This window comes from Nocardia sp. CY41 (assembly GCF_009829325.1).
In the GTDB taxonomy this organism is placed as follows: domain Bacteria; phylum Actinomycetota; class Actinomycetes; order Mycobacteriales; family Mycobacteriaceae; genus Nocardia.
Genome location: NZ_VUOS01000009.1, coordinates 1 through 113,173, shown reverse-complemented (window position 1 = coordinate 113,173; position 113,173 = coordinate 1). Strand labels below are relative to the sequence as shown.

Sequence of the window (113,173 nt, the reverse complement as noted above, 5' to 3'; positions counted from 1 at the left end):
CGGGCGTCGACGACCCTGATGCGGCTACGACGGGCGTCGACGACCCTGATGCGGCCACCACGCGCATCGATGCCCCCGATCCGCCGACCACCCGCATCGATGCCCCCGATCCGCCGACCACCCGCATCGGTGCTCCCGAGCCCGCCACCACCCGCATCGGTGTTCCCGAGCCCGCCACTACGCGGATCGGTGTCCCCGAGCCGCGGACCACGCGCATCAATGTCCCTGAGCCGCCGACCAAATATGTCGGATACGGCCAGGTCGGGCACCGGCCGTCCCGCATCATCACGCTCGCCGACGCGGCAGGTGACGGGCTGTTGCCGCAGATCTCCGACGGTGACGTCACCAACTTCCGGGCCGACGCCTACCGGAGCCTGCCACCGGAGGAGTTCGCCCGCATCGACGCCGTCTACACCGAGGGGATCCAGACGGCCTGCCGGTGGCTCGCCGAACACACCGGACGGCCGTGCAGACACGACCTGAACCAGAACGGCGTCGGAAGCTGGCTGGGTCCCCGCGGGGCCGGCTTGGCCGAATACATGCTGTCGGTGCTGCAACCTCGCCTCAGCGCGCCGGATCGCTTCCCGCAGGGTCGAAGCGCCGGTTTGGTGGACGAGTGGAACGACATCCTGAGCCTGTACCGGTTCCTCGGCAGTCTGGTGGCCGACAGCCCCGGCCGCGGGCACACCATCACGCTCCTGCGTGGCGCGCAGGCCGCGTTCCTGCTCCATGGCCTGCGATTGGACCTGCCGCCGGATCTGGCCTACTCGGTCGGGCCGGGGCTGACGACGGTCCCGACCGATGACGACCTCATCGCCCGCATTCGCGCCCGCACGGCCGATCCGGTGGACGCGGCGGCACTTGCCACCGCGTTGTTCACCGGCGCCACCGCGATGGAACTCAACGCGATCCCCACGGTCGCGCTTGCCGCCGACGCACTGATCTTCAACGGTCCGATCGGTTACACCCACGCGCCCGACCTGTACGTGTGGGTGATTCCGCCCGCGGCGCGTCCGTTGCTCTACGACGCCCGCGTCCAGCAGGAAGCACGCCCCGCGTCCAATGGCAAACTCTTCGCCGGAGCCATCGGGGGGGCGGGCTTCCGCCTCCGCAGGCTCGCCGCGGCGTGCGAGGTGACCCTCCCGGACCTGTACCACTGGCACCACAGTTGGATCCGCCAGGCGGGACTTCTGCGGGGGTCCGAACAGCCGACACCGGCGCGCAATACCGATCTGCTTTTCGGGCTGAAACTCGCGCGCCGGCCGCGCCGGCGCCGCACACGCTGACGCAGGCGACGTCGCGGAGGTCACCCGGCGTCGTCGAGAAGATGCCTGGGCGCGGCCTGCCGCCAGGAGTCGAGCACGATGGCCTCCAGTTCGTCCCGGTCGTCGAGGGCGGTCAGGCGCGCGCGGACCCAGGCATTGTTGGCTTCGTGGGCGGCGATCCAGAATTTGCCCGGTTCGGCGACGACGAGTTCGTCGCGGTCGGCGACGGGGCAGCGGACCGCCATCGAGGTCTCCGCCTCCGGAAGAGTGAGAAACAGTTTGCCCGCGACGCGGAAGATCGGCATCCCCCAAGCGAACTGTTCGGATGTCTCCGGCAGCGACAGCGCGATGGCCCGGACATCGTCCCCGGTGAAACTCATGAACCGAATCCTTCCAGGCCGCAAGGGAACCTCCGTACGCGGTCGATCCATAGGGCCTGTGCCAACGTCACCGTCCGCACGTTGTGAGCTGCCCGGTAATCGCCTCGTGAACCCGGTGCCGGTCGTCCAGCCCCCTATCGTCGGCGCAGTTGGCCCCTGAGCTCGAGAGGCATTATCCGGATGTCGTTCGGCACGCGAGAGAAGTCGGAGCAGTTGCGAGGCACCCTCGCGGTCGCTACAACGCCACTGTCGCCACGCCGTGGATCGCGGCGGAACGCGGCTACATCGACGCCGTCATCGAGCCTTCGCGCACGCGGCTGGAGATCCGGCATGCGCTCCAGCTCCTGCGGGGCAAGGAAGCAGCGGCCGAACACAACCCGCGCAAGCACAGCTTGTACCCGATGTAGCGACGGGTTTTCCCGTTCCCGGGCTGGGTATGCCGCCTGGTGGGACGAAGGTCCGCGGTCGGAGGAGTTGCGGGCATGGATTGGTTCTCCGCATCCGAATACTGGCTCAGCAGGCAAGCGCTGACCCGCGGTGTCGCGGCCGTCTATCTGATCGCCTTCGTGGTCGCCGCCCGGCAATTCCGGGCGCTGATCGGTGAGCACGGCATGCTGCCCGTGCCGCGGTGGCTGGAACGACGCTCGTTCCGGCGGACGCCGAGCATCTTCCATGTCCACTACTCCGATCGCTTCTTCGCCGCCGTGTGCTGGTTCGGCGCGGCGCTGTCCGCGGCGATGGTCGCCGGCGCGGCCGATGCGGTGCCGCTGTGGGCGGCGATGCTGCTGTGGGCGACGTTGTGGGTGCTCTACCTGTCGATCGTGAACGTGGGACAGGAGTGGTACGCGTTCGGCTGGGAGTCGCTGCTGCTGGAATCCGGCTTCCTGGTGATCTTCCTGGGCAACGACCGCACGGCGCCGCCGGTGCTGGTGCTGTGGCTGTCGCGCTGGTTGCTGTTCCGGGTGGAGTTCGGCGCCGGGCTGATCAAAATGCGCGGTGACCGGTGCTGGCGCGATCTGACCTGTCTGTACTACCACCATGAGACCCAGCCGATGCCCGGACCGTTGAGCTGGTTCTTCCACCACCTGCCCAAACCGCTGCACCGGGCCGAGGTGCTCGGCAACCATTTCGCGCAGCTCGTCGTGCCCTTCGGGTTGTTCGCCCCGCAACCGGTGGCGAGCATCGCGGCTGCCGTCATCGTGATCACCCAGCTGTGGCTGGTGCTGTCGGGCAATTTCGCCTGGCTGAACTGGATCACGATCGTCCTGGCGTGCGGCGCCGTCAGCGGGCCCGCGGTGGCGGCGGTGCTACCGGTGCCCACCCCGCCCGCGCTGCCGGGACCGCCGCCCTGGTTCACCGCCCTGGTGATCGCGTTCACCGCGCTCGTGGTCTTCCTGAGTTACCGGCCCGCCCGCAACCTGATCTCCAGTCACCAGGCGATGAACCGATCGTTCGACCCCTATCACTTGGTCAACACCTACGGAGCCTTCGGCAGCATCGGCCGCACCCGCTACGAAGTGGTCGTCGAAGGCACCGACGAGCCGGCTGTCACGGAGCGGACACAGTGGAAGGAATACGAGTTCAAAGGCAAGCCCGGCGATCCGCGGCGGCTTCCCCGTCAGTGGGCTCCCTACCATCTGCGCCTGGATTGGCTCATGTGGTTCGCCGCGGCCTCACCGGGGTATGCGGAGTCGTGGCTGGGCCCGTTCCTGGCACGACTACTGCAGAACGATCGGGCCACGCTGCGGTTGCTACGACACAATCCGTTTCCCGAAGCCGCGCCCCGTTTCGTCCGGGCACAGCTGTATCTATATCGCTTCACGACACCGCGCGAGTGGGCCGACACCAGGGCGTGGTGGCACCGCACGCTCGTGAGCCGTTACGTTCCGCCTCTTTCCTTGGACGACCTGCGCTACCGCAGCCGGTCCGGCAGGCGATGACATCTCGAGAACGCCTGACCGACAACGGCTTGTACCGACCGGCAGGCCGGTTGCGTGGGATTCGCCACAGTGATGTGGCGACGATCGACGGCTGGAGCGGGTATGCGCTGAATGACGCAACCGACCGAAGGAGGATGTCATGTCCGTTTCGGCCTCGCGCTCGCAGTATCGCGCCGCCCGACGCAACCACAGCGGTTGTTCCGGCTCCGAAGGGCCCATCGAATGGACCGTCGCGGCGTGGGTCTTGATGGTGGCTGTGCTGAGCATCGCACTGGCACTGCTGTAGGAACACCGCCTTGGCCGGGTGACGGCTCGGCACGGAACGTCCGCGGCTGAACGCCGCTGCGCCGAAGCCGGCACCGAAGCTCGACCCACCCTGTACGGAAGCCGAGCCGCATCGATTCGCTCGGAGGTGGATGAGGAGAAGGAGTTCGCTCTGTTGGAGGAAGTACTACGGCCGCTCATCGTCGTGTTCGGCACGGTGGCGCTCACCGTGACGGCCGGTCTGCTGATCGATCGATTACTGCGTTTCTCTGCTCGCAGACGTCCGGGCAACCAACTTCCCACACTGTTGCGCCGGGTTCAATTGCCCCTGCAGGTCCTGCTGGGCGCGTTGGCGCTGCATGCCACCTACCCGCTGGCGCACCTCGATCTGCGCCAGGACGCGATGATCCGCACCGTTCTGGCCACGGCGGCGATCATGTCGGCGGCATGGGTGGTCATCCGTGCCGCCGACGCGGTCGCGGAGAACACGCTGCGCTCCTACGCTCGGCGCACCCAGGACATCACACGGGTGCGGCAATTGCGTACCCAGCTCGGCTTGGTCCGCCGGATCATCACCTCTGTGCTGGTGGTGACAACCGCCGCCGTGGTGATTCTGTTGCTCGTTCCGAGCCTGCGGACCCTGGGCACCTCCCTGCTCGCCTCCGCAGGCGTGATCGGCATCATCGCCGGTGTCGCCGCGCAGTCGACCTTGAGCAACCTGATCGCCGGTTTGCAGATCGCCTTCGGCGACTCGGTGAAGATCGGGGACACCGTCGTCGTGGAGGGGGAGTGGGGCATCGTCGAAGAGATCACCCTCGCCTTCCTCACGGTGCGGATCTGGGACGACCGGAGGCTGACCATGCCGGTCTCCTACTTCAACAACAAGCCGTATGAGAACTGGTCGCGCGGTGGACCGCAGATCACCGGCACGGTCTACCTCTACCTGGATCACAGCACGCCGGTGCCCCTGCTGCGCAAGCATTTGCAGGAGTATCTGCGCACGCGCGCGGACTGGGACGGTCGCGACTGGAGTCTGCAGGTCACCGACAGCACGCCGACGAATATCGTGGTGCGCGCGACGATGTCGGCCGCCAATGCCGACGACGTGTGGAACCTGCGCTGCGCGGTCCGCGAGGAGATGCTCGACTGGCTCGGCCGCAACCATCCGTACGCCCTGCCGAAGATCTCCACCGCGATCACCGACTCCGCCATCGGCGACCACCACTTGGCGCTGGCGGGCGATCGCGGCGACTGACCCGCAGGCCAGGCCCACAGGCGGCGTCGCGTGCCGGCGGCTTGGCGCTGCCTCCGACAGCGGTTGTGGCCGGTTCGGGAGGTGCGAGGACAGCTCGCCTTGCCGTCGGACCACTACTATCGCCGCTGCCGGAGGCATTCCGGGGCTCCGCCGGAACAAGGAGTGCGCCGCGTCGCGGTCAGTTTTTCGGCACGGTATGCAGAGTCACCCGGCTCAATCGGCCCGACTCGATGCGCGCCGTGAGATAGGTGTGCTCCGGCTGGCGGCGTCGATCTGTCGGCGAGCCGGGGTTGAGCAGGCGCAATCCGCTGTCGGTGACGCTGTCCCAGGGGATGTGACTGTGCCCGAACACGAGCAGATCGGTGTCCGGGAAATCTCGGGCGCAGCGCTGCTCCCGCCCCTTCGCGGGGCCGGTCTCGTGCACCACCGCCAGCCTGATCCCGTCGAGTTCGGCGTGGGCGACCTCGGGCAGCCGGGCCCGCAGTTCCGGGCCGTCGTTGTTGCCGTAGACGCCGATCAGGCGCGTGCTGCGCGCTTCGAGCCGATCCAGCAGCGCGGCCTCCACCCAGTCGCCCGCGTGCACGACCACGTCGGCCACGTCGACCTCACGCCAGAGTGGCTCCGGGAGGTCCCGCGCACGCTTGGGCACGTGCGTATCGGAGATGATGAGCAACCGCATGGTGACCGGTGTACCACTTCGGCGGCGCCCCTCGGTCGAGATGCGGCGTCAGCGGTGGATTATCTCCTGCGACCCGCGAACGGCGTGGCCTGATCAGAGAGTGAGATCAATCACATCGACTCGTCGGCTCGGTCGAGATTGGACCTCCGGTCGTGGGTATGCCGGGGCGTGACGGTGACGCAGCGCGGCGCACCGGTGCGACAGTTTCCATCGCGTTGTCCGGGAGGGCTTTCCATGCTTTCTTTTCTCATGCTCATGCTGATGCTGCCGGGGATGGCGACCGTCGCTGCGTATGCGACGGTGGCGGTCAGTGTGTGGCTCGAGGATCGGCGCGACGCCGGCGACTCCGCGATGCCTGTCGAAGCGCGCCGCCCCTGAGCCGACGCCGAGGGTCGGCACTCAGCCGGCGCTGCGGCCTCCGGCACGACGTCGGCGGAACAAGTGGGTGACTCGCCGTCGCTGCGGCGCGGCGTTCCAGTCGATACCCTCGGCGGCCGCGAAAGCTGCCGCGTCAGCGGCGGTCGTCGTCTTCGGATGCTCGCGAGCCCACGCCATGAAGCGTGCGGTGAAATCGCCGTCGCACGCGTGCACCAGCAGCGGGAAGCGTCGCGCCACCTCATGGGCCCGCTTGTGCAGCAATGCCTGGGCCGCCGCTGCGACGGCGTCCACATCGAAACCCGCTGGTGGGGCGGCTCCAGCGACCAGCGCTCGCACCAGTGCTGCCTGTCGCTCGGCCAGGGGGGCGCCGGGTGGCGGTGCCGGTCCGGACCGGGCGCTCATGCCACCACCGCCCTGGCTCGGATGGTGATCGGCGGCCGGGCCGCGGCCGCCGCGATGGCGTCCAGCTCGTCGAGCAGCTCGGCCGCGGGCGGATAGTTGCCGTCACGCTCCAGCATCATCGGCGCGCGGCGCCGCGCGGTGAACTCCGCGACAAGGGCGAGCACCTCCGCTGGGAGTGGATCGGTGTGCGTGTCGTGGTAGCGGCCACCGGATTCGTGACCGCCTGCGACATGACAGTAGGCGACGTGCTCGGCGGGCAGGCGCAGCAGCTCGGTGAGTGGGTCGCGACCTCGGTTGCGAGCGTTCGCGTAGACGTTGGCGAGATCCAGCACAAGCGAGACACCGGTACGCTCGACGAGTTCGGAGAGGAATTCCGCTTCGGTGTATTCGTCGTCGGGCCAGTCGAACAGTGTCGCGATGTTCTCCACTGCGAGAGGGACGTCCAGCGCCGCGCGTGTTCGGGCGATATTGCGGGTCAGCGCGTCGAGCGCTTCGCGGGTGCGCGGGACCGGCAGGAGGTGGCCCGCTTCCAGGCCGCCCGCGCGGACGAAAGCGACGTGCTCACTCACCAGGGGAGCCGCGACGGCCGTCGCGCACGCCGCCAAGTGCTCGACGCGCTGGTCCGCGACCGGCTCCGCGCCGCCGAGTGACAGCGCGATGCCGTGCGGCACCACGGCCACGCCTCGGGCACGCAGCGCAGTCAGTTCCTCGGGGACGATCAGCTGCCCGGCGCGGTGGGGATCCTGGAGCAACGACTCGGCGACGACCTCGCAGAACTCCAGCCCGTCCAAAGCAGCTATCAACCCGCAGATCTCCGGTCGCCAACCGATCCCGAGCGCATCCTCGGGCAGCGGCCCGGACCGTTCAGCCGCCGCAACCACCACAGCCTCCACAGCCTCCGCCGCAGCCACCACCGTCGCCCCCGCTGCCGCCGCCGTCCCCGCCGCCGCTCGACCCGCTCGGCGGTACCACCGCCTGGGCGAGGCCGGGATCCAGCGCGCTGAGCGCGCCGATGCCGAACACGGCGGCCGCGATCGCCGCGCTCTCGGCGCCGTAGGTGGCGAAAGAAGGGGAATTGCTCGGGCGCAGATGGCGATTGCGCTCGTCGGCGGCGTTGCGAGCGCGGACGCCCAGCGCGGTGAGCCGCGGTTTGCGCACCACCAACCAGTACGCGAACGCCTGCGCGATCACCAGTACCACCAGCAGGCCGACCGGGTTTCCGTGCGAGGCGCCAGCGATGATGCGCACCACACCGAGCGCGCCGGTGACCAGCAGCGGCATGCCCGCGTCGCGCAACCCGTGGCGCATGGCGGGTCCGGGGAAGTAACCGAGGTCGATCATTCTGGTACGCAGCGCCTCGAGGGTGGCGGACGATCCGCCGACAACGGTCTTGCGCTGGCCCGCCGACAGACGGTCGTACACCGACACGGTGAATGGATCCAGCTGTCCGCGCTCCTGCGCTGTGAGGGCGCGGACCGGCGCGGCGCCCGAATCGATCGCGTCGACAGCGCGCAGCCGTGCCATCGCCGCCAGTGCGGCGTTCTGGTCGCCGAAGAGCATGCCCACTTCGGGTGACGTCAGTTCCGCGCCCGGCGCCGCAACCGCGTCCAGCTCCGGGTCGGCGCCCGTGACCCGTACGCGCAACCAGATTCCGGCCACCACCGCCACGAGCACGACCGGCAGGTATATCGCCAGGAATTCCGGCCCGGAGATACCCCAGGTCTCACCGGCCGCGACAAGCCCGTCCGAGGCCACCCCGATCACATTCATCTTCCACCTCGGAATCGGTCCCAACTTGCCCTCAGTATCGGGCCGCGAAGCTTCGCACGCCATGACGAATCGCCGTGGCGCGCACATGCTGACGCGTGTCCCCTCTCCGCTCACCGGAAAACGACCGGCCGGATGCGGCCGTCACCGCCGGGCGGGTTCACTCCATCCGGTCGAGGCCCAGCTGTTCGGAGACCATCAGGGCGACTTCGGTCTCCAGCCGGTTCACCGTCAACGGATGACCGAGTACCTCTTCGGCTCTGCGTATCCGGTAGTGGACGGTGTTCTTGTGCACATGCATGCGCGCCGCGGCGTCGGTGAGGCTGCCGCGGGCTTCGAGGTAGGTCTGCACCGTCTCACGAAGACGCGCGGTGGTCTCGTCGCCGCGCATGAGGTCGCCGAGTACCCGGCGCACCCACGCTTTCGTATCGGGCAGACGGTCGACGAGCAGGCTCGCCAGTGCCACGCGGGAGTGCAAGGTCAGTGCGCGGGTGGGGTCGGCGGTCAATGCCAGGTTGCGCGCGCGCTGGGCATCGCGGAAGGTCTGCCGGAAGCCGGCCAGTCCGGCGCCGGGGTCGCCGATCGCGACGCGGAGTTCCGGTCGGCGGGCCAGGTCTCGTTCCAGGCGATCGGCATCGAGCGAGGGCCGGCCGATGGAGGAGATCCAGGCCCAGCAGTTCTGCTCGTCCACCAGCACCGTCAGCGGATGCTTCCCGGTCGCGGCCTGCAGCATCGAGACTCCCGCTCGCACCGAGTCGATCGATGACGTGACGGGTTCGCGCACCCAGACGATCGCGGCAACGTGCCATCCCCGCAACGAGGCGGCCAGCATGTGTTCCGCCGAGGCGAGGTCGAGGTTTTCGGTGTCGAGCACGGCGCGGATCTGGGCCGCGCGGGTGTTGTCCGTGCGCGCGTCCCAGCGACGGCGTTCGCTTTCGTAGATGTCGATGACACCCTCGATGACCTGGTCGATGTAGCTGTTGACCAGCAGGCCCACCCGGCTGGTGGTCTCCAGGGCCAGGTCGGCGGAGGCCTCCGAGTGCCGGAGTGCGGCGATGGTCCGCTGCATGAACGTGTGTTCGCCGAGGCGGTACGCGCGCAGGAGGGCCTCCAGCGACATCCCGTGCTGGGCGAAGCGTCGAGCGTATTCGGCGGCGGCGGGCGGCACGGTGATGTCATCACGGGAGATGCCCAGTGTGAGCATGTCGAGGATCGCGGTGACGTTGGACGCGGTGCTGGCGACCATCAGCCGCCGCACCTCGTCGTCGTGCCGGAATTCCGGGATGACCTCGGCGAACATCGCGGTCATCTCGGCGATCAAGCGGTCGAGATCGGCTTTGACGCGTCCGGCGACATCGCGGATGGTTCTGTCCACGTCAACGCTCATGTCCGGACCGTACCGGAATCGGTGCGACCGCTCGGAGGCATTCCCCAACCTGTTGTGCCGGTAGTACAAAGCCGCACGAAAACTCTGGGATGCGGGCCCGTAGCTGTGGCCTGGCACCGAACCTACCGTGGAATGTAATTCCAGTCACCCACAAGCAGTCGAGGGTATGAATGCAGCACGTTGTAGAAATTCCGGAGGTCCGGGCGGCATGGAATCCGTGCGATCCCTGTATCGCGGACGACCGCGAGCAGCTCGATAATCAGCATTTCGCGAGAAGAGTACGCAGGGCCGCGGCCGTCCTGTACGTCAATGGAGTTCGCGAGGGCGATGTCGTCGCTCTCGTCTTGCGGAATCGACTCGAATTCGTCGTCATTCTTTTCGCGGCGTGGCGGCTCGGCGCCGCGGTCACCCCCGTGAAGCCGGATTCGACGTCCGAGGAGGTGCGCTATCAGATCGACGACTGCCGGGCGAAGGTGGTCGTGACCGAAGACGGACGCGGAGCGGGAACGCTGGATGTCACCGAGGTGGCCGGGCCCGGCCCCGAAACCGGCGGGCCCGAACCGGTGTCGGTGGATCCCGGCGCCGCGGCGCTGATCATCTACACCAGCGGCACCACCGGGCAGCCGAAGGGGGTGGTTCTCGACCACGCCAACATCGCCGCGATGTGCGAGATGCTCGTCGAAGCTCTGCGGTTGGACGACACCGACCACAGCCTGCTGGTCCTGCCGCTGTTCCACGTCAACGGAATCGTGGTCGGTGTCCTGTCACCGCTGCTCGCCGGGGGCCGCGCCACGATCGCGGGCCGATTCTCGGCTTCGGCGTTCTTCGGCGTCGTGGAACGAGTTCGGCCGACCTATTTTTCGGCCGTGCCCGCGATCTACGCGATGCTCGTCGCGCAGTCCGAGAACGCGGCGCCGGACACCTCGTCGCTACGCCGCGCGATCTGTGGGGCCGCGCCCATGCCCGCGGAACTGATCGCGCGATTCGAAACGCGTTTCGGGGTACCGATCGTCGAAGGGTACGGGTTGTCGGAAGGCACCTGCGCCTCGACGCTCAATCCGCCGGACGGAGCGCGGAAGCCGGGCACGGTGGGGCGACCGTTGCCAGGGCAAGTCGTAGCGATCGTGGACGCCGATGGCCGAGCCGTGGCCGCCGGGACGCGAGGAGAAGTGGTCATCCGGGGCGCCAACGTCATGCGCGGGTATCTCGGCCGGCCCGAGGCGACCGCGCGAACGGTGATCGACGGCTGGCTGCACACCGGCGATGTCGGCTACTTCGATTCGGACGGATACCTGGTCCTGGTCGATCGCATCAAAGACATGATCCTGCGAGGTGGGGAGAACATCTATCCCAAGGAGATCGAGAACATTTTGCATGCCCATCCCGCCGTCTTGGAGGCCGCGGTGGTCGGCGCCCCCGATCCGGTGCTCGGTGAGGTCCCCGTCGCCCGAGTGGTGACCATGCCCGGCACGCATGTCGATGCCGCGGATCTCGTCGAGCATTGCCGGAAATCCCTGTCCCGCGCGAAGGTGCCGGTATCGATCGGAATCACCGACGCGCTGCCACGGAATCCGGTCGGCAAGATCGACAAACGAAAGCTCCGCGAGCTGGTCGCCGTCGCGGTCACCACGGCATAGCAACAATCCGCTCGGCGGAGAGCGGAACTCAACGATCCGAACCGAATTCGGCCGGGTCCTCGCATGTGCTCGATTCATCGGATGAGAAAGGTCCGAACAATGGGATTCAAAACAGCGGATTTCCCGCCCGTGGACGTGACGACATTCCTCGACCAGCCGTTGCGGGAGCGGATGAGAACACTCGCTCTGCACTGGGTCGAATACGGCTTCGGCTCGCCGCGGATGATCCATACGATTTATCTGCTCAAGGTTCTGCTGGTCTCGGTGCTCGCCGGGGTCGCCCTGGTGACCTGGAGTTCCGGCGTCGGCCCGTTCTGGGACGTCGCGGGGTGGTGGAACGAGCCGATCGTCTATCAGAAGCTGGTGTTGTGGACCGTCTTGATCGAGGCGCTCGGGATCGCCGGGTCGTGGGGGCCGCTCGCGGGCAAGTTCAAGCCGATGACCGGCGGAATCCTGTTCTACGCACGCCCCGGCACGATCCGCCTGCGTCCTTGGCGGCGGGTCCCGTTCACGGGCGGCGACACGCGCACGGTCTTCGACGTGCTGCTGTATCTGGCGTTCCTGGCGACGTTGCTGGCGGCGATCGTGCTGCCCGGTGTACCGAGCGCCTCACTCAGCGCGGTATTGCCGGGCAATACCTCAGGCCTGGTGAATCCCGCGCTGTTGATCGCCCCGATCGCGCTGTACATCCTGTGCGGCCTGCGGGACAAGACGATCTTCCTCACCGCGCGCGGCGAGCAGTACCTGCCCGCACTGGTGTTCTTCGCGGTGTTGCCGTTCGTCGACATGATCGTCGCCGCCAAACTGCTGATCTGCGCGGTGTGGATCGGAGCGGGTGTGTCGAAGTTCGGGCGGCACTTCACCAACGTGGTTCCGCCGATGGTCTCCAACAGTCCGGGCGTGCCCGCCAAGTGGATCAAGCGGTTGCATTACCGTGACTTCCCCCGGGACCTGCGTCCGTCGAAGGTCGCCTCGTTCCTGGCCCATGTCGGCGGCACCGCCGTCGAGGTCGTCACGCCGCTGGTGCTGCTGTTCTCCACCAACCACTGGCTGACGCTGGCGGGTGTGGTGCTGATGGTGATCTTCCACGCGTTCATCACCTCGACGTTCCCGCTCGCGGTGCCGTTGGAATGGAACGTCCTGTTCGCCTACCTGACCGTCTTCCTGTTCCTGGGCTTCCCCAACCAAGCCGGCTACGGCCTCGGTGACATCTCCTCACCATGGCTGGCTGTAGTGATCCTCGCGGCGCTGGTGTTCTTCCCGGTCCTCGGGAATCTGCGCCCGGATCTGGTGTCCTTTCTGCCGTCGATGCGCCAGTACGCCGGCAACTGGGCGTCGGCCCTGTGGGCCTTCGCGCCCGGTGCGGAGGAGAAGCTCAACACCATCGGGCACCGGCCGACAATGAACCAGATCGACCAGCTGAAGGCTATGGGCCACCCGCCCGCGGTCGCGGAGATCACCATGCAGCAGACGATCGCGTGGCGCTCGATGCACAGCCAAGGACGCGGACTGTTCTCGTTGCTGTACAAACTCCTGCCCGACATCGATCGGTGGACCGTGCGGGAAGCTGAATTCGGCTGCAACTCGCTGATCGGCTTCAACTTCGGCGACGGTCACCTGCACAACCTGGATCTGGTGAACGCGGTGCAGTCCCGGGTCGGGTTCGCGCCGGGCGAATGGATCGTGGTGTGGGTGGAATCCCAGCCCATCCACCGCGGCGTCCAGCAGTATCAGGTGATCGACGCGGCGCTGGGCGTCGTCGAACGCGGCACCTGGCGTGTGCGCGACGCCGTCGAGACGCAACCGTGGCTGCCCGACGGCCCGATCCCGCACGAGGTGACGTGGCGGCGCGCGGGCTACACGGTGCCTATGCTGCCGGACGAATCGGACCGGGTTCTGGCCCCGCAGGCCGTCGGCTGAGGCATACGGTAAGGACAGGAGAGCGACATGAGTACCGCAGTGGTGGTCGGCAGCGGCCCCAACGGCTTGGCCGCGGCGATCACCTTGGCCCGAGCCGGATCGGACGTCACCGTGCTGGAGGCCGCCGACGAGATCGGCGGCGGCACCCGCACCGGCGAGGCGATCGTGCCCGGCCTGCTGCACGACCACTGCTCGGCCATCCATCCGATGGCGGTCGGTTCTCCGTTCCTGCGCGACCTCGACCTGACGCGGTACGGATTGTCCTGGGCGTGGCCGGAGATCGACTGCGCCCATCCGCTCGACGACGGCACCGCGGGCGTGCTGCTGCGCTCGGTCGCGGAGACCGCCGCCGGTCTCGGCAGCGACGGCCGAGCGTGGCGGCTGCTGTTCGAGCGTACGGCCGCGGGTTACGAGCGGATGAGCGGTGACATCATGCGGCCGATGCTGCGCGTGCCACGCCATCCGATCTCTCTGGCCCGCTTCGGGATTCCCGCCCTCGCCCCGGCCGCGCTGCTGGCCGGACTGTTTCGGACCGAGCAGGCCAGGGCGCTGTTCGGCGGCGTCGCGGCTCATGCGTTTCATCCGTTGCACCGACCGCTCAGCGCGGGTATCGGCCTGGGCATCCTCACCGCCGGCCACACCTACGGTTGGGCGGTCGCCGCCGGCGGATCGCGACGAATCACCGAAGCCATGGCAGCGGCCCTCGGTGACCTGGGCGGCAAGATCGAAACGGGCGTTCGCGTGCGGTCGGTGTCCGATCTGCCGACGGCGGATGTGACGATGTGGGACTTGGCGCCCACCGCGGTCGCGGACATCATGGGCGAGCGCCTGCCTCCGCGAATCAGGAAGTCCTACAGCCGATTTCGTTACGGTCCCGGCGCCTGCAAAGTCGACTTCGCCGTGCACGGCGGAGTGCCGTGGACGGCGGAGGCGGCCCGCCGGGCGGGGACGGTGCATCTGGGCGGCACGTTCGCCGAGATCGCCGCGACCGAACGTGACATCCACCGCGGCCGTATGCCCGAACGTCCCTTCGTGCTGGTCGGTCAGCAGTACCTCGCCGATCCGCAACGGTCGGTCGGCGACATCCACCCGATCTGGGCATACGCCCACGTGCCGCACGGATATCGCGGCGATGCGACGGCGGAGATCACCGCCCAGATCGAACGCTTCGCTCCGGGATTCCGCGACCGCATTGTCGGGACGAGCGCGCGCACCGCGGCGGGGTTCGCCGAATACAACCCGAACTACGTCGGCGGCAATATCATGACCGGCGCGAAAGACATCCCCCAGTTGCTGTTCGGACCTCGCGTGACCCTGCAGCCCTACGACGTCGGCGTACCGGGCCACTACCTCTGCTCGGCCGCAACGCCGCCGGGTCCGGGGGCGCACGGCATGTGCGGCGCGAACGCCGCGCAGCGGGCTCTGCGGCGCTCGGGTATCGGATAGTCGTCTCGGTGTCGCCTTTGCCGCCCAGGGCTCTTGTGGCGGCACTCTTCCCGGGTGGGCATCTACGCGCCGCCTGGCCGAGGGCCGTCCGGGTCAGTTTCGGATGCCGAGCGTGCCGGTCCAGGCAGCTGTGTCGAGACCGGCATGCGCGGCCAGTGCGAACATGGCGGCGAGGTCGTTGTCGGTGCGTGGTCGGGGATCGACCTCGGGGTAGTGCTGTGCCTTCAACCGCACCATCGCCACGGCGAAGGATCAAAGCCCGGTTTCGGTGAGAGCGCCATGCTCGGCGTCGTCGATCAGTTGTTCACACAGCTCCGGCATTCCGGTATCGGTGTTGTCGAACTCCAGCTGTTCGGCGATCTCGCCGACGGCACCTGCCCGTGTCGTCAACGCCGAAATGCCGCAATCGAGCCCGTCGTCGGCCAGATCGTCGGGGTAGGGCGCACGGTGCCAGGCCCCCTCGTCGAACCAGTAGATACAGCCGACCATGTAGTCATCGATCAGCTCCTGCAGATAGCGCCGCGGTAACCATTCCGGCGCCCCGGCCAGCAGGTCGATCGCGGGCTCGTACCACTTGACCTTGCTCGATTCGTCCTCTCCGACAAGCACTGCGCGGCCGTCGCCGAACCACTTCAATACCCACCAGGTACAACCGCAGTCGTCCCAGTGCAGGCCGTCGTCGTCGATCCAGTATCCCGAACGATGCTGCTGCGGCTCGCGCTCTTCGTCGCGATCGTAGGTGGCGACCGCGACGGCCGCCCACCGCGCCCACAGCAATCGCGCATCGGGCAGATCGTCGGGGCGCCCGGGCCGGTGTAACTTCCCCAATGTCGGTCTCCTGGTTCGTGTTCGATGTCAGCTCGGGCAGCCGCCCGAGTATCGCGCATACGCGCAGTATCGCCGCCCACCGCACCACCAGGTATTCCCAGTCGGGCGGAAGATCTGCCCGACGACATCCGCCCCGCCGCGACTGCGGCCTGCTCGCGCGTCGCCATGACGTGCCTCCATCATCCGAAGCATCCGACAGCGCAATGAGTCGGTTCGACTGTTGGGGTCCTTCTAGAGTGTGGTGCCTCGTGGCGCCGGAAGGCGGTTTCCTACACCCTGTGTCGCGTGGCGTCCGGCTGGATGCTTGTCCTGTTGCCGGACCGCCGAACAGCAAACGCGGCCGCCGGTTCGAGACAGGAGCATCCTGCGCTCTCGCGTTGACGAGTTGATCTAGCGGCGCTAGATTGCCTAACAATGGTCCTTGCCATCGTCCTCGGTGCTCGTGAACGCCGTCGTCTACGGCACCGACGTGTGCGCGGTGATCATCATGCGCCGCACTGGGGCCGCCATCGCTTTCGCCTGATCAGGCTGATCCGACCAGGAACCCGCTGCGGTCGTACGTGGTCGGGCTGGTTTCCCGTGGATTCGCCAGGGCAATCGGTCACCATGGATGCTGAAAAGACGAGCGGGTCGGCAGACGCGACGCCGAGCAGCGCATCGAGCTCCGGGCGAGTAACACAGGAGGACCTGCGCCGATTGCTGACCACCGACGAACCGAACGCTCGCTTGGTGTTGGAAGAGGGACACCTCAAAGTCGAACCCGGCTCTGAATCCGAGCCGCGCGGAATGCTCCTCCTGTCGCGAGCCGACCTGGCCGACCGGCTCGGGGCCGATCCGGACGACGCCGCGCTCGCCCGAGCCGCCGCCGAGCTGGACGCCGAGGTCCGCCTCCGTGGCGCTTGATCATCCCCCCTGACCAGCGCCGATGCGGAGGTGACAAAGCGCGGGCACCGGATATTTCCGTTGCCCGGCCAGGCGCGGGGCCACCACCATAGCGGTATGGACATCGAATCGTGTTCCGCACTGGCGCCGGGCGTCGTGCCACCCGAACGGATCGAGGTGGACGACCTGCTGTTGCGGCGGTGGCGTCCGGAGGATGTGCGGCCGCGGCTCGAGGCGATCAACGCGTCGTACGACCTCATCCACCCCTGGATGGATTGGCTCCCCGCACCCGCCACCCTGGACAGTCAGCGCGCGTTCGGCCGGGAGACGGACGAGAGCTGGCCCAGCGCCGCCGGAGCCTTCAACTACGGCATCTTCGATGCCGCGGGCACCGTGCTCGGCGCGATCGGCCTGCACGACCGGCTCGGTCCGGGTGCGGTGGAGATCGGCTACTGGTGTCACGCCGCGCACACCGGTCGCGGTGTGATCACCCGGAGTGCAGCTGCCTTGACCCGGATCGCGTTGGATTTGCCCGGCGTAGACCGTGTCGAGATCCGTTGTGACGAGGCCAATGTCCGCAGTGCCGCGGTCGCCCGGCGGCTCGGCTACCGGCTGGATCGGATCGAGCCGCGGGAGAAGCGTGCGCCTGCGGAGTCCGGTCGCGGAATGTTCTGGGTCAAGCAGCGCTGACCGCGCGTTCAGCCGGCTGTCACGACGGAACCCGCCGGGGTGGCGGCGGGTTCGTAGACACCCGCGGGGCGATCGGGCTGGTAGAGCTCCGCGATTTCGGTGGCGTACTTCTCGGCGATCACCCGGCGCTTGAGTTTCATGGTGAGGGTGACTTCGTCGCCACCTGCCTCCCAGAAGGTGGGCAAGAGGCGGAACCGCTTGACCTGCTCCACCCGCGAGAGTCGAGCGTTGCCCGCGGCGATGCCCGCCGCGATTCGGGCGATGACATCCGGATCGGCCGACAAGGTCGCCGCCGAGGCGTCGGCCAGGTTGTGGCGCGCGGCGTACGGTCCGGCGGATTCGGCGTCGAGGACGACGAGGGCGGTGTTGTAGGGACGTCCGTCGCCGAGCACGGCGATGGCGCCGACCAGCGGTGCCGCCGCCTTGATCGCGTTCTCGATGTTGGTAGGGGACATGTTCTTGCCCGCGGAGTTGATGATCAGCTCCTTCTTGCGGTCGACGACGCGGAGACAGCCGTCCTCGTCGATGGTGATCACATCGCCCGTGCGCAACCAGCCCTCGGGGTCGACGGCCTCGGCGGTCTTGCCCGGCTCACCGCGATAGCCTTTCATCACCAACGGGCCGTGGACATGGAGTTCGCCGTCGTCGGCGAGGCGGGCCCGCATGCCGGGCAGCAGCTTGCCCACGGTGCCGAGCCTCGCGTCGGCGGGGTGGCTGACGCTGCAGATGCACGTGAGTTCGGACATGCCCCAGATCTCGGCGATCGGGATGCCGAGGCCGGCGAAGAAGCCGAGCGTTTCGGCCGGGATCGGCGCGGCGCCGGACATCGCCCAGCGGACGCGGTCGAGTCCGAGCTTCGCACGCAAGCCGGACAGCACGAGTCGGTCGGCGCGCGCCCACTCGTCCGCGACCGATTCGGGGACCGGCTGCCCACGCAATTGATGCGCACTGCGTTGGGCGGCCACCGCCAACGCCCACTGCAGCGCCGCCCTGCGGTCCTCGGCGGGTTCGTTCGCGACCGCGAATTCGATTGCCGCCTTGAATTTCTCCCAGACGCGCGGCACGGCGCCCCAGATGGTGGGATGCAGGTCGGCCAAGGCGGCGCTGATCAGGGTGGGATCGGCGACGCAGGTGACCTGAGTGCCGAAGACCTCCTGGAAGTAGAGCGCGGTGAGCCGGTCGGCGATGTGCGCGGTGGGCATATAGGAGGTGATGGTGTCGCCGAACCGGATTCCCAGCACTTGGTCGACGGCGTAGCACTCGAACATCAGGTTCGCGTGCGTCGTCTCCACTCCTTTGGGATTGCCCGTGGTTCCCGACGTGTAGATCAGCGTGGCGACGTCGTCGGGCCCGACCGCGCGCCATGCGGCGTCGAAGTCGAAGTTCGCTTCGCCCGCGGCGATGACGTCGGCGACCGACAAGGTTCCCTCGGGCGCGTCGTCGACACAGATGATGTGGTCGAATTCGACTCCGCTCGCGCGGATCTGCTCGACGAATCGAGGCTCGCACATCACCACGCGCGCACCGGCGTTGCCGAGCACGTAGGCGATCTGCTCGGGTGCTGCGGTGTTGTACACCGAGAAGCTGGTGGCGCCGAGGTGTTGCGCGCCGACCTCGAGCGGATAGAACTCGATGCGGTTGGACATCATCAAGGCCACCGTGTCGCCACGGCGCACGCCCAGCCCCGCCAGCCCGCCGGCGATCCGCCGCACCCGCGCCGCGTATTCGCGCCAGGTGAGGGTGGCAGCGTCCCCGGGTGTCCGGAGTGCGACCGCGTCGGGATCGATGGTCGCGTTGTACTGGAAAGCCGCGGGGAGGGTGTCGAAGCGTGGAGTGCTCACGGGAGTGGGTCCTTCGGATCAGGTGGCGGATGATGTGGCCGGATCGGGCTGAGCGCGAACGTCACGACGAGGTCGTGCGGGCTTCGACCCTGCGCAGCAAGTCGTGCACGCGGTTGTCGCGAGCGAGTGCGCTGTCGAGCACTACGTTGACCGCGCCGCGCAGCAACGCGTACGGCTCCCAGCCGACCGGTGCGATCGTGCGCGCCGCGCGCCGTTCGATGCCGTCGGCGATCGTCCGCGCCGCCTGCTCGGCCGAGATCCGCACGTTCAGCGGCCAGGGCAACAGCTCGTCCAGCTCACGGCCGAGCTCGTCGTGGTCCAGGGTCTCGTGCGTCATGCGGGTGTCGACGATGCCGAAATAGGCGATGCCGGCCGATGCGCCGAAGGGCGCCAGCTCCACACGCAGGGCCCGGCCCAGTTGTTCGACCCCGGCTTTGCTGATCATGTACGGTGCGCCCGCCATGCCGGGTGCGAACGCCGCACACGAGGACACCACGACCACGTGGCCGTGGGCAGCGACGACATGGTCGAGCGCGGGACGCACCGTGTTGAACACACCGGTGAGATTGATGTCCATGACCCGATCGAAGTCCCGTCCGTCGAGCGTGCGCACCGTCGCCGGGCGCGGCACCACGCCCGCGTTCGCCACCACGACGTCCAAGCGGCCGAAATGCTCGGCGGCCCGGTCGACGGCCGCCTGCATCGCCGAGCGGTCGGCGACGTCGGCGGCGACGGCCAGGGTCCGCCCGCCCAGCGCCGCGGCCGCCGCGTCGACCGCGTCTTGATCGACGTCGACGAGAACCACCGAGGCCTGCTTCCGGTGCAACACCGCGGCGAGTTCGCGCCCGATCCCGCGGCCCGCGCCCGTGATCAGCACAACCCGGCCCTCGACCGAATAGCCGCGGCGCCCTCGACCGAGGGTGAGAATGTCGTTGATCATCGGCTGACCTCGTAGGCTTCGATGTCGAATCGGCTGGTGCGCTGCCGGTATTCGAAGCTCCAGTTCGGGTAGAGACCGGCATTGAGCCCGTCGGGCGTCTGGTAGTAGCTCCGGCATCCGCCGGTGAGCCACACCGTCGACGAACTGCGTCGGGCCATCTCCGAGACGAAAGCTTCCTGCGCTTCCGGGCGCACCTCGACGCGGCGAGCGCCGGAAGAGCGCGCGGTGCGCAAGGCGTCGACGATGTAGGCGATCTGGGATTCGATCATGTAGATCGCGGACTGGTTCCCGGCGGCTCCGAAGGGGCCGAGCGTGCAGAAGAAATTGGGGAACCCGGCCACCGCGACACCGAGATAGCTTTGCGGTCGCCGGCGGTAGAGCTGGGCCAGCGTTCGCCCGCCCCGTCCGACGTCACGTTCATAGGCGGTCGGGATAGAGGTGAACCCGGTGCCGAAGATGATGGTGTCCACCGGATGTTCGCTGCCGTCACGCAGCACGATCGAGTGCGGGCGGATCTCGGCGATGGGCTGGGTGACGACCTCGACGTTCGGCTGATCGAGCGCTCGGAGGTAGGTGCCGGAGAAGATGGCGCGTTTGCAGCCGATGACGTAGTCGGGCGTGAGCTTCTTGCGCAGGTCGCGATCGCGAACCTGACGCAGCAACTGCCATCGGCCCAACGCTTCGTAGGGGTGCCGGAAGCGCTGGTCGACCAGCGAGATGAGCCCGAACGTCTCGATCGCCGCGTAGAACCCGCCGCGGATCGCGCGTTGCGCCAGGGGAAGGCGTCGTAGCAGCCGCCGCTCCAGTTCCAGGGTGCGGCGATCCATGCGCGGGACGATCCACGGCGCCGATCGCTGGAACAGCGACAGTTTCGCCACCTTCGGCTGGATCTCCGGGACGAACTGCACGGCCGAGGCGCCGGTGCCGATCACCGCGACCCGCTCGCCGGTCAGATCGTGGTCGTGATCCCAGTGCAGCGAGTGGAACGATGCGCCCGCGAACGAGTCGATGCCCGGCAGCTGCGGGTATTTCGCCTCGGCGAACAGCCCGGCGGCCGAGAGCAGGAAATCCGCGGTGAGCGCCCCGCGCGAGGTCTCGATCCGCCACAGCGAACGCTGCTCGTCCCATCGGGCGTCCAGCAGTTCGGCGCCGAAGCGGATATGCCGGACCACATCGTGTTCGGTGGCCACCGCGCGGATGTAGTCGAGGATCTCGCGCTGCCGCCCGTAGGTGCGCGACCAGTCGGGATTGGGTGCGAAAGAGTAGCTGTAGAGGTGAGACGGCACATCGCAGGCGCAACCGGGATAGGTGTTGGCGCGCCACGTGCCGCCCAGGTCGTCGGCTCGCTCGAGAACGACCAGGTCGTCGAACCCGGCCTCGCGCAGTTTGATCGCCAGGCCGATGCCGCCGAAGCCCGCGCCGACAATGGCGATGGGCGTGTGCTCGATCCGATCGTCCGTCACTGCCGCTTCCTTCCGTGCAGAACCGAGATGAGTTGGTCGACGATCGCGTCCACACGGTGATCCCGCCGGAACGACGTCAAGGGCAATGGCGACGGAAACAGTTGCCGCGTGGTCGATTTGGCGTAGGTGAATTCCTTCAGACCGTCCGGCCCGTGGACACGGCCGAAGCCGGATGCGCCCACACCGCCGAGCGGCAGAGCGGGGATGGTGGCGTGCGCGACGAACGCGTTGATCGAGGTGCCACCGGCACGGATGCGGTCGGCGATGTCGCGACCGTTGCGGCGGGCGAAGACGGTGCCGCCCAGCCCGTACGCGCAGCGGTTCACCAGTTCGACGGCCTCTTCCATGTCCCGGACCTTGGCGACCGTCAGGGTGGGGCCGAAGGTCTCCTCGGTCACCGCGGCCGCGTCCTCGGGCACGTCGACGAGAATGGTCGGCTGGACGAACTGGCGATCGATCGCGTGCGGACCGCCGAGCACCACGCGGGCGCCGCGCGCGACGGCATCCTCGATGTGGCGGCGTATGACGGAGAGCTGCTTCGGCATGGTGATCGGCCCGATCTTCGAATCCGCGGCACCGGCCTGGATCCGGCTCGCCGCCGCCACCAGCTTCGCAAGAAACTCGTCGTAGACGTCGGCATGGACGTAGACGCGTTCCACGGCCAGACAGGCCTGCCCGGCGTTGGACAATCCGCCCCACACCGCCGCGTCGGCAGCGGCGTCGAGGTCGGCGTCCGCGTCGACGATCAGCGCGTCCTTGCCGCCGCACTCCATCAGCACCGGCGTGAGATTCTCCGCGCACGCGGCCAGGACCAGCTTGCCGGTGGTGGTGGACCCGGTGAACCCGATCTTGCCGACGCCGCTGCGGCACAACGCGTTGCCCGTGTCGCCGAGACCGGTGATCACCTGCAGCACCGGCTCGGCGGGTGCGGTGCGGGTGAACGCTTCGGCGAGCCAGAGCCCGACGCCGGGGGTGTACTCGCTGGGTTTGAACACCACCGCGTTCCCGGCGGCCAGCGCGAAGGAGATGGAGCCCAGCGGAGTGAACACCGGGTAGTTCCACGGTCCGATGACACCGACCACCCCGAGGGGAAGGTATTCGACCGTCGCCGCGTGGTTCACCGTCAGCAGGCTCGACGGCACGGTGCGACGGGCGAGCACCTTCTCGGCATTGCGTGCCGCCCATCGCAAGTGTTCGAGCGCCATGGCGATCTCGAGTTTGGCGTCGGAGACCGGTTTGCCCATCTCCCGGTGGATGAGGTGAGCCAGTTCGTCACGGCCCGGGGCGATCTCGGCACGCCACGCGTCCAGATGCCGGGCGCGACCGGCGAAGCCGAGATCGCGCCACCAGGTCGCGGCCTCGTGAGCGGCGGCGACGGTGGTGTCGACGGCGTGGCGATCGTGGATCGGATAGGTGCCGACCACCGCGCCGGTGGCCGGATCGTGCACGTCGAATGTCGACACCACGGACTGCGCGGGGTGGTTGGTGGAGACGCTCATCGGGTCGGCTCGCTCGTTCGGCAACGGATAGACAACGCTGTCCCTTTCGTGTGACGGTCTCAGAGGTCGACCACGAGGTGCTCGCTCGCGGCGCGGGAGACGCAGACCAGCATCTGGTTCTCCCGTTCGGCGGCGGTGAGCACGCGGTCGCGATGGTCGACGGCGCCGGAGACGACCGCGACTTTGCAGGTGCCGCAGAAGCCCTGTCGGCAGGAATAGGCGACGTCCGGCAATTCGCGGTGGATCGCGGTGAGCGCCGTTTCGTCGGCCGCGACCCGGATCGTGGTCCCGGTGCTAGCCAAGGTGAGATCGAATTCCGCGCCGTCGGCGACCGGGAGGGCGGAGAACCGTTCGGTGTGCAACGAGGCGGTCGGGTTGAGTTCGAACAGGCACTGCTGTGCCGCCTCCAGCATCGGCGGCGGCCCGCACACGTACACCGCCGCGCCGGGTTCGGCGCGAGCCAGCAGCGCGGCGACATCCGGCGGCCCGAATTCGTCGTCCGGCCTGACGTCGGCGTCCGGCAGGTCGGTGAGAAACGGCATGGTCTCGCGCGAGCGGCCGACGTACACCAGACGTCCCCGTGAGCCCGCGGCTTCGGCCATCGGGATGATCGGCGTGATGCCGATTCCACCGGCCAGGAACAAGTACGACGGCGCGTCGATGAAAGTGAACGCGTTGCGCGGCCCGCGAATCCGCAGGCGGTCGCCGATCCGCAGCGATTGATGGATCTCGCGCGATCCGCCGCCTCCTTCGGGAATGAGGCGGACCGCGATGCGATACCGGAACCGGTCGCTCGGGTCGCCGCACAGCGAGTACTGGCGCTGACGGCCGGACGGCAGGAAGACGTCCACGTGCGCCCCCGGCCGCCACGCGGGCAGCGGGCCGCCGCCGGCCGCGCGCAGCGTGAGGCTCACCACGTCGGCGGCTTCGCGATCGATCGCGGCGATCGTGGTGTCCGAGTCGAATCCGGTGCGGCGCACCGCGTTCGGGCGGGACAGGAGCGGGGCGGCCCGTCCGGTGACGAACACCTTCCGGTAGATGTCCATGACACCGCCGATCAGCCGCAGTCCCGCGGGCGTCGAGCGGTCTTCGAGGGCGGGCGATCCGTTCATCGGTGCGCCGCCCGCGCCGCCGGTGAGTGCGCGAGGTAGCGCAAGGCTTTGTCCATCGGTCCCAGCTGAGACGGATGGAAACCGGGACGCAGATACCGCGGCATCTCGGTGAAGAAGACCGTCCATTTCGGGATGACGCCGCGCCGGGTCGCGCTCCAGAACTGCAGTCCCCAGAACCGGCCCTTCTCGCTCGACGGGTCCTTTCGGTAGAGGTAGGCGGTCGAGACGATGAACAGCGGCAGCAACGTCGCGCCGGCCAGGATCGCCGTGCGGGCTTTCCGGGCGTAGCTGCCGTCGAGATGCATGAATGCGTCGTAGACGACGCTGCGGTGTTCCACCTCTTCGGCGCCGTGCCACCGGACCAGGTCCAGCATCGCCGGGTGCATGCCTTTTTCCTCGAGGATGTCGGCGTTGAGCAGCCATTCCCCGAGTACCGCGGTGTAGTGCTCCATACCCGCGAACAGGCCGAGCCGTTCCTTGAGCCATTCCTCCCGCGCCCGACCGGTCAAGCCGTGATCGCCGAGGATGCGGTCGACGAGCCAGGCGACCTTCGAGACATACGAGTCGACATCCAAGCCGATCGACTGGAGATGCCTGCGCGCGGCCTCGTGACTGTTCGCGTGCATGGTCTCCTGCCCGATGAACCCCGTCACCTCCTCGCGCAACCGCTCGTCGTCGATATGGGGCAGCGCTTCGGCCAACGCCTGCGCCATCGCGCGCTCCCCTTCGGGCAACACCAGGTGCATCACGTTGACGATGTGGGTGGCCAAAGCCTCGCCCGGCACGTAGTGCATCGGCACGGAATCGAAGTCGAAATGGACGTCGCGCGCATGGATGGCATGCGCTTCGTCGCGATACCGGCGCTGCGTCGCGCCCTCCTGCTCAGCCATGACCCGACCATACATAGCTACAAATCGCATTGCAATGTTGCAGCAACAACGGGGGGAGAATGTTGCAGAAGGGCTCGATTTTGCTAGCGTTGGCCTATGCCCACCGCCTCGAAGGCCGCCACGAGCAGCGAAAACGTCGCCGGCACCCTGGTCACCCGGATCCTGGACGCGGCTCTGGTGCTGTTCGAGCAGGTCGGTGTGAAGAAGACGACGATCGAGGAGGTTGCCAGGAAAGCGGGCGTGGACCGGGTCACGGTCTATCGCCACGTCGGCGGCCGCGACGACCTGGTGCAAGCCGTGATCAGTCGCGAGGTGGCCGCGGTGCTCGCCGAGATCACCGAGATCGCCGAACGCCACGACGACCTCGGTGAACTCGTCGTCGACATCTTCGTCACCGTCATCACCCGCTGGCGCACGAATCCGCTCGTGGAACGCATGCTGACGCTGGAACCGGCGCGCGTGGTCCTCAAACTCACCGTCGACGGCGCGGCTCCGTTCGCGATGTCCGTCCACACGACCGCCGCCGCGCTCCAGCGTGCCGTCGAGCGCGGAATCCTGTCGCCCGCAACGGATCTGACCACCCGCGCGGAGATCGTGTGCCGGATCGTCCACTCGCTGATCCTCGCCCCCCACGGGCTCACCGAACTCGAAACGGACGAGCAATTGGGTGAATTCGCGCGCACTTACCTGGTGCCGGTGGTGGCCGGACCGCATGCCGTGACGGGCTGATCCAGAAGGGTCGCGGAAGCCGTGTGCTGCAGGTGAATGCTCGGTTCCGCGTGCCGCAACAACATTCGATGGCTTGTAGGGTGTGCCCGGAGTCGGAAGCATGTCCGGCGCGGGCGCTAGGGAAGGGCAGCAGGGATGTCGGACGCTTCGGTCGAGGTGCTCCTGGACGACTTCGAGAGCAAGGACAAGTGGGAACTCGCCGGAGCCGGGGCGGACCGGACCCATCTCACGACGTTCGCCGAAGGCGCGCCGAGTAAACGGCCCGGCGTATATGCCGACGGCGGCGCGGGCGCCGACCACCGTGCGCTCGTGCTGCTCATGCGATCGGCCACCGACGGCCTCGAAGTCGACCTCGTGGCAAAGCCCGGCCGGGCGTTGTCGATCCCAGGGCGGTTGGCGGCCCTGAACCTGTGGGTGCGTTCGCCGCACGCGTCGATCCGGGTGTCCGCGCGACTGCGTGGCACCGGACAGGACGAGCGCGAACTGGTCCTGGGAGGCGTCCCCGCGACCGGCGAATGGCGGCGTCTCGAACACGAACCGGCCGATCCCGTGGACGACGGCGAAGTCGTCGCTCTGACGATCCGACTCACCCAGGTGGTGAAGCAGGAAGGGGAGGTCATGATTCTGCTCGACGACCTGACTGCCCACACCACGGACTAGCAACGGTCGGAACACGGGCGCGAATTCGGCAGCCCGTATCTACTTCCAGCGGATTCCGGATCGGTGTGCCGTTGACGAGCGCCCCGACGAATCCGTTCCCACGCCCTCGTCGGCGGCATGCTTCGGTGCGCCTGCGGCGCACGGCATCTCCGTGATTCCGGCGCCGGATCCTGACCATAGCGGACATCTCGTCCGCACCGATGGGCCAGGTTGATCACACGATGAATAGCGAAAAGTGTGCTGTTCGCAGTATTCGCGGGCGGGCGACTCGGGTGACCTGCGTGCACCGAACGGGTCGCCGGACATCGTCCCTCTGATCACGTCACGAACGTAGTTCCGTGCGCCACCGCGCTTCTGGTTGCTGTCGACCCCGGACAAGTACCTCGACGATCTTGCCATCCAGAACGCTCCAGCCAACGAAGAGATGAGGTAGCTGAACGTTGACTGTGTGCTGAGCGTGAAGGAGGAGGGGTGGCGAACGCGATGACCTGCAAGGTAGCTGTCGTCGGAGCGGGCTTCGGCGGCATCGGGATGGGGGTCGCGCTGCGACGAGCCGGGATCACCGATTTCGTGATCTTCGAGCGGGGCGGCGACGTCGGCGGCGTCTGGCGGGACAACACCTATCCAGGGTGCTCCTGTGACGTGCCGTCGCATCTGTATTCGTTCTCCTTCGCGCCCTACCGCAGTCGGCGCATCCGGTTTCCGAGCCAGGCCGAGATCCTGGAATATCTGCGTGAGGTCGTCGCCGCCCACGGTTTGGCGTCGCATCTGAGATTGGGTACCGCGATCGACGAAGCCAACTATTCGGAAACCCGGGGCGGCTGGGAACTGGTCACGTCCGAGGGGCAGCGCGTGCACGCGGAAGTGGTGGTTTTCGCCGTGGGGCAGCTGCACCGGCCGAACATCCCCGATCTTCCCGGCCGAGCTGATTTCGCAGGACCGTCCTTCCATTCCGCGCGCTGGGACCACGGACAAGACCTATCCGGGCTGGAGGTGGCGGTGATCGGCACCGGTTCGAGCGCGGCCCAGATGCTGCCGACGCTGGCCGCGGCCGCCCGGCGTGTCCGCGTCTTCCAGCGCACGCCGCACTGGGTGCTGCCCAAGCCTTCGGCCGATTTCGGGCCGCTCGCCCGAGCGGCGCTGCGGCTGCCCGGCGCTCACCACATGTATCGCCGAGCGCTGTACTACGGCGCCGATGCCGTGCTCGCGCCGATCATGCACCGGGGCTGGTCGGCGCGCCCCGCCGAATGGGCTGCCCGACGGTATCTGCGCAGCCGGATCGCGGATCCGCAGCTGCGCGCGAAACTCACTCCCGACTATCCGATCGGGGGTAAACGCATCATTTTCGACAGCCACTACTACTCGACATTGACGCGCGAGAACGTCGAGCTGGTCACCGCTCCCATCAGCCGGATCACCCGGGACGGACTGCGCACCGCCGACGGCGCGCACCATCGGGCCGACGTGATCGTCTACGCCACCGGTTTCCGTGCTCCGGAATTCCTGGTCCCGATCACCGTGCGCGGGCGCGGGGGAGCGCTGCTGCACGACGAATGGCGCTCAGGCGCGGCAGCTCTGCTGGGTGTGGCGGTTCCGGGTTATCCGAACGCGTTCCTGATCGCGGGACCGAACAGCTTCAATTCCGCGGGCAGCAACCCGGAAATGAAAGAATGCCAGATCGACTACATCGTCCGTTGTCTGCGCTGGCGGGACCGGATCGGCGCGTCCGCCGTCGAAGTCCGGGCAGGCGCGATGCGGGCGCACCGGCAGTGGATCGAGGCCGCCCTCGCGAAGACGGTGTGGCCTGCCATGGGGCCGAGCTGGTACAAGCACGAGAGCGGGCGCGTCACCAATCCGTGGCCTGCGTCGGCTCGCGCCTTCGACCGCGCCTTACGGCGACCGCCGTCCGAATCGTTCCGCGTCGTCTTACCTGCTCCGGCGACTCCGGACGGAAAACTCCCGAAGCGAGTGAAGCGGAGGAGGAATCGTGCCCGGCGGCGGCCGTCCGCGCCGGAGCCGACCGCGTGGATCGGCACCGAATGAGCGGGCTCGATCCCGCGCGGTTCCCTTCGTCCGGTCACGTCGAAGCTGCGGTGACCGGTTCGTAGAGCGCGACGTGCCAGACCGCGCCGGGCGTCGGCCGTACGACGGCTCGGCGTTCGTGCGGTCCGGTGACCGGCTGTGCTGCCTCGAATCCTTCGGCACGCAGCCGGTCCAGCTCGGCGTCCAGGTCGTCGACCTTGATCGCGAGGAACGGGGTGTCGTCGGCGGTCGCTACCCGCGAGCATGATTCGGACGCCGTTGCTGTCGAATTGGGCCCATCGGTCGCCGTCGACCGCGGTGGGTCCGGCGCCGAAGATCGCGGTCAGCAGCGCCACGGTGGTGGGCACATCGTCGGTGGGGTAGGCAGGCCCGATTCGCTCAATGGTCATGGGTCTCCGTAGAAGTGGATCGGTCAGGAACGGCGCTCGGCGTGCGCCGTGCGAACGGCCGAGAAGGTGGCGGCGTTCGCTCGCATCGCCTCGGGCAGGTGATCGGCCATGCTCATGAAGCCGTGGAACATGCCGTCGTATCGGTGGATTTCGGCCGCGACCCCGGCTTGCCGCAACCGGCGCCCGTAATCCTCGCCCTCGTCGCGCAACGGATCGTATTCGGCGGTGACGATGTGGGCGGGCGGAAGCCCGGACAGCTCGGCGTGCAGTGGGTTGGCGTACGGGTCGACGCCGTCGTGCTTGCCCAGATACTGACGCCAATACCAGCGCAGATGCGCGGCGGTGGTGAAGTAGCCCTCGGCGTTCTCCCGATAGGACGCGGTGGCGCAGGCCGGGTCGAGCATGGGATACAGCAGCAGTTGCCGGGCGATCTCGGGTCCGTCCCGATCCCGTGCCAGCAACGCCGTCACGGCGGCGAGGTTGCCGCCCGCGCTGTCTCCGGCCACGACGAGGCGGGCCGGGTCGCCGCCCAGCGCGTCGGCGTGGCCCGCGACCCAGCACAGCGCCGCGTACGCGTCCTCGGCCGCTGCGGGAAAACGGTGTTCGGGGGCTTGCCGGTAATCCACCGATACCACGATCGCGTCCGCTCCGACGGCCATGGCCCGGCAGAACCGGTCATGGCTGTCGAGGCTGCAGATCACGAACCCGCCACCGTGGCAGAACAGCACGACCGGAGCCGCCTGCGCCGCGCTCGCGGGCCGGTAGATCCGGACCCGGACTTCGGGCGCGCCCGCCGGGCCGGGGATCCGCCGCTCCCACACTTCCGCGACGGGGATGGGATCGACCGGCGCCGCGGGGCGTGCGGCGAGCAGCCGCCGCGCCTCGGTGGCGTCGAGCACTTCGGTGCCCAACTTGGGGAACGCGGCGTCTGCGGCGTCGACGATCGCCTGCGCTTCGGGTGTCAGTGGCATCCGGCTCGCTCCTTCGCCTACGGCTGCGCGTCCGGCGGCAGGAATTTGCCGGCCGCCAACCCGCCATCGATCGTGACCTCGGCGCCGGTGATGTAGGCCGAGGCGTCCGAGGCCAGGAACGCCACCAGTTCGGCGACCTCTCGAGGCTCGCCGGTGCGTTGCAGCGGCAAGGACGGGAAGCTGCCCGGACCGGTGGTCAGATAGGGGACCATCGGCGTCGCGATCGGCCCCGGGTGCACCGAGTTGACCCGGATTCCGGCCGGGCCCAGCTCGAGTGCGGCGGTCTTGGTCAGACCACGTAGTCCCCATTTCGACGAGCCGTAGGCGGAATGGCCCATCAGCCCCTCGAGGCCCGCCTGCGAGGAGATGTTGACGATCGAGCCGCCGCCCGCCCCCGTCATCGGCCCGACCGCGGCGTGGATGCCGCGGAACGCACCGATCAGATTGACGTGCAGAATGCGCTCGAATTCCTCCGGCGAGGTCTCGGTCAGCGGCTTCGCGGTGTAGATAGCGGCGTTGTTCACCAGGACGTCCAACCTGCCGAACGACGAAACCGCCGCACCTACAGCGGCTTCCCAGTCCGCTCCACTGCCGACGTCGTGCCGGACGAAACGGGCCGCCGCGCCGAGCGACTCGGCCAGCTGCGTTCCCTCGGCTTCCAGGACATCGGTGATCACCACGCGGGCGCCGCGCTCCACGAACAGCCGCGCCTCGGCGGCGCCCTGCCCTCGGGCGGCGCCCGTGATCAGGGCGACCTTCCCATTCAGGTCAACCATGTCGAACTCCTCTTGTTCTCGGCGATCGCCGCGGGTCAGCTGTTGCGGAAGTGGGGGATGACCTTCTCGCCCCAGTGCCGGATGGTCTCCAGGCAGGCCTCCTGCGGCACGGTGCCCATCTGGATGAGGCAGAGGATCTCGTCGGCGCCCGCGGCCTGCAGGCGCTCGACGTAGGCGATGGCGTCCTCGGGGCTGCCGTAGGCGTGCTCGACATTGAATACCGAGGTGGCGCCGGTCTTCACCGGGATCTTGGCCTCGTGCAGGTAGGCCACGTGGTCGTCGGCGGCCTGCTTGATCGCGGCGACCTCGTCCGCATTCGGGTCGACCGCCTCGTCGGGGGCCGGGCCCGCGCCGTAGTAGTGCTTGATGGATTGCGCGAAGAAGCGTTGGCCGCGAGCGCCGATCTGCTGAGCCTTTTCCCGGTCGTCGAGGACGATGGTGGGGCACAGCGCCGCGAAATGATCGTTCACGACGGTCGACACGAAACGCTCGCCCGTGCGCGCGGCGATCGCCTCGTCGTAGGTGCGCCGCAGTTCCGCGATCTCCTCCACACCCGCGAAACCCAGGACCAGTGCGCCGATTCCGTAGTCGGCGGCCATTTTCAGCGTGTCCTTCTTGGTGCAGGCCATGAACAGCGGCGGATGCGGCAGCTGCTCCGGCCGCGGCAGCAGCGAATGCGGTGAGACCTGCAGAAGCTCACCGTTGTACTCGAATTCGGCTTCGGGATCCTGCCACGCCTTGCCGATCATGCGCAGCGATTCCTCCACCTCCTGGTAGGTGCGCTCGGGGTCGACACCGCACATGGAGGTCTCCACCGGGGTCGCGCCGCGGCCCGCGCCCAGGTTGAGCCTGCCGCCGGACAGCACGTCGAGCATCGCGGCGCGTTCGGCGGCGCGCACGGGGTGGTTGAAGTTGAACGGCATGCACACCACGCCGTGTCCGATCCGGATCCGCTCGGTCTTAGCGGCCACCCAGGTCAGGAAGACCTCCGGTGCGCTCATGTGCGCGTACCACTTCAGCCCGTGGTGTTCGACCGCCCAGACGGTGTCGAATCCCATCTGGTCGGCGAGGACGGCCTGCTCGACACAGTCGCGCAGCACTTGGTGCTCGTGCTCGCGCGACGGGTCGGCCATCTGGGCCTCGAAGATCATCGAGAACTTCATCCGGTCTCCTTCTCGATCGCCCGATCGCCCGATCGGGCGTTCAGCGGTGTCGTCGGTGTGGCTCGTCCCGGAACGGGGCGGCCGGAGCTGTATGCCTAATCGAAATATGACCGGTGGAACTTCTCAGGTCAGGCGCAAGTCCCGGTGGCCGGGACGGTCCGGTGCCGCGTCCCGATGGGCGTCCTAGCGTCGGTGCGAAGCGACGGTCAGAGAGGACGGGAATCGGTGGGACAACTCGACGGCAAGGTGGCGCTGGTCACCGGCGGGGCGCGGGGGATGGGCGCCGAACACGTGCGGCAGTTCGTGGCCGAAGGCGCGCGGGTGGTGTTCGGTGACGTGCTCGACCACGAGGGAATGGCGTTGGCCGCCGAGCTGGGCGACGGCGTGCGATACGTGCACCACGACGTGACCAGTGAAGCCGATTGGTCCGCCGCGGTGTCCGAGGCGGTCACCCACTACGGGCGGCTCGACGCGCTGGTGAACAACGCGGGCATTCTGCGGTTCGTCCCGATCGCCGAGATGGCTTTGGCGGACTTCACCGCGATCATGACGGTCAACGTGACCGGCACCTGGCTGGGCATCAAGGCCGCCGCACCCGCGCTGGCCGAGACCGGCGGAGGCTCGGTCGTGAACGTCTCCTCGGTGGAAGGGTTCGTCGGCGCGGCGGGTCTGTCCGCCTACAGTGCGAGCAAGTTCGCCATCCGCGGCATCACCAAGTCTGCCGCTCGCGAACTGGGCCACTTGGGCATCCGCGTCAACTCGCTGCACCCGGGTGGCATCGCCACGCCCATGACGGCGGCGGTGTCCGGGGCGTCGGGGGTGGACGGCGAGGGCTTCTTCGCGAGCCTGCCGATCCCGCGCTGGGGGCAGCCCGTCGAGGTGTCCCATGTGGCGGTGTTCCTGGCGTCGGACGCGGCCGGTTACTGCACCGGCGGCGAATTCGTCGTCGACGGCGGCATGCTGACCGGTTGCGGCTACTGACGGAAGCGACGCGATGACTCAGGAATTCGAATTCGACGTGGTGGTAGTCGGCTCCGGGGCCGCGGGCATGACCGCCGCGCTGACGGCCGCCTACCGCGGGCTGTCGGTCACGATGATCGAGAAGAGCCGGTCCTTCGGCGGGTCCACCGCGCGGTCCGGCGGTGGCATCTGGATCCCCAACAACCCGGTGCTGCAGCGCGAAGGCGTGCCCGACAGCCCGGAACTGGCCCGCACCTATCTGAAGGCGGTGGTCGGCGATCGGGTGCCGGAGGCCAAGCAGCGCGCCTTCCTCGATCGCGGACCGGAGATGATGCGCTATCTCGGCGCTCGCAGCAAATACTGGGAATTCGTCTACGACCGCGGCTATTCGGACTACCACCCGGAATTCCCCGGTGGCTTGGCCCAAGGGCGCAGCATCGAGCCCGCGCCACTGGACGGGCGACTGCTCGGCGGCGATCTGCACAAGATCAACCAGCCGACCATGTCCGGGCCGAAGGGAATCGCGTTCACGGTCAGCGACTTCCACGACTTGAACATGATCGCCCGCACCTGGGCCGGCAAGCGCACCGCGATCAAGGTCGGGATGCAGGCGGTCGGGAACAAGCTGCGAGGGCGGTTGCCGCTGAGCCTGGGCAAGGCGCTCGCGGCCCGGTTGTGGCTGTCGCTGCGGGACGCCGGGGTCCCGGTGTGGCTGAACACGCCGCTGACCGAGCTGATCACGGAGGGCGACGCGGTGGTCGGCGTGCGCGCCGAGCACGACGGGACGCCGGTGGTGATCAGGGCGCGCCGCGGGGTGGTGCTGGCGGCGGGTGGCTTCGAGCACAACCTGGAGATGCGCGAGCAGTACATGAGCGGTCCGCAGTCCACCGAGTGGACGGTAGGCGCTACCGAGAACGTGGGTGAAGGCATCGTCGCGGGCCAGAAAGCCGGTGGCGCGGTGGATCTCATGGGTGACGCCTGGTGGGGTCCGTCCGTGCGCAACCCCGATGGTCCGCCGTTCTTCTGTCTGGCCGAGCGTTCGCAGCCCGGCGGCATCATGGTGAATCACGCGGGGGAGCGATTCGTCAACGAATCGGCCCCGTACGTGAACGTGGTCCACAAGATGTACGAGCAGGAAGCGTCGGGCGGCGGGCACATTCCGGCGTACTTCATCATGGACCAGCGTTTCCGGGACCGGTACCTGTTCCTGGGGAACTTCCCCAAACGCCCTCTTCCGCAAAAGTACCTGGATGCCGGGATCATCAAGCAGGCCGAGACGTTGGCCGACCTCGCTGCCCAGATCGGTGTGCCGCCCGCGGCGCTTTCCGCGACGGTCGAGCGTTTCAACCGCTTCGCCCTTGCCGGTCGCGACGAGGACTTCCGGCGCGGCGATTCCGCGTACGACCGCTACTACGGCGACCCGACCGTGCGGCCGAACCCGTGTCTGGCCCCCCTCGAACAGGGCCCGTTCTACGCCGTGGAAATGGTGCCGGGTGATCTGGGCACCAAGGGCGGTTTGGTCACCGACGAGCACGCTCGCGTCCTCGACAGCGACGAGCGACCAATCCCCGGCCTGTACGCGGCGGGGAACAACTCGGCCTCGGTGATGGGCAACGACTACGCGGGCGCGGGCGCGACCATCGGCCCCGCCATGGTGTTCGGCTACATCGCGGCCGGTCACATCGCCGACAACCGACCGGGCGCGACCGCGCGGCCGGCAGTGGAAGGAGAACGCTGATGGGACGGGTGGACGGCAAGAACGTCATCGTGACCGGCGGCGCCAGGGGCATGGGTGCGGCGTTCGCGCGGCGGTTGGTCGCCGAGGGCGCCACGGTGGCGATCACCGACGTTCTGGTGGACGAAGGCGTGGCGCTGGCTGCCGAGCTGGGTGACGCCGCGAACTTCCTTCCGCTCGACGTCACCGACGAGTCGGCGTGGAACGACGTGGTCGCCTACACCGAGAAGGTTTTCGGGCCGGTCTCGGGTCTGGTCAACAATGCGGGCATCGTGCACGTGGATCCGATCGAAAAGCTGTCGGAAGCCGACTTCCGCAAGGTGATCGACGTCAACCAGGTCGGAGTGTTCCTCGGCATGAAGGCGGTGCTGGGGTCGATGCGCCGGGCCGGAAGCGGCTCCATCGTCAACATCTCCTCGATCGGCGGCATCATCGCCTTCTCCAACATCCTCGGCTACACCGCGTCCAAATGGGCGGTGCGCGGCATGACCAAGACCGCCGCGCAGGAGTTCGCCGCCGACGACATCCGCGTCAACTCGGTGCATCCCGGCGTCGTGGTCACGGAGATGACCGCTGCCTCCGACCGCTCGCAAGGTATGTCGGGCAACCAGCCGATCCGCCGAGCCGGTCGACCCGAGGAACTGGCGAACCTGGTGCTGTTCCTGATCAGCGACGAATCGAGCTTCAGCACCGGCTCGGAATTCGTGGCCGACGGCGGCTACACGTCCCTGTGACGACGTCCGGCAGGGCAACCCGGCGGACCGACCGCCGAGCGAGACAAGGAAACAACCGTGAAGAACTTCGAGGGCAGAACCGCCGTGATCACCGGCGCGGGCGCGGGCATCGGCCGGGCGGTGGCGATCGAACTCGCCCGCCGCGGCGCTCGGCTGGCGCTGTCGGGCCGGAACGTGGACAACGTCGCCGAGACCGCGGCGCTGTGTGGCAAGGAAGGCGCCCAAGCCCGCGCCTACAAGCTGGACGTGACCGACCGGGACGCGGTCTATCGGCACGCCGACGAGGTGGCCGAGGACTTCGGCCGGATCAACCTGGTCGTCAACAACGCCGGCGTCTCGCTGACCGCGAACGTGGAGGAACTCAGCTGGGCCGACTTCGAATGGATCGTCGGCATCAACTTCTGGGGCGTCGCGTACGGCACCAAAGCGTTCCTGCCCCATGTCATCGCCTCCGGTGACGGGCACATCGCGAACGTGTCGAGCATGTTCGGCCTGGCGGCATGCCCGAGCCAGGGCGCCTACAGCGCGACGAAATTCGCCATCCGCGCGTTCACCGACGCGCTGCGCCAGGAGATGACCATCGCCGGGCACGCGGTCGGCGTCAGCAGCGTGCACCCGGGCATGATCAAGACCGATATCGCCTGGAAGGCGCGGGCGGGCGGCGATCGTGACCGCGACGCCCTCGCCGCCAACTTCGATCGCCTGGCCAAGACGACCCCCGAGCACGCCGCACGGGCCATCGTGAACGGCATCCGCAAGAACAAGGCGAAGATCCTGATCGGCACGGATGCCCGCGTAATCGACTGGCTGCCGCGGCTTTTCGGATCCGGTTACCAGAAGATCCTCACCGCCCAGATGAAGAACGAAGTCGCCTGACGGTCCGGGACCTTCCCGCTGATCACACAGTCCACGAGGTGGTCCTACCGCACTCGAGAAGTTCGCGAACTGCGATGACGTAAACCCTCCTGGCTGCGCGCCGGGAGGGTTTACCGAGTATCGCAAATTGCAACCCTCAGTGGCAGACCCACAGGGCATCGGCTTTGTTGTCACCGCCGGCGGGCACATTGCCCTTGGCGTTGTCGGGCACCGAGACGAGCAGTTGCCACTCCTGACCGGTCCAGTTGTAGACTCCGACCGTCTTTCCCGTGCGGTTCCAGTACGAGCTCAAACGATCTCCGATTCCTTCGTTGCCGATGTCGTGCAACAGACAGTTGTTGTCGACCTGCACGAACATGCCGGTCCCGCCGCGCTGGTCGTAGCCGCAGAACAGTCCGCCCGGGCAGTCGTAGGCCGCCGACGCCGGCGCCGGCGCGAGGGCTGCGCCGTACCCGGCGACCGCGAAGGTGGCTGCTGCCACGACACCGAGGCGGCGAAACGATTTGAGTGAGAGCATGATTGACCCTTCGAAGCCGATGGGATCGGGTATCGGTGCGGCGGAAATCCGCCGCACTCATGATGGGTGGAGCGGACCGCCCGCGACTATCCACCTGGCGCGAGTTCTGTCCGACCTGCGCGGCGGGTTCAGCGCTGCGCGGCGGGTCAGGCGCGCAACGTCACCGACGGCGGCACACCCCATCGCCGCCGGTACAGAGCAGAAAAACGGCCCAGATGCCAGAACCCCCAGTCTGCGGCCACCGCGGCGACCGTAGTCTTGGTGGGGTCCGCGGCGGCCAGCGCGGTGTGCACGCCCACGAGCCGGGCTTCACGCAATCGCGCCGTCGGTGTGGTGCCGAGATATCGCCGGAAGCCCTCCTGCAGGCTCCGCACCGAAAGTCCCACTGCCTCCGCGATATCGGTGATGGTGAGCATTTCGTGCGCATGGTCGGCAATGAGTTGTTCGGCCAGGCGGATGGGACGCGGCGTCGAGTTTCCGGGGGCGCCGTCGAGCAGGAGCTCCGAGTAGCTGTTCGGCTGCGCCAGCAGGAGTTGGGACATCATCAGCTGCTCGACCTGCGGCCGCAGCCGCGGATCCAGGAACAGGCCGGGGCCTTCGGCGTCGGTCTGCAGCATGCGCAGCGATTCGAACCAGATCCGGGCGGCCGGTGACCGCAATTGCATGGCGACGGCCATCCGTAGCGGACGATCCGGCGGCCGGCCCAGCATCCGCCGCAAATGGTCGTCCAACGCGGCACGGTCGAATCGGACGAGGAGTTGCCTGCTGCTCTCGTGCCAGTTCATGTCCAGGGGCGCGTCCGGGTCCGGAACCGAGGCCACCGCCGGGTCGGAGGCGATATCCGTGCTCCCGTTGAGCACCCGGGCCCACCCGGCCAGCGGTATTTGCACTAGGCGGAAGGTTTCGATGGGTTCGGTCCGGATCCGAACCTGAACCCCGTAATGCTTGTAGACCAGGCCGACATCGCCGTACCGGACGACATTGCAGCTGGCCTCCATGGTGGAGGCGCCCGGATCGAGCCGGTGCTCACGCAGAATCCCGCTCATCTCCGCCCGGGCTACGTCTGGGTCAGCGGTCCGGAAATAGCGATGCCCCGCCAGTGGTTCGACGAACACTCCGACTGCCCTCCAAGCAGCAGGCGCCGCGCCAACGGGCCTGGATCAGCGGATGTCGAAGGCATTGTCCGTCGACACCCGCGGGCACGCAATCGGTTTCGCATCGTGTCCCGAAACCCTCCGGCCAGGCAGTCCGCAAAGGCCCAGAACTCCTGAAGCTGTCACAAGCCGCAAAGTAGGACGCGCGGGTAACGGCTCAGGACTCCCGAGGCTGCCCCCCCGGGAGGCATGTCCTGGCGGATCGATTTCAGCGGCTGGATGTGTGTCCGTTAGCCGAACCTCCAACGGACACACGGGAGAAGCTTTGTCTGGATGTGCCGACCAGGCGAGATGCCGTCTCATTGAGGGTGTCCGCTGATCTGTCCGCTGAGGGAGGTCAACCGTACGCTTCCCGTGTGACCGCAACTCTCATCGGCTACGCTCGGTGCTCCACCGACGAGCAGGACCTGACTGCCCAGCGACAGATCCTGCGTGGCCTCGTCGTCGCCGAAGACCGGATCTACCTCGACCACGGCCTCACCGGCACTCGCCGCACCCGGCCAGGTCTCGACCAAGCTTTCGCGGCCGTCCAGGCCGGCGACCCCCTGGTCGTCCCCGAACTCGACCGGCTCGCCCGTTCGGTGCCCGACGCCCGCGAGATCGGTGACTCCCTGGTCGCACGCGGTGTGAAGTCCCATTTGCTGCAGCAGCACCGGTCCGGCGAGCACACCATCGCCGATCTCGCCGAACTGTTCTCTGTCAGCCGGGCGACGGTCTACCGGGTCCTGGAACGCCAGAAGACCACGGTGTCCTCATCGAGCCGGGCAGGGCAGTGACGTGCTGCCCTACACCTACCGGGTCACCAAGTACGACCCCGCAGACCGCGACGAGCACGGCAGCTATACCGGCGCCGAGGAATCGGTCAGCGACCACGGGCCGGTCGAAGCCGCCTACCTGCAGGCGGTGGCCGCCTTCGCCGAAGACACCGGCGTCCACCAGCTGACCATACGAGAACCGCACATCGCCGGCCACGTCCACTTCGGCCTGGAGCCGCCTATCGAAGGCCACGGTCTGGCCGGGCTCTTCCCGCCCGACCTCACCGGTTTCCACGACGGCGCACAGGTTCCGGTGGCCGTCGGCCTGCAGTTGGTTCGAGCAATGCTTCGCGACAACGGCGTCTGGTGCCGCCTCGAGGTAGAGGACGTGTTCGCCGTGCACGTCGGGTGGGACCAATACGTCTATGTCGGCACGAGCGACCCCTGTGAAAGGGCATTGTCCTGTACCCGCGAACTGGGGCTGTTTCCCGAACGGCTCGAGGCATCCCCCTACGATGCGGCCTTCGACGACGTGCCCGATGAACAGCGACCCGCCGACGACATTTTCTGGGCCAGGCTGCGTTGGTGCATTGCCACACACCAAACTGTCATCTTGGAAGAGGGCTACATTTTCAACGCGTCTCGCTGGCACCGCCTCACCAGCGACACTGTGGATGCGGTACGCGCCGAACTCACCCCTCGTGCTCGACTCACCGTCCGGCCGGACTTGTCCACCGACGTCGAGGAGATCCTTGCCACTCTCCCCGACGAAGGCTCGATCGAACTCGTCTGGGAGGACGAACACAGCCACATCACCAGCATCATTGCTGACGAGACCCAGTTCACCGAACTGTCCGCGAGGGTCACCGGCGCACGTGCCGCAACCGTGCTTTCCCTGTATGTCGACGAACGCCACCCCCTGTTCACCGCCGTCCTGCCCGACAGCGACGGTGTCCTGCGGGCCCGGTGGAGGACCGAACCGACCCCGAGCGATCACGACTGGGCGTTGTTGAAGACCCTTCACCGAGGCCAGATCTGTAACGGCACCGTCCGTCAGATCGCCAACTTTGGGGTATTTGTCGACATCGGCGGCTTCACCGCGATGATCAACATTCCGGAACTGTCCTGGCGACCCGTCAACCACCCCTCCGAGATCCTCACCGTCGGCCAGGAGATCACCGCACAGATCCTCGACGTCGACATGGTGCGCGAACGTGTGTCTCTGTCGCTCAAGGCACTGCAAGAGGATCCGATGCCGCAGATCGTGCAGCAGGTCGGCCAGATTGTCCGCGGCCGCGTCACCAAGCTCGTGTCGTTCGGCGCGTTCGTCCGTATCGAGGACCGCCGAGATGGCTTCGAAGGGCTGGTGCACAACTCCGAACTGGCCGCAGGACACGTGGACAAGCCCGAAGACGTCGTCCAGGTCGGCGACGATCTCCACGTGAAGGTCATCGACGTCGACCCGAAACGCCGCCGAATCACCCTGTCACGCAAACAGGCCGTTGCGCCCAGTTGACGAGAAAGCAACCTCGACTTCTACTGCCAGGCCACCAACACGGCGGAAGAGCCTCTACCCGCGAATACACGAATGCAGGCCAAGCGCGGGGCCCGGTGCGGGACTGGCTCGACGCGCAGGGCTGGCACCAGACCCCTACCGGGCTCATCTGCCCGGGTCACACCGTGTAGGCGGCGCACCGGATGCCGCAGCGCGCCTACTCGAGTTGCAGCTCGTACAGCGCGCGAGTCTTGCCGGGCCCGGATGCGATCCGGCATCGAACCGATCCACGTCGAGCATAGAAGACCGATATCGGAATTTTTCGAGGCAATCGAGCGCCGAGTGGAGGCCTCGCAGTTTTTGTAACCAGCGCCAGCGGGCACGTCCTCGAACGTGCGAGCGGGCACGGAGTGCTCAGGGTTGCGCCACGTGCGAACGCAGGACGCGTTTGAGGACCTTTCCGCTGGCGTTCCGGGGTAGTGCCGCTACGATTTCGAGGCGGCGCGGGAGCTTATAGCCTGCCAAATGGGTCCGGGCCCAGGCGATTATCTCGGCGGGGTCGATTTCGGCGATGCCGTCGGGGACGACGAAGGCGTGGCCGACCTCGCCGAGACGTGCGTCGGGGACGCCGATCACGGCGGCCTCTCCGATGGCGGGGTGGCTACGCAGGATGCGCTCGATTTCGGCGGGGTAGACGTTGAAACCGCCTACCATGAACATATCCGTGCGGCGGTCGGTGATGCGCAGGTAGCCGTCGGCGTCGAGGGTGCCGATGTCGCCGGTGTGTAACCAGCCGCCCGCATCGATGGCGGTCGCTGTTGCTGCGGGGTCGTCGAGGTAGCCGTGCATCACATTCGGGCCGCGAACCACTATCTCGCCGGGCTGGCCGACCGGCACCGGCTGCCCGGCGTCGTCCACGACGTGAATTTGCGTTTCCGGCAATGCTTTTCCTACGGTCTCAGCGAGCAGGACCATGGGGGTATCGGGTGGGCAGACCGTGGCGACACCGGTTGATTCGGTCAGTCCGTATCCGGTGAATACTTCTCCCGCACCCAATTCACGGCGGATTCGCTCCACCAACTCCGTCGGCACGCTGGAACCACCGGTGCCCGCCAGGCGCAGTGAGCTCAGGTCACAATCGGCGCGCCGGTCGTGGGCGAGCAGGTCGTGGAAGAGCGTCGGCGGACCGGTCAGCACGGTGATCCGCTCGCGCTCGATGACACCGAACACCCGCTCCGGATCGAAGCGGTCCACCGGCACCATGGTGGCGCCGCGCAGCAGGCACGCGATGATCCCGGCCTTATAGCCGAAGGTGTGGGCGAACGGGTTGACCAGCAGATATCTGTCGTCACCGGAGAGGGTGACCGCGTCGGCCCAGTGGGTGAAAGCCTCGATCGTCTGCCGGTGGGTGGTCGGCACGCCTTTCGGTGCGCCCGTGGTTCCGGACGTGAACAAGATGTCGGAGATCGACTCCGGTGCCACGGACGCGCTCCGCGCGTCGGCTTCGGCGACGGGTATCACCTCGCCGAGGTCGAGAAAGCGAGCCCATGAGAGCTCCTCGGGTCTGTTCTCGCGGGACTCGTCGAGAAATACGACGGTCCGCAACTCCGGCAGCGCGCTCCCCGATGCCCGCAGCATTCCCGGGTAGTCGTTGCCGAGGAAGTCGCTCACGGTGAGCAACATGCGGCACCGGCTACGAGCGAGGATGCCCGCTGCCTCCGGACCGCGCAGTCGAGTGCCGAGAGGAACCAGCGTCGCGCCCGCACCGAGCACGCCGAGCGCGGCGATCACCCACCGTGGGGTGTTGGGCGCCCAGATCGCCACCCGCTCGCCGGGCCGCACCGATCGCGCCATCACCGCCTGTGTGACACGCCGCGCTGCCGCGGCGAGTCCGGCGTAGGTGAGCTGCCCCTCCGGTGACACCACCGCGACCCGCGTGCCGTCCCGCCGCGCCCGCTCGGCCAGCACCGCCGGAATCGTCGCGAACTCACCGGTCGCTGCATCGCGTCGATCCATGTCGCGATCGTGCCGCATCGACTGGGCGACGCGGTGTGATCGCGGCCGGATATCCCGTTGACCGGGAATTCTTTCCCGGTCACGCGTTCGCAGCAGCCGTGCGCCACCGCCGCAAGCGGATACCGGCATCGGCGCGGCAAACCGATCGAGCAACGGTGGCGACGACCAGCAGGGTTACACGACACGCCGTGTCCGCTCGGCTCATCGGAACCGTCCTGCTCAGCGGGACCACGGGTACGGCAGGTGACCGATGGCACGGCAGGCTCGAAACGAGCGACAGGTGTGTGCGCCGCGGTTCGCGTCCGGTCCGGCACGGGCCGGTCTCCGAGGTTGCGAATCGCGCTGGGGCGCGGAGTGTTCAGCGAGTGCTAAGGAGTGACATGACAGCCGGAGCAGAGCTAGTGGAGCGAAACGACGAGGCTGCGGGCGCGGGGCCGGTCGTCGAACTCGACGGCGCCTGTTCGCTGTCCCGTGAACGCATCGGCGGGAAGGCATGGAGCGTCAACCGCATGCGTGCGCTCGGTCTGCCGGTGCCGCCCGCGTTCGTCATCACCATCGAGGGATGGGCCGACTTCTCGGCGCACGGGGAGATCGGCGAGGACGTCTGGCACGGTGTCCGGGCGGGCATCGCCGCCCTGGAACGCGGCACCGGGAGGAGCTTCGGAGCCGGCGCCCGGCCACTGCTGGTGTCGGTGCGTTCGGGCGCCGCGGTGAGCATGCCGGGGATGATGGACACGGTGCTGAACCTCGGCATGAACGACGCGGTTGCGCGTGCGCTGGCGGCGGAGAGCGGGAATCCGGGCTACGCGGTCGATACGCGCGAGCGGTTCCGGACCCAATATCGCGAAACCGTGCTGGGTGACCCCGCCGGTGCGGTGCCGGAGGATCCCTGGGAGCAGTTGCGGGCGGCGATCAGCGCGGTGTTCCGGTCCTGGGATTCACCTCGGGCGCAGACGTATCGGCGCAATCGCGGCGTCTCCGGGACCCTCGGCACCGCCGTGACGGTACAAGCCATGGTCTTCGGCAATCTCGACGAGAGATCTGGCACCGGTGTGCTGTTCAGCCGCAACCCGAACACCGGCGAGCGCGCGCTGTTCGGCGAATGGCTGGTCGGTGGGCAGGGGGAGGACGTGGTGTCCGGCCGGACCACCCCGCGACCGCTCGATGAACTGGCCACCGTGCTGCCCGAGGTGCACGCCCGACTCGTCGCGGCCGCCGACTTGCTGGAACGCGACGGCCGCGACATCCAGGACATCGAATTCACCGTCGAGTCCGGCGCCCTGTGGCTGTTGCAGTCCCGCGCCGCCAAGCGATCGGCACGGGCGGCGGTGCGCGCCGCGGTGGCGATGGCCGAGGAGGGACTCATCGGCGCGGAGGAAGCGCTGAACCGGGTCACCGCCGAACAGGTGCGGACCGTGCTGCGCCCGGCGACCGGCGAGTATTCGGGAACGCCGCTGGCGCGCGGTGAATCCGCGTGTCCAGGGCTGGCGTCCGGCGTCGCCGTCAGCGATCCGCACGAAGCGGAGCGTCGCGCGGAAGCCGGCGAGGACGTGATCCTCGTGCGTCCCACCACCAGCCCCGATGACCTGCACGGCATGATCGCCGCCCGCGCGATCGTCACCGGGCTGGGCGGCGCCACTTCGCACGCCGCGCTGGTCAGCCGCGAGATCGGCAGGCCGTGCGTGGTCGGCTGCGGCCCCGGCGTCGTCGCGACGCTGGCCGGTCAGGTGGTGACCGTCGACGGTGGCGCGGGCACGGTCTGGCCCGGGCGGGTCGAAGGCAAGCCCGTCGACGCGGGCACCCTCGCGGACGTCGGCCGACTGGCCGAGTGGGCGGGCACAGACCTGGACAGGTTGGCGGCGCGGCTGGACGCGCGGGCGACCGAAGGCGCGCCGACTGTGGACGTGGCGCCCCCGGCAACGGTGACGGAGATTCCCGAACTCGATCTGCTGCGGCTGATCGGAATCAAAGGCCGGGCCGCCTACGACGCGCTGGCCGCGGGCGTGGGTGCGTCGGCCGAAATCGTCGCCGCTCGATGCGAGGAGCTGGTGGCCGGAGGCTGGTGCGCCGCGACGCCGATCGGTGTGCGGCTCACACCGGAAGGCAGACAGCACTTGGACGGCCTGCTGGCGACGGAACGACGAACGGTCGACCGCGCCGCGATCGCCTCCGTGTACGCCGAATTCTGCGATTTCAACGGAGCTTTCAAAGAAATCGTCACCGCGTGGCAGATGAAAGATCCGGCCACCGTCAACGATCACGCCGACGCCGACTACGACGGTGCGGTACTGACCCGATTGACCGATCTGCATCGCGCCGCTCAGCCGCTGCTGCGGCGGATCGGCGCGGTCGCACCGCGGCTGGCCCGGTACTCGGACCGGTTCGCGCACGCGATCGAGCGGATCGCGGCCGGTGATCACGCCTGGGTCGCCCGGCCCGTGCTGGACAGCTACCACACCGTCTGGTTCGAGCTGCACGAGGACCTGATCGGACTGTGCGGCCTGAGCCGCGCCGACGAGGCGGCGGCCGGCCGTGCCCACTGACATCGCGGGGGAGTCGACGGTGCCCGGTGACCGGTGGGTCGAATTCGCGCAGATCGATAACGTGCGTGATCTGGGCGGGCTCCCGGTGCAGGGCGGGGGCACAACCCGATTCGGCGTGGTCTACCGTTCCAGCACGCCGCAGAATCTCACCGAGACCGATATGGCGAAATTGCTCGGACCGATCGGTCTGCGCACCTTGATCGACTTACGGCTGCCCGACGAAGTGGAGCGCGAGGGCTACGGACTGCTGGCCACGGCCGACGTGCGGAGGGTCTGCCTCCCGGTGCGGAAGTCGCCGCAATCCTCGCTGGCGGCACGCGATCTGGTGCCGGACTCCACCCGGGTCGATCTGGTGGACCTGTACCAGAAGCTGCTGGCGGGCAGCGCCGACTCCATCGTGGCGGCGGTGCGGCTCGTCGTCGACGCCGGCCGCCATTCGGTGCTGTTCCACTGCGCCGCGGGCAAAGACCGCACCGGAGTGCTCGCAGCGGTGCTCCTGGACGCGGTGGGCGTACCCCCGGAAGCGATCGCGGCCGACTACGCGCTGACCGGCGAACGCATGCACCGAGTCCGCGACCGCCTCGACGCACTCCCGTCGTACACGGGGCTGCCCCCGGTCAGCACCGGCATCCTCGGCGTCGAGGCAGCGGTGATGGGGCGTTTTCTCGCGAACCTGTCCGCCGAACACGGCGGCGCCGCCGAATGGTTGCTGAGCAGCGGTCTCACCACCGTGGAGCTGGCGCGACTGCGTGAAGTGCTGATCGCGCCGGAGTAGGACTCGCGTGTGCGGCGCCCGGCAAACGGGCGCCGCACAGGTGGCGACAGATCAGGCCTGCACGGGATCGGCTCCGTCCCGCTGGACGACCGAGTCGCCGACCTGCAGCATCTTCCACGAGGTCCGGTTCACACGGACCTTTATCGTGCTGCCATCCCGCAGCCGGATATGCAGTCGCCGATACGGATTCGCTCCATCGAGCAACCCACGCGACTTCTTCACGACCGTCCCGCGCAACTCTCGCTGCACCACTGCTCGTCTCCTCGTTCGACTCGACCGCTGACGCCGTAGCGATTAGTGCCAGTGTTGTTTCCCATCACGTTCGGGACATCAGCAGTCAGAGGCATCTTTCCTATGACGAAAGTCGGACATCGCAGGTGGGTGGCCGCACCTTCAGTAGTACGAGTACTCATCCACGGCGGTGACCGCGCGGTCTCCATGCGCATGTAAATCGCCGCGGTCGACTCAGCGGGAGCCCGCTCGGGCAACCGATGCCCTCTCGTCTCCAGGACAGCACGCCCTGAGCCCCATCGACGAACTCGTCGCGCGGCCGAGTTCACGCCCCGGCCAGCGATACCGCCGCGGTTCACCTCCGGCGGGTCGAACGACTGAGCGGGTCCGGTGGACAACGATCCACCGGACCCGCTTCTCGCCTTCGACTACCGGGGCAGCAGTTTCGATTTCAGCGCCTCGAGCGTCGCACTGTCCACGCCCAGCCCCTCGGTGACGAACCGATCGAACGATCCGAAGGACGCGCCGGCCTGGTCGAACGCCGCGTCGAGGAAGTCGCTCTGCACGCCGAGGATCGGATCGAACAGCGCCGGGTCGGTGACCACGCCCTTGGCCACCAGCGCGTCCATCAGCGCCTTGTTGCCCGCCGCCAGGTTGTCGTTCGATTCCAGATAGTCCTTGTAGACCTGGCCCTTCGGCACGCCGAGCGCCGTCATCAGGATCGCGGTCATCCATCCGGTGCGGTCCTTGCCCGCGGTGCAGTGGAACAGCACCGGACCGGTCGCGTTGGCGACATCCCGGATGGCGGTGCCGAACTGAGCGCGCGCCGTGGCGTCGGTGACCATCCAGCGGTAGTAGTCGCGCATGATGCCCGCGGCCTTACCGTCGCCGAACGTCTGTTGCTGCACGGCCGGACCGCCCTGAATCGCCTTGCCCACCATCAGATAGAAGTCGTTGGCCGGGTCGTACACCGGGCGCGCGAGCGCGGGAATCGACGCCGGAAGCTTGTCGGGGTTGGCTCCCGACTCGTTCGGGCTGCGGAAATCGATCACCGCCGTGATGCCCGCCGCCACCAGCTTCTGCTGATCGGCGGCGGTGAGCTTGTCGAGGGCGTCGGTGCGGAAGACCACGCCCGTACGCAATTTGCCATTGCCCTGGGTCGGGTAGTCGCCGATGTCCCTGGCATTCGGCGCCGTCGAGAGCTGCATGGAGCGCTCATGCGCTGTGTGCACAATCGCAGGGCCCGCGAAGGCGGTGGTGGTCGACGGGAACACGGCGATCAATGCGGCGGCGACACCGGTCATCGCCCCGCGTAGAGCACGCGAAATCGTCACTGAATCATTCCTTCCATGGGATGGCGGCCCGGCGACGCCGAACCGGTAAAGGGGGCCGGGATGTGCGCCCCCGGCCCCCGGCTCAGGCGTCGACGAGCAGGGTGACCGTGCCGGCCGACCCGTCGACGCGCACGCGCTGACCGTCCGCCAGCCGTGTGCTGGCGGTCTTGGTGTCGACGACGCAGGGAATGCCGAATTCCCGGGCCACGATGGCGGCGTGTGAGGCGGAACCGCCGATGTCGGTGACCACTGCCGCGGCGTAGGCGAACATCGCGGTGTGCCCGGTGTCGGTGACCGAAGCCACCAGGATGTCGCCCGGTTCGATGTCGTCGTCGAGGGACAGCACGCGTTTCACGGCGCCCTCCACGACGCCGGGGCTCACGCCGATGCCGGTCAGGCTGTCTCCGGGCGTCAACGCGTCCGCGTCCGGGAGCGGTTCCCAGTCGCCCGCGATCACATCGGGCATGCGGACGCTCTGCAAGCGGATCAGTTCCGCGCGCCGTCGCGCTACGCGTTCGGTCAGGTCGGCGGGCGCCCAGAGGATCTCGTCGAGGGTGAGGAAACAGGCGTCCTCGGCCTGTTGCAGCAGCCCTTGCCGGATCAGCCGTTCGGCCCGCTCGCGCACGGCGAGACGCAGGCAGTGGGTGTACCGGACGACGGCGTCGCGGACCCGTTCGCGCGCCATGGTCGCGCCCGCCGCCATCCGCGCGGTGCGGCTCGGCGACGGGTCGACCGGTTCCCGCTTGGGCGCGGGCATCTGGGCGGCGCGAGCGGCGGCGGTCACCAGCAGTTCGGGCCGGTCGCCGAAGGTGGGGTTGATCAGCTCACACTCGCCCGGGCCGCGATGCCCGATCCGGCGCAGCTCCTCGTCCAGCGCGGCGGAGAACGCCGGGGAGGCGGCCCGGGCGGCGGCGACATCGCCCGTATGCGCCGCGTCGTGCAACGCGGCGTCCGCACGGCACAACGCGGCGAGGCGTTCCACCGCGAGCATGGTCCTTGCCGACTCCAACCGTTCCAGGTCGATGGGCACGTCGGCGGCTTCCTTGCCGCGGGAGTGGATGGCAGTGGCCGCGCCGGTCATCATCACGCCGATGGACGCCGCCGCCCAGGACTGGTTCAACCGGTCCCGCCACAACAGGGCCCGCGCGTGCAGTTGCTCGTCGGTGAGCTCGCGGATCGCGGCGGCGCCCAGCGATTCCTGATGTGCGGCGGCGTTGATGCCGTCGGTGGTCTCGCGATAGCGCAGCGCGGTGCGCAGCACCCGGCCGGCCGCGCGCCAGGTGGCGCGGGTGCTGGCGAAACCGGTCGGGGTGGGCGGCTTGCCGTGCGGAGTCAGTGAGATCTCGGGGGGAATGTTGCCGTAGACGTCACGGCGGATGCTCTGCTCGTCCCAGCCAGGCATGTTCTCCGCGGCGAGCACCCCGATGGAGGCGTTGATGTAGATGTGGTGCCCGAGCACGGTGGTGACCCGGCTGGTCCAGTGCTCCAGTGCGATCCCGTCCAGCGCGATCATCCTGCCCATCGCGGCGTTGGCCAGCCGGATCGCGCCCGCCTGCAGATCCACGGTCAGCGGCGTGAGTGGTCCGGGCAGCGCTTCGGACGTGTTCGTCGCGGTGTGCACCGGGTAGGCCGGATCGACGCGATCGTCGAACTCACCCTCGAGACCTTCCGGCGCCACCGACACCAGGGCGTGGCCGTCCGAGGTGGCCGCACGGCTGGGAACCACATAGCCGGGCAGCGGAATCGCCCCGGTGCGTGCGACGAGTTCGTCGCCGTCGACTTTGCGGCCCGCCAGTCCGCGGACGACGTCCGCCGCGACTTCGGACGCGGTCCACCCGCAGCGAAATCCCCATTCCTCCTGCGCCGCACTGGTATCCACCTCCGGCGCCGTCCGATCACGTGCCATCCGCCGGACCGATCGTCTACCCGTCGCCGCGCGGATACGGCGCACGTCCGCGCCGGAGACCACGCCGGGCGCGGCCAATTCGACCACGCCGACACGCGCGGACTCCGCCGCCAGCACCAAGAACCGTTCGAAGTCGTCGGTGTGCAGCACCTGGAATCCGCCCGCTCGGCGAGAACCGAGCAGCCGCCGCAGGATGCGCCAGCTCTCGCGCTCGATGCGCCTGCCCGCGACCGGCGCGGTGCGCACGAGCAGAGCCCGCGCACCGCTGGACCGCACGATATCTTCGGCGGCGGCATCCGTTCCCGCCACCGTGGGAACCACGATGCGCGCACCGGCCGCTCGGGCTGCCGCCGCGCTCGCGGCGAGCGAACCGCCCAGATGCACCACCACCGCGCACTCGGCGACGGCCCGCGCACAGCTCGCCGGATCGTCCGGGTCACCGGTGATCACCTGGACCCGAGGGTCGACGTACCGGTGCCGCACACGGTCCGACCCGACTACGTCGTGGCCCGCGGCCAGCAGCATGCGCGCCACCGCGCGGCCGGTCGGATCGGACACTCCGGTGACCAGGACCCGCATGAATTCTTCCTCCTCGCTGGCGCCCACGCAGACGTGACGCCGTTCACACACCATCGCCACCCGGCGTGCCCGCGACGGTCCGCAGTCCCGCTGATCGGGACCGGAAGGTCGCTCACCAAGATGGGCGCCCGGCCACCGAGCGCCGAGCGGGAAGGTCGACATATGAGTGATCGGAATTCGGTCGTGCCGAGGGCCGCCGCCGATGTGCGCGCCTACGACATCGAGACCGATGTGCTGGTGGTCGGTTACGGATGTGCCGGCGCGGCCGCGGCGTTCGAGGCGGCAGCGGGCGGCGCGCAGGTGCTGATACTCGATCGGATGAGCGGTCCCGGAGGCGCGTCGGCGCTGTCGGGCGGCGAGATCTATCTCGGCGGCGGCACACCGATCCAACAGGCGTGCGGGTTCGACGACGACCCGGCGGCGATGGCCGCGTTTCTCTCCGCCGCGCTCGGCCCGGGCGCCGACTCGGTCAAGATCACGCGTTACAGCGCGGACAGCGTCGCGCATTTCCACTGGCTCGCCGACCGCGGCGTGCCGTTCAAGCCCAGCCTGTGGGATGCGCCGGCCTGGGTCCCGCCGACGGACGACGGGCTGATGTGGCTGGGGGAGAACAGCGAGCCGTTCGCCGACCTCGCCGCGCCTGCGCCCCGCGGCCACCGCCCGACCGCCGCCGATTTCGGCGGCAAGCTGCTCATGGACTGCCTCGCCGAGGCCGCCCGATCCGTCGGTGCAGCAGCGCTTTTCGACACCAGGGCGGTCTGCCTGATCGTGGCCGGTGACGGCACGGTCGTCGGCGTGATGGCTCGGCGGTACGGCACGGAGCTGACCATTCGCGCCCGTCGCGGCGTCGTGCTGACCACCGGCGGATTCGTCGACAACGACGCCATGCTCGCCGCCCACGCGCCGCGATTGCTGGGACACACCAAGGTCAGCGCGGGCACCGATGACGGCAGCGGCATCCGGATGGCGCAGGCGCTCGGCGCGGCGGTGCGGCACATGTCCGCGGGGCAGGTCGGCATCTCGCTGGTTCCCGGTCTGGCCGCGCGCGGCATGGTGGTGAACGTGCACGGGCAGCGGTTCGTCAACGAGGACACCTATCCCGGCCGGATCGGCCAGGCGGCGCTGTTCCGGCAGGGGATGCGGACCTGGGTCGTGCTCGACGAACGAGCCTTCGACGAAGTGCCGGAACCACAGCGCTGGGGTGTGCGGCCCACCCACGTGGCGGAGACGCCCGAAGAACTCGCCGGGCTGATGGGCGTGCCCGCGGCGGCGCTGGCCGACACCGTCCGTCGCTACAACAGCCACGCGGCGGACGGCACGGATCCCGAATTCGGGAAGGCGCCGCGCTGGGTGCGGCCGCTCACGCCACCGCTGGCCGCGATCGATGTACGGGAGGGGGTGCGGCCGCCGTCGGAGTCCGGCGATCGCCGCGGAACCGGCGCGTCCGTCTTCACCCTCGGCGGTCTGCACACCTCGCTGGACGGCGCCGTGCTCGACATCGACGGCGGCCCGATCCCGGGATTGTTCGCCGCGGGCCGCGCCGCGAGCAACCTGCACGGCGAGGGCTACATCAGCGGCACTTCACTCGGCGACGGCACCTTCTTCGGCCGCCGCGCCGGCGCCGCCGCGGCCCGCACCAACTGATCCGGTGGTGGGTTCCGGTCATCGGGATGGATCGGATTCGACGACACCGCACCGGCCTAGCGTCGAAAGACGGCACTACGAGGAGGACTACCGCATATGACCAACAAGGTGCTCGATCGGGTACGGGATCTGCTGCCCGCGATCCGAGAGCGAGCGGCCGACGCCGATCTGCAGCGCAGAGTGCCCGAGCAGAGCATCCGGGAGCTGACCGAGGCGGGGGTGTTCCGCATGCTGCAGCCGTCCCGTTTCGGTGGCGACGAATCCTCACCGGTCGCGTTCTACGAAGTGATCCGCGCCATCGCCACCGCCTGCCCGTCCACGGCGTGGGTGTCGTCGGTGCTGGGCGCGCACCCGTGGCAGCTGGCGCTTTTCCCGCTGCACGCGCAGCAGGACGTGTGGGGCGCCGATCCGGACACGCTGGTCTCGTCGTCGTACGCGCCGACCGGCAAGCTCACCCCCGTCGAGGGCGGCTTCGAGATCAGCGGTCGTTGGAGCTTCTCCTCCGGGTGCGATCACGCCCGCTGGGCGTTCCTCGGTGCGGTCGTGCCGAACGACGAGGGGGGAGCGGAATACCTGACCGTTCTGGTGCCGCGCACCGACTACCGGATCGAGGACGTCTGGCATGTGTCGGGGTTGTCCGGCACCGGCAGCAACGACATCGTCATCGAGCACGCGTTCGTGCCCGCGTACCGGACCTACAGCGCGAGTGACCAGGCCGAGCTGCGCGGGCCCGGTCAGGAGGTCAATACCGCTCCGCTGTATCGCATCTCGTTCGGGGCGGTGTTCTCCAACACCATCACCGCACCCATCATCGGCGCCGCCCAAGGCGCGTACGAAGCGCACATCGAGCGCATGCGCGAGCGGGTGCGGATTTCCTATGGCGGGCAGAAGGCCGCCGAGGATCCGTTCGCGCACGTCCGGGTCGCTCGCGCCGCCTCCGAGATCGACGCGGCCGTGCTGCAGATGGAGCGCAACATCAGCGAACAGCTACGCTACGCCGAAGCGGGGGAGGAGATCCCGTTCGAACTGCGGGTGCGCAGCCGGCGCGACCAGGTGCGCGGCACCGAACGCGCCATCGAGGCCATCGACCTGCTGTTCGACAACTCCGGCGGTCACTCGATCCGTAAGCCGAATCCGATCGAGCGGCACTGGCGAGACGCGCACGCCGGCAGCGTGCACGTCATCAACGACGTCGAGCGCGCGCTGGTCCTCTACGGCCGGGACGCGTTCGGGCTGCCGGTGACGGATCGGATGATCTGATGACGCTCACCGCCGAGAACACCACGCGCTGGAGCACGACGGGCGGTCTCCGGCTGCGTTACCACGAGGCGGGGTCGGGCGCGCCGCTGGTCCTGCTGCACGGCTCCGGACCGGGCGTGTCGGGTTGGGCCAACTTCGGCGCGAACCTGCCGGTGCTGGCCGAACGGTTCCGCTGCCTGATCGTGGATCAGCCGGGCTTCGGCGCGAGCGGCCGCCCGGCGGTGTACGAACGCAACTACCTGCGCATCTCCGCCGACGCGGTACTCGGACTGGTCGACGACCTCGGCTTGGATCGGGTACACCTGCTGGGCAATTCGATGGGCGGCGCCGTCGCGACGCTGCTGGCGCTGGAACATCCCGAGCGGGTCGACCGGCTGGTGCTGATGGCGCCCGGCGGCGTCGGGGTCAACGTGCTGGGGCCGGAACCGTCCGAAGGCATCACGCGGTTGCTGGAGTTCAGCGCCGATCCCACCAGGGAGCGCCTCATGCCGTGGCTGCGCGCCATGGTGTCGGATCCTGCGACGTTGACCGAGGAACTGGTCGATGCCCGGCTGGCCGCCGCCGCGGATCCCGACGCCATCGCCGCGCTGCGCGACGCCTACGCGACGTTCGTCGATCCCGCGCTCGCCGAACCTGTCCCGCTGTGGTCCCGGTTGCGCGGCCTGCGTCCGGAGACGCAGATCCTGTGGGGACGCGACGATCGGGTGACGCCGGTGGAGGCGGCGCTGTTGCCCGCACGCCAGATACCGAATGCCGATCTGCGCGTGTTCGCCCGCTGTGGTCATTGGGTGCAGATCGAGCGCAAGTCGGCGTTCGAACGCGCTGTCGCCGACTTCCTCACCGGCGGGTTGTGATCGCGGCCCTACGTCGATCACACCTCGTGATCGCGGACCCACCCCGCGATCTGGGTCCGCGAGGTGAAGCCGAGCTTGGTGAGGATGTGCTCGACGTGGGTCTCGGCGGTGCGCGCCGAGATGACCAGTTCCGCGGCGATGCGTTTGTTGCTGTGACCCGCGGCCACCAAGCGGGCGACGTCCTTCTCCCGGCGAGTGAGGACGTCCGCCGCCTGCGGGTCGGTCGCGGCGGGCCGCGGCGGTCGCGCAGCCGCAGGCGCGCGCCCCAGCGCGTAGTCGATCGCCTCGCTCAGCGACATCGTCGCGCCGCTGTCGAAGTTCTCCTGGAACACGCGCTCGCCCAATGCTTCTCGCACACGGCCACGCATCTTGTCACCCAGCACGCCGGTGATGGCGTGGGCGAGGCGCACCGTACTCCGCGCGAGGATCTCCGCGGCGCCGAGCAGACGTGCGGCGCGTTCGAAGTCGGCTCGGGCCACCGCCGTCCAGGCCAGTCCTTCGAATCCGGAGGCGAGCCAGACGCACCGGTCGAACAAGCTGAACATCTCGATCGACCGGGCGAGATAGCCGGTGGCGGCGTCCTGATCGCCGCGTCGCCAATGGTCCAGCCCCATCGACCACTGCGCCAGCCCGCCGAGCAGAGACGGTCCCCGTTCCGTGGCGACCCGCAGGAGCCGCTCGGCGAAAGCGGTGGAGCGCGGGTCGGAGAGCACCAGCGCGCACACGAAAGCGAAGGCGAGACTGTCCATCTCCATCGCGTTGTGCCCGCATTCGGCGGCCAGGTGCGTCGCCGTCTCGGCCAATTCGAGGGCGCGGGCGGTGTCGCCGTCGTTGAAAGCGAGCAACGCCGAGTCGAGCATCGCCTCCGCGAGAATGTCGGGAGCGTTGACTCTGCGTGCCAGCGCGACGCATTCGTCCACCAACTGCCGCGCGGATACGCGATCGGACAGCAGCGCCGCGAGTGAGGCGGCCGCGGAGAGCCCGCGTGCGCGTAGCTCGGTGGGTTCCTCGAGCTTCGCCAGCGCGTCGGTCAGCCAGCGGTAACCCTCGGTGAGGAAACGGTTGTGCTCCCAGAACGGCCGTAGCACCGCGGCCATCTCCAGCGCCGCCTCCGGTGCGTCACCGAGGCCGAACTGCAGCGCCGCGCGTAGATTCGCGTGCTCGCGGTTCAGTTCGCGGAACCAGTCGACGTCGTCGGAACTCCAGTACGCGGTCCGGCCGCGCAGCGCCAGCCGCCGGTAGTGATCGCGGTGACGCGCTCGGATCGCGGGCTCGTCTCCCCGTTCGGCCAGCCGGTCGTGGGCGAACTGGCGGATCGGCTCCAGCATCGAGTACCGGCCGACATCACCGTCGTAGCGCAGGCTGAGCACCGATTTGTCCACCAGGCCGGTCAGGGCGTCGAACAGCGTCCGCGCCCCAGGAGCCGGCAGGCACACGGCTTCGGCGGCGTCGATATCGAAGCCGCCGGAGAATACCGACAGCTGCTCCCACAACCGCTGCTCGGCCGGGGTGCACAGGTCGTAGCTCCAGCGGATCGCCCCCTCGATGGTCTGCTGCCGTTCGGGCGCCAGGCGCGGCCCGGCACTGAGCAGGCCCATGGTGTCGTCGAGCCGGGCGAGGATCTGTTCGGGAGTGAACATCCGGAAGCGCAAGGCGGCCAGTTCCAACGCGAGCGGAATACCGTCCAGCCTGCGGCAGATCGCCGCCAGTGCGTCCCGGTTCGCGGGCGTGGCCGCGAAACCGGGGTTGGCCGCGCCCGCCCGCTCGGCGAGCAGCCGCATCGCATCGCTGTCCTCGGTCTTTCCGTCCGGGTCCTCGGTCTTTCCGTCCGGCAGCGGCAAGGGAGCCACCGGCATGGCCTGTTCCCCCTGCACGCCGAGCACCTCCCGGCTGGTCGCCAGCACCCGCACCTCGGGAGTGGTGGCGACGATTCGGCCCACCAGTTCCGCGCAGGCGTCGATCAGGTGCTCGCAGTTGTCGAGGATCAAAAGCAACCGTTTGTCCGCGAGGAACTCGGTCAGCCGCCGCAGGGGTGTCGCCGTGTCGTCGCGCAGCGCCAGCGCCTCCGCGACGGTCACCGTCACCAGGTCCGGGTCGTGCACGTCGGCCAGCTCGACCAGCCACACCCCGTCCGGGAACGCGCGCGCGACCGCCACGCCGACCTGGCGGGACAGCCGGGTCTTGCCGACGCCGCCCGGACCGAGCAGCGTCAGCACCCGGGTCGTGGGCAGCAGACGCTTCGCCGCGGCGAGTTCCTCCCGGCGCCCGACGAAGCTGGTGACCTCGGCAGGGAGATTGCCGATGGGACGCCGCGCCATGGGTGTCAACCCTAGGTACCGCGCGTGGCGCGCACGAGCATTCTGGACAAATTCAACTCCGGTGGGCGTGCCCGCGTGATCCGCCGGTGCGGAGGCTGCGACGGCGTCCCCAGGACAGCGGACCGATCGAACCGTTGCCGCTCATCGGACGGCGACAGCGGTGTCGACCTCGGTCAACTGGTGGCGCATGCGGTCGCGCTTGGCGCGCAGATAACGCACGTTGTGCTCGGTCGGGCTGGCCTGCAAGGGGATTCGCCGTTCGACGGCGATGCCGTATTCGGTCAGGCCCGCCTGTTTGGCCGGGTTGTTGCTGAGCAACCGGACCGACCGCACACCCAGGTCGGCCAGGATTTCTGCCGCGGCGCCGTAGTGGCGGGCGTCGACGGGCAGCCCGAGCCGCAGGTTCGCGTCGACGGTGTCGGCGCCCCCGTCCTGCAGCTCGTATGCGCGCAATTTGTTCAGCAGCCCGACGCCGCGCCCCTCTTGGCCGCGCAGGTACACCACGACTCCGCGGCCTTCGGCGGCCACGGCCCGCAGGGCGGCGTCGAGTTGCTCGCCGCAGTCGCAGCGCAGGGAACCGAACGCGTCACCGGTGAGACATTCCGAGTGCACCCGGGTCAGCACGCCGTGCTCGCCCGGTGCGCCGAACACCAGCGCGAGATGCTCGGCGTGGTTCGTCGCGTCCCGATAGCCGATCAGCCGGAACTCGCCGAACGGGGTCGGCAGCCGGGTCTGCACGATCCGGGCGACGCCCGGTTCGCGCCGTCGGCGGTAGTCGACCAGGTCGGCGATGGAGATGATCGGGATCCCGTGCACACGGGCCATGGTCAGCAGCTCCGGCAGTCGGGCCATCGACCCGTCCTCGCGGACCACCTCGGCGATGACACCGGCCGGGCGCAAACCCGCCATCCGCGCCAAGTCGACGGCGGCCTCGGTATGCCCTCGCCGGCCGAGCACGCCACGCGGGTGCGCTCGAAGGGGAAACACGTGCCCCGGGCGGGTGAGATCCCGGGGAGTGGCGGTGGGATCGGCCAGCAGGCGCATGGTGTGCGCCCGGTCGGCGGCCGAGATGCCGGTGCCCACACCCGCCGCCGCGTCCACCGAGACCGTGTAGGCGGTGCCCTTCGGGTCCTGGTTGACCGCCGTCATCGGCGGCAGTTCCAGGCGGTCCAGATCCTCGCCCGCCATGGGCACGCACAGCACGCCACTGGTGTGCCGCACCAGGAATCCGATGTTCTGCGAAGTCGCCATCTCCGCGGCGAGCACCAGGTCGCCTTCGTTCTCGCGGTCCTCGTCGTCCACCACGAGCGCCATGCCGCCGCTCGCGATCGCCGCCACCGCGGCAGGCACCGTGTCCAGTTCACCGGTCATCGTCCGCCACCTCCATATGCCTAATAGAAATATGGCGAGGCTGGAACAACCAGGCGGCGTCTCACTCAGTGAGGCGATCGATATCCGCGAGCAGCTCGCGGGCGAAGTCGACCTCCGCCTCGTAGTGCCGGACGCACCAGCGCAGCACCAGTTCCGGATAAGCCCAGTCCGGATTCGCCTCGGCGCCTTGCGCGTCGGCTTCGGCGCGCTTGCGCATCTTCTCGGCGTAGGCGATGTGCTCGGTGAGGATGTCGCGCAGCCGGTCGGGCTCGGCGAGATTGCCGAGCCATGCCCGCAACATCACGCTGTGCTTGAGCACCGGCGCCTCGACCGGCGCGTGATTGACCCAGTTCGCGGCGGCCGCACGGCCTTCCGGCGTGATGGCGTACATCCGTTTGCCGCGCACGCCGTCCTCCTGCACGACCGTGCGGGAGCTGGCGTAGCCGTGCTTCTCCAGGCGTTTGAGTTCGGCGTAGATCTGGCTGAACGACGGGCTCCAGTAGAAGAACTGCAGACTCCAGTCGGCCCATTTCTTCAGGTCGTAGCCGGAGAGTTCGTCGGCGTGCGAGAGCATGCCGAGCACGGCCCACGCGGTGGTCGGCAGGTCGGGCACCGCGGGTGTGCCGCCATCGGTCATGGTCGGACTGTACCGCTCAGGCATATGCGGATTCGAACTATCGCCAGCGCGCCCGGCGCCCGAACAGCGTCCGGCCCGCCTCGTGGGAGATCTCCAGCAGCACCCGCGCCAGCTTGTCGAAACTCATCGCCTCGGCCCGGCCGGACAGCGACAGCGCCGCGGGGGCGGTGCCACGACCGCGCAAGGGCGCCGCGACACAGGCGATTCCGTCCATCGATTCCTCGCGATCCACCGCCACGCCCTGGCGCAGCCGGATCTGGGCCAGCGCGCGGTGCAACCCGTCGGGCTCGGTGATGGTGTGCGCGGTCAGGCGCGGCAGCCGGGAATGGAACGCGGCTTCGGCGATGCTCGGTTCCAGGGCGGCCAGCATCGCCTTGCCCAGCGCCGTACAGTGCGCGGGCATGCGGCCGCCTAGGCGGGTCGGCAGCATGGCGGCCAAGCGGCCACCGGCCTTGTCCAGGTAGACGACCTCGCGCCCGTCGAGCACCGCGAGGTGGCCGACCATGCCGGTGCGCTGGCACAGCTCGTGCAACAGCGGGCTGACGGCGTCGCGGATCTCGTTGTGATCCGCGGTGAGACCGCCCAGTTCCAGGGTGCGCATGCCGAGCCGGTATCCGCCCGAGGTGTGGGCCAGCCAGCGCAGCCGGATCATCTGGTCGAGGATCCGATGGACCGTCGAGCGCGGCAGGCCGGTGCGCTCGACCAGGCCGAGCAGCGTCAGCGTCGGCGTGGCGGCGTCGAACGCGTCCAGGATCAGGGTCATCCGCTCGATCATCGAGACGGGGACGCCCGCGGAGCCGGATTCGACGCTTCCGGGCCGGGCGCGATGGGGAGCCCGGGCGGCTTCGGGCAGCAGGGTGACGGTCATCTGAACCTCCGTCGGTCACATTCGGGCAGGTCACCAGGCATTACCTGCCCGGACTTCTGTGTCTCCCATCACACTGGCGAATCCGCGACCGGGATGAATCGGGAGAACTACGTAGCTTCTACGGATCTGTATCCCGGTGGCCGGACTCCGGTCTTGACCTCCCTCGGGCGGCAGCTGCTGTCATAGCTGTCAGGTATATGCCTGATCGAAATAGGAGGCCCGATGGAACCGGTGCTGGAGATGAACGGATCGCCGCTGGACGTGCGCGACTTCAAAGCCGTGCTGGGGCGCTTCTGCACCGGCGTCACGGTGATCACCGCGCACTCGGAAGACGGGCCGGTCGGATTCACCTGCCAGTCGTTCTCGGCGCTGTCGCTGGAGCCGCCCGCGGTCTGCTTCTGCCCGGCGCGCACCTCCACGTCGTGGCCGCGCATCCGGGCGGTGGGCCGGCTCTGCGTCAACATCCTGGCCCACGACCAGCAGGACATCTGCCGCCGCCTCGCGCGCAGCGGCACGGACAAGTTCGCCGGGGTCGACTGGGAGCCTTCGCCGAACGGCTCGCCGCGACTGGCCGGAAGCATGGCGTGGCTGGACTGCGAGGTCGAGCAGGAGGTCGACGGCGGTGACCACACCATCGTCATCGCGCGCGTCACCGCCCTGTCGGAGCATCGGGAAGCCGCGCCGCTGCTGTTCTACCGCTCCGCGTTCGGGCGGCTCGATGGCGCCTGAGCGCCTCCCGGCCAGTGGGACTGCGCATTTCCGCCCCGCATGCCGAACCGAAATATCGAGGTGACAAACGTGCGCGAATTGTGGAGGAACCGATGACTACCGACACCGAGGTCCGAGTGATCGACGCGGGCGCTCCGCCCGCCCGGTACGCGCGCGGCTGGCACTGCCTCGGCCTCGCACAGGACTTCCGGGACGGGAAACCGCACACCGTCGAGATCTTCGGCACCGAACTGGTGGTCTTCGCCGGTGCGGGTGGAGAGCTCCACGTGCTGGACGCCTACTGCAGGCACATGGGCGGAAACCTGGGCGACGGCCGGATCAAGGGCGACTCGCTCGCCTGCCCCTTCCACGACTGGCGCTGGGGCGGCAACGGCCGCTGCACCGGCATTCCCTACGGCCGCCGCGTTCCACCCCGGGCGCGGACCCGTTCGTGGCCGACCCTCGAGCAGAACAAGCAGCTGTTCGTATGGAACGACCCGGAGGGCAATCCGCCCCCGGAACAGGTGACGATCCCGCGCATCGAGGGGGCGTTCAGTGACGAGTGGACCGACTGGACCTGGAACACCATGACGATCGACGGCGCGAACTGCCGCGAGGTCATCGACAACGTGGTCGACATGGCGCACTTCTTCTACGTGCATTTCGGTTTCCCGACCTACTTCAAGAACGTGTTCGAAGGTCACATCGCCAGTCAGTACATGACGTCGGTGTCGCGCGAGGACATGATGGGGGAGACCGCGAAGGCGCTGGGCGGCAAGAATGTCCTGCACTCCGACGCCTCGTACTACGGCCCCTCCTACATGATCGATCACCTTCGCAGCGAGAGCGCTGGACTGACGGTCGAGGGTGTGCTCATCAACTGCCACTACCCCGTGTCACCCACCAAATTCGTATTGCAGTACGGCGCGATCGTGAAGAAGCCGCACGGCGTGTCCCCGGAGCAGGCCGAGGACATCGCGGCGAAGTTCGCCGGCGGCCTGGGCCGCGGCTTCGAACAGGACGCCGCGATCTGGCAGCGCAAGACCCGCATCGACAACCCGCTGCTGTGCGAGGAGGACGGACCCGTCTACCAGTTGCGCCGCTGGTACGAGCAGTTCTACACCGACGTGGCCGAGATCGACCCGAAGACGACGACCGACCGCTTCGAGTTCGAGGTCGACACCACCCGGGCGGTCACTGCCTGGGAGGCGGAGGTCGCCGAGAATCTCGCCGGGCAGCGCACCGCCGCCGGAGCCTGAGCGGATCGCGATGGAACGGATCACCTGCCGTACCTGCGACACCTGCGTGCTGGTCGAGAAGTACAGCCCGCAGCACACCAGCGTGCAGTGGACCACCGGCGCGGTGGCGGCGTGCGCCGAGTTCGCCGGGGCGGACAGCGCGCGGGTGCGGACCTGCGTCGCGCTGCGCGACAGCATCGACGCCGCCGTTGCGGGCGGTCGCCTCGGAATCGGCACGCGGGACGGGGACGTGCCGTGAGCGCGGCACACGCCGTGGACGACCGGAGAGGAGACACAACAGTGGATCGGGCGGCCGTGGTGCCGAAGCAGGTTCCCGATGACCCCGACAGCCACCCTAGCGCGATCGTGCCCCTGCGCGTGGTGCAGGTAATCCGGGAGACCGATGATGCGGTTTCACTGAAACTGGATTCCGCCACGGAGCAATCGACTTCGATCGCCTACCGGCCCGGCCAGTTCCTGACACTGCGGATACCGAGCGAGCTGACGGGCTCGGTCAGCCGGTGCTACTCCCTGTCGAGTGCGCCGCACGAGGAAGGGCCACTGAAGGTCACCGTCAAGCGGACGCCCGACGGCTACGGATCCAATTGGCTGTGCGACAACGCCGTCGCGGGAACGGTTCTCGACGCGCTGCCGCCCGCCGGTGTCTTCACTCCCGCGTCGCTCGACGACGACCTGCTGTTGTTCGCGGCCGGCAGTGGAATCACCCCGGTGCTGTCGATCCTGAAATCGATACTGGCCGCCGGGGTGGGGCACTGCACGCTGATCTATGCCAACCGCGACGAACGATCGGTGATCTTCGCGGCCGAACTCGCCGATCTCTCCGCCCGCTATCCCGGCCGCCTGGTCGTGGTGCATTGGCTGGAGAGCGTGCAAGGACTGCCGACCCGCGCCCAGCTCGCGGCGCTGGCCGCACCGTGGTCCGAGCGCGAGGCGTTCGTCTGTGGCCCCGGTCCCTTCATGGACGCGGTATCCGCGGCGCTGATCGGACTGGGCGCCGAGCAGAAGCGCGTGCACGTCGAGAAATTCGTCTCGCTCAACGGCAACCCGTTCGAGAGCGCCGCACCCGAGGTGGCCGACTCCGGCGACAGCGCCGCGGTCGAAGTCGAACTCGACGGCGAGACGCGCGAACTGCCGTGGCCGCGCCATCAAGTGCTGCTCGACGTCCTGCTGGCCAACGGGCTGGCAGCGCCCTACTCCTGTCGTGAGGGCGCCTGCAGCGCCTGCACCTGCCGGGTCGTCTCCGGGCAGGTGCGGATGCGGCACAACGAAGTTCTCGACGAGGCCGATCTGGCCGAGGGATACGTGCTGGCCTGCCAGGCGGTCCCGGTCACCGACACGGTGCAAGTCACCTATTCCTGAGGAGTACGACGAATCAATGGCTGACATCGCCTCGCTCGGCTACGTCCGAGTCGCCATCGCCGATGTGGCGGCCTGGCGCGCCTTCGCTTTCGACGTCCTTGGCTTCGCGCAGGCCACCGGACCGAATCCGGACAATCTGTATCTGCGGATGGACGAGCACGCCTACCGCTTCGAACTCGTTCCCGCCGAGCAGGACCGGGTGCTCGCCGTCGGCTGGGAGGTGCGCGACTATCGCGCGCTCGCCCGGGTGCGGGAAACGCTGGAGCAGGTGGGTGTGGCTGTCACGCCACTGACCCAGGATCAGGTCGACGCGCTGCGCGTGGAAGAAGCCTTCCGTTTCACCGATCCCGCCGGATTCACCGTCGAGGTCTTCCATGGTCCGGTCCTCGACCACAGCCCGGTCGTCACCGTGCACGGCAACCGCTTCGTCACCGAGGGGCTGGGGCTGGGCCACGTCGTGCTGCCGGTGCCCGACCTCGAGGAGGCGAACCGTTTCTACTGTGAGGTGCTCGGATTCCTGCCGCGGGGCTCGTTCCGCGTGCCCGCCCCACCCGAGGTGGGACCGATTCGCGTGCGATTCCTCGGCGTCAACCAGCGCCATCACAGCCTCGCGCTGATCCCGGGGACTCGTCCCGAGGGCCCGGGCCTGGTGCACATCATGGTCGAGGTCGACCAGCTCGACTCCGTCGGCCGGGCGCTCGACCGCGTCATGCGCGCGGGCTACCCGCTGTCGTCGACGCTCGGCAGGCACACCAACGACAAGATGATCTCTTTCTACGTCCGCACGCCCGGTGGCTGGGATCTCGAATACGGCACCGAGGGTATGCTGGTCGACGAATCCACTTACAGCGCCGAGGAGATCACCGCCGACAGCTACTGGGGCCACGAATGGTCGCGTGGCTGACTCGGCGGGTCTGCCCCGCGGCGGCGTCCTAGACTGTCGATTCGAGGAGGAAGGACGCTGATGAAGCGAAATCTCAATTGCCCCTGTGGAGAGCGGATCGTCGGAACCGACGAGGACGATCTCGTGGCCAAGACCCAAGCCCACCTGGCGGAGAACCACCCCGGGCACGAGTACTCGCGCGACGAAATCCTGTTCATCGCGTATTGAGCGAAGAGGGCTGCGCGCGGACTCACGGTCTCGGGCGCAGGCCTTCGATCATGTGGGTGGTGGTTTCGTCCACCAGTTCGTCGGCGGTCTCCGTGGCGATCACCCCCGAGCCGACGAAGGTGGCCAGACCTTGTAGCGCGGCGACCGCGGACAGTGCGATGCGCCGCGGATCGCCCGCGATCACTTCTCCCCGCTTCTGCGCTTCGGTGATGAGCGCGACCGGCGTCGCGAACGCCGCGTCCACGGCCCGGGACATCGCGTCTCCCGCGGCGGGGCTGTGCCTGCGCGCGAACATCAACGCGACGAGTTCCGAATTCTCGGTCGCGAAATGGAGATAGGTCCGGGCGAGGGCCCGGATGTGCCCGTCGGCCGACCTCGCGGCCGCTGTCTGCTCCAAGGCGGCGGCGAGACGTTGGAATCCGGACACCGCGATGGCGTCCAGTAGCGCCTGTTTGTCCTTGAAATGCCGGGTCGGAGCGGCGTGACTGACTCCGACGTCACGGGCCAGTCCGCGCAGTGACAGGCCGTCGACGCCGGACTCGCGCAGCGTCGCCTCGGCGCGCTGGAGCAGCTCGGCACGCAGGTCGCCGTGGTGGTAGGACCGGCTTCGAGTGATCGGCATGGTGTATGCAGGATAACAAAATGTAGGCGTTGCCTACTTTGTAGGCAGTGACTACATTGACTCGCATGACGGTTCGGACCTTCACCGCCCCGATCGCAGTGCTGACGGTCTTCGCGGCGCTGCTGGGCACGATGTACCTCGGCTACGCGAGCAATACCGAGAAGAACCTGCACGACTTTCCGATCGCCCTGGTCAATCAAGACGTCGGCGACACGCTCGACGGCAAACCCGCGAATGTCGGCGCCCAGGTCACCGACGCACTGGTCGCGGGTATGCCGGCGGACAAGATCGACCTGCACGTCGTCGGCATCGCCGAGGCGCGCAAACAATTGCAGCAGGGCGAGGTCTACGGCGCGATCGTCATCCCGTCCGATTTCACCAAGCGGCTGGCGATCCTGGGCACGGGCGCCGTGGTGCCCGGGCAGATCGAGCGCCCGGTGATCACGATCAACACCAACCCGCGAATCGGCCCTTACACGACCGGCATCATGCAGCGCATCGCCGATCGTGCGCTGAGCCAGGTGGACGAGACCGTCGGCAAGAACCTGACCGACCAGGTGAACTCCGCCCTCGCCGCGGGGCCGGGCACGCCGGTCGAGGTCAGTGGCGCCGCCCGTCTGATGCTCGCCGATCCGGTGCAGATCGTCACCGCGCCGTATCGCCCGATGGACGATGGGGCGGGCCAAGGCCTGGTCGCTTTCTTCTACACCTTGATCCTGCTGCTTGCGGGCTTCACCGGAGCCATGATCATCCACACGCTCGTCGACTCCGTCCTCGGATTCACTCCCACCGAGTACGGCCCCTGGTTCGTCCACCCGCCCGCCACCGGGATCTCCCGGCTCCGCACCCTGCTGGTGAAATGGGCGGTCATCGTCACCGCGGCGCCGATCCTCTCCGGGATATTCCTCGCCGTGGCCGCGGTGCTGCGGGTTCCGCTGGACAGCCCACTGCTGTTGTGGCTCTACGGCACACTCGCCATCGTCGCCGTGGGCGTGACCGCACTGGCCGTCCTGGCCACATTCGGGACCGCCGGACTGCTGGTCAACCTGATCCTGTTCGTCGTCCTCGGCCTGCCGTCGTCGGCCGCCACCGTCCCGCTGGAGGCGACGCCCGCCTATATCGCGAAACTGGCCGCCTTCGAACCGATGCACCAGATCTACCTGGCCGTGCGCGCCATCCTCTTCTTCGATGCCCGCGCCGAAGCCGGTTTCGGTGCCGGGCTGTGGATGACGTTGCTCGGTCTCGGCATCGGCTTGGTGCTCGGCGTCACGGCCACGTACGCCTACGACCGTCGCGGACTGCACCGCGCGACGGTGCCCGGCGGCAGTGCCCCGGTCGTGGGCGCCCCCGCCGTCGCCGGATGGGTGGGAACCGGGTGATCAGTCGTCGGCGGCGGCCAGGAGCGCGTCCAGTTGCTTCGGGTCGACGCCGAAGCCGGTGAGTCGGTCGAGCGGGATGGAGGCGATCATCCGCATCATGTCCACGCCGAGCGCCGTCGCGTCACCCATGCTCGCGGACATGCCGCCGAACATGTCGGCCAGCGCGGCCGCCGCCTTCGGATCGGCCAAGGCCTCGCCGAGCGTCGACTGCGCCGTGATCGGGATACGCAGTTCGTCTCCGGCGAGGTCGATCGACGTGGTGGCGCGCAGGGACACCTGGCAGGGGCAACTCGAAGAGTTCCCGGTGGACAACCCGAAAGACCGCCCACACAGCATCGCCGAATACCTGGCTCACCCGGCTGTCGCCAAGGTCGTCCACGACGGTCTCGCGGCCGCGCCGACCTGACCCTCCGCAGCCCGCGAACCCGGCCGTGATCGGGCACGATGCTGCGACCCGGCCCCGGTAGTATCGGGCTTGGTGGTTCGCCTCGGTCGTCCCTCGCTCGGCCGGGCGGCGGCCACGGGAGTGGGAGATGAGCGCGCGCGACGGCCCCAGCCTGCGGCGGTTGCATCGCAGCACCCGGGTGCTGGTGATCGCCGCCACGGTGTTCGTCGTGTTGTTGCTGATCGTGCCCCGGCTGATCAGGGCCTATATCGGCTGGCTGTGGTTCGGCGAAGTCGGATTCCGTGGTGTCTGGCTGACCGTGCTGCTCACGCGCCTGTCGCTGTTCCTCGTCATCGCACTGGTCATCGGTGGCGTCCTCTTCACGGCGATGTGGCTGGCGTTCAGATTCCGCCCGCTGTTCGTTCCCGAGTCCGAGGAAGAAGACAGCCTCCGCCCGTATCGGGCCGTGGTGGTCCGGCGGCCGCTGCGGTTCGGTCTCGGCGTCGCCGCCGCGCTGGGGCTCATCTGCGGCCTCGCCGCGCAGTCGAGCTGGATGACGATCCAACTGTTTCTGCACGGCGGGTCCTTCGGTGTGCCGGATCCGCAATTCGGGCATGATGTCGGGTTTTTCGTATTCGACCTGCCCTTCTACCGATTCGTCGTCAACTGGCTGTTCATCGCCGTCGTCCTCGCCTTCGTCGCCGGAGTGGTGACGCACTATCTGCTCGGCGGGCTGCGGCTGTCCAGGAAAGCGGGTGGCCTGACCCGCGCGGCCCGCGTCCAGCTCGCGATCCTCGCCGGCGCGTTCATCCTCTTGAAGGCCATCGCTTACTGGCTCGACCGGTATTCGCTGCTTTCCAGCCGCAGCAAGGAACCCACCTTCGCGGGGCCCGGTTACACCGACATCAACGCGGTGCTTCCGGCTCGCCTGATTCTCTTCGCGATCGCCCTCATCTGCGCCGCGGCGGTCTTCGCCGCCGTCGTCGTGCGCGACTTGCGGATTCCGGCGATGGCCGCCGCCCTGCTGTTGTTGTCATCGATCCTGGTCGGTGCCGTCTGGCCGTTGGCCGTCGAGCAGTTCTCCGTCCGCCCGAACGCCGCCGACATGGAGCGCGTGTATATCGAACGCAATATCGCGGCCACCCGGCAGGCGTACGGGATCGGCGGTGATCGGGTCGAGTACCAGCCTTATTCGGGCGTCGGTAGCAAGTCGCCTTCCGAGGTCCCCGCGGACGTCACCACGCTCGCCGACGTGCGCCTGCTGGACCCGAACGTGCTCTCCCGGACGTTCACCCAGCAGCAACAGCTGAAGAACTTCTACAGCTTCCCACCGCATCTGGACCTGGACCGCTACCGCGTCGGCGGGCAACTACGCGACTACGTGGTCGCGGCGCGCGAGCTGACCCCGAGCGCGCTGAGCGGCAACCAGCGCCATTGGGTCAATCGGCACACCGTCTACACGCATGGGAACGGATTCGTCGCCGCACCGGCCAACCGGGTGAACGCTGCGGTCCGCGAGGCCGCGGGCGACGCCGCCAGCAGCAACAGCGGGTACCCGATCTACGCGGTCGGCGACATCGCGTCGCAAGCGTCCGGTCATCAGGTGATCCGAGTGGATCAGCCGCGCGTGTATTTCGGGGAAGTGATCGCCCACGCCAGTCCGGACTACGCCATCGTGGGCGGCGGCGCCGAGCCTCGGGAGTACGACACCGACACCACCAAATACACCTACACCGGCGCGGGTGGGGTCCCGATCGGGAATTGGCTCAACCGCCTCGCCTTCGCCGTGACATACACCGAACGCAACATCATCTTCTCGAAGGCCATCGGTCCGGAGTCGAAGATCATCTTCAATCGCGATCCGCGCCATCGCGTCGAACTCGTCGCACCGTGGCTGACGACCGACAACAACCCCTATCCAGCCGTCGTGAACGGCCGCATCGTCTGGATCGTCGACGCGTACACCGCGATCGACGGCTATCCCTACGCCAAGCGCAGCTCGCTGGAAGCGCTCGAGCCGGGGCACGACAGCTCCCGCGGATCCCCCCGGGAGGTGTCCTACGTGCGTAACTCCGTCAAGGCCACCGTCGACGCCTACGACGGCACGGTCACGCTGTACCAGGTCGATCGGCAGGATCCCGTCCTGGCGGCGTGGATGAAGGTCTTCCCCGGCACGGTCGAACCCGAGGAATCGATCAGTCCGGAGCTGCGCGCCCACTTCCGGTACCCGGAGGACTTGTTCACGATCCAGCGGGAGATGCTCGCCAAGTACCACGTCGATGAACCACGCGAGTTCTTCACCACCAACGCTTTCTGGTCGGTGCCCAGCGACCCCACCGTGGAGACCAATCCGCACCAACCGCCGTTCTACGTCCTGATCGGCGATCATGGCAGTGCCGAACCGTCGTTCCGGCTGGCCAGTGCGATGGTCGGATACAACAGGGAATTCCTCTCCGCCTATGTCTCGGTCCGCTCCGACCCCGAGAACTACGGCAAGATCAACGTGTTGCAGCTGCCCACCGACACGCTCACCCAGGGGCCGCAGCAGATCCAGAACTCGATGATCTCCGACACCAGAGTGGCCTCCGAGCGGACTCTGCTCGAGCGCTCGAACCGGATCCAGTACGGCAACCTGCTCACCCTGCCGATCGCCGACGGCGGCGTCCTCTACGCCGAGCCGCTTTTCACCGAGCGGATCTCGACCGCGCCGAACGCCTCGACGTTCCCGCAGCTGGCGCGAGTGCTGGTCAGCTACCGCGAACCCGGCACGGGCGGCGTCCTCGTGGGCTACGCGCCGACCCTCGCCGAGGCACTGGACCAGGTCTTCGGTCCCGGCACCGGCCGGCTCGCCACACCACCCGGCGGCGGGCCGGGCGCGCCACTGCCGCCGGGTCAGCAGCCCGTGCCGCCGCAGGCAGCGCAACCGCCCGCGCAAGCGCCGCCGCCGGATCGCGCGAAGATCGCCGAACTCAACGCGCAGATCGACGAAATCCGGGCTGCCCTGGAACGTCTACAGAAGCAGCTGAACGAACTCGAGCGCAACGGCCGCTGACCTCCGCGACCTGTCGCCTGCGGCTCTACTCCGATTTTATTGCGGCCGAATCACTTTCCGCAGCCGGGGCAGGCTCGGCTTCCGGCAGGTGAACAAGGATCAGGCCGACGCCTGCGATGAGGAAGTTCTGCAGCGCGGCCGACGACGCGTTCACGTCGTCGTTGGCCCACATGCGGAACCACTCGCCGCCGACGGTCAGGAACCCACCCGCGAACAGCATCACCGCCATCGTCCAGCCCAGGCTCGACAATTTCGCCGCCACCTCGAGACCGGCTCGGATCCGGCGCGGCCGTCCGCTCAGCGCTCGCACCCACGCGGCTCCCGCGGCCAGCAGCACGAAGGCGATCAAGAACTCCCAGATCACCACCAGGATATAGGCGACGAGCGCCACATTGCCGTTGGTGATCGCGCGCCAGTCCGTTCCCGAATGGTGGATGGTCGCCTTCATCGACAGCACCGCGGCCACCCCGTTGCGGTTGGTGTCGGTGTCCACGCAGTTGGTGAACGCGACGAACAGGTAGTAGAAGCCGGTGATGGTGGCCAGTGTCGCCACCGCCATCCGACGGCTGCCCACCACGTCGAGAACCTTTGCGCCGCTGCGCATCATCTGGCCTACCTCGGGTCGATGGCATGGATGTCCGGACTTGAAGGCGTCGACGATCGTATAGGCCGCCGAACGCGGTCTCTCCCCACAGCGGGGGAGCCGGATCGCGTCCGAGCCCCGGAAACGCGGCGACTGCGCCACCGGGCACGATGACGCAGTCGCATACTGCGGGCTCGAACGTCTCAGCGGGCGGCTGGGGCGCGCTCCCGCCGAGCTGTCCGTCTTACTGTGCGGTGGTCTGCCGCTTCGGCAGCTTCCATCCCGGCCGCGGGAAGTGGCAGGTGTAGCCGTCCGGGTAGCGCAGCAGGTAGTCCTGATGCTCCGCCTCGGCCTCCCAGAACTCGCTCGCCGGGGTCACCTCGGTGACCACCTTGCCGGGCCACAGGCCCGAGGCGTCCACGTCGGCGATGGTGTCCAGGGCGATCCGCTTCTGGTCGTCATCGAGATAGAAGATCGCCGAACGGTAACTGGTCCCGATGTCGTTGCCCTGACGGTCCTTCGTCGTCGGATCGTGGATCTGGAAGAAGAACTCCAGCAATTCCCGGTAGTCCGTCCGGGCCGGGTCGTAGACGATCTCCACGGCCTCCGCATGGCCCGGGTGGTTGCGGTACGTGGGATGGTCGTTGCGCCCACCGGTGTAGCCGACGCGCGTCGACACCACCCCCGGCTGCTTGCGGATCAAGTCCTGCATGCCCCAGAAGCATCCACCGGCCAGAATCGCCTTCCGCGTGTCGGTCACGCCTCCTCCTTCGTGAAGAGAGTCCTGTACTGCCCGTAGCCTTCCGCCTCGAGGTCGTCGAGGTGGATGAACCGCAGCGCTGTCGAATTGATGCAGTACCGCAAGCCGCCCGCCGCGCGGGGACCGTCGGTGAACACATGCCCGAGATGGCTGTCCCCGAACGCCGAACGCACCTCGGTCCGGACCATCAGATGACTGAAGTCCCGCTTCTCCACCACGTTCCCGGCTTCGAGCGGTTTGGTGAAACTCGGCCATCCCGTGCCACTGTCGAACTTGTCGACCGAGGCGAACAACGGTTCACCGGAGACCACGTCCACATAGATGCCCGGCTCGTGGTTGTCCCAGTACTCGCCCGTGAACGCCCGCTCGGTACCGTTCTCCTGAGTGACGTGGTACTGCTCAGGGGACAAGGCGGCGACCGCCGCGGGATTCCGGTTGTACTCCCGTGCCACATGACCTCCTCATATCGGCCCCAGGTACAACCCGCGCGCCCGGCCGGAAAATCCCGGCGAGCCGGGCGTCACACCCCGCTGCGGCCGCCCGTCGGCTTGCCGCTACGCCGTGCGGCTCACCGTGGCTTCTGCGGCTGCCGGAACAGTGCTTTCCGCTGCCTTTCTCCGCGGCACCGTGAACACGGCGAGCACGCACAAAGACGCGACGACGAAGCAGGCGAGGGTGTACCAGAGATTGCCGATGGGGTCTCCTTCGCTGGTCACCCCGTCGACGGCGCCGAAGAAATCGGGCAACGCGGTCGCCCAGAGGAAAGCCATCACGCACAGGTACACCACGCTGTAAACACGGATGAAGTCGTTCCGATAGGGCACCGCGTCCGCCGCCTCGCGCCGTAGCCGCAGCCATCGGCCGCAGAGAACGACAACCGCGACGATGGTGACGACGATCAGTTCGGCGGCGTAGAGAATACCGCGCACTGTCGTGCTACCCATGCCGAACACCGTCGCCGGAATGGGCAGCACGGCGGTCCCCAACGACGCGAGTATGCCGATGACGGCCGTGCGCCCGACCAACTCCGGGCCGGAGAAGGTTCGTCCCCGGTCGACGTCGCGGCCGACGAAAAATTGCACGCAAAACGCGAGGGACATCGGCCACAGGGCGGCGAACACGACCACGCTCGGCAGCGGCACCGAATCGAACATCGGCTGATTCATCGGGTTGTCGGTCGACCACTCCCACCAGCGCAACTGCGGACCGAGGTGGTCGAAGATCTCGTAGAACGCATGGTGGACGAAACCGACGCACACGGATCCGACGAGAACGCCGTGCTGCCGGAAGCCTCCCAGCATCCTGACGATCTCGAACGCCAGCGTGGCCATGAACGGATAGATCGCCACGATGTAGAGCGGTAATCGACCCCAGAGGAATTCCACCGTGAACAAGTTGTGCGCGAACATCGTGTCGACGTGCGCATCGATGCCGAACGCCGCGGGGAAGTACAGCGGGGGCTCGATGATGAACAGGTATGCGGTCGCGCCGAACCAGAGGACGAGATTGGTGGGGTCGCCGTGGCGGCGCAATCGCAGGATCGCGTAGACGAGCGCGAGTATCGCGCCCAGGACGATGGTGAATTCGAGGACGGGCAGCGTCCAGTTCTCCAACGCGAACGGGTTTCGCACTTCGACCGGTCCGCCCGCCTCTGCACAGGAGAAACCGAGCGCGGCGGCGAGTTGCTCGAAGGTGGGTGCGCAATGTTCGGCCATCGGTCCGGCTCCTAGGGCGCGACCGCGTCGGCGGTGTACCAGTGTGAGACGTCGTAGCCGGCCTCGTAGCGCTCGAACCACACGTCGGCCAGTGCGGGCAGCTTCTCGTGATCCGGGTTGTGCTTCGGCAGCTGGCTGCGGATGATGCCCGCCAGCGCGACGAGTTGCTCGCCGAGCGGGAGATGATCGAACGCGCGCGGCATCGGGCCGTTGTCCTCCGCGTGCAGAAAGGGCAACAACTTACGCAGCTTCTGCCCGCGCCGGTACGTCGCGAACATCGACAAGGCGTCGACCCTTCGTTCCTCCAGAGGGACATGCTTGTTGAAGCCTGCGCAGGCGATCCTGATGACCTTCATCACGTGTCGGAAGATCGACGGCGCCATCCGCATGCGGTACACGTCGCTTCCGACGACGGAATCGAAAATGATCAGCGCGGAACTGCGATGTTCGACCTCTTCGACGAAGTGCCAGATGAACAACGACGCCACGCGGTCGTCCCCGGGCCGGAACAGGGTCGAGTCGTTGTCCAGCATCAGTTTGAACACCGGGGTGAAGGTCGCCTCCAAATCGGCGGTATAAGCGAGCCGATATTCGACCGGAGTGTTCACGGTGAGGCGGTCGAATTCCCCGATCACCTCGTTGAGCGTCTCTTGCAGCCCCGGATAGCGCCTGATCAGAGCGTTGGCGTGCTGACGGTGGGCGGTGGAATGCTGCCCCTCCTGGCGCACGAACGCGTCGGCTTCCTCGGCGACCTCCGGGTCGGTGATCAGCGGCATGGCCTCGCGGATCATGTTGACGATCATCTTCTCGAAGCCGATCGCCAGGAAGGACACCGCGTTGGCCATCGACGAGAAGGCCGGATTCTCTTCGTTCCACAAGAAGGGCACGTCGTAGTCCGCGAATGCGAAGCGCATCTTCCGGACTTGCAGATCGGTCACGTGGCTATACCTCGACTTTCGGAAATGAACGGTCCGGCGGCACCACCCGGATGCGCCGAGCCGCGGTGGCGCTGATCATACACACAACTGTCCAAGTGTATGATCAGAATCGATGAATCGGCCCCGGTGCGATGGCCCTGTGATACGGTCGAGCCCTTGATCCGGATGGTCGGCAGGCTTCCATCCAGGGGGTTCGCAAGCGACGGAGCTTCGAGTCGAGGAAGCGGGCAGTGGCAGGAAGGCGCGGGTGGGGCGGGAGTCCGCCGAAGAACGACGAGGAAGCTGCTCGCCGCATCGTCGACGCCGCTGTCGAGCTGATCGGGCAGACGGGTTCGGAGATCAGCATCGCGGATGTCGCGGAGTCGCTGGGAGTTATCCGTCAGACGGTCTACCGCTACTTTCCCAGTGCGGACGCGCTGATGACGGCTGCGGCGATGGCGTCGGTCGACGGTTTCCTCGATCGGCTGACCCGGCATGTCAGCGGTATCGAGGACGCCGTGGAGGCGATGACCGAAGGCGTGGTGTACACCTTGGCCGAGGTGCGCCGGATACCGCATCTCGGCATCTTGCTGTCGAGCACGTACTCGAACGTGCACCCGGAGAGCCTGACCTCCGAGGAGGCGCAAGCCTTCGGGATGACGATGATCAAACGCTTCGACGTCGATTGGGCGCGCTACGGGTACGACGACGAGTCGCTGCACGAACTCGTCGAGTACGTTCTGCGCACGATGCAGTCGTTCTTCATTTCCCCGGGCAATCCGCCGCGCGGGGAAGACGACCTGCGGCGCTATCTCCGACGGTGGATGGGGGCCGCGATCGTCGCCCAGATGAAGCCCTCGGCGAGCGTATAGCCAGAGGGGCAGCCGCAGAATCCCGCCACACGTCTACCGGGTGCGCCACAGTCCAGGCGTCTCGCGGCGGGCTCTTCCGGCGGGTGGCGGTCAGTTCCGGCCGTCGAGGCGGACGTCGACGAAGACGCGGCCGCGTTCGTCGCGCCGCGCTACCGCATGTCCTGGCCTGTCCACGCCGTCCAGATGCAGCGTGATGGGTCCACCCTCGTCCAGGAAGTTGCGCCACCAAGTCTTCTTGTCCGGCAGAGCGACTCCGATGACGAGCTCGTCGCCTTTGCGCCGATAGTTGACCGGTGTGCTGAAGGTTCGCCCGGACCGACGCCCCACATAGGTGATCACCACGAATCCCTTGCCGAGCAGCTGCCCGAGCACCGGCGCGCCGAGCAAGGCGGACACTCCGGCGTTCATCGCGTGTACAGCGCGTCCCGCCACCGTCTTCGATCCCACGATTCCTCCCGAGAATCCAGCGAACACCGCCACCCTAATCGCTCTTGCGACGACGAGCTCGATCCGGCAGCGGACGCGCGCACGGGAATTCCGTTTTGCGACGCGCGGATTCTGGTTGGGGGCAGGAATCGCCGATTGGTCGGCCCGTCCGGTCAGCCCGGCTCGATACTCGTGCACGACCGTCGTCACGGCGGTCGGAGGGCGAACGCGCAGAAGGGACACCGATGACAACCAGCTTGCCCGCATTCCCCGCGGCGGACGAAGATCTGCTGGACACCTGTATCCGGCTCCGGGAGATCGCGCCGGTGGTCGAGGTGGAGTTCCCCGGCGGCGTACCCGCCTACCTCGCACTGACGCACGAGGCGGTGCGCGAGATCCTCGCCGGGGACAACAAGACATTCGCGCGGGATCCGAAGCATTGGCCCGCCCTGCACGACGGTTCGATTCCGGAGGACTGGCCGCTGCGCGCGGTCGTGCAGGGCGACCATCTGTCCACCAAGGACGGCGACGACCATCGGCGGCTGCGCAGCCTTATCAGCAAGGCGTTCACGCCGGGCCGGGTGCAGGCGATGGAGCCGCGCGTGCAACAGATCATCGACAAGCTGCTGGACGAGGTGGTGGCCGCCGGTGACGGCGTCGATCTGGTCCCCACCTTCACCGAGGCGCTGCCCATGGCGGTGATCTGCGAGCTGTTCGGCGTGCCGGAGCACGAGCGGGATCGGCTGCGGCGCTGGACCGCGACCCTGCTGGCGCACACCACGCCGCCGGAAGAGGCGTTCGCGACCCAGAACTCGCTGATGACCTACCTGTACGAGCTGGCGGACCGGAAGCAGGCGGAGCCCGGCGACGACCTCACCACGGGTCTGGTGCAAGCACGCGACCAGGACGACAAGCTCACGGCCGACGAACTGGTCGCCGTCCTGTGGATCATGCTCGTGGCCGGCCACGAGACCACAGTCCACATGCTCGGACACGCGATCCTCGCGCTGGCGCAACATCCCGATCAGCTCGCCCTCGCCAAGGCCGAGGACCGCTGGGCCGATGTGGTGGAAGAGACTGTGCGCTATCGCCATTCGGTGATGATGACCAGCTGGCGGTTCACCCTGACGGAAGTCACCGTGGCCGGTGTGACCATCCCCAAGGGGCAGGCGGTCGGCGTCGCCTACCAAGCCTGCGGGATCGACCCGGCGGAGTACGGGGAGACCGCGAACGAGTTCGACATCACCCGGCGCCAGCGGGGCGGACATCTCGGGTTCGGCCACGGCCCGCGCTACTGCATCGGCGCGGGCTTGGCCCGTCTCGAGGGCAGGCTCGCGCTCTCCTCGCTCTACCGGCGGCTGCCGGACCTCGAACTCGCCATCGACCCCGCCGAGATCCCATACTCGCCGTCCTTCTTCACGGTCGGCCCGCTCTCGGTGCCGATCAAACTGGGTGCCGAGAAGAAGTGATTCCTGCGCGACGCGGCGACCGGTCCGGGGGACTACGGACTCGCACCGTGCTGCTTGCCGCGTCGCGCGCACATTCCGTCAGCGAACAGCATGGTGAACGCCTGCGCATAGCCCTCGCCGACTGAGCGTTCTCCGCCGTCACAGCGGTCGACGGGCATGGGATGGCGCTCGAAGTCAGCTCGCCGCTTCCGGCGTGGTGGACGCGGCGTCGTACCTCTCACGATTGGCGAGCACCGCGTCCATGTGGGTCTCCGCCCAGATCTTGACGCCGCGCATGATCTCGTGGAGCGAGAGCCCGAGGTCGGTCAGCTCGTAGGTGACCGTGACGGGGACGGTCGGTGTGACCGTACGGGTCAGCAGTCCGTCGCGCTCGAGGGAGCGCAGGGTCTGGGTGAGCATCTTCTGACTGACCCCGGCCAGTCGCTGTGACAGCTCGGAATAACGCAGCGCTCGCGGCTCGCCGGAGCATTCCGCTCCGTCGTGCGGACCGTCGCTGCCCAGCGCGGCGAGCACCAGCGCCACCCATTTGCCGGAGATGCGGTCGAGTAGCTGACGGCTGGGGCACTGCGCGAAGAACGCGTCGTAGTCCAGCTTTTCCTGCGCCCGTCGCTGGGCTGCCGTCCTGGTCGGCATCGGCCTCTCCTTCGTACCGCGCGGTGGCATACGCACTTCGAAGTGCGTACTTCCTGTTAGAGAGTTACTCGCCCATTGTGGGGTAGCAGTACCGACAACTCCACAGGAGGCAGCACATGTTCACCACATTTCGCGCCGCGGTCGTCCGGACGCCGGGCGGCCCGGACGCCATCGAGATCATCGACGTACCGGTCGTGGACCCCGGTCCGGGCCAGGTCCGGGTCGCGATCGCCGGGGCCACGGTCAATCCCGTCGATTTGGCGATCGCCGCCGGGGTGTTCCACGAACTCGGATTGATCGACCAGCCCGACCACACGGGCCTGGGCTCGGACTTCGCGGGCACCGTCACCGCGGCCGGTCCGGATGTCGACCTGCGGGTGGGCAGCCGCGTCGCGGGCATGCTCGGCGGATTCGACCGCGACTTCGGCACCTACGCCGAACAATTGATCGTCTCGGCGAGCGACATCGTCGCGGTGCCCGACGGACTCGACCTGATCGCAGCGGCCACGGTGCCACTGAACGGCTTGGCCGCGGCACAGACGGTCGACCTGCTCGGCGACGGCGGCGGCCGCAGCCTGCTGGTGACCGGGGCGGCGGGCGCGGTCGGCGGGTACGTCGTCTCGCTCGCCCAGGACCGCGACTGGCGGGTCACCGGCCTGGCACGCGCCGAGGACGAGGAGTTCGTGCGCGGTCTCGGCGCCGACTTCACCACAACGGCCGTGCCCGGCTGGGACGCCGTCGCCGACGGTGCGGCGCTCCAAGAGGAGGGGCTCGCCCTTGTCCGCGACGGTGGCCTCTTCGTCGGCGTGCGGCCGGGTTTGGCGCCGGCCGAGCAACGCGATATCACCGTGCGTGCCGTTGAGACGCGGTTCGAGGCCGCCCGGCTCACGCAGCTGCTCCACGACACCGCGACCGGCCGTCTTCCGGTGCGGGTGCACGCCGCGGTACCGCTCCAGCAAGCCGCCGCGGCGCACCGCGCGGTCGCGAAGGGCGGTGTGCGCGGGAAGTACGTGCTACGGCCCTGAAGTCCGGCGCGGCATCGCTTCGCCTACGGGTCGGGCACGGCACCGGCAATCGGTGCACGTGCACTCGGTCGCCGACCCGAGCCGAGGGCGGACCCCAACTCGCCGAGCGTGCGGACGGTAGTCCAATATTGCAACGTTTCCGCTGGTCAAGAGCCGATTGCGAACGGAGAACGCCTCGCCGATTCCGCGGACGATTCATTACCCGCCATGTCACGCTGCTGCGGTCCGCAGTTCCTCGGCAACTGGCAGGAAGGATCGATGACGCGTATGTCGCAAGGAGTTTCGATCGTCGGGACCACCTCGGAACAGCTCGCACGCATCGCCCTGGAAGGGGCTTGGGACCCCCAGGGGCAGGTTCGCCCGGAAGCAGTGCAGTTCGCGTCGAACTTGGTGACCGCGGTGCGGGAGCGCAGTGGCGAAGGGCTGGTGCCCGGCGACGTGGCGGACCTGGTGAACCGGGCACTTAACGTGGCCGTGCCGACGTTCCCGCGCATCGAAGTGTCCGGCGGGATCAAGCTGTCGGCGCACATGCTGCGGCAGACCACCACCCAGCCGTGCCCGCTGGTGGTCTTCCCGGCGGGGTGGACACCGTTCGGGTGGCCGTTGTTCGAGTACGCCTACCTGACACTCGCGGCGAAGGGCTACCACGTGCTGGCCTACACGCCGCGGGGCATCGGGCTGTCCGCCCTTCCTGGCACGGACGTGCCGTGGTTCGGCACGTCCGAAGGCACCGTCGATGTCGCCGGTCCGAAGGACCGGACAGACGGCTCCACGGTGCTCACCTACGCGATGGACGCCCTCGCGCCCAGCCGGATCGCCTTCATGGGCGAGTCCTACGGCTCGGGCATCAGCCAGCTCGTGGCCGCGGAGGACGAACGCGTCGATGTCGTCGTCGCCCTGAGCACCTGGGGCAATCTGGCGACCAGCATGTACGACAACGGCACCCGCCACCTGCGGGCCGTCGAGGCGCTGATCGGCTTGACCGGCGGCGCGCAGGAGGAGAAGTTCGACGAAGAGGCGCTGGAGATCCTGGCGAAGTTCGACGCCGGTGACGACATGGATCCGGTGGTCGACTGGGGCAACGACCGCGCCCCGGAGCGCTACGCCGGTTCCCGCGAGATTCCGACCTTCTTCTCCAACACCTGGCACGAAGGACTTTTCCCGGTGAACCAGGTGCTGGAGACCTTCGAGAAGCTCCCGCGACCGAAACGGCTGAACATGTGGATCGGCGACCACGCGGCGCCGGAAGGCCCCGGCCTGATCGCTCCGCCCGCGCACGGCGCAGGACCGAACGTGCCCTTGCTCGAGGCCTATGCCTGGCTCGATCACTACCTCAAGGACGAAGACAACGGCGTCGACCAATGGCCCGAGATCAGCAACCAGGTCATGTTCACGTACGTGACCACTCCCGCATCGGGCGACGGCCAGAACATGATCGTCGAACCGGCGCGGCGCGAGGAGAAGGCATCGTGGGCCGACGTCACCACCGACACCCAATCGCTGTTCCTGACCGATGTGCGCGAGGGCGGCGACGGTGGCCTGAGCCCCGACCTCGCGTCCGGCTGGCAGCGTAGCTTCGTCGTCGGCGCCGAGCCCGAGGTCGTGGCCATGGACAAGCTCATGCGGACCGGCCAGGAAGAGTGGGCCGGGAATCCGAAGATCTACCGCACCGACGAGATCGACCGCGCGCATGCCCTGGTCTGGTCGACGGGACCGCTGCTGGCGGCGCGAGGCGGCATCGCCCGGCAGATCCGTGGCGTGCCCCGGCTGGAACTGACCGTCGACAGCTCCGACGAGTCCGCGACGGTCGTGGCCTACTTGCTCGACGTGGCCGAGGACGGCACGGCGAGAATCATTACGCACGAGCCCAAGACGATCGAGTCGGATCTACCCGCCACTGTCGCGTGGGAATTGCAAGGCGCCGCCTACGACGTGCCGGACGGTCACCGAGTGGTGCTGGTCGTCGACGGCATGGACCCGTTCTATTCCAGCGTCAACCGGGTCGGGTCGACCATCACGATCAGTGCACCCGATGACGCGCCCTCCTGTCTGGAGTTGCCACTCGGCTGACCGTGGACGTGGCCCGGGGCCGGTGCCGGCCCCGGGCACGCGCAACGGCGACACCGGAAGGCGCTCGGTTCGGCCGGGTGCGAATTCCACCACCAGTACGTCGCGATAGGCCGGGCGCGCGGCGTCTGCGCCGCTTGGTTCGGTGCTCGCTGCGCACCCGTTCGAGCCACGGCCGGGAAGCGCTTCATCGGCGCCGACGAGCGGTCAACGGGTGGCGGCCCGGGTGGGCGCGGAGATGATGCGGTTGGCCTTGGCTTTGACCGCGTCGGGCAGGACGTGGTCGGCCAGTCCGAACGCCTTGGTGAGCAGCGAGGCGGCGAAAATCTGCTGCCGGTCGCCGAGCAGGGCTTCGACGCCTTGGCGCGCGACGTCGGCGGGGTCGTCCTTGGGTAGGTGGCCGATGCGAGTACCGAGCATCCCGGCGCGGCGGAAGAAGTCGGTGTCGGTCGGGCCGGGCATCAGCGCGGTCACGGTGACGTCGGTGTCGCGCAGTTCTTCGCGCAACGCTTTGGCGAACGACTGGATGAAGGATTTGGACGCGTTGTACACCGCTTGCCGGGCGCCCGGCATCGTGGCGGCGATGGACGAAGTGAACAGCAGTTTGCCGTCGTTGCGAGCGACCATGTCGCACACGACCAGTTTGGCCAAGTGCACCGTCGAGCGAACGTTCAGATCGATGACGGCGAGTTCGTCGCCGAGGTCGGTCTCGGCAAAGGCGCCTCCGCGGCCGACGCCCGCGTTGAGCGCGACGGCGTCCGGCTTGCGGTCGTTCTCGGTGGCCGCGCGGTAGAGCTGTTCGACACCGTCGGCGGTCCGCAAGTCGACCTGCACCGGCCGCACCTCGTGCTGCGGGTGGTGCAGCGAAGCGGCGGCGGTCTCGATGGCATCGTCCTCCGCGGCGATCACGACGTCGTAGCCGTGCTCGATGAACTGCCGGGCCAATTCGAAGCCGATACCACTGGAGGCTCCGGTGACAAGTGCGAGTGGTCTGTCGGTCATATGCTGCGGCTACCCCTTCCGGCCGCCCCCATACCCGCTGGTTCGACGCAGCGCGGCAGCGGCCGGGGGCCCGCTCGCCTCGGTGTGGGCGCGACCGGCTCGGTAGTCTGCAAGAGTGTCCGCCGCGCCCGCCGACGCCGACGCACCGATCGTTCCGGTGCGAGACGGAGTGTTCTTCACACTTCCCGCTGCCTTGCCGCGCGGCCGCCACAATCTGGGGCGAGAGCAAGTGATGGCGGCGCAACGGGAACGGCTGCTGGTGGCGGTGACCGAACTACTGGCCGCGCGCGGTTACGCCGGCTTCGGCCCAACCGACGTCGCGAAGCGGGCCGGAGTATCGCTGGCGGCTTTCTACGATGCGTTCGCCAACAAAGACGAGTGCGTCTTCGCGGGCTACGACCGCTTCATTCAGGTGCTGCTGACCCAGCTCACCGGCGCGGAGCTGGCAGGCCGGGACCGGCGGTCCATCGTCGCCGAGGCGCTCGGCCAGTACCTCGGCTCACTGCAGAACGATCTGGTGGTCGCTCGGGCTTACCAGGTGGAGATCGACGCATTGGGTCGGGCCGCGCGTCGGCGCAGACGGAAGTCGATCCGGCTGTTCGCGGAGTACATCCGAGGTCTGGTGCGAAGCGCGACGGGGAATCGGCAGCCGCTGCTGTCCGTCACCGCTTATATGGCCGTCGTCTACGCCGTCCGTCAACTCACCGCCGACGCGCTCGATGAGTCGGACGAGCCGGATCTGACCGTGCTGAGCGCCGACTTGGAGCCCTGGCTCATCGATCTGTTCCGAGAACGCTGATCCCGGCGTGCGCGGTAGCTCGGCTTGACATGACAGCCGCTGTCCCGCAGCATTGGCGTAAAGCTCGTTACTTCGATACCGCCCGCATCGGCGTGGCACGCCGCCGACCGTCCGATACCGCCGTCGTCGATCCTCGCGACGGATGCCTGTCGTCGAGAATCTCGAATGGCCGTAACAATCGCACTCTTCACTCGTGACCTGCGCGTCCACGACAATCCGGCTCTGCTGGCCGCCGTCCGCGAGGGCGCGGCGGTGATTCCGCTCTACGTCGTCGACGATCGCATCGTCGGCAGCGCCCGACCGGCCGGGAACAAGCTCCGCTTCCTCTCCGCCGCGCTGGCCGAACTCGACGCCGAGCTTCGCTGCGCCGGAGGACAACTGGTGGTTCGGCACGGAGACTATGTCGACGCGGTGGATCGCGTTGCCGCCCAGGTGCACGCCGACAGCGTCCATATCGCCGAGGACACCACCTGGTACAGCCGCTGCAGGCTCCGGGCGCTACGCGAACGGCTGGAGCGCCGCAGCTGTCTGCTGCACACCCATCCCGCCACTCTCACCGCCGTGGATCCAGCCGACTGCGTCCAGCACCGGCCGGACGACGAGGTTCCGGATTTCGCGACCTACTTCCGCCGATGGCTGGCGGCGCCGAAGCGACGTCCACTGGGCAAGCCCACCGAATTGATCGTCCCCCGCATCGACAGTGATCCCGTGCCGAGGTTCGACGGACTCGGCGACGCGGTCATCTCACCGCAGCTGGCGGTGGGAGGGGAGATCACGGGTCGTGCACTGTGGCGGGGCTGCACCGCCGACCGGCGGCAATCACTCGGCCGGTCGACGGGTGACCTCACCCGCGAGGGATGCGCGCGCCTGTCGCCGTACTTGCATTTCGGTTGCCTGTCCGCCGCCGAAATGGCGTACCACACCGACATGGCGACGACGGATGGACGCGCGTTCGTCCGCCAGCTCGCCCGGCGCGACTTCCATCTGCAGTTCCTCGTCGCGCGGGCCGACATCGCGCGGTCCGGTGATCGTCCGGACGAGCGGCAGACGCACGATCCCGTCGTCGTCGGCGCTTGGCGCGACGGCCGCACCGGATATCCGATCGTCGACGCGGGCATGCGGCAACTGGCGGCGCAAGGATGGATGCCGGAGCGCGCCCGCGTGATCGCCGCCGGTTTCCTCACCACGACACTGCGTGTGGACTGGCGGATCGGCGCGGAGCATTTTCGCCGGTGGCTGCTCGACGACGCCGCGAGCGACCGCTTGACCTGGCAGCAAGCAGGGCGTTTCGATCCGGGAGCGGCTGGCAGCGCCGAACGCTACGACCCGGACGGGAACTACGTGCGGCGCTGGATTCCGGAACTGGCTTCGCTGCCGGGTTCGGAGATTCATCGCCCGTGGCGACACCGCGTGCCGACCTCGGTCTATCCCGCACCCATCACGGGCACCGTCAACGCCTGACCGGCCGGTCGGGCGGTTTCGCCCGCGCACTGTCGGGTACCGCCGCGACGGACGTAGTTCGTCAGCCCGTCCCGAAAGTGCGAGGGAGATCAACTATGGCAACCACGATCGACTCGACCACCGATGCAATCGATTTCCTCATCCAGCAGCACGACCGGATCCGGCAGTTGTTCGTCGAGACCGCCGATACCTCCGATCCCGTGGAGCGCAAGAGCAAGTTCTTCGAGCTGCGCCGCCTGCTCGCGGTGCACGAGACAGCCGAAGAAGAAATCATCCATCCGCGCGCCCGGCGCGAGCTCGGCGACGGCGGCGCCATCGTCGACGCACGGCTGGAAGAGGAGAACAAGGCCAAAAAGCAGCTCGCCGATCTGGAGTCGCTGTCCATCAGCTCGATGGAATTCCAGGTCAAGCTGGCCAAACTGCGCGAAGCTGTGCTGGCGCACGCCGACCATGAGGAACGCGAGGAATTCAATCGGCTGCGCGCGGAACTCGACGACGAGACTCTGCAGCGGCTGCGCCGGACGGTCGAACTCGCCGAGACGATGGCGCCGACCCGGCCCCATCCCGGCGTGGAATCGGCCACCGCGAACGTTCTGGTCGGCCCGTTCGCCGCAATGATGGATCGCGCCAAGGACATGATCGGCAAGCCGAAGCATTGACCCGGACCGTGTCACGGACGCCGGCGGCGGGGGGGCCCCCCGGGGCCCCCCGCCGCCCGCCGCAGCCCCCACAGGGGGGGCGGGCCCCGCCCCCGGTTCCCGGCCCGCCGGGGGGGCGGCCCCCCCGGCCCCCCGCCCGCCGCCGGCGTCAGCGCCAAGTGTCGCGTCGGACCCGGCACAAGGCACTACCCGAGGTCAGTCCGGAATGTGCGACTCGTGCGTGAACGGCTTGGTGCCGCGGACCGCGGGTTCGCCTTCCGGGTTGGTCTCGGCGCCATGATTCACGCGGTCATCGGAGCGGAGCCACTCGGTGACCGGGTTGTCGATGTAGCGCCATTCCGTGCCCGACGGCCACGGTCCCTGCCCTTCGTTCCACGGGCCGCGGGCACTCGCGGCGCCGTTGGACATGTTGAACGCCACATTCTGGAACCGGTCGTCGCCGGGCAGCGCACCGGGCGGGAAATTGACCGGCAATTCGTTCAGCGCCGCGGTGAACTGCTGGAAGTGCGCGATTTCGCGCGTCATCAAGAACGACAGCGTGTCCTGCACACCGGGATCGTCGGTGAACTGCTTGAGGTATTCGTAGACGATTTTGGCGCGTGACTCCGCAGCGAGATTGCTGCGCAAGTCGACCGAGGGCTCCCCGTTCGCGTCGACGTACGCGCCCGTCCACGGCACACCCGCCGAGTCCTTCACCACGGGGCCGCCGCCGCTCAGCGCGAAGTACATCGGATTCACCGCGACCTGATGGATCACCTCGTCACGTCCGCCGGGCGTCGCCACGACCGGCATCCAGTCGCACCGCTGGTTGGCCTGCTTCAAGTCGTCGTTGAGCCCGTCGAGGAGCATGGTGATCATGGCGCCGACGATCTCGAGGTGACTGAGCTCCTCGGTGGCGATGTCCATGAACAGGTCGTAGGTCTTCGGATGCTTGCCACGCAGCATGAACGCCTGATTGAAATACTGCATGGCGGCCTTCAATTCGCCGTTGGCGCCGCCGAATTGCTCTTGCAGCAGGGTTGCGAAGCGCGGATCGGGACGGTCCACGCGAACTTCGAATTGGAGATCCTTGTTATGGGTGAACATCGCTCTCCTTACCAGTACGGTCGGCTGTTCGAGATGGCTTCCGGTGCCTAACCCAGCGCAGGACGAGCAAGAGAGGTGTTGCTGTTTCGCTGGCGACGATACGGGTTTCGGCAGCCGGTCTTCCGCAACGACACGAGGCGCGACGATCCGGCGAGCGCTGTCGCTCATCGGTGCGCGCGGTGCCCGCCGTGCGGGCGCTGGCTCTGGTGCGACGGACGTCCGGGTCCTGGGCTGCGAGCCGGCGCGAGTGGCGGACTGTGACCTGGCTGCCCCGTACGCATGGCGGCCACGAGTTCCGCGCAGATGTCGTGCGCGCCGAAACGAGGCGCCCAGCCGAGTTCTCGGCGGGCTTTGGCCGAGTCGATCAAGCAAGCGCGGTCGGCGAGGGTCAGCCACGCCGGGTGCAGCGGCTGCAGCCCGGTGCGCCAGCCGGCCCACGCGGCGGCGTCGAGCGCGCGCCGGGGCGCGGGCAGGCGGAACCCTCCGAACATCGCCGCGAGCGCGTCAGCGCCCAGGCAGGGTTCGGCGGCGAGATTGAACGCTCCCGCCGCACGGTGCTGCACTATCCGCCGGATCGCCGCGGCCACGTCCGAGCTGTGCACCAGTTGCAGCCGGAAGTCGCGCCACAGTGGCACGGGGGACAGGCGCGTGCCGATCAGTCGCCGCGGCAACCAGGGCGGCAGGATCCAGTCCGCCAGTTCCGCGGCGGCCTCGGCCTGCGCGATCCCGCACGGACGGACACGCGCGATACGGATCTCGGGATGGCGAGCCTCGAAGCGGTCCAGCTGTGTCTCCAGCGCCGCCTTGGACATGCTGTACGCGCTGCCGAGCACGCCGGACAGTGGCCACTCTTCCGAGACCCGCCGCCACCGCTCGGCCGGGGCGTAGGCGGCACAGGAGGACGCGGCGACGAGCTGGGGCACCGCCGTCTCCGCCGCGGCGCGCAGCACGTTTTCGGTGCCGATCAGATTCGTTCTGCGCATCGGCGGATCACCCAGACGCGGATGGATCGCCCATGCGAGATGAACGAGCACGTCGGCGCCCGCACACGCGGCATTCAGTATCTCGGCGGAGCCGGTGGCAGCGATATCGCAGGGCACCCACCGGACGGCCGCGTATGGTTCGCATGCGCGATCGGGTGCGCGCCGGGCGATGCCGACGATCTCGCAATCGTCGCCGCGCAAGGCGCGCAACAGCGCCGTTCCCACATTGCCGCTGGCGCCGGTGACGACGACTTTCATCGGCCGCACCGCTCGGCATCGCCTCGCGAAGTCGCCGGCATGGGCCACCTCCTCACCATCGCCCGGGTACCCCGTCGGTGGGAAAGGATGTCGCTGCGGCTCGCTGGGGGACATGGTGGTCTGCGACCTCGAGCCAAGCGGCGCTGTCGGCAGGCAGAGCACCGTCCGGCAACGGCTCGCTGGACAGCAACACCCGCTCGTGCCGGGGCAGCGCGGTCGGCCCACCCGAGATATTCACGATGCACACCAGGCCGGGCGTGCGATGGAGTGCCAAAACCCCCGTAGCGCTCGGCAGCCAGGACCACCCGCCCTCGCCGAGCGCGGAGTGGTTCCGGCGCACACCCAGCGCTCGGTGATAGAGAGCGAGCATCGAGTCCGGCTCCCGCTTCTGCAGTTCCGCCGTCAGCGATACCCAGCGCTGTGGCTGCGGCAACCAGGGCGGGGTGTCGCCCGGGCTGAACCCGAACGGCGGACGGAATCCGCTCCACGGCAGCGGTACGCGGCACCCGTCCCGCCCGCGCGCCGTGCGGCCCGACCGCTCCCACGTCGGGTCCTGCAGCACCTCTATCGGAAGGTCCTCGAGCTCTTCCAGACCCAGTTCCTCGCCTTGATAGAGATAGGCGCTGCCCGGAAGCGCGAGCATCAGGAGCAACGCCGCTCTGGCGCGCCGCCGCCCCAGCGCCACATCGACGGGGCCGTGCGATTCGTGCTGCGAACCGCCACCGCGGGTGGACGCCCGGCCGTAGCGGGTCACATGCCTGGTGATGTCGTGGTTGGACAGCACCCAGGTGGGTGGCGCTCCGACCGCATCCAGCGCTCGGGTCGTGCAATCGACCACGGCACGCAGCGCGTCGGCGTGCCAGGAACAGCGCAGGAAGTCGAAGTTGAACGCGGTGTGCAGTTCGTCCGGACGCACGTAGCAGGCGAGGCGCTCGGGTTTGGCCACCCACGCTTCGGCGACGAAGACCCGATCCGGGCCGTAGGACTCCGCGATCGCGCGCCAGCTCCGATAGATCTCGTGCACCTCCGGCCGGTCCCAGTGGGGATGGTCGGTCCGATCCGGCGGCTCCAGCATGTCCTCGTGATCGGTCGGGATATCCGGTAGATCGGCGTGCTTGATCAAGCCGTGCGCCACGTCGACACGGAAGCCGTCCACCCCGCGATCCAGCCAGAAACGCAGGATCGACTCGAACTCGGCGCGAACGTCCCGGTGCTGCCAATCCAGATCGGGCTGGTGAGCGTCGAACAGGTGCAGGTACCACTGGCCATCTGCCACGCGAGTCCATGCCGGGCCGCCGAACACGCTTCGCCAATTGTTGGGCGGACCGCCGGATGATGTGCCGTCCCGGAACAGATAGCGGGCTCGCTCCGGTGAACCCGGCCCGGCCGCCAGCGCCTCCTGAAACCACGGGTGGTGATCGGAGGTGTGATTGGGGACCAGGTCCACGATGATGCGCATACCTTGCGCATGGACCTCGTCGATCAATTCCTGCGCGTCCGCGAGTGTGCCGAACCGGGGATCGATGTCGCAGTAGTCCGCGACGTCGTAGCCGCCATCCGCCATCGGCGAGGGATACCAGGGAGTTATCCATATGGCGTCGACGCCGAGATCCCGAAGATAGGGCAGCCGAGATCGGATGCCGGCGATATCGCCGAGACCGTCGCCGTCGCCGTCGCCGAAGCTCCGGATGTAGATCTCGTAGATCACGGCGTCGCGCCACCAGGAAGCATCAGCGGCCATCGTCGCCCTCCTCTGGGCTCGTTCCAGGCCGGTTACCCGGAATCGGAGGCCGTAACGTCGGCGAGGTCGAGCGCGGGTCAGGGCGTGGGCCTGCGGGCCACGGTGTGGTCCGTGCCGGTCCGGGTAGTCGCGGAACATGGGTACTACAGCTCCACTTCCGGAAGAACGAGCAGGCGCTCCGCGACGAGCCGTGGTGACCGGGGGCGACTCCGGGATAGGTGCGGCGATCGCCGTCGCGCTCGCCGCGGGCGGGACCGACGTCGGGCTGACATTCCGCAGCGACCAGCGCGGCGCGCAGGACACCGCCGCACAGGTCCGCGAGCAGGGGAGGACCGCGGCCGTGCGCCGCTTGGACCTGTCGGACCTGCCGTCCGCCGCGTCGGTCGTCGACGAACTCGCCGACGAACTCGGTGGCGTCGATGTGCTGGTGAACTGCGCCGGGACCGGGTCGGCGCAGAAGGTGATGGAGATGGACTTCGACACCTGGCGGCACGTGCTGTCGGTCGACCTCGACGGCGCGTTCCTGTGCGCCCAGCGCGCCGCCGACCACATGATCGCCGCGGGCAACGGCGGACGGATCATCAACATCACCAGCGTGCACGAGCACGCCCCGCGCGTCGGCGCCGCGCCCTACTGCGCGGCCAAGGCGGGGCTCGGCGCGCTGACGAAGGTGCTGGCGCTGGAACTCGCCGAACACGACATCACCGTCAATTCCGTGGCGCCGGGCGAGATCTCGACACCGATGACCGGTCAGGAAGACGTCGACCCCCGTGAGCAGTCCCGCCCCGGCGTTCCGTTGGGACGAACCGGTCACGCCAAGGAGGTCGCCGCCGTAGTGGCGTTCCTCGCCACGCCGGAGGCCGGCTATGTCACCGGCGCGTCCTACGTCGTCGACGGTGGCATGCTCCTGATGGGACCGCAGGCGAGCAGCCTGTTGACCGACGAGAAATGGCGCACGCCTTGAGGTCGCGCGGCTACCTTTCCGCTACCGGGCTGAGGCAGCTGGCAGGCGGATCGACGAACACGCACAGGGCCGGGCCACGGGTGGGACGGTAGCTGTCCGGGACTCCGCCCCCGGCGATGACCTGCGTGTAGGTGCCGACGGCGTCGGTGGGACGGCGGGTGAGCGTCGGGTCGGTGCGCACATCCACGGTGTAGAGGCCGAAACGTGGTGTGTAGCTGCCCCATTCGTAGTTGTCGGTGAGGCTCCAATAGTTGTAGCCCATGATGTTCATGCCGTCGGCCTTGGCGCGCTGGATCCAATAGACGGTGTCGCGCAGATGATCACTGCGGGTGTAGCCGTCGGCCCGCGGACGGCCGTTCTCGGTGGGCATCCCGTTCTCGACGACGTACAGCGGCTTGCCCGGCAATCGGCGCGAATAGTATTGCAGCGCATAGTAGATGCCCTCGGTGCGCAACGGCAGATCCCAGATCTGAGGGCCGGGAAGATCGGGCATGGCCGAACCACTGGCCCGCACGATGGACTCGATCAACGACCGCGCCGGGTCGTAGGCGAAGTAGTAGTCGACGCCGACGTAGTCGAGCCGATCGGCGATGCGGTCGATCAACGGCCCGTTGACCTGCGCCTCGGATCCGGCGACGTAGCCGACATTGCTGGTCACCTGCGCGCCGGGCTGCCTCTGGTGGATGTAGTCGTAGGCGGCGTTGTGCACCTGCGCGACCCGCTCCAGCATCTCTCCGGCGTCCGCGGCGCCCCGGCGGACCTCGTGCATGATGTAGGCGACGGGTTCGTTCACGGTCACCCACAAGGGATTGCGCGAGGCGTACCGATCGACGACGGCGCGCATATTGGCCAGCCAGTCGTCGACCATGCGTGGATTGCGCCAGCCCCCTCGATCGACCGCCCAGCCGGGATACACCCAGTGGTCGAGGGTGATCATGGGGCGCATCCCGGCCTGCTCGACGCTCGCGATGACCGCGTCGTAGAAACGGAACGCGCCCTCGTCCCAGACTCCCGGCGCCGGTTGCACTCGAGCCCATTCGATCCCGATCCGGAACACCCGCGCCCCGAGGTCCGCCGCGAGTTGGATATCCGACGCGTATCGGCCGTAGAAGTCCACCGAATCGCCCAGGCCGTCGTAACCGGGAGTCGCGCCGACGTACCGCGTCCAATTGCTGTCCGGCGTATGGCCTTCGGACTGGAATCCGGAGGTCGAGACCCCCCAGAGGAAGTCCCCGCCCAGCGCCGGTAGGCCTGCGACCGGCTGCACCGGCGGGGTGGCCGGGGATTGCGTGGTGAGCAGCAGCGTGGATGCCGCGCCGGCGAGCGCGGCCAGGACGTACCGACGGAACCGAGATCGCATTGGCCCAGACTAACCGCGGCGGTCCACCGATTGTCGGAATCCGCGTATCAGCGCGATTCGAAAAGCCTGCCCCCCGGGTGCTATTGCATGGCGAAGCGCAACAGGGCCTGCATGTCACCCTGCTTGATCTTGCCTTGCCGGTTGAGCACTTCGAGCTGCCACTGGTCGCCGTTGCGGAACGCGCGCGCCACCGCGTTGGCGTTGTCGGTGCCCAGCAGCGAGGGCCAGATATCCGCGACTTGCTGGCTGCTGCCGCCGGTGGCGTCGTAGATCTTGAAGGAGATGTTGTTCGCCTTCTCGAAGGAACTGCCCTTCTTGAAGGCGGCGGCGACGAAGATGATCGCGTCGATCGCGGTGGGGACGTCGGCGAAGGTGACGTGGATGGTCTCGTCGTCCCCGGAGGCGGCGCCGGTCTGCTCGTCGCCGGTGTGCGCCACCGAGCCGTTGCCCAGCGGGTCGAGCGAATCGAGTCCCGCGAAGCGCACCGGCTCGCTGCCCTGCATGAGGACGGCGATCAGATCGAGGTCCACCCCGCGTTTGCGGCGTGCCCAGCCGAGTGCGCCGCCGCTCGTGCCGGAGGACGGGTCCCAGCTGACTCCCACACTCAATTTCGCGATACCCGCGAGGTCTGCGGCGCCGTCTTCTTTCCTGAGCGTAATCACGACATCAGGATACTGATGACGGCCTCCCACGCCCGGCGGGCGGATCAATCGGCCGGACAGCGCCGTCGGGGTGCGGTGCGCGTGTTGCCGAACGGTCACCTGTGTGAGCGTCGTGCCCACCAGGCATTGATCAAACCGGCTGCGCCGACTCGGGCTCGTCTCCGGTTCGGCACGGTGGCGCGATGGTCGAAGACCGCGAACCCGCTGTCCTCGATACGGTCGAGTATCTCCGAGTAGAGCGTCGCCGCCGTCGTGACGCACGGGCGGGAACGACGGTGCAGCAGGGCGATTCCGTCACGCGCGAAGCGGTAGATGTCGCGGGTGAGCGCATGCTGCGCGGCCAAGGCCTCGCGAACCCTTGGCTCGGTACGCTGCCGCGCCAGGCACCAGTGCAACAGGTCGCGGTCGACTCCGAACGCGGCCAGTTCGTCGGCGGGGAGATACACCCGGTCGCGCAACAGGTCTTCGCCGACATCCCGCAGGAAATTGGTGAGCTGGAAGGCCTTGCCGAGGGCGGCCGCATAAGGCGCTGCCTCGTCGGCGCAGGTGGCCCCCAGGATCGGGAGCAACTGCAATCCGATCACCTCGGCCGAACCATAGATGTAGGTGTCCAGTGCGGCGCGGTCGGGATAGTCGGTGACGGTCAGATCCATCCGCATCGAGGCCAGGAAAGCGTCGAACAGAGCCGGGGGAATGCGATAGCGCTCGGCAGTGTCGAGAACCGCGGGAAGAACGCCGTCGGCACCGGCGTCGCGGTCGCGGAAATATCCCGCCAGGGCGTCCAATTGCCGAGCCCTCTCGGCAGGCTCGCGCCGCGGATCGAGATCGTCGAGGATGTCGTCGGCTCGGCGCGCGAACCCGTACAAGGCGTGCACGGCGGGGCGTTGGTCGGGTGCCAGCAGTCGCGTCGCCAGGAAGAAGGTCTTTCCGTGGCGTGCGTTGAGCTTTCGGCAGTACCGGTAGGACCGCTGCAATTCCGGATCGCCGGGCCGGGTGGTGTCGAGGTCGGTGCTGGTCATCTCGATTCCGATCACTCATCGATCGATGCGGCTGGTGGAGAGCGCGGCTCGCACGGGGACGGCGCCACGCCGCCGGGCGGGCCGGAGGCCGGTGACACGATCCGCGGCCAGACGGCCGGAGATCAGCACCGGCGGTATGCCCACACCCGGCACGGTCGAGCCACCGGCCAACACGACGTTGTCGATGCCGCGGATCATGTTGGCGGGCCGGAACGGACCGGTCTGGGTGAAGGTATGGGCGAGCGCGAACGGACTTCCGGCGAGCATGCCGCGGCGCGCCCAGTCGGTCGGGGTATCCACGCGCAATAAGTCGACATCGGCGAACCGCGAACCGAGGCGATCCTGCGCGATGTCGAGCATCTGCTCGGCGTAGCTCGTTCCCGCACGGTCCCAATCGATCCGGCCGCGTTCGAGGTTCGGCGCCGGCGCGAGGATATACAACAGGTCCCGTCCCGCCGGAGCCAACGACGGATCGGTCGCCGTGGGACGGGTGACCAGCAGCGAAGGATCCCGCATCACCTGCCCGCGGTCGATGACGTCCCGAAACGCTTCCGCCCAGGCAGCTCCGAACAGTAGGTTGTGGTGCGCTGTCCCGGCTTCGGGCGCGCACCCGACATGGGCGATCACCGCCGACGGGGCGGAAGTCAGCGGAACGGGACGTCGTGGTGTGCGCGTGAGCAGGCGGTACGCCTCGTGCAATTCCGTCGTCAGCACCACCGCGTCGCAGGGGATTCGCTCGCCGTCCGTGGTGCGCACACCGGTGATCCGAGATCCCGTGCGCTCCAGGGCGTTCACCGCGGTGTCGTAGCGGAATCGGACCCCGGCCTCGGTCGCGGCACCGGCCAGCGCATCCGGAAGCGTCCGCATGCCACCCTGCGGAAAGAACACGCCGCCGACGGTATCCATATACGCGATGACGGCGTAGGCGGCCAGCGCCCGGCTGGGGGCTACGCCCGCGTACAGGGACTGAAAGGTGAAGACGCGCCGCAGATCCGGATCGCGGATGTAACGCGCGACCGCGCGATCCCATCTGCCGAAACCCCCCAAGCCGATCAACCGCGCCAGCTCGGGAGTGACCATCGACAGCGGGGAGTCGAAATTCGCCGCGATGAAATGATCCATCTCCGCGCGGTACAGACGCGTCAGCCAATTCCGCAGACGGCGATAGCCGTCGGCCGCGCCCGCGCCTGCGAAGCGGCGGATCTCCTCTTCCATCCGCTCGGCGCCGGTGTGCACCTGCAGCGTCCGGCCTCCGGCGAAATGCGCCTGGTACGCCGGTTCCACCGGCGCCAGCCGCAAGTGGTCGGCGGCCCGCGCTCCGGCTGCCGCGAAGACGCCTTCGACGAGATCGGGCATGGTCAGGACGGTGGGGCCGGTGTCGAGCCGGTAGCCCGCGAGGTCCGCGCGGCCCGCGCGTCCCCCCGGTACCGGATCGCGTTCCACGACGATCACCTCGCGGGACCGGCCGATCAGGTGCAAGGCGGCGGACAACCCCGCCAAACCGGCTCCGACGATCACGACCCGGTCGGTAGCGCCTTCGATTCTGCGCATCGCTGAAACCTCCTGTCAGGCGTCGCGTTCGGTGCAGGCGGCGGCCATGCTCCCGAGGGCGGCGCGCATCGGTGCGGCGAAGAGCGCGGGGGCGAGTGCACTGCGTGCCCGGCACACCCGCTCGGCGATCATCTCCTCGATCCGCGCGGGTGCACCGGACTCGCTGATCAGCGTCCGGGCGCGGGTGATCTCCGCGGCGCCGAGCCGGGGGCGATGCAGCAGTTCCGACAATTCGGCCCGCGCCGACGGAGTCGCCATCTCCCGTGCGAGGACTACCACGCTGGTCGCCGTGCGTTCCCCGAGATCGGTATCGGCGGGTTTTCCGGTCACGGCCTGGGATCCGAAAATTCCGAGAATGTCGTCGCGCAACTGGAACGCCTCACCGACCGCGGCGCCGTATCGGCCCAAGGCGTCCAGGACGTTCGCGTCACATCCGGCCATCACGGCGCCCATCTCCAACGGGCAGCGCACGGTGTAGTTGCCGGACTTGGCTTGGGCGATCGCCAGCACCGCGGCCAGAGGCGGCTCGGTGCGCGCGTCGTTGAGCAGGTCCGCGAACTGACCCGTCGCGAGTTCCACCCGCATGCTGTCGTAGCGCGGACTCGGCGACGCCGCTTTCGCGCAGCATCTGCTCGGCCCATACCAGGCACATGTCCGCGAGCAGTGTCGCGGCGGACTCGCCGTATCGGACGGAGGAGCCGGGCGCGCCGGTGCCGCGGTGCACCGCGGCGAACCGGACATGGGCCGACGGGGCCCCGCGACGGGTCGCGGATCGATCCATGACGTCGTCCTGCAGCAGCGCGAACGCGTGCAGCAGTTCCAAACCGGCCGCCGCGCGCAGCGCCGTCGGGTCGTCCGGCGCCCCGCACAGCCAGCCGAGATACATGAACGTCGACCGCAAGCACTTTCCGCCTAGGGCGTACTGGCGCAGAACGTCTTGTGCGCCCAGGCGACGCAGCGTGTCGGGGCAAGCTCGGGGAAGGAAAGCACCGACTTCCTCGAGTACTGCGCGCCGCACGGCGTCTCGCCACAGCGAGAAGGAGGTCGCGGCGCCGAGGACCGGAAGTGAGCCGCCCGTGTCGGTCACGGCTGCTTCGGACGACGCGATGCTCATTCCCGATCCCCTTCGTACGTCGCGGGTAACCACCCGCACCTCCGCAATGTTTCGCATAATGATGCACTATCGAGGCGAGAAGCAACCCTGCCACGTTTGGAAGTCGCCCGCGAAGGCGAGACCGCCGCTGCACGTCGGCGGCGTGACACCGGTGACCGCGACCGTCGCGCCCGGCCCCGCGATGCCGATCGACAACCCGGGGCGCACGCCGGTTGTCGTGACGGTCGCCCCGGGGCCGATGGCGATCGCGGCGGGACCGGAAAGGTACGTCGAGTCGGAACTCGCGCGACCGCCGTTCTGCGCGATTGCGAGGGATAGGCTGGTCGGCTCGGCGTCGGCGCTGGCTGCTCCATCGAAGCCATAGGCGGCCGCGGCTCCGCCTGCGCCGCTGTTCGCCGAGCACGGCCCGTCCGCGCCCGCGTCCTGCGTCGTCGAAGGACCCGGAGCGGGGCACTCCGCCGGGGCGGCGGTGGCAGTGGGTGCGGCGACCAGCAGACCCAGCCAGGCCGCTCCGACGCCGGCTGTCAGTCCGAGTGATCGCGTGAGAGTGAGTCGATCCATGACGTCCTCCGGTAGGGAGCTTGGGCTTATAGGGCTTCACACTACGCGCCTATTGATGCAAAATCGATGCATCCAGTCGAATTTCTGGAAAGGAGCGGACGACGTGCTGATCCGGACGCCGCCGGGCAGCAGCTCGGCCTGCGTCATCGAAGCCCGGCCGAGTTCGACGCCCGGCATCGCGCGCCGTGACCCGGGGCGGATGCGATCCGGCGATGGCTGAGGAACAAGCCGCTCGGTATACGGTCGGCGCGGTGGCGACGAGACTCGGCATCCCGGTCGCCACCCTGCGCAGCTGGAATCAGCGCTACGCGATCGGACCGCCGCGAGACCGGCCGGGCGTGCACCGCCGCTATTCCGAAGCGGATATCGCGACCTTGCGGCGCATGATCGAACTCGTCAGAGCCGGCGCCGCGCCAGAGGGAGCCGCGCGGCAAGCGCTCGCCGAAGCGCCGGACTCGGCAGCGGACCGCATCGCCCTGCTGGGAGCGGTCGAACGATTGGAACCCGATGTCGCGCTGACGATCATCCTGGCTCGCCTGGCGCGCGACGGGGTCGTCGCGACGTGGAACGAGCTGTGCCGCCCGGCGTTCGCGACGATCGTGACCGGGCAAGCCGATGGGCGCGGCCTGATCGAAGTGGAGCACCTGCTGTCCTGGTCGGTGATCGCGGGACTGCATCGAATGTTCCCGCCGGTCCGGCGTCCGGGTTTCCAGCCACCGATCCTCTTGGCGTGCACCGCGGGGGAGGACCACGTGCTGGCCCTGGAAGTGCTGCGCGCCGCGCTGGCCGAGTGTGGCATCGTCGCGTTGCTGCTGGGCGCGGCGGTGCCGGACACGGCTTTGACCGACGCCATCGCCCACCATGACCGGTCTTGCGTGCTCATGCTCTGGTCCCAGATGCCCGCGACCGCCGCGCCGGAGACGATCCGCGCGGTGCGGCAGGTCGCGGATCGCGTGCTGGTCGCCGGACCGGGGTGGTCCGCGGTCCGGTTGCCGCCCGAGGTGTCCTACGTCCGCACCCTGGAGGACGCGCTCGGGATCTTGCGTGACCTCGGGCAGGGCACCCGCTGATCTTGTCCGCTATCGGCCAGAGGGGCCGCTGGTGAACGACCCGCATCGGAACGCCCGCACTACGACCGTGGCAGCGCGAGAGCCATCCGGTGCAGGTGGGTGCTCTGTTGGTGTCGCCCGTCCGCCGGGGCGAGCCGCAACCGCGTCGACCCCAGCCGCGAACTCGGCTGCGAGCCGGGACCGTTGTCGCCGATCGCACGTCCGGGAGGCTGTGGGAAATACTCGCGGGACTCACTGCGGCGGACGCAGAAGGTACTCCCCGGCGAGCTGGACCGCCTCGTGCTTGGTGTACCCGGGGTGGTCGGTGACGATGAAGTGGCGGCCGATCGCGAGCGCGAACGTGAGGGTGGCTCGTGCCTCGATTTCGTCGGGGTCGGTGATGAATGCCCCGAACATTCTGCGCAAGAACGCCATTCGCTCGTTGTCGATACGCCGCAGGCGGGTCGCGACGGACTCGTCGTGGCGAGCCCATGTCCGCACCGCCAGATCGATCCGGTGCAGGTCCTCGGCGAAAGTCAGCCGGCCCGCGCGGCGGATCCGGTCGGCGGCGTCGCCGCCTTCCGCCTCGGCCTGCGCGAGGACCTCGGTCGAGCAGCGACGTTCCCACTCGTCGAGCATTTCGGTGAGCAATGCGGGGCGGCCGTCGAAGTACCCGTAGAACCCGCCCTTCGTCACGCCCAGCTCGGCGGCGAGCGTCTCGACGCGGACGGCGTCCGGACCGCCGCGGGCGAGGGCGGCCAGACCCGCCTCGATCCAGCGGGCTCGTGTGGTGCGGGGCACGGCGGGAATCGGGTCACCTCCATTGATCGCGCTGGTTCTATACGTTACCGTACAGATCAACTGTACGGCACCGTATAAACCTTGGACCACACCGTGATCCAGGCGGAAGTCGTCGCGATCGTCCACTCCTCCTTCGGTGGGGTGGGACGCCGGAACAACTCCGGAGTAGGAACACGGGAGGTCACCATGAACAACGGAAAGCGATTGCTCCGCTGGGCCGCTGCGATCATGCTCGTGCTGGGAACGGGGCACCTGGCTCTGCTGACGCTCTTCTCCTGGGACGACGTCACCGGCTGGATCGATCGAGGATTATGGGCAGCCGTCCCGCTCACGGCCGGAGACACCACGCAGACGACGCAGTCCCTGCAGAACGAGCTCACGTTCTGGGCCGGTCCGGGCAGCTTCTCCGTGCCGTTGATCCTGCTCGGCGCGCTGATCTGGCACCTCGCGGGACGCGGGGTGGCCGTGCCCGCGGGCGTCGGCTGGGCGCTCACGGCATGGTGTGTGCTCGGCGGCGTTCTGCTGGTGCCCTCCCCGTACTTCGTCGGCGCAGTCGCCGGGATGTTGGTCGTTGTGGCAGCTAGAAAGACCGCGGGTTCCGATCAGGGTGAGCCGGTGCCCTTCCGCGCTACCTGACCGGCACGATCGGCCTGCCGCCGCCCGGCCCCGGCGCGGGCGGCACCAGTGCGCCTGCGGGCGTATTCGTGTTGGGCGCAGAAGCTTTGGGCGGAGGCGCCAGCACCTGCAACGGCAGCGCCGGCGGTGGCGCCGCAGGCCCGCCCCGCGTCTCGGGGGCGGGCTTGTCGTTGCCGCATCCCGGAGCTGTCGCCGAGCCCTGGCTTTCGCCGCATGCCGCTCCCGGACCGGCCGGAACGATCGGCTCGGCGGAGGCAGCGGCCGCGGCGATGATCAGTGAAACCGAAACGCCGAGCGGCGCCATCCACAGCCGCCGGCCCCGCATGTCGATCACAGCCATATCGGGTCACCGTAGACGGCGACCGAATTGTCGGCCGTAGCCGTGGAGATCGAGACGATCGCGAACGAGCGCAGGCTCACCGCACCCGCGCACGCATCGATCTTGATCTGGATCTGATCGACGGAGATGGAACCATGCGGCCCCGCAAGCGGTTTCGTGCCGAGCGTGATGCTGGTGATGGTCCCGGGCTTGATGGTCGTGGACATGCTGGGCAGAGCGAGCGCGCTGCCGCCGACCGCGAGGCCGGGCGAGGGGGCGACGGTCACCATGGCGTTCGGGCCGATCGCCCCGGACAAGCCCACGGTAAGGCCGTTGGAGACATCGGCCTGGCAGCCGATCTGGTACCCCAGCTGCAGCGTTCCGGAGTTCACCGCCTCCCGTCCCTCGCCACCGATATCGGCCGCCGCCGACAAGGTGACGAACCCCTCCCGGGTGAACGGCGTCGCGGCGAGATTGGGTACGCGCTGCAGGTCTTCCGCGGTCTTGCTGATCCGCAACTCCCAGCCGTCCTCGGTCTCGACGACGCGAGATTTGTCTGCCACCTGGTCTGCGGTCGCGGGTGCGGCGGTGATGCCGAAAGCCGCGGTCGCGGCGATGCCGAGCATCGCCATCGTCGAGCCTCTCAATGAATTCCTTAGTCCTGTTAACAGTCGGACGTGATAGTAAGTGACTCGGCCTTATACGAGAAACCCCCACCATTGAGTAGCAAGGAATTTCGTCACTCGGGTCAGCGGTGGATATATCCGCGCGTGAGTGGTGCGTCATCCAGCCGCGGAGCGATGGACTCACCACCGAGAGCCTGCCGCAGGATCGCTTGTTCGTCTTGGATGACGTGCATCACCGCGTTGATCAGGGCCAGGTGGGTGAACGCCTGCGGGTAGTTGCCCCAATGCCGGCCGGTTCGCGGGTCGATCTCCTCGGCGTAGAGACCCAGGGGACTGGCGTAGCCGAGTAGTTTCTCGCACAGCTGCTTCGCGCGCTTCTTCTCGCCGATCTCCGAGAGCGCGGACACCAACCAGAACGAGCAGATCGTGAAAGCGCCTTCTTCCCCGGCGCATCCGTCGTCGGTCTCGTCGACGCGATATCGCACGACGAGGCCGTCTTCGGTCAGTTCCTCGGCGATCGCGAGCACGGTGTTGCGCACTCGCTCGTCGTCGGGCGGCAGGAAACGAACCAGGGGGATGAGCAGGGTCGACGCATCCAGCGACGTGCTGCCGTAATACTGGGTGAACACCCCACGAGAGTCGACGGCATGGGCGCAGATGTCGGCGTGGATTTCGTCGGCGGCCTTCTGCCAGCGCTGGGCGCGTTCCAGGTCCTGGTGGATGCGGGCCAGCCGAGCGCCGCGATCGGCGGCGACCCAGCACATGACCTTGCTCGAGGTGAAGTGCCGAGGCTCGCCGCGAACCTCCCAGATACCGTGGTCTGGCTCGCGCCAGTAGGTGAGGGCGCTCTTGACCGCACGGCCGAGCAGCGGCCAGGCCCGCGCATCGATTTGATCTTGATGTCGGCCGTAGAGGTAGACCGCGTCCAGAGCCGCGCCCCACACGTCGTGCTGGCGTTGCCGGTATGCCCCGTTACCGATGCGCACCGGGCTCGCGTTGTCGTAGCCGCGTAGATGGGGGAGTATCTGCTCGGTGAGGTCGGTTTCGCCGCCGATGCCGTAGACGATCTGCATGTCCCGGGCTTCTTCGGTCAGGTCGAGGATATAGGAGAAGAAGTCGTTCGCCTCCCAGGTGAAGCCCAAGGTGTACAGGCCCCACAAGGCGAAAGCGGAGTCGCGGATCCAGGAATAGCGATAATCCCAATTGCGCTCTCCACCAGGGGTTTCCGGCAACGACGTGGTGGCGGCCGCGGCGACGGCGCCGGTGGGGGCGAAGGTCAACCCTTTGAGGGTCAGCGCGCTGCGAGTGAGTTCCGCGGTCCACGGGTGGTCCGGAAATCGCCCGCCGGCCAGCCAATGCCGCCAGTGGTGGATCGTCCGCAGCAGCCGCTCCTCGGCCTCCTCGACGTCGCCGGGAGCGTCGCGACTTCCCCAGGCCAGCGCGCAGAAGCGCGTGTCACCGGTCTTCAGCAGGGTGCGGGCGACCGCATGGGTGCCTTCCAAGCCCAGGCGCATGTCGGTGCTCAACGTCAGCTGCAGGTCGGTCCCATCGGCTGCGGCCTGTGCGAGGTAATAACTGCCGAGGTAGTTCCACCGGGCGCGATACCTGCCGTAGTCGAACGCCGGTTGGCAATCGAGCCCGAATTGGATCTGCCCGGTCTCGCAGTGCACCGTCCGCAGCAGGATGTGCTCGGCGTCGTAGTCCGTGGGCGTGCGCCGGTGGGCGCTGCGCCCCGGTGTCTGGTGCCGCCACGGCCCGACCAGGAGCACGTCGCGCACCGTCGCCCATCCGTCGCCGCTGCGCCAGCTCGTCTCCATGACCATCGTGCCCGGGATGTAGCGGCGATCGGTGGGCACCATGAAGTCGGCGGGAGCGAACCGGAAAGAGCCGGCGGAACGATCGAGGATGGCCGCGAAGACACTCGGAGAGTCCATCCGCGGCAGACACATCCACTCGATGGCTCCGCTGGGGGAGATCAGCGCGGTGACCTCGCAATCGGAGATGAATCCGTAGTCATCGATGCGTGGAAACGCCGTGAGCCGCGGTGCGCGTTCGAACTCGGTCATGCGTTTCTCCCTCGTCTTCTCGGCGCTGATCCGCCCGGTCATCCACCGGCGCCTACCTGCTGCACCGCCTTTCTTCCCGGGAGACACCGCGAGCGGTCTCGAGGCATGGGTGATGTGACGCTGCCCCCAGCCCACCACCTGGTGGGTCGGCTCGGCAAGCACTGCGCGCTAACGATGGTCCTGCGCCGGGCCCACCTGCGGGCTGGTCAGCCGACGAGCGGCCAGTACGGTGGCGGCGCGCCGTTTGGCGACGTTGTGATGGTCGGTGCGGGTGGCGTGCATGGCTGCCGTGCGAGCGAGGTCGGTCAGCATGACGACCAGGGTGATGGGTTGGAACTCCCCGGTGACCAGCCCCTGGTCCTGTCCACGGCGGATCTCGGCCAATTTTCCCGCGATGATCCGGTGGATGGCCTCTTCGGCGGCGGGTATGTGGGTCTGTTCGATCTCGGCCCAGGCCTGGAGCCGGGCGTTGTCGGGGTGGGTGACGTAGTGGTCGAAGAGCCGGCCCACGTAACCGGGCAGGTCCGCGGCGTCGAGGGCGGTCTCGTCGGTGGTCTGGGTGACCCATTCCTCGGTGACCGCCGCGTACAGCTCGTCTTTGCCCGCGAAGTACGCGTAGAGGCGGTCCTTGCTCGCCTTGGCGGCGTCGGCGATGCGATTGATGCGCGCTCCGGCAATGCCGTACCGGGCGAACTCCGCTTTGGCCGCGACGAGGATTCGTTCGCGGGTGGCCTGACCTGCTGCGCGCATGGCCGCATCCTATCTTGCCGAACCATTTGGTTCGGATATACAGTTGCCGAACCAAAAGGTTCTGGAACTGCACCGGGGAACGAGGATGGTTATGGGCTCTGTGGGGACTGGCTGGCGAGATCTCGCCGAGCGGGAGAGCGGGGTGACGGCGGCCGAGCTGGATGCGTTGTGGGCCGATCTGCCGGTAGCGCGCGCCGAGGACATCCTGGGCGAATGGAAAGGGGCGGCATTCCCGACCGGGCATCCGCTGCGCAAAGCGTTGTCGGTGAGCCGCTGGTACGGCAAGACCTTTCACAGTCTGCTGGACGCGAAGCCGTTGATCTGCCGCGCGGAGGACGGATCGCTGTTCTCCGACGTCGAGCTCGGCGGCGGTGGGGAAGCCACGCTGTGGAACATCGAATTCCGCGGTGAGGTGACCGCCACCATGGTCTACGACAGCCGCCCGGTCTTCGACCACTTCAAATGGCTGGACGAGAACACGCTGATGGGCATCATGAACGGCCGGCCCGATCTGGTGCTCGCCGACGGCGAGTACTTCTACTTCCTGCTCGAGCGGGCCTGACCTATGGTGACCACCACCGCGGTGCTCTCGCGCGACCCGGCCGCGCCGTTCACCGTCGAAACCGTCGAGATCGACGACCCCAGGGACGACGAGATCCGCGTCCGAATCCAGGCCACCGGTATCTGCCACACCGACCTGGTCACCAGGGCGGCGGGCGCGACCGACCATCCGGTGCTGCTCGGGCACGAAGGCGCCGGAGTGGTGGAGGCCGTCGGCGCGGCGGTGACCGGTGTGCGGCCCGGCGACCGGGTCGTGCTGACCTTCCGGCACTGCGGCACGTGCCGCAACTGCCGAGCGGGACGGCCGGCGTATTGCGTGCGAGCGGTGAAACTCAATCAATTCGGCGCCCGGGCGGACCGATCCGCCCGGGTCACCGTCGCGGGAACCCCCGTGCGGGACGGGTTCTTCGGGCAATCCAGCTTCGCCGCGTATGCCTTGACCACCGCCGACAACACCGTGGTCGTCGACACCGAAGTCGAGCCGACCGTCCTCGCCCCGCTGGGCTGCGGGTTCCTCACCGGCGCCGGAGCGGTGCTCAACGTGCTGCGCCCGGACGGGGATTCCCGCGTCGTCGTCTACGGCGCGGGCGCGGTGGGGATGGCGGGCGTGCTGGCGGCGCTGGTGTGCGAGGTCGCCGAACTGGTGGTGGTGGAACCGTCACAGGAGCGGCGGGCGCTTGCGCTGGAACTGGGAGCCACCGCCGCCCTGGATCCGGCAGCCGACGATGTCGTGCCCGCGATTCGGAAGCTGACCGACGGCGGGGCGACGCACGCTCTCGACACCACCGGGTCGGCGCGGGTGCTCGCCACCGCGGCTGCCGGAGCGGCGATCGGCGGCACCGTCGTCGCGGTAGGCCTGGGTACCGGGGTCCCCGAGATCGACCTGCGGGACATCGTAATGGGCGGCAAAGCGATTCGCGGTTGCCTGGAAGGCGACGCGGTGCCCGCGACCTTCATCCCGCACCTGCTGGACCTGCATGCCGCCGGACGGTTCCCCATCGACCGGCTCGTCACGACGTACCCGCATTCCGACATCAATGCCGCGCTCGCGGACCAACGTGCGGGCATGGTCGTCAAACCGGTCCTTACCTGGTGAGGTGACGGAAGCCAGGCGTGCGCGGCGCGTCGCTGTTCCCGCCGGAGCGGCGCCGCTCCGGGTTGTCGCGACACGGTCCGCCAGGCGCTGCGCCGGGCAATGGCACGGGTTCTGCCGAATCGGGCAAGCCGACTCATTCCGCACGTTTCCGGTGTTCGCAGCGCGGTGACATCCGACGACGTTCCGGCAGCATTTGCCTCGGCCGGAGGACTCGAAAATGATCGCGACCGCGCCCGGGGCTGTGTGCGGCTCAGCAGCCGTCGCCCCACCCTGTCGGTGGTCCCGACGCGCCCGACCAAGCCGCCGGTGCGGATCGGGCACGCCCGGACATCCCCCACCCGCCCAGAACTGGCCGGCCGGCTCGAAGCACTCCCCGCATTGCGGGCCAGGCGTTCGACCGCGCGGCCGACTTCTTTTGGCATCGGCGAATCCGACGTCGTTGGCAAGTGTGTCCGGCGACTGGGACGTGGCCGGCGAGGCGCACCATTATGCCGGGTCCAGGGCGTTCGCAGGCGCGTCGACAGCTATTCGGCTGCACCGACTATTCGGCTGCACCGATGAATTCTGCGTGGATCCGTCGTCGATACCGCTGGATACATCGACAGCGGTGAGCCCGTGCCGGGACCGTTCCAGCGCGGGAAGAAACAGATTGAGGTACTTGGATGCGGAAGTCGACTCCGGGCTTTTACGTATCGCTCGACGGCATAAGCGCTGACGCGGTGAACAGAATTCGGGGCGTGACCGACGACGCGAGCCCGAGCAAAACCATCCGGACGAGGACACAGGGGGCGCGGTGAGCGGTATCAGGGTGTTGGTGGCGGGGGCGAGTATCGCGGGGCCCGCGTTGGCGCACTGGCTGCGCCGGCGGGGGGCCGAGGTGACCGTGGTGGAGCGGGCCGCCGAGCTGCGGCCCGGTGGGCAGGCGGTGGACGCGCGCGGGGTGGCCAAGGAGGTCATCCGGCGGATGGGGCTGGACGCGGCTGTGCGCGCGGCCCGCACCGAGACCGCCGGCGCACACACCGTGGACGTGGATGGGAACGTGCTGGAGACCTACCGCGCGGATGACGATGGTGGCGACGGTTTCATCGCGGAGATCGAGATCCTGCGCGGGGACCTGTCCCGGGTGCTCTACGACGACACCCGCGACGGTGTGGAATACGTCTTCGGTGACCGGATCGCCAAGCTCACCCAGGACGTCGACGGGGTAGACGTGGTCTTCGCGGGCGGCGACCGGCGGCGATTCGAGCTGGTGGTCGGGGCGGACGGGCTGCACTCGGCGCTGCGAGCGATGGTCTTCGGGCCGCGCGAGCGGTTCGTCCGCCATCTCGGGCACGTACTGGCCTTCTACAGTGTGCCCAACGAGTTCGGGCTTGACCGCTGGCTGCTCGAGTACCAGGAGTCCGGGCGCTCCGCGGGCCTGCGGCCGATCCAGGACGCCACCCGGGCTATGGCCATGTTCTGCTTCCCCGCAATCGAGTTCGAAGTCGACTACCGTGATGTCGCGGCCCAGAAGCGTCTGCTGCGTGAGCGGATGGCGGGCCTCGGCTGGTTGACCCCGCGCATCCTCGCGCACCTGGACGACTCCCCGGACTTCTACCTCGACCAGGTCGCCCAGGTGGTGATGGAGCGCTGGTCGAGCGGGCGGGTGGGGCTGCTCGGGGACGCGGCGTTCAGTTCGTCGCCGATGTCCGGGCAGGGCACGGGGCTGGCCCTGGTCGGCGCCTACCTGCTGGCCGGAGAGCTGGCTGCCGCCGGATGGGACCCGGAGGCCGGGTTCGGCGGCTACGAGCGGCGGATGCGCTCGTTCGTCGAGGCCAACCAGGAGATCGGCCGGTTGCACGCGCGCAGCCGTGACGTCCCCGGCCCGGACGTCGAGCCGAGTCCCGATTTCGAGGGCGAATGGTTCACCGAACTGATCGAACGTGCCATCCACGGCGTCGAACTGCCCGACTACGCGGGGGTGCCGGACTCCGGGGCCACTGCCGGGCCGCGGGGCACCTTGTCGGTCAACCCGTAGGTTCGCGTTGGCACGGACAACAGGCCGTTATCCGTGGCAAGCGCAGCATCCGGCGGGATTATGCCGCCGGATGCAGGAGTGCGTCGAGATCGGGCGGTAACCGCATGGTCTGGCGTAGGCCGATCGAGCACCATGCACCGCAATCTCCGGTCAGCGCAGGCGTGCGGCGATAGTGGTGGCGACGTCGACGGTTTTGGCGCACACGTCCCAGTCGACGCCCGTCGCTATCCCGGATACGGCGATTCCCAGATAGAACGATCCTCCTGATGGCAAGCACGTAGCGGGCGACATCGTCCGGGCCGAGCACGCTGCACGGATGATAGGTGAGTTCGGCCGGTGTCCACGGCTGTGGCGGCAACGGCGCCACCGGCGACGTGGTGGCGTCGCTTGGGAACCCGGCCGGCGGACCGTCGCCGGTGTCGCATCCGACCACCGACATCGTGGCGACCAGACCGCCCATGACCCCGGACAACCATCGGCGTCGATCACGCCGAGAATTCGGCATCGGCAATCCTCCCTGCCCCGATCCCATCAGGTTCGCGGCGAGTCGGCCACTCGAGCGCTCTCCACGCGATGGCTCCGCTACGCCGAGCACTCGGATCCGTGCTACTTCGCGTGGTTGGCGAGGTGCAAAAGGGGGATATCCGCGGAAGGGCCGGATGCGCGTGAGGCATGCGGCGCCCGCGAATGCGGAAAGGGGCTGCCATGGTGTCGAGCACGCTCGCCGCGCTCTACCAGGCGTCGGCAGAGGGTCCGCCCGGTTTGCTGCCCGCGCGCCAGCAAATGGCATTCTCACTGGGCTGGCACATCGTGCTCGCCTGCTTCGGGGTCGCGTTCCCCGCCATGATCTACGTCGTGCATCGCCGTGGCATCGTGCGCGACGACCGTACGGCCTTGGGCTTGGCGAAACGGTGGGCGACGGTGTCGGCGATACTGTTCGCGATCGGCGCGGTCTCCGGAACGGTGCTGAGCTTCGAAATGGGCCTGTTGTGGCCGGGACTGATGGGACGCTACGGCGACGTGCTGGGCTTGCCGTTCGCCTTCGAAGGGCTCTCGTTCTTCATCGAAGCGATCTTCTTGGGCATCTACCTCTATGGCTGGGGTCGCATGGCGCCCCGCCTGCACCTCGCCATGCTCGTGCCGATGGGCCTCGCGGGGGTGGTCGGCACCTTCTGCGTCGTCAGCGTCAACGCGTGGATGAACAACCCGACCGGCTTCCGCGTCGTCGACGGCGAGGTGACCGACGTGAACCCGTGGCGCGCGATGTTCAACGACGGCGTCTATCTGCAGTTCGCGCACATGTGGGTCGGAGCGTTCATGGTGGTCGGGTTCCTGGTGTCCGGGGTCTACGCGGCCGGTCTGTTGCGGGGACGCCGCGACGCACATCACCGGCTGGGATTCACCGTCCCGTTCGTCTTCGCAACCGTCGCTGCGCTCGCGCAGCCCCTCATCGGACATGTGCTCGGGATGCGCGTGCACGACACGCAACCGTCCAAGCTGGCCGCGTTCGAACTCGCCCCCGTCGCGGAAGGGCCTGCCCCGTTGCGATTGGGCGGCATGCTCGTCGACGGTGAGGTCAGGGGAGCGCTCGAGATTCCGCGCCTGGGTTCGATCATCGCCCGCAATTCCCTGACCGCCCCGGTCCCCGGTCTGGACGCCATACCTCCGGAGGATCGGCCGCCGGTCAACCTCACCCATCTCGCCTTCCAGAGCATGGTCGCCATCGGCACCCTGCTCGCGCTCATGGTGACCGTGTTCTGGCTGCTGCGCTGGCGGCGGCGCGACCTGCTGGCCGAACGCTGGTTCCTGGGCGCTGCGGTAGCGGCGGGGCCCTTGGCGATTCTCGCGCTGGAGTGCGGCTGGATCGCCACGGAAGTGGGCCGCCAGCCGTGGACGGTGTGGCAGGTGCTGCGCACCACCGACGCCGCCAGCACGAGCACCGGCCTGTGGTGGAGCTATATCAGCGTGCTGCTGGTGTACATCGGCATGACGGTGGGTGCGATCGTCGTCTTGCGCTCGATGGCCCGGCGCTGGCGCACCGGCGCCACGACCATCACCGCCCCGTACGGGCCGGGAGCGTCGCCGGTCGATCAGGCGCAGCGCGCCCGCAGCGTCGGAAAGCCCTGACCGATGGACCTTTCGGACGTGGTCGCGACGGCGATGTTCACCGGAGTGGTGTTGTACGCGCTGTTCGCCGGCGCGGACTTCGGCTCCGGATTCTGGGACCTGACCGCGGGCGGGCCCCGGCGCGGCAGCCGCCTGCGCGTGCTCATCGACTACAGCATCGGGCCGGTCTGGGAAGCCAATCATGTCTGGTTGATCTACATCCTGGTGTTCCTGTGGACCGCCTACCCGACGGCGTTCGCCGCGATCATGACCACTTTGTTCGTCCCGATGAGCCTGGCCCTGCTCGGTATCGTGCTGCGCGGGGCGAACTTCGCGTTCCGCAAGTACTCCGCGACCCTGCGCCAGGCTCGCCTGTTCGGCGCCTTGTTCGCCGGCGCGTCGCTCATCACGCCGTTCTTCTTCGGCACCGCCGTCGGCGCGATCGCGTCCGGCCGGGTGCCCGCCGAGGGGTACGGCGACCGGGTGCATTCGTGGCTGAATCCGACATCCATCCTGGGCGGGACGCTGGCTGTCGGAACGTCCGCCTTCCTGGCCGGGGTCTTTCTCACCGCGGACGCCGCTCGTTCGGGCGACGACACGCTCGCCGGTTACCTGCGCTCCCGCACGCTGATCGTCGGTGGCGTGACCGGCGCGGTCGCGATCGCCGCGATCGCTCCGATCCGGCACGATGCACCGACCCTGGGCGCTGGACTGCTCGGGCGCGCCTTGCCGCTGATCGCGCTCTCGGCCGCCGCGGGTGTACTCACCCTGGTGCTGGTGTACCGGCGCCGATTCGCGTGGGCCCGCGTGCCCGCGACGGTCGCGGTCGCCGCGATCGTCGTCGGGTGGGCGGTCGCGCAGACGCCGTGGATCCTGGTCGACGAGATGCTCATCGCGGATGCCGCGGGTGCGCGAGCGACCCTGGTCGGACTGCTCGCCGTGGTCGCGGTCGCCGCCGTCACGGTGCTCCCGGCGCTGGCCTATCTGTTCTGGCTGACCCAGACCGACGCGTGGGTCCGCGACGAGCCCGCTCGATCCCCGGAGAACGCGTAGAAGTCCGATCAAATGCCCTGGCCCGAGACCTACCCTCGCCGGAGGAGAACCGTGTGACGGAGATTCGGGGCGGGTACCGGAAGAACGGTTTGTTTACGGTCCGCGGTGGTACCCGGTGCACGTATCGGCCCGACAGCGCGGTCGCGCCGGTACGCAATCAGTGCCACCGCTCGATGACCGGAGCGGGAGGTGCTTCTTCCGAAGGATTGATGGCGCAAAGGATTGCATCGTGATCGAGGACGCGAACGTGCCCAGCATCGACGACGACCGAGACCGGATCATCTGGCCCGAGTCCAGCGCGTTGAGCGCATGGTGGGCGGATGTCATGGGCCACCGATTCCCCCGCACGCAGACCACGACGCAGAGCTGACGCCATCCCGACGGCTCGCGTCCCGTCGCGGCTGCGTTCGCCGGTCGCCTGGTGTCGACCGGATCGCGGACCTTCGAGCGCTGCGCCGCATCTTCTGGGAGCGACCGTTCGAATCACGCCGCTGACGACCGAAGACGCGGTGCCGACGTCTGGTGCGGCTTGCATGCCCGCTCGACCGCGCGGGCGTTCCCGCGAGGACTCGCAGTAGATGCCGCGGCGCCTGAACGACGGACAGGAGTCGCTCGTGCATGGCGACCGCAACCGGCCTGCCGGCAGATGCCGCGCTGGTGCGTTGTGCAGCCGTGCTACCGGCCGGAGGTTTCTGGCTCCGGTGACCGGCGCAGGGCGAGTAGTCTGTCAACCAGTTCGATCGCCGTCAGCGTCGACGGTGCGGAGTCGGCGACGCGGATCTGCGCGGCGAGGCCGGCGGGGCACCCGGGCCCAGGCCGCGAGGTCGTGGCGCATGCCGTACAGCCCTCGACGGCATCGGCGAGGTGGGCTTCGACATTGCGCGCGTCGAGCGCGGCGATCAAATCGAGCCCACTCATGAAGTTGATCGGCATGTCGATGGTTTCCTCCGGCTCAATGTCCGATCTGGCGGCGAGTCGCCCACGATTGTTGCGGCCTTTTCCGCACCGCGCAGCGCGACTCGCCTGGACGCCGGGTGATGCGAGGGCGGGCCTGCACCTGGCGGTGTGGCGCTATCCGTTGGGCGGCCGACGGCTTTGTCGGCCTTCCGACGTCATTGTCGGGTCGGATGTCCTTGCGACGGCCTTGTCGTGCGGACGAAGAGCAGCAGGTGTTTATATAGGCTCCGCATCGGTAATGTAACAGATGTATATACCTCGTGGGAACCCGACAGCGAACTTCTCTTCGACGAGTTTCGGGCCTGCCTGTGCTCGGTTTCGAGCGCATGAGCACCGCGGTGGGTAAATCGTCAGCGACGAATACGCAACGGTATGGTGTCCGCACTTGGTCCGGCGAGTGGACCGCCTGGGTTCGTCGGAGGCGCTCGACTTATGCAATCGGTACTCGGCAAAGCGCGGTTGCTGCTCGAAGCGTTCGACGCCGACTCGGTGGCCTTGTCGCTCACCGAACTGTCCCGTCGCAGCGGCGTAACCAAGGCGACGACGCATCGGCTGGCGAACGCTCTGGTCGAGTGGGGTGTCCTCGAACGCGCCGGAACGAAGTATCGGCTCGGCCTGCGCCTGTTCGAGCTGGGGCAGCTGGTGCCCACGCAACGGGTTCTCCGCGACGCGGCCCTGCCGTATCTGCAGGAACTGCAGGGCGCGACCGGCGCGACGGTGCATTTCGCGATCCGCGACGGTCTGGATGTGCTCTATATCGAGAAGCTGTCCGGTCACGGCGCGGTGGAGATCCCGACGCGGGTGGCGGGGCGGCTGCCGCTGTACGCGACCGCGACGGGCAAGGCGATTCTGGCGTTCTCCGCCGGCGATGTGGTCGCACAAGTGGTCGACCACGGGCTGTTCACGTTCACGCGGCGGACGGTCGCGTCGGCCGCGCAACTGTATCGCCAGCTCGCCACCGTGCGGCAGAACATGCTGGCTGTGGAGGCCGAAGAGGTATCCCTCGGCGTGGTGAGTGCGGCAGTCCCCGTGTTCGGCCCGCAATCGGTGCTGGTGGGAGCGGTGGGAATGTCCACGACCACTGCGCGGATGAACCTCGACCGGATGTCGGTTCAGCTGAAGTCCGCGGGTCTCGGAATCAATCGGACGCTTGGCTCGCCGGCGCGCTCGGCCTAGCGGACGTCGGCCGGGGAGTTCGTCCATCCGGCCGATTCTTGCCGCGTGCCGACGTAGCCGTCGCCACACCGCGACCAGGTTGCTACGACGACGCTCAGGCATGTGGGGTCGTACGGACCTCATGCTCTGCCGTGCGCCACATCTGCGGTGCGGGGGAAGGCTTGTAGGGCACCCGGCGAGGGTATCGCCCGGCAGGCCGGGTGCTGAGCGATTGCGAACGATGCTTGGCAGACGCCGGCGCAGAGTTGAACACGGCCGCGGAAGTGGTCGATTCGGTACTGAGTCGACCGATCGGGGCGTGACTTCTCAGAGTCTGGGCCTTGTGCCGTCCAGCTCAGGAATGGCTCGACCCGATAGAGCCGCGAATGTACGCTGCCCACATGTGTATCTACCCCAGCCGGACACATCTGGTGTGCCTGCGCTGCCGGGTTTCTTACAAACACTCGATCGGACATGGGCCAGAGCACTGCCCGCAATGCCGTGGGGATCTCATCGACGCCGGGCCGCACCTGGAGGTGCCCAGGAAGGTCGACAAGACAGGGTGGCGAGCGCTCGAGGCCGTGCTCACTTCCGGGCTGAACTTCTACGGCGGCTGCTGTGGCACCGGTCCTGGCTATCGGCCCCGCACGCCGCACGAAGTTCGGGAGCGGCTGATTCTCGCCGAACGCACAGGTATGTCGATCGCCGAGGCGCTGGCCACGGCCGATCCCACAATCGGCGACCGTCTGCCGAGCGCAGCACGGGATAGGGAGCGTCGGCCGGAAATCCGGCGTTAAGGATTTATGGCAGATCGCGGCGCACCATCTGCCATAACTCGCTACCGCCGGATTTCTGGCGGAAGAGCCTTCACCCCAGTCACCCTCACCAAAGAGGTCACTCGCGGCTAACTGCCGTAGTGCCCGCTGCGCGATAGCCAAGATCGCTTAGCGTGCCCCTCGCGGATCTGGTCCCCGCACCCCGCTCAGCGGATGTTCGCGGCTTCCGGTGCCGCGCCTCGGCGATGCCGTCGTGCTCGAAAGTGGGACTCCGGTACCTGCGCGAAGCGTCTCGAATTTCCGAACATCAGCACTCTCGACCCGGTCGGGTCCGCTGAGCGGACCGGATGCGTTGACCGCGTAAACCGTGGTCGGGCACCGTGCCACTAGTTCCTGCGTAGAAGTGATGTGGGTCGCACCTGGACCCCATGGCACATCACGGCGGGAGGTGCCGGACGTGATCCGCGTCCGGCGTGCGGCGCACTCGGCGCGCCCGAACCCACAAGGAAGCCGAGAGGAAAGAAAAAGATGAGGAAAATCGTTACGGTGGCCGCCGGTCTCGTCGCCGCGGTCGGGATCGCCTCCGGCTCGGCCGGTGCCCAGCCCGAAGCGGATGACGCCGTCGGCTTCACGGCACGCGCCACCGACACCCAGTCCATCGTCACGACCGATGCCGGTTCCATGGTCGTCGAGGACGGCGTGTTCAAGGTCGAGGCTGCCAACGGCGCCGTGCTCACCGGCATGCCGCTGACGTTCCGGGTGGATGACTTCGAGTTCCCGATCGCGGCCGACATCGCCGATCGCACCGCGACGCTGACCCCGCGATTCGACTTGGCGCACGCGGTCTACAAGCCGGTCGCCCTGCCGTTCGAGGACAAAGCGCCCTGGAAGACCGACTACGACCGTGAGCAGGCGGCCTGGACGAGACTGACCAGCACGATCACCATGGGCGCCACCATCGGCACCCTGGTCGGCGGCCTCGGCGGCGGCGCCGTCGGCTGCGTTCTCGGCGGCATCGCCGGGGCGACCGTCGCCGCCTCGACGATCGTCGGCTTGTTCGGTGCGTTCATCCCGGCGGCGGCCATCGGCTGCCTCGGCGGCATCATCGCCGTCGGCGCGCTCGGCACCGTGGCCGGTCAGATCCTGGTCACCGCTCCGGTGGCGCTCGGTGCCGCGATCCAGTACTTCACCACGATCAACCAGCCGCCAGTGGCGCCGGCCAAGTAGATAGTGGGAAGGATCCCAGCGACGTCGCTGGGGGACAGTCGACCCCGTCCGGCTGCCGGGCCGGACGGGGTCTTCTTCGTGCGCTCCGCTCAGGGCGGCGGTATGCGCAACATTCGAGCCCGCCGGGTAAGGGTGAGTCCGATGCCCTCGGCGGCCGCGCGGACGGAGGCCGCGTGGGCATCGGGATGGAACCGGTGGGACGGCCCTGCCACGCTGATCGCGTGGACGCCTCGCTCGCCGGACACGGGGCCGGTGCGGGCAACTGCCCGATCGAACCGTTCGTCGCCGTCGCCGACCTGCTCGGCTGGAAGCACAACTGCGATCTGTTCGCCCTGCAAGACGCCGCCGACGACCTGGTGCGGCCATTGCAGGATCGCCCGGTGCGCGTCGACCGGGAAACCCTGACTCTCGGGTACGCCGGGGTCTACTCGTCCTTCCTGCGGCACGCCGAAACCGCCTCGCGGCGCTACGGGATAGACGTGCGCACGATCCTGCTCGAGGCGGGACGCCGCGGGCTGGTGGGCGGGCAAGAGGATCTCATCGTGGACATCGCACTCGACTTGCTCGCCGAAACCGGCCGCGCCGCGGACTGAACGCGTCGACCTCTCCGATGGTGGGTCGTCGACACCGTTCGGGCCCGCGGATGTGATCCGGACGCACAGCGCCGCAACGTCATCGCCACCTGCACACTCCGGCGCTCGACAGACCTACCCCCTCGCTGCCGACCGCCGGTCGATTCCTTCCGATCGACCGGCTCCCGACACCGGCTCGCCGTCCTGAGCGGTCCGTCCGCGGCTTCGACTGCACGGCACTGCCGCAGCGGTGCGAGGCCGCGGCGGGACAGCTGTCGTCGCCGACCGGCTCCCGGCCGAGCGGAGGCCCTCCCATGATTGCGTTGCGGGCGTGCGAGACTCGGGGACGATGCTCACTTACTTCCAAGCGACTGTCATCGGTGCGGTGCAGGGTGTCACCGAACTGTTCCCGATTTCCAGCCTCGGCCACTCCGTGCTGGTCGCGGCATGGCTGGGCGGCGATTGGGCGAAGCTCACCGGCGAGGGCGAGTCCGGCGCACCGTATCTGGCGTTCGTGGTGGCGCTGCACGTGGCGACCGCGGTGGCGCTGCTCGGCTACTACTGGCGCGACTGGTGCGCGATCGTCGCGGGTCTGTTCACCACGCTGCGCACCGGGCGGCTCGACACCATTCCCCAGCGGCTGGCGTGGCTGATCGTCATCGCCACCATTCCCGTCGGCGTCCTCGGCTTTCTGCTGGAGCATCCGCTGCACGCCGTGTTCGGGACGCCCGTCTACGCCGCTTTCTTCCTGGCGCTCAACGGTGTCGTGCTGATCATCGGCGAGGGACTGCGCCGACGAAACGAGCCGTCCCTGGCCGAATACGGCCGACGGTTCGCCCGGCAGGAGGCCCGGCGCGGCACGCTCACCGCCGAGGCGGAGACCCGTCGCCAATCCGATCGGCCGCTGGCCGCCCTCGGGGCGCCGGATGCGCTGGGGATCGGCTTCGCCCAGGTCGGCGCGCTGCTGACCGGTTTCAGCCGCGCGGGCTTGACCATGGTCGGCGGTTTGTGGCGTGGTCTCGCGCACGAGCACGCGGCCAAGTTCGCGTTCCTGCTGGCCACCCCGGCGATTCTGGGCGCGGGTCTGCTCGAGATTCCCGAACTGGTGGGCCCGGAGACCGACGGCATCCGAGGGCCGGTGCTGGTCGGCGCGATCGTCTCCGGGCTGTCGTCCTGGCTGGCAGTACGGTTCCTGGAGCGGTACTTCCAGACCCGCACCCTCTTGCCGTTCGCGGTGTATTGCATTGCCGCGGGGACTGTCTCACTCGTCCACTTCGGCTGAGATCGCCTCGCCGGAGGTTGATCGGCCCGGCTCCGGCGAGCCGGGCCGATCAACCGGTTACGCGCATTCGCCCGTCGGCACCGCACTGTCGTCGTCCAGGACGACCGATGCGCCGACCGTGCCTGCGGCGACCAGTTCGATCAAAGCGGCCGACGATCCTGGTTCCTCGTGCTGCACTATTTCGGACTCGTAGGTGAGTTCGGCGCGGTCGCGCAATTGCGCGGAGGCGGCCGCCAAGTCGTCGTAGCTCAGGATCTGCTCCCCGACGAAAGCCGCGTCGCTGCCGCGCAGGGCGCGGGTGCGGTGGGCGTAGGTGACCGGGCGGGGGGATTCGGCGGCGATCTCGGCGACGAGGGTGGGGTCGTCGAGGGCGAGCCAGTCCAGCGCGTCGGTCGAGCCGGAGC

Annotated in this window: 104 protein-coding genes and 4 pseudogenes (1 of these 108 cut by a window edge); 54 read left to right on the top strand and 54 right to left on the bottom strand. The window is 68.3% G+C overall.

Translation table 11 applies throughout. The features are described from left to right. Positions 1-1,286, top strand: the 3' portion of a protein-coding gene (locus GVY64_RS37230) for a hypothetical protein (RefSeq protein WP_201297980.1). The gene continues 298 nt to the left of window position 1, outside the view; only the last 1,286 of its 1,584 coding nucleotides appear in the window; its start codon lies off the left edge, out of view; its stop codon occupies positions 1,284-1,286. A 20-nt stretch (positions 1,287-1,306) separates the two neighbouring features. Here GVY64_RS37230 and GVY64_RS11550 read toward each other — a convergent pair whose 3' ends face one another. Next, complete coding sequence (locus tag GVY64_RS11550; RefSeq protein WP_159840517.1) at positions 1,307-1,645, bottom strand: MmcQ/YjbR family DNA-binding protein; 339 nt, start codon at positions 1,643-1,645, stop codon at positions 1,307-1,309. A 152-nt stretch (positions 1,646-1,797) separates the two neighbouring features. Between GVY64_RS11550 and GVY64_RS38885 the strand changes: the two are divergent. The 4 genes and pseudogenes from GVY64_RS38885 to GVY64_RS11530 form a co-directional block, all read left to right on the top strand. Continuing rightward, positions 1,798-2,052: pseudogene (locus GVY64_RS38885) on the top strand (carboxyl transferase domain-containing protein); the annotation flags it as partial. Positions 2,053-2,127: 75 nt separating this feature from the next. Then, positions 2,128-3,585, top strand: coding sequence for a lipase maturation factor family protein (locus GVY64_RS11540; RefSeq protein WP_159840516.1), 1,458 nt, complete (start codon positions 2,128-2,130; stop codon positions 3,583-3,585). A gap of 139 nt (positions 3,586-3,724) precedes the next feature. After that, positions 3,725-3,871: a hypothetical protein gene (locus GVY64_RS11535; protein ID WP_159840515.1), complete on the top strand. Its 147-nt coding sequence runs from the start codon at positions 3,725-3,727 to the stop codon at positions 3,869-3,871. A 153-nt stretch (positions 3,872-4,024) separates the two neighbouring features. Further along, positions 4,025-5,104, top strand: a complete 1,080-nt coding sequence (locus GVY64_RS11530) for a mechanosensitive ion channel family protein (RefSeq protein ID WP_159840514.1) — start codon at positions 4,025-4,027, stop codon at positions 5,102-5,104. A gap of 178 nt (positions 5,105-5,282) precedes the next feature. On the opposite strand, the gene GVY64_RS11525 is transcribed toward GVY64_RS11530, so the two are convergent. Then, positions 5,283-5,783: a metallophosphoesterase family protein gene (locus GVY64_RS11525; RefSeq protein WP_159840513.1), complete on the bottom strand. Its 501-nt coding sequence runs from the start codon at positions 5,781-5,783 to the stop codon at positions 5,283-5,285. A gap of 168 nt (positions 5,784-5,951) precedes the next feature. Between GVY64_RS11525 and GVY64_RS11520 the strand changes: the two genes are divergently transcribed. Continuing rightward, positions 5,952-6,161 (top strand): hypothetical protein, encoded by a 210-nt coding sequence (locus tag GVY64_RS11520; protein WP_159840512.1) that lies wholly within the window; start codon positions 5,952-5,954, stop codon positions 6,159-6,161. Positions 6,162-6,182: 21 nt separating this feature from the next. Here GVY64_RS11520 and GVY64_RS11515 read toward each other — a convergent pair whose 3' ends face one another. The 4 genes from GVY64_RS11515 to GVY64_RS11500 all read right to left on the bottom strand — a co-directional run bounded on the left by GVY64_RS11515 (position 6,183) and on the right by GVY64_RS11500 (position 9,717). Further along, the gene (locus GVY64_RS11515) at positions 6,183-6,563 is read right to left on the bottom strand and encodes a hypothetical protein (protein ID WP_201297979.1); all 381 of its coding nucleotides are present in this window, start codon (positions 6,561-6,563) and stop codon (positions 6,183-6,185) included. After that, a complete protein-coding gene (locus tag GVY64_RS11510; protein ID WP_159840803.1) occupies positions 6,560-7,414 on the bottom strand; it encodes a DUF692 domain-containing protein in 855 nt (284 codons plus the stop codon). The genes GVY64_RS11515 and GVY64_RS11510 overlap by 4 nt, the downstream gene beginning before the upstream one ends. Before the next feature lie 13 nt (positions 7,415-7,427). Then, on the bottom strand, positions 7,428-8,333 hold the full coding sequence (locus tag GVY64_RS11505; RefSeq protein WP_159840511.1) for a TIGR04222 domain-containing membrane protein: 906 nt from the start codon (positions 8,331-8,333) through the stop codon (positions 7,428-7,430). A gap of 157 nt (positions 8,334-8,490) precedes the next feature. Then, the gene (locus GVY64_RS11500) at positions 8,491-9,717 is read right to left on the bottom strand and encodes a PucR family transcriptional regulator (RefSeq protein ID WP_159840510.1); all 1,227 of its coding nucleotides are present in this window, start codon (positions 9,715-9,717) and stop codon (positions 8,491-8,493) included. A gap of 170 nt (positions 9,718-9,887) precedes the next feature. Between GVY64_RS11500 and GVY64_RS11495 the strand changes: the two genes are divergently transcribed. From GVY64_RS11495 to GVY64_RS11485, 3 genes are all read left to right on the top strand, one after another. After that, positions 9,888-11,354 carry a class I adenylate-forming enzyme family protein gene (locus GVY64_RS11495; RefSeq protein ID WP_159840509.1) on the top strand — a complete coding sequence of 489 codons (1,467 nt, stop codon included), beginning with the start codon at positions 9,888-9,890 and terminating at the stop codon, positions 11,352-11,354. A gap of 99 nt (positions 11,355-11,453) precedes the next feature. Then, complete coding sequence (locus tag GVY64_RS11490) at positions 11,454-13,274, top strand: DUF3556 domain-containing protein (protein WP_159840508.1); 1,821 nt, start codon at positions 11,454-11,456, stop codon at positions 13,272-13,274. Between the two features lie 27 nt (positions 13,275-13,301). Next, positions 13,302-14,720, top strand: a complete 1,419-nt coding sequence (locus tag GVY64_RS11485; protein WP_159840507.1) for a phytoene desaturase family protein — start codon at positions 13,302-13,304, stop codon at positions 14,718-14,720. Between the two features lie 93 nt (positions 14,721-14,813). On the opposite strand, the gene GVY64_RS37775 is transcribed toward GVY64_RS11485, so the two are convergent. Next, complete coding sequence (locus GVY64_RS37775; protein WP_236566755.1) at positions 14,814-14,957, bottom strand: hypothetical protein; 144 nt, start codon at positions 14,955-14,957, stop codon at positions 14,814-14,816. Positions 14,958-14,972: 15 nt separating this feature from the next. Further along, entirely contained in the window at positions 14,973-15,548 is a 576-nt protein-coding gene (locus GVY64_RS11480; protein ID WP_236566754.1) for a hypothetical protein, read from the bottom strand. A 729-nt stretch (positions 15,549-16,277) separates the two neighbouring features. Here GVY64_RS11480 and GVY64_RS11475 point away from each other — a divergent pair. Both GVY64_RS11475 and GVY64_RS11470 read left to right on the top strand, forming a co-directional pair. Next, complete coding sequence (locus GVY64_RS11475; RefSeq protein ID WP_236566753.1) at positions 16,278-16,451, top strand: hypothetical protein; 174 nt, start codon at positions 16,278-16,280, stop codon at positions 16,449-16,451. A gap of 96 nt (positions 16,452-16,547) precedes the next feature. Beyond that, positions 16,548-17,120, top strand: a complete 573-nt coding sequence (locus GVY64_RS11470; RefSeq protein WP_159840505.1) for a GNAT family N-acetyltransferase — start codon at positions 16,548-16,550, stop codon at positions 17,118-17,120. Between the two features lie 8 nt (positions 17,121-17,128). Here GVY64_RS11470 and fadD11 read toward each other — a convergent pair whose 3' ends face one another. The 6 genes from fadD11 to GVY64_RS11440 all read right to left on the bottom strand — a co-directional run bounded on the left by fadD11 (position 17,129) and on the right by GVY64_RS11440 (position 24,865). Next, positions 17,129-18,961 (bottom strand): fatty acid--CoA ligase FadD11, encoded by a 1,833-nt coding sequence (fadD11, locus tag GVY64_RS11465; RefSeq protein WP_159840504.1) that lies wholly within the window; start codon positions 18,959-18,961, stop codon positions 17,129-17,131. Positions 18,962-19,022: 61 nt separating this feature from the next. Next, positions 19,023-19,901 carry a short-chain dehydrogenase/reductase gene (locus tag GVY64_RS11460; protein WP_159840503.1) on the bottom strand — a complete coding sequence of 293 codons (879 nt, stop codon included), beginning with the start codon at positions 19,899-19,901 and terminating at the stop codon, positions 19,023-19,025. Continuing rightward, positions 19,898-21,364 (bottom strand): flavin-containing monooxygenase, encoded by a 1,467-nt coding sequence (locus GVY64_RS11455; RefSeq protein WP_201297978.1) that lies wholly within the window; start codon positions 21,362-21,364, stop codon positions 19,898-19,900. Before GVY64_RS11455 ends, GVY64_RS11460 begins: the two co-directional genes overlap by 4 nt. Beyond that, entirely contained in the window at positions 21,361-22,863 is a 1,503-nt protein-coding gene (locus GVY64_RS11450; protein WP_159840502.1) for an aldehyde dehydrogenase family protein, read from the bottom strand. Before GVY64_RS11450 ends, GVY64_RS11455 begins: the two co-directional genes overlap by 4 nt. A 59-nt stretch (positions 22,864-22,922) precedes the next feature. Continuing rightward, positions 22,923-23,975 (bottom strand): PDR/VanB family oxidoreductase, encoded by a 1,053-nt coding sequence (locus GVY64_RS11445; protein WP_159840501.1) that lies wholly within the window; start codon positions 23,973-23,975, stop codon positions 22,923-22,925. Next, positions 23,972-24,865, bottom strand: coding sequence for a metal-dependent hydrolase (locus GVY64_RS11440; protein WP_159840500.1), 894 nt, complete (start codon positions 24,863-24,865; stop codon positions 23,972-23,974). The genes GVY64_RS11445 and GVY64_RS11440 overlap by 4 nt, the downstream gene beginning before the upstream one ends. A gap of 96 nt (positions 24,866-24,961) precedes the next feature. On the opposite strand from GVY64_RS11440, the gene GVY64_RS11435 reads away from it, so the two are divergent. From GVY64_RS11435 to GVY64_RS11425, 3 genes are all read left to right on the top strand, one after another. Next, entirely contained in the window at positions 24,962-25,594 is a 633-nt protein-coding gene (locus tag GVY64_RS11435; protein WP_159840499.1) for a TetR/AcrR family transcriptional regulator, read from the top strand. A 135-nt stretch (positions 25,595-25,729) separates the two neighbouring features. Next, a complete protein-coding gene (locus GVY64_RS11430) occupies positions 25,730-26,254 on the top strand; it encodes a hypothetical protein (RefSeq protein WP_159840498.1) in 525 nt (174 codons plus the stop codon). A gap of 471 nt (positions 26,255-26,725) precedes the next feature. After that, the gene (locus GVY64_RS11425; protein ID WP_236566752.1) at positions 26,726-28,297 is read left to right on the top strand and encodes a flavin-containing monooxygenase; all 1,572 of its coding nucleotides are present in this window, start codon (positions 26,726-26,728) and stop codon (positions 28,295-28,297) included. Between the two features lie 412 nt (positions 28,298-28,709). Here GVY64_RS11425 and GVY64_RS11420 read toward each other — a convergent pair whose 3' ends face one another. The 3 genes from GVY64_RS11420 to GVY64_RS11410 are packed head-to-tail and all read right to left on the bottom strand — an operon-like array spanning position 28,710 to position 31,596. Beyond that, a complete protein-coding gene (locus GVY64_RS11420) occupies positions 28,710-29,657 on the bottom strand; it encodes an alpha/beta hydrolase (protein WP_159840497.1) in 948 nt (315 codons plus the stop codon). Positions 29,658-29,674: 17 nt separating this feature from the next. After that, the gene (locus GVY64_RS11415) at positions 29,675-30,433 is read right to left on the bottom strand and encodes a glucose 1-dehydrogenase (protein WP_159840496.1); all 759 of its coding nucleotides are present in this window, start codon (positions 30,431-30,433) and stop codon (positions 29,675-29,677) included. A 35-nt stretch (positions 30,434-30,468) separates the two neighbouring features. Continuing rightward, on the bottom strand, positions 30,469-31,596 hold the full coding sequence (locus tag GVY64_RS11410) for an LLM class flavin-dependent oxidoreductase (RefSeq protein WP_159840495.1): 1,128 nt from the start codon (positions 31,594-31,596) through the stop codon (positions 30,469-30,471). Between the two features lie 225 nt (positions 31,597-31,821). Here GVY64_RS11410 and GVY64_RS11405 point away from each other — a divergent pair, with 225 nt between their 5' ends. Genes GVY64_RS11405 through GVY64_RS11390 form a run of 4 tightly spaced genes read left to right on the top strand, consistent with a single transcriptional unit; the run spans position 31,822 to position 35,901 of the window. Further along, the gene (locus GVY64_RS11405; RefSeq protein ID WP_159840494.1) at positions 31,822-32,577 is read left to right on the top strand and encodes a glucose 1-dehydrogenase; all 756 of its coding nucleotides are present in this window, start codon (positions 31,822-31,824) and stop codon (positions 32,575-32,577) included. A 13-nt stretch (positions 32,578-32,590) separates the two neighbouring features. Next, positions 32,591-34,294 (top strand): 3-oxosteroid 1-dehydrogenase, encoded by a 1,704-nt coding sequence (kstD, locus tag GVY64_RS11400; RefSeq protein WP_159840493.1) that lies wholly within the window; start codon positions 32,591-32,593, stop codon positions 34,292-34,294. Next, on the top strand, positions 34,294-35,025 hold the full coding sequence (locus GVY64_RS11395) for a glucose 1-dehydrogenase (protein WP_159840492.1): 732 nt from the start codon (positions 34,294-34,296) through the stop codon (positions 35,023-35,025). The genes kstD and GVY64_RS11395 overlap by 1 nt, the downstream gene beginning before the upstream one ends. A 57-nt stretch (positions 35,026-35,082) precedes the next feature. After that, positions 35,083-35,901 carry an SDR family NAD(P)-dependent oxidoreductase gene (locus GVY64_RS11390; protein ID WP_159840491.1) on the top strand — a complete coding sequence of 273 codons (819 nt, stop codon included), beginning with the start codon at positions 35,083-35,085 and terminating at the stop codon, positions 35,899-35,901. 136 nt (positions 35,902-36,037) lie between these two features. On the opposite strand, the gene GVY64_RS11385 is transcribed toward GVY64_RS11390, so the two are convergent. Both GVY64_RS11385 and GVY64_RS11380 read right to left on the bottom strand, forming a co-directional pair. Next, positions 36,038-36,475, bottom strand: coding sequence for a peptidase inhibitor family I36 protein (locus GVY64_RS11385; RefSeq protein WP_159840490.1), 438 nt, complete (start codon positions 36,473-36,475; stop codon positions 36,038-36,040). 89 nt (positions 36,476-36,564) lie between these two features. Beyond that, the gene (locus GVY64_RS11380) at positions 36,565-37,464 is read right to left on the bottom strand and encodes an AraC family transcriptional regulator (protein ID WP_159840489.1); all 900 of its coding nucleotides are present in this window, start codon (positions 37,462-37,464) and stop codon (positions 36,565-36,567) included. Positions 37,465-37,928: 464 nt separating this feature from the next. On the opposite strand from GVY64_RS11380, the gene GVY64_RS11375 reads away from it, so the two are divergent. Both GVY64_RS11375 and GVY64_RS37770 read left to right on the top strand, forming a co-directional pair. Then, entirely contained in the window at positions 37,929-38,348 is a 420-nt protein-coding gene (locus GVY64_RS11375; protein WP_159840488.1) for a recombinase family protein, read from the top strand. 997 nt (positions 38,349-39,345) lie between these two features. Beyond that, positions 39,346-39,828: pseudogene (locus tag GVY64_RS37770) on the top strand (S1 RNA-binding domain-containing protein); the annotation flags it as partial. A 408-nt stretch (positions 39,829-40,236) separates the two neighbouring features. Here the strand turns inward: GVY64_RS37770 and GVY64_RS11365 are convergent. Continuing rightward, the gene (locus GVY64_RS11365; protein ID WP_159840486.1) at positions 40,237-41,838 is read right to left on the bottom strand and encodes a FadD3 family acyl-CoA ligase; all 1,602 of its coding nucleotides are present in this window, start codon (positions 41,836-41,838) and stop codon (positions 40,237-40,239) included. Between the two features lie 380 nt (positions 41,839-42,218). On the opposite strand from GVY64_RS11365, the gene GVY64_RS11360 reads away from it, so the two are divergent. Continuing rightward, positions 42,219-44,381, top strand: coding sequence for a pyruvate, phosphate dikinase (locus GVY64_RS11360; RefSeq protein WP_159840485.1), 2,163 nt, complete (start codon positions 42,219-42,221; stop codon positions 44,379-44,381). Beyond that, positions 44,371-45,156, top strand: a complete 786-nt coding sequence (locus GVY64_RS11355; RefSeq protein ID WP_159840484.1) for a tyrosine-protein phosphatase — start codon at positions 44,371-44,373, stop codon at positions 45,154-45,156. The genes GVY64_RS11360 and GVY64_RS11355 overlap by 11 nt, the downstream gene beginning before the upstream one ends. Positions 45,157-45,207: 51 nt before the next feature. On the opposite strand, the gene GVY64_RS11350 is transcribed toward GVY64_RS11355, so the two are convergent. The 3 genes from GVY64_RS11350 to GVY64_RS11340 form a co-directional block, all read right to left on the bottom strand. Then, on the bottom strand, positions 45,208-45,408 hold the full coding sequence (locus GVY64_RS11350; RefSeq protein ID WP_159840483.1) for a DUF7489 domain-containing protein: 201 nt from the start codon (positions 45,406-45,408) through the stop codon (positions 45,208-45,210). 407 nt (positions 45,409-45,815) lie between these two features. Next, entirely contained in the window at positions 45,816-46,721 is a 906-nt protein-coding gene (locus GVY64_RS11345; protein ID WP_159840482.1) for a tyrosine-protein phosphatase, read from the bottom strand. Between the two features lie 82 nt (positions 46,722-46,803). Then, complete coding sequence (locus GVY64_RS11340; RefSeq protein ID WP_159840481.1) at positions 46,804-49,206, bottom strand: PEP-utilizing enzyme; 2,403 nt, start codon at positions 49,204-49,206, stop codon at positions 46,804-46,806. 162 nt (positions 49,207-49,368) lie between these two features. Here GVY64_RS11340 and GVY64_RS11335 point away from each other — a divergent pair, with 162 nt between their 5' ends. The 3 genes from GVY64_RS11335 to GVY64_RS11325 all read left to right on the top strand — a co-directional run bounded on the left by GVY64_RS11335 (position 49,369) and on the right by GVY64_RS11325 (position 52,964). Next, a complete protein-coding gene (locus GVY64_RS11335; protein WP_159840480.1) occupies positions 49,369-50,850 on the top strand; it encodes an FAD-dependent oxidoreductase in 1,482 nt (493 codons plus the stop codon). Positions 50,851-50,946: 96 nt separating this feature from the next. Continuing rightward, entirely contained in the window at positions 50,947-52,110 is a 1,164-nt protein-coding gene (gene hsaA, locus GVY64_RS11330) for a 3-hydroxy-9,10-secoandrosta-1,3,5(10)-triene-9,17-dione monooxygenase oxygenase subunit (RefSeq protein ID WP_159840479.1), read from the top strand. Next, the gene (locus tag GVY64_RS11325) at positions 52,110-52,964 is read left to right on the top strand and encodes an alpha/beta fold hydrolase (protein WP_159840478.1); all 855 of its coding nucleotides are present in this window, start codon (positions 52,110-52,112) and stop codon (positions 52,962-52,964) included. The genes hsaA and GVY64_RS11325 overlap by 1 nt, the downstream gene beginning before the upstream one ends. Positions 52,965-52,981: 17 nt before the next feature. Here GVY64_RS11325 and GVY64_RS38880 read toward each other — a convergent pair whose 3' ends face one another. The 4 genes from GVY64_RS38880 to GVY64_RS11305 form a co-directional block, all read right to left on the bottom strand. Beyond that, entirely contained in the window at positions 52,982-55,282 is a 2,301-nt protein-coding gene (locus tag GVY64_RS38880) for an ATP-binding protein (protein WP_159840477.1), read from the bottom strand. A gap of 141 nt (positions 55,283-55,423) precedes the next feature. Further along, positions 55,424-56,653, bottom strand: a complete 1,230-nt coding sequence (locus tag GVY64_RS11315) for a bifunctional 3,4-dihydroxy-2-butanone-4-phosphate synthase/GTP cyclohydrolase II (protein ID WP_159840476.1) — start codon at positions 56,651-56,653, stop codon at positions 55,424-55,426. Between the two features lie 61 nt (positions 56,654-56,714). Next, positions 56,715-57,290 carry a PadR family transcriptional regulator gene (locus GVY64_RS11310; protein WP_159840475.1) on the bottom strand — a complete coding sequence of 192 codons (576 nt, stop codon included), beginning with the start codon at positions 57,288-57,290 and terminating at the stop codon, positions 56,715-56,717. A gap of 37 nt (positions 57,291-57,327) precedes the next feature. Beyond that, positions 57,328-58,158 (bottom strand): IclR family transcriptional regulator, encoded by an 831-nt coding sequence (locus GVY64_RS11305; RefSeq protein ID WP_159840474.1) that lies wholly within the window; start codon positions 58,156-58,158, stop codon positions 57,328-57,330. A 222-nt stretch (positions 58,159-58,380) separates the two neighbouring features. Between GVY64_RS11305 and GVY64_RS11300 the strand changes: the two genes are divergently transcribed. From GVY64_RS11300 to GVY64_RS11275, 6 genes are all read left to right on the top strand, one after another. Further along, the gene (locus GVY64_RS11300) at positions 58,381-58,887 is read left to right on the top strand and encodes a flavin reductase family protein (protein WP_236566751.1); all 507 of its coding nucleotides are present in this window, start codon (positions 58,381-58,383) and stop codon (positions 58,885-58,887) included. A 92-nt stretch (positions 58,888-58,979) separates the two neighbouring features. Beyond that, a complete protein-coding gene (locus GVY64_RS11295) occupies positions 58,980-60,125 on the top strand; it encodes a Rieske 2Fe-2S domain-containing protein (RefSeq protein WP_159840473.1) in 1,146 nt (381 codons plus the stop codon). A gap of 10 nt (positions 60,126-60,135) precedes the next feature. Next, positions 60,136-60,363, top strand: a complete 228-nt coding sequence (locus tag GVY64_RS11290; RefSeq protein WP_159840472.1) for a hypothetical protein — start codon at positions 60,136-60,138, stop codon at positions 60,361-60,363. 59 nt (positions 60,364-60,422) lie between these two features. Beyond that, a complete protein-coding gene (locus GVY64_RS11285; protein WP_442939566.1) occupies positions 60,423-61,484 on the top strand; it encodes a 2Fe-2S iron-sulfur cluster-binding protein in 1,062 nt (353 codons plus the stop codon). Between the two features lie 16 nt (positions 61,485-61,500). Then, complete coding sequence (locus GVY64_RS11280; RefSeq protein WP_159840471.1) at positions 61,501-62,388, top strand: VOC family protein; 888 nt, start codon at positions 61,501-61,503, stop codon at positions 62,386-62,388. A gap of 60 nt (positions 62,389-62,448) precedes the next feature. Beyond that, on the top strand, positions 62,449-62,595 hold the full coding sequence (locus tag GVY64_RS11275) for a DUF1059 domain-containing protein (protein WP_159840470.1): 147 nt from the start codon (positions 62,449-62,451) through the stop codon (positions 62,593-62,595). Positions 62,596-62,617: 22 nt separating this feature from the next. Here GVY64_RS11275 and GVY64_RS11270 read toward each other — a convergent pair whose 3' ends face one another. After that, complete coding sequence (locus tag GVY64_RS11270) at positions 62,618-63,217, bottom strand: TetR/AcrR family transcriptional regulator (RefSeq protein WP_159840469.1); 600 nt, start codon at positions 63,215-63,217, stop codon at positions 62,618-62,620. Between the two features lie 65 nt (positions 63,218-63,282). Here GVY64_RS11270 and GVY64_RS11265 point away from each other — a divergent pair, with 65 nt between their 5' ends. Next, positions 63,283-64,596: a YhgE/Pip domain-containing protein gene (locus GVY64_RS11265; protein WP_159840468.1), complete on the top strand. Its 1,314-nt coding sequence runs from the start codon at positions 63,283-63,285 to the stop codon at positions 64,594-64,596. Here the strand turns inward: GVY64_RS11265 and GVY64_RS11260 are convergent, their stop codons facing one another. Beyond that, positions 64,597-64,872: a hypothetical protein gene (locus GVY64_RS11260; protein ID WP_159840467.1), complete on the bottom strand. Its 276-nt coding sequence runs from the start codon at positions 64,870-64,872 to the stop codon at positions 64,597-64,599. It lies immediately after the preceding gene. Between GVY64_RS11260 and GVY64_RS11255 the strand changes: the two genes are divergently transcribed. Together GVY64_RS11255 and GVY64_RS11250 are read left to right on the top strand one after the other, a co-directional pair. Next, positions 64,853-65,002 (top strand): hypothetical protein, encoded by a 150-nt coding sequence (locus GVY64_RS11255; protein WP_159840466.1) that lies wholly within the window; start codon positions 64,853-64,855, stop codon positions 65,000-65,002. The genes GVY64_RS11260 and GVY64_RS11255 overlap by 20 nt on opposite strands. A gap of 127 nt (positions 65,003-65,129) precedes the next feature. Next, a complete protein-coding gene (locus GVY64_RS11250) occupies positions 65,130-68,033 on the top strand; it encodes a UPF0182 family protein (protein ID WP_159840465.1) in 2,904 nt (967 codons plus the stop codon). A 25-nt stretch (positions 68,034-68,058) separates the two neighbouring features. Here GVY64_RS11250 and GVY64_RS11245 read toward each other — a convergent pair whose 3' ends face one another. The 5 genes from GVY64_RS11245 to GVY64_RS11225 form a co-directional block, all read right to left on the bottom strand. Beyond that, positions 68,059-68,640 (bottom strand): DUF2165 domain-containing protein, encoded by a 582-nt coding sequence (locus tag GVY64_RS11245; protein WP_159840464.1) that lies wholly within the window; start codon positions 68,638-68,640, stop codon positions 68,059-68,061. Positions 68,641-68,860: 220 nt separating this feature from the next. Next, positions 68,861-69,376 (bottom strand): peptide-methionine (S)-S-oxide reductase MsrA, encoded by a 516-nt coding sequence (gene msrA, locus GVY64_RS11240; RefSeq protein WP_159840463.1) that lies wholly within the window; start codon positions 69,374-69,376, stop codon positions 68,861-68,863. Beyond that, entirely contained in the window at positions 69,373-69,828 is a 456-nt protein-coding gene (gene msrB, locus GVY64_RS11235) for a peptide-methionine (R)-S-oxide reductase MsrB (RefSeq protein ID WP_159840462.1), read from the bottom strand. The genes msrA and msrB overlap by 4 nt, the downstream gene beginning before the upstream one ends. Before the next feature lie 102 nt (positions 69,829-69,930). After that, the gene (locus GVY64_RS11230; RefSeq protein WP_159840461.1) at positions 69,931-71,091 is read right to left on the bottom strand and encodes a hypothetical protein; all 1,161 of its coding nucleotides are present in this window, start codon (positions 71,089-71,091) and stop codon (positions 69,931-69,933) included. An 11-nt stretch (positions 71,092-71,102) separates the two neighbouring features. Next, the gene (locus tag GVY64_RS11225) at positions 71,103-72,029 is read right to left on the bottom strand and encodes a metal-dependent hydrolase (protein WP_159840460.1); all 927 of its coding nucleotides are present in this window, start codon (positions 72,027-72,029) and stop codon (positions 71,103-71,105) included. Positions 72,030-72,259: 230 nt separating this feature from the next. Here GVY64_RS11225 and GVY64_RS11220 point away from each other — a divergent pair, with 230 nt between their 5' ends. Beyond that, positions 72,260-72,880: a TetR/AcrR family transcriptional regulator gene (locus GVY64_RS11220; RefSeq protein ID WP_159840459.1), complete on the top strand. Its 621-nt coding sequence runs from the start codon at positions 72,260-72,262 to the stop codon at positions 72,878-72,880. Between the two features lie 90 nt (positions 72,881-72,970). Here GVY64_RS11220 and GVY64_RS11215 read toward each other — a convergent pair whose 3' ends face one another. After that, complete coding sequence (locus tag GVY64_RS11215) at positions 72,971-73,288, bottom strand: nitroreductase/quinone reductase family protein (RefSeq protein ID WP_159840793.1); 318 nt, start codon at positions 73,286-73,288, stop codon at positions 72,971-72,973. 263 nt (positions 73,289-73,551) lie between these two features. Here GVY64_RS11215 and GVY64_RS11210 point away from each other — a divergent pair, with 263 nt between their 5' ends. Continuing rightward, positions 73,552-74,775, top strand: coding sequence for a cytochrome P450 family protein (locus GVY64_RS11210; protein ID WP_159840458.1), 1,224 nt, complete (start codon positions 73,552-73,554; stop codon positions 74,773-74,775). A 174-nt stretch (positions 74,776-74,949) separates the two neighbouring features. On the opposite strand, the gene GVY64_RS11205 is transcribed toward GVY64_RS11210, so the two are convergent. Then, positions 74,950-75,408: a winged helix-turn-helix transcriptional regulator gene (locus GVY64_RS11205; RefSeq protein WP_159840457.1), complete on the bottom strand. Its 459-nt coding sequence runs from the start codon at positions 75,406-75,408 to the stop codon at positions 74,950-74,952. 116 nt (positions 75,409-75,524) lie between these two features. Between GVY64_RS11205 and GVY64_RS11200 the strand changes: the two genes are divergently transcribed. Beyond that, a complete protein-coding gene (locus GVY64_RS11200) occupies positions 75,525-76,433 on the top strand; it encodes an NADP-dependent oxidoreductase (RefSeq protein WP_159840456.1) in 909 nt (302 codons plus the stop codon). A gap of 267 nt (positions 76,434-76,700) precedes the next feature. Continuing rightward, positions 76,701-78,503, top strand: coding sequence for a CocE/NonD family hydrolase (locus GVY64_RS11195; protein WP_201297976.1), 1,803 nt, complete (start codon positions 76,701-76,703; stop codon positions 78,501-78,503). Positions 78,504-78,707: 204 nt separating this feature from the next. On the opposite strand, the gene GVY64_RS11190 is transcribed toward GVY64_RS11195, so the two are convergent. Then, entirely contained in the window at positions 78,708-79,502 is a 795-nt protein-coding gene (locus GVY64_RS11190) for an SDR family NAD(P)-dependent oxidoreductase (protein WP_159840454.1), read from the bottom strand. 115 nt (positions 79,503-79,617) lie between these two features. Here GVY64_RS11190 and GVY64_RS11185 point away from each other — a divergent pair, with 115 nt between their 5' ends. The 3 genes from GVY64_RS11185 to GVY64_RS11175 all read left to right on the top strand — a co-directional run bounded on the left by GVY64_RS11185 (position 79,618) and on the right by GVY64_RS11175 (position 82,421). Next, positions 79,618-80,301: a TetR/AcrR family transcriptional regulator gene (locus GVY64_RS11185; RefSeq protein ID WP_201297975.1), complete on the top strand. Its 684-nt coding sequence runs from the start codon at positions 79,618-79,620 to the stop codon at positions 80,299-80,301. A gap of 165 nt (positions 80,302-80,466) precedes the next feature. Beyond that, on the top strand, positions 80,467-81,762 hold the full coding sequence (locus tag GVY64_RS11180) for an FAD-binding domain-containing protein (RefSeq protein WP_159840453.1): 1,296 nt from the start codon (positions 80,467-80,469) through the stop codon (positions 81,760-81,762). A gap of 95 nt (positions 81,763-81,857) precedes the next feature. Beyond that, complete coding sequence (locus tag GVY64_RS11175) at positions 81,858-82,421, top strand: hemerythrin domain-containing protein (protein WP_159840452.1); 564 nt, start codon at positions 81,858-81,860, stop codon at positions 82,419-82,421. Between the two features lie 195 nt (positions 82,422-82,616). On the opposite strand, the gene GVY64_RS11170 is transcribed toward GVY64_RS11175, so the two are convergent. From GVY64_RS11170 to GVY64_RS11160, 3 genes are all read right to left on the bottom strand, one after another. Then, positions 82,617-83,507 (bottom strand): manganese catalase family protein, encoded by an 891-nt coding sequence (locus tag GVY64_RS11170; protein ID WP_159840451.1) that lies wholly within the window; start codon positions 83,505-83,507, stop codon positions 82,617-82,619. Positions 83,508-83,671: 164 nt separating this feature from the next. Further along, entirely contained in the window at positions 83,672-84,748 is a 1,077-nt protein-coding gene (locus tag GVY64_RS11165; protein ID WP_159840450.1) for an NAD-dependent epimerase/dehydratase family protein, read from the bottom strand. A 52-nt stretch (positions 84,749-84,800) separates the two neighbouring features. Then, positions 84,801-86,489: a glycoside hydrolase family 13 protein gene (locus GVY64_RS11160; RefSeq protein ID WP_159840449.1), complete on the bottom strand. Its 1,689-nt coding sequence runs from the start codon at positions 86,487-86,489 to the stop codon at positions 84,801-84,803. Between the two features lie 136 nt (positions 86,490-86,625). Here GVY64_RS11160 and GVY64_RS11155 point away from each other — a divergent pair, with 136 nt between their 5' ends. Continuing rightward, positions 86,626-87,453, top strand: coding sequence for an SDR family oxidoreductase (locus GVY64_RS11155; protein ID WP_159840448.1), 828 nt, complete (start codon positions 86,626-86,628; stop codon positions 87,451-87,453). Positions 87,454-87,463: 10 nt separating this feature from the next. Here the strand turns inward: GVY64_RS11155 and GVY64_RS11150 are convergent, their stop codons facing one another. The 6 genes and pseudogenes from GVY64_RS11150 to GVY64_RS11125 all read right to left on the bottom strand — a co-directional run bounded on the left by GVY64_RS11150 (position 87,464) and on the right by GVY64_RS11125 (position 93,720). Then, positions 87,464-88,813 carry a family 1 glycosylhydrolase gene (locus tag GVY64_RS11150; RefSeq protein WP_159840447.1) on the bottom strand — a complete coding sequence of 450 codons (1,350 nt, stop codon included), beginning with the start codon at positions 88,811-88,813 and terminating at the stop codon, positions 87,464-87,466. 80 nt (positions 88,814-88,893) lie between these two features. Continuing rightward, positions 88,894-89,475 carry a TerD family protein gene (locus tag GVY64_RS11145; RefSeq protein ID WP_159840446.1) on the bottom strand — a complete coding sequence of 194 codons (582 nt, stop codon included), beginning with the start codon at positions 89,473-89,475 and terminating at the stop codon, positions 88,894-88,896. A gap of 95 nt (positions 89,476-89,570) precedes the next feature. Then, on the bottom strand, positions 89,571-90,494 hold the full coding sequence (locus GVY64_RS11140) for a phytoene/squalene synthase family protein (RefSeq protein WP_159840445.1): 924 nt from the start codon (positions 90,492-90,494) through the stop codon (positions 89,571-89,573). Positions 90,495-90,509: 15 nt separating this feature from the next. Then, positions 90,510-92,045 carry a phytoene desaturase family protein gene (gene crtI / locus GVY64_RS11135; RefSeq protein ID WP_159840444.1) on the bottom strand — a complete coding sequence of 512 codons (1,536 nt, stop codon included), beginning with the start codon at positions 92,043-92,045 and terminating at the stop codon, positions 90,510-90,512. Positions 92,046-92,060: 15 nt separating this feature from the next. Further along, positions 92,061-93,159 (bottom strand): annotated as a pseudogene (locus GVY64_RS11130) (polyprenyl synthetase family protein). 66 nt (positions 93,160-93,225) lie between these two features. Continuing rightward, positions 93,226-93,720, bottom strand: coding sequence for a DUF6764 family protein (locus GVY64_RS11125; protein WP_159840443.1), 495 nt, complete (start codon positions 93,718-93,720; stop codon positions 93,226-93,228). A 212-nt stretch (positions 93,721-93,932) separates the two neighbouring features. On the opposite strand from GVY64_RS11125, the gene GVY64_RS11120 reads away from it, so the two are divergent. Next, positions 93,933-94,790, top strand: a complete 858-nt coding sequence (locus GVY64_RS11120; protein ID WP_159840442.1) for a MerR family transcriptional regulator — start codon at positions 93,933-93,935, stop codon at positions 94,788-94,790. Positions 94,791-95,021: 231 nt separating this feature from the next. Here GVY64_RS11120 and GVY64_RS11115 read toward each other — a convergent pair whose 3' ends face one another. Continuing rightward, a complete protein-coding gene (locus tag GVY64_RS11115; RefSeq protein ID WP_201297995.1) occupies positions 95,022-95,630 on the bottom strand; it encodes a TetR/AcrR family transcriptional regulator in 609 nt (202 codons plus the stop codon). A gap of 126 nt (positions 95,631-95,756) precedes the next feature. Here GVY64_RS11115 and GVY64_RS11110 point away from each other — a divergent pair, with 126 nt between their 5' ends. Next, positions 95,757-96,206: a DUF6463 family protein gene (locus GVY64_RS11110; RefSeq protein ID WP_159840441.1), complete on the top strand. Its 450-nt coding sequence runs from the start codon at positions 95,757-95,759 to the stop codon at positions 96,204-96,206. Here the strand turns inward: GVY64_RS11110 and GVY64_RS11105 are convergent. The 4 genes from GVY64_RS11105 to GVY64_RS11090 form a co-directional block, all read right to left on the bottom strand. Continuing rightward, the gene (locus tag GVY64_RS11105; protein WP_159840440.1) at positions 96,199-96,546 is read right to left on the bottom strand and encodes a hypothetical protein; all 348 of its coding nucleotides are present in this window, start codon (positions 96,544-96,546) and stop codon (positions 96,199-96,201) included. The two genes, GVY64_RS11110 and GVY64_RS11105, sit on opposite strands and share 8 nt — an antisense overlap. Continuing rightward, positions 96,537-97,172: an MspA family porin gene (locus GVY64_RS11100; protein ID WP_236566749.1), complete on the bottom strand. Its 636-nt coding sequence runs from the start codon at positions 97,170-97,172 to the stop codon at positions 96,537-96,539. Before GVY64_RS11100 ends, GVY64_RS11105 begins: the two co-directional genes overlap by 10 nt. Positions 97,173-97,273: 101 nt before the next feature. Continuing rightward, positions 97,274-99,259, bottom strand: coding sequence for a glycoside hydrolase family 15 protein (locus GVY64_RS11095; RefSeq protein WP_159840439.1), 1,986 nt, complete (start codon positions 99,257-99,259; stop codon positions 97,274-97,276). 126 nt (positions 99,260-99,385) lie between these two features. Next, on the bottom strand, positions 99,386-99,967 hold the full coding sequence (locus GVY64_RS11090; RefSeq protein ID WP_159840438.1) for a TetR family transcriptional regulator: 582 nt from the start codon (positions 99,965-99,967) through the stop codon (positions 99,386-99,388). A gap of 91 nt (positions 99,968-100,058) precedes the next feature. Between GVY64_RS11090 and GVY64_RS11085 the strand changes: the two genes are divergently transcribed. The 3 genes from GVY64_RS11085 (at position 100,059) to GVY64_RS11075 (ending at position 103,641) form a co-directional block, all read left to right on the top strand. Further along, positions 100,059-100,529, top strand: a complete 471-nt coding sequence (locus tag GVY64_RS11085; protein WP_159840437.1) for a DUF4334 domain-containing protein — start codon at positions 100,059-100,061, stop codon at positions 100,527-100,529. Between the two features lie 6 nt (positions 100,530-100,535). Continuing rightward, positions 100,536-101,624: an NAD(P)-dependent alcohol dehydrogenase gene (locus GVY64_RS11080; protein WP_201297994.1), complete on the top strand. Its 1,089-nt coding sequence runs from the start codon at positions 100,536-100,538 to the stop codon at positions 101,622-101,624. A 793-nt stretch (positions 101,625-102,417) separates the two neighbouring features. Next, complete coding sequence (locus GVY64_RS11075) at positions 102,418-103,641, top strand: FAD-dependent monooxygenase (RefSeq protein ID WP_201297974.1); 1,224 nt, start codon at positions 102,418-102,420, stop codon at positions 103,639-103,641. Between the two features lie 58 nt (positions 103,642-103,699). Here GVY64_RS11075 and GVY64_RS11070 read toward each other — a convergent pair whose 3' ends face one another. After that, complete coding sequence (locus GVY64_RS11070) at positions 103,700-104,101, bottom strand: hypothetical protein (RefSeq protein WP_159840435.1); 402 nt, start codon at positions 104,099-104,101, stop codon at positions 103,700-103,702. A 245-nt stretch (positions 104,102-104,346) separates the two neighbouring features. Between GVY64_RS11070 and GVY64_RS11065 the strand changes: the two genes are divergently transcribed. The 3 genes from GVY64_RS11065 to GVY64_RS11055 all read left to right on the top strand — a co-directional run bounded on the left by GVY64_RS11065 (position 104,347) and on the right by GVY64_RS11055 (position 107,170). Beyond that, positions 104,347-105,768: a cytochrome ubiquinol oxidase subunit I gene (locus GVY64_RS11065; protein ID WP_159840434.1), complete on the top strand. Its 1,422-nt coding sequence runs from the start codon at positions 104,347-104,349 to the stop codon at positions 105,766-105,768. Positions 105,769-105,771: 3 nt separating this feature from the next. After that, entirely contained in the window at positions 105,772-106,800 is a 1,029-nt protein-coding gene (locus GVY64_RS11060) for a cytochrome d ubiquinol oxidase subunit II (protein ID WP_159840433.1), read from the top strand. A gap of 229 nt (positions 106,801-107,029) precedes the next feature. Further along, on the top strand, positions 107,030-107,170 hold the full coding sequence (locus GVY64_RS11055; protein WP_159840432.1) for a hypothetical protein: 141 nt from the start codon (positions 107,030-107,032) through the stop codon (positions 107,168-107,170). A gap of 305 nt (positions 107,171-107,475) precedes the next feature. Here GVY64_RS11055 and GVY64_RS11050 read toward each other — a convergent pair whose 3' ends face one another. Beyond that, entirely contained in the window at positions 107,476-107,733 is a 258-nt protein-coding gene (locus tag GVY64_RS11050) for a hypothetical protein (protein ID WP_159840431.1), read from the bottom strand. 456 nt (positions 107,734-108,189) lie between these two features. Between GVY64_RS11050 and GVY64_RS11045 the strand changes: the two genes are divergently transcribed. The 4 genes and pseudogenes from GVY64_RS11045 (at position 108,190) to GVY64_RS11030 (ending at position 112,769) form a co-directional block, all read left to right on the top strand. Next, positions 108,190-108,933 (top strand): IclR family transcriptional regulator, encoded by a 744-nt coding sequence (locus GVY64_RS11045; RefSeq protein WP_159840430.1) that lies wholly within the window; start codon positions 108,190-108,192, stop codon positions 108,931-108,933. A gap of 1,283 nt (positions 108,934-110,216) precedes the next feature. After that, a complete protein-coding gene (locus GVY64_RS11040) occupies positions 110,217-110,915 on the top strand; it encodes a hypothetical protein (protein ID WP_159840429.1) in 699 nt (232 codons plus the stop codon). Positions 110,916-111,133: 218 nt separating this feature from the next. Further along, positions 111,134-111,508: pseudogene (locus GVY64_RS11035) on the top strand (4-hydroxy-2-oxovalerate aldolase); the annotation flags it as partial. A 328-nt stretch (positions 111,509-111,836) separates the two neighbouring features. Continuing rightward, positions 111,837-112,769, top strand: a complete 933-nt coding sequence (locus GVY64_RS11030) for an undecaprenyl-diphosphate phosphatase (RefSeq protein WP_159840428.1) — start codon at positions 111,837-111,839, stop codon at positions 112,767-112,769. A 57-nt stretch (positions 112,770-112,826) separates the two neighbouring features. Here the strand turns inward: GVY64_RS11030 and GVY64_RS11025 are convergent. Next, positions 112,827-113,173, bottom strand: a 347-nt coding sequence (locus tag GVY64_RS11025; protein ID WP_159840427.1) for a hypothetical protein, incomplete at its 5' end; no start/stop codon positions are given.

What these genes read in the sequence shown, in the direction of transcription:
- GVY64_RS11550 (WP_159840517.1), bottom strand. Translation starts at nt 1,645, where the DNA reads ATGAGTTTCACCGGGGACGATGTCCGGGCCATCGCGCTGTCGCTGCCG.
- GVY64_RS11540 (WP_159840516.1), top strand. Translation starts at nt 2,128, where the DNA reads ATGGATTGGTTCTCCGCATCCGAATACTGGCTCAGCAGGCAAGCGCTG.
- GVY64_RS11535 (WP_159840515.1), top strand. Translation starts at nt 3,725, where the DNA reads ATGTCCGTTTCGGCCTCGCGCTCGCAGTATCGCGCCGCCCGACGCAAC.
- GVY64_RS11525 (WP_159840513.1), bottom strand. Translation starts at nt 5,783, where the DNA reads ATGCGGTTGCTCATCATCTCCGATACGCACGTGCCCAAGCGTGCGCGG.
- GVY64_RS11515 (WP_201297979.1), bottom strand. Translation starts at nt 6,563, where the DNA reads ATGAGCGCCCGGTCCGGACCGGCACCGCCACCCGGCGCCCCCCTGGCC.
- GVY64_RS11505 (WP_159840511.1), bottom strand. Translation starts at nt 8,333, where the DNA reads ATGAATGTGATCGGGGTGGCCTCGGACGGGCTTGTCGCGGCCGGTGAG.
- GVY64_RS11500 (WP_159840510.1), bottom strand. Translation starts at nt 9,717, where the DNA reads ATGAGCGTTGACGTGGACAGAACCATCCGCGATGTCGCCGGACGCGTC.
- GVY64_RS11495 (WP_159840509.1), top strand. Translation starts at nt 9,888, where the DNA reads ATGCAGCACGTTGTAGAAATTCCGGAGGTCCGGGCGGCATGGAATCCG.
- GVY64_RS11490 (WP_159840508.1), top strand. Translation starts at nt 11,454, where the DNA reads ATGGGATTCAAAACAGCGGATTTCCCGCCCGTGGACGTGACGACATTC.
- GVY64_RS11485 (WP_159840507.1), top strand. Translation starts at nt 13,302, where the DNA reads ATGAGTACCGCAGTGGTGGTCGGCAGCGGCCCCAACGGCTTGGCCGCG.
- GVY64_RS37775 (WP_236566755.1), bottom strand. Translation starts at nt 14,957, where the DNA reads ATGGTGCGGTTGAAGGCACAGCACTACCCCGAGGTCGATCCCCGACCA.
- GVY64_RS11470 (WP_159840505.1), top strand. Translation starts at nt 16,548, where the DNA reads ATGGACATCGAATCGTGTTCCGCACTGGCGCCGGGCGTCGTGCCACCC.
- GVY64_RS11460 (WP_159840503.1), bottom strand. Translation starts at nt 19,901, where the DNA reads ATGATCAACGACATTCTCACCCTCGGTCGAGGGCGCCGCGGCTATTCG.
- GVY64_RS11450 (WP_159840502.1), bottom strand. Translation starts at nt 22,863, where the DNA reads ATGAGCGTCTCCACCAACCACCCCGCGCAGTCCGTGGTGTCGACATTC.
- GVY64_RS11445 (WP_159840501.1), bottom strand. Translation starts at nt 23,975, where the DNA reads ATGAACGGATCGCCCGCCCTCGAAGACCGCTCGACGCCCGCGGGACTG.
- GVY64_RS11440 (WP_159840500.1), bottom strand. Translation starts at nt 24,865, where the DNA reads ATGGCTGAGCAGGAGGGCGCGACGCAGCGCCGGTATCGCGACGAAGCG.
- GVY64_RS11435 (WP_159840499.1), top strand. Translation starts at nt 24,962, where the DNA reads ATGCCCACCGCCTCGAAGGCCGCCACGAGCAGCGAAAACGTCGCCGGC.
- GVY64_RS11430 (WP_159840498.1), top strand. Translation starts at nt 25,730, where the DNA reads ATGTCGGACGCTTCGGTCGAGGTGCTCCTGGACGACTTCGAGAGCAAG.
- GVY64_RS11420 (WP_159840497.1), bottom strand. Translation starts at nt 29,657, where the DNA reads ATGCCACTGACACCCGAAGCGCAGGCGATCGTCGACGCCGCAGACGCC.
- GVY64_RS11415 (WP_159840496.1), bottom strand. Translation starts at nt 30,433, where the DNA reads ATGGTTGACCTGAATGGGAAGGTCGCCCTGATCACGGGCGCCGCCCGA.
- GVY64_RS11410 (WP_159840495.1), bottom strand. Translation starts at nt 31,596, where the DNA reads ATGAAGTTCTCGATGATCTTCGAGGCCCAGATGGCCGACCCGTCGCGC.
- kstD (WP_159840493.1), top strand. Translation starts at nt 32,591, where the DNA reads ATGACTCAGGAATTCGAATTCGACGTGGTGGTAGTCGGCTCCGGGGCC.
- GVY64_RS11395 (WP_159840492.1), top strand. Translation starts at nt 34,294, where the DNA reads ATGGGACGGGTGGACGGCAAGAACGTCATCGTGACCGGCGGCGCCAGG.
- GVY64_RS11380 (WP_159840489.1), bottom strand. Translation starts at nt 37,464, where the DNA reads ATGAGCGGGATTCTGCGTGAGCACCGGCTCGATCCGGGCGCCTCCACC.
- GVY64_RS11365 (WP_159840486.1), bottom strand. Translation starts at nt 41,838, where the DNA reads ATGGATCGACGCGATGCAGCGACCGGTGAGTTCGCGACGATTCCGGCG.
- GVY64_RS11360 (WP_159840485.1), top strand. Translation starts at nt 42,219, where the DNA reads ATGACAGCCGGAGCAGAGCTAGTGGAGCGAAACGACGAGGCTGCGGGC.
- GVY64_RS11340 (WP_159840481.1), bottom strand. Translation starts at nt 49,206, where the DNA reads ATGCGGGTCCTGGTCACCGGAGTGTCCGATCCGACCGGCCGCGCGGTG.
- GVY64_RS11335 (WP_159840480.1), top strand. Translation starts at nt 49,369, where the DNA reads ATGAGTGATCGGAATTCGGTCGTGCCGAGGGCCGCCGCCGATGTGCGC.
- hsaA (WP_159840479.1), top strand. Translation starts at nt 50,947, where the DNA reads ATGACCAACAAGGTGCTCGATCGGGTACGGGATCTGCTGCCCGCGATC.
- GVY64_RS11325 (WP_159840478.1), top strand. Translation starts at nt 52,110, where the DNA reads ATGACGCTCACCGCCGAGAACACCACGCGCTGGAGCACGACGGGCGGT.
- GVY64_RS38880 (WP_159840477.1), bottom strand. Translation starts at nt 55,282, where the DNA reads ATGGCGCGGCGTCCCATCGGCAATCTCCCTGCCGAGGTCACCAGCTTC.
- GVY64_RS11315 (WP_159840476.1), bottom strand. Translation starts at nt 56,653, where the DNA reads ATGACCGGTGAACTGGACACGGTGCCTGCCGCGGTGGCGGCGATCGCG.
- GVY64_RS11310 (WP_159840475.1), bottom strand. Translation starts at nt 57,290, where the DNA reads ATGACCGATGGCGGCACACCCGCGGTGCCCGACCTGCCGACCACCGCG.
- GVY64_RS11305 (WP_159840474.1), bottom strand. Translation starts at nt 58,158, where the DNA reads ATGACCGTCACCCTGCTGCCCGAAGCCGCCCGGGCTCCCCATCGCGCC.
- GVY64_RS11300 (WP_236566751.1), top strand. Translation starts at nt 58,381, where the DNA reads ATGGAACCGGTGCTGGAGATGAACGGATCGCCGCTGGACGTGCGCGAC.
- GVY64_RS11295 (WP_159840473.1), top strand. Translation starts at nt 58,980, where the DNA reads ATGACTACCGACACCGAGGTCCGAGTGATCGACGCGGGCGCTCCGCCC.
- GVY64_RS11290 (WP_159840472.1), top strand. Translation starts at nt 60,136, where the DNA reads ATGGAACGGATCACCTGCCGTACCTGCGACACCTGCGTGCTGGTCGAG.
- GVY64_RS11280 (WP_159840471.1), top strand. Translation starts at nt 61,501, where the DNA reads ATGGCTGACATCGCCTCGCTCGGCTACGTCCGAGTCGCCATCGCCGAT.
- GVY64_RS11275 (WP_159840470.1), top strand. Translation starts at nt 62,449, where the DNA reads ATGAAGCGAAATCTCAATTGCCCCTGTGGAGAGCGGATCGTCGGAACC.
- GVY64_RS11270 (WP_159840469.1), bottom strand. Translation starts at nt 63,217, where the DNA reads ATGCCGATCACTCGAAGCCGGTCCTACCACCACGGCGACCTGCGTGCC.
- GVY64_RS11265 (WP_159840468.1), top strand. Translation starts at nt 63,283, where the DNA reads ATGACGGTTCGGACCTTCACCGCCCCGATCGCAGTGCTGACGGTCTTC.
- GVY64_RS11250 (WP_159840465.1), top strand. Translation starts at nt 65,130, where the DNA reads ATGAGCGCGCGCGACGGCCCCAGCCTGCGGCGGTTGCATCGCAGCACC.
- GVY64_RS11245 (WP_159840464.1), bottom strand. Translation starts at nt 68,640, where the DNA reads ATGATGCGCAGCGGCGCAAAGGTTCTCGACGTGGTGGGCAGCCGTCGG.
- GVY64_RS11230 (WP_159840461.1), bottom strand. Translation starts at nt 71,091, where the DNA reads ATGGCCGAACATTGCGCACCCACCTTCGAGCAACTCGCCGCCGCGCTC.
- GVY64_RS11215 (WP_159840793.1), bottom strand. Translation starts at nt 73,288, where the DNA reads ATGAACGCCGGAGTGTCCGCCTTGCTCGGCGCGCCGGTGCTCGGGCAG.
- GVY64_RS11210 (WP_159840458.1), top strand. Translation starts at nt 73,552, where the DNA reads ATGACAACCAGCTTGCCCGCATTCCCCGCGGCGGACGAAGATCTGCTG.
- GVY64_RS11205 (WP_159840457.1), bottom strand. Translation starts at nt 75,408, where the DNA reads ATGCCGACCAGGACGGCAGCCCAGCGACGGGCGCAGGAAAAGCTGGAC.
- GVY64_RS11200 (WP_159840456.1), top strand. Translation starts at nt 75,525, where the DNA reads ATGTTCACCACATTTCGCGCCGCGGTCGTCCGGACGCCGGGCGGCCCG.
- GVY64_RS11195 (WP_201297976.1), top strand. Translation starts at nt 76,701, where the DNA reads ATGTCGCAAGGAGTTTCGATCGTCGGGACCACCTCGGAACAGCTCGCA.
- GVY64_RS11190 (WP_159840454.1), bottom strand. Translation starts at nt 79,502, where the DNA reads ATGACCGACAGACCACTCGCACTTGTCACCGGAGCCTCCAGTGGTATC.
- GVY64_RS11180 (WP_159840453.1), top strand. Translation starts at nt 80,467, where the DNA reads ATGGCCGTAACAATCGCACTCTTCACTCGTGACCTGCGCGTCCACGAC.
- GVY64_RS11175 (WP_159840452.1), top strand. Translation starts at nt 81,858, where the DNA reads ATGGCAACCACGATCGACTCGACCACCGATGCAATCGATTTCCTCATC.
- GVY64_RS11170 (WP_159840451.1), bottom strand. Translation starts at nt 83,507, where the DNA reads ATGTTCACCCATAACAAGGATCTCCAATTCGAAGTTCGCGTGGACCGT.
- GVY64_RS11165 (WP_159840450.1), bottom strand. Translation starts at nt 84,748, where the DNA reads ATGAAAGTCGTCGTCACCGGCGCCAGCGGCAATGTGGGAACGGCGCTG.
- GVY64_RS11160 (WP_159840449.1), bottom strand. Translation starts at nt 86,489, where the DNA reads ATGGCCGCTGATGCTTCCTGGTGGCGCGACGCCGTGATCTACGAGATC.
- GVY64_RS11155 (WP_159840448.1), top strand. Translation starts at nt 86,626, where the DNA reads ATGGGTACTACAGCTCCACTTCCGGAAGAACGAGCAGGCGCTCCGCGA.
- GVY64_RS11150 (WP_159840447.1), bottom strand. Translation starts at nt 88,813, where the DNA reads ATGCGATCTCGGTTCCGTCGGTACGTCCTGGCCGCGCTCGCCGGCGCG.
- GVY64_RS11140 (WP_159840445.1), bottom strand. Translation starts at nt 90,494, where the DNA reads ATGACCAGCACCGACCTCGACACCACCCGGCCCGGCGATCCGGAATTG.
- crtI (WP_159840444.1), bottom strand. Translation starts at nt 92,045, where the DNA reads ATGCGCAGAATCGAAGGCGCTACCGACCGGGTCGTGATCGTCGGAGCC.
- GVY64_RS11125 (WP_159840443.1), bottom strand. Translation starts at nt 93,720, where the DNA reads ATGGATCGACTCACTCTCACGCGATCACTCGGACTGACAGCCGGCGTC.
- GVY64_RS11120 (WP_159840442.1), top strand. Translation starts at nt 93,933, where the DNA reads ATGGCTGAGGAACAAGCCGCTCGGTATACGGTCGGCGCGGTGGCGACG.
- GVY64_RS11110 (WP_159840441.1), top strand. Translation starts at nt 95,757, where the DNA reads ATGAACAACGGAAAGCGATTGCTCCGCTGGGCCGCTGCGATCATGCTC.
- GVY64_RS11105 (WP_159840440.1), bottom strand. Translation starts at nt 96,546, where the DNA reads ATGGCTGTGATCGACATGCGGGGCCGGCGGCTGTGGATGGCGCCGCTC.
- GVY64_RS11095 (WP_159840439.1), bottom strand. Translation starts at nt 99,259, where the DNA reads ATGACCGGGCGGATCAGCGCCGAGAAGACGAGGGAGAAACGCATGACC.
- GVY64_RS11090 (WP_159840438.1), bottom strand. Translation starts at nt 99,967, where the DNA reads ATGCGCGCAGCAGGTCAGGCCACCCGCGAACGAATCCTCGTCGCGGCC.
- GVY64_RS11085 (WP_159840437.1), top strand. Translation starts at nt 100,059, where the DNA reads ATGGGCTCTGTGGGGACTGGCTGGCGAGATCTCGCCGAGCGGGAGAGC.
- GVY64_RS11070 (WP_159840435.1), bottom strand. Translation starts at nt 104,101, where the DNA reads ATGGGCGGTCTGGTCGCCACGATGTCGGTGGTCGGATGCGACACCGGC.
- GVY64_RS11065 (WP_159840434.1), top strand. Translation starts at nt 104,347, where the DNA reads ATGGTGTCGAGCACGCTCGCCGCGCTCTACCAGGCGTCGGCAGAGGGT.
- GVY64_RS11060 (WP_159840433.1), top strand. Translation starts at nt 105,772, where the DNA reads ATGGACCTTTCGGACGTGGTCGCGACGGCGATGTTCACCGGAGTGGTG.
- GVY64_RS11050 (WP_159840431.1), bottom strand. Translation starts at nt 107,733, where the DNA reads ATGCCGATCAACTTCATGAGTGGGCTCGATTTGATCGCCGCGCTCGAC.
- GVY64_RS11045 (WP_159840430.1), top strand. Translation starts at nt 108,190, where the DNA reads ATGCAATCGGTACTCGGCAAAGCGCGGTTGCTGCTCGAAGCGTTCGAC.
- GVY64_RS11040 (WP_159840429.1), top strand. Translation starts at nt 110,217, where the DNA reads ATGAGGAAAATCGTTACGGTGGCCGCCGGTCTCGTCGCCGCGGTCGGG.
- GVY64_RS11030 (WP_159840428.1), top strand. Translation starts at nt 111,837, where the DNA reads ATGCTCACTTACTTCCAAGCGACTGTCATCGGTGCGGTGCAGGGTGTC.